The 113,912-nt window shown below is 70.9% G+C and carries 106 protein-coding genes, 1 pseudogene and 1 riboswitch (2 of these 108 running past the window's edge); of the genes and pseudogenes, 52 read left to right on the plus strand and 55 right to left on the minus strand.

Annotation, left to right across the window (positions count from 1 at the left end; all coding sequences use genetic code 11):
* A protein-coding gene (locus OG878_RS15930; protein WP_328887424.1) for a DeoR/GlpR family DNA-binding transcription regulator crosses the window boundary here: on the minus strand, positions 1–113 show its 5' portion. 850 nt of this gene lie to the left of the window's left edge; only the first 113 of its 963 coding nucleotides appear in the window; its start codon is at positions 111–113; its stop codon lies beyond the left edge, outside the window.
* Between the two features lie 177 nt (positions 114–290).
* Complete coding sequence (locus tag OG878_RS15935; RefSeq protein WP_328887425.1) at positions 291–1,730, minus strand: NAD(P)H-quinone dehydrogenase; 1,440 nt, start codon at positions 1,728–1,730, stop codon at positions 291–293.
* Between the two features lie 273 nt (positions 1,731–2,003).
* Here OG878_RS15935 and OG878_RS15940 point away from each other — a divergent pair, with 273 nt between their 5' ends.
* The 3 genes from OG878_RS15940 (at position 2,004) to OG878_RS15950 (ending at position 5,186) form a co-directional block, all read left to right on the plus strand.
* A complete protein-coding gene (locus OG878_RS15940; protein WP_030914674.1) occupies positions 2,004–2,441 on the plus strand; it encodes a gamma-glutamylcyclotransferase in 438 nt (145 codons plus the stop codon).
* 105 nt (positions 2,442–2,546) lie between these two features.
* On the plus strand, positions 2,547–3,371 hold the full coding sequence (locus OG878_RS15945) for a purine-nucleoside phosphorylase (RefSeq protein ID WP_328887426.1): 825 nt from the start codon (positions 2,547–2,549) through the stop codon (positions 3,369–3,371).
* Positions 3,372–3,542: 171 nt separating this feature from the next.
* The gene (locus tag OG878_RS15950; RefSeq protein WP_328887427.1) at positions 3,543–5,186 is read left to right on the plus strand and encodes a phospho-sugar mutase; all 1,644 of its coding nucleotides are present in this window, start codon (positions 3,543–3,545) and stop codon (positions 5,184–5,186) included.
* A gap of 279 nt (positions 5,187–5,465) precedes the next feature.
* On the opposite strand, the gene OG878_RS15955 is transcribed toward OG878_RS15950, so the two are convergent.
* Complete coding sequence (locus OG878_RS15955) at positions 5,466–6,104, minus strand: PH domain-containing protein (protein ID WP_328887428.1); 639 nt, start codon at positions 6,102–6,104, stop codon at positions 5,466–5,468.
* A 135-nt stretch (positions 6,105–6,239) separates the two neighbouring features.
* Here OG878_RS15955 and deoC point away from each other — a divergent pair, with 135 nt between their 5' ends.
* From deoC to OG878_RS15970, 3 genes are read left to right on the plus strand one after another with little or no spacing between them, the layout of a single operon-like run.
* Positions 6,240–7,232, plus strand: a complete 993-nt coding sequence (gene deoC, locus OG878_RS15960) for a deoxyribose-phosphate aldolase (protein WP_328887429.1) — start codon at positions 6,240–6,242, stop codon at positions 7,230–7,232.
* A 5-nt stretch (positions 7,233–7,237) separates the two neighbouring features.
* Positions 7,238–8,695: an aldehyde dehydrogenase family protein gene (locus tag OG878_RS15965; RefSeq protein WP_328887430.1), complete on the plus strand. Its 1,458-nt coding sequence runs from the start codon at positions 7,238–7,240 to the stop codon at positions 8,693–8,695.
* On the plus strand, positions 8,695–9,648 hold the full coding sequence (locus tag OG878_RS15970) for an aldehyde dehydrogenase family protein (RefSeq protein WP_328887431.1): 954 nt from the start codon (positions 8,695–8,697) through the stop codon (positions 9,646–9,648). The genes OG878_RS15965 and OG878_RS15970 overlap by 1 nt, the downstream gene beginning before the upstream one ends.
* A 68-nt stretch (positions 9,649–9,716) precedes the next feature.
* On the opposite strand, the gene OG878_RS15975 is transcribed toward OG878_RS15970, so the two are convergent.
* The gene (locus tag OG878_RS15975) at positions 9,717–10,097 is read right to left on the minus strand and encodes a hypothetical protein (RefSeq protein ID WP_328887432.1); all 381 of its coding nucleotides are present in this window, start codon (positions 10,095–10,097) and stop codon (positions 9,717–9,719) included.
* 63 nt (positions 10,098–10,160) lie between these two features.
* Between OG878_RS15975 and OG878_RS15980 the strand changes: the two genes are divergently transcribed.
* Both OG878_RS15980 and OG878_RS15985 read left to right on the plus strand, forming a co-directional pair.
* Positions 10,161–10,868 carry a uridine kinase family protein gene (locus OG878_RS15980; protein ID WP_328887433.1) on the plus strand — a complete coding sequence of 236 codons (708 nt, stop codon included), beginning with the start codon at positions 10,161–10,163 and terminating at the stop codon, positions 10,866–10,868.
* On the plus strand, positions 10,771–11,304 hold the full coding sequence (locus tag OG878_RS15985) for a response regulator transcription factor (RefSeq protein WP_328887434.1): 534 nt from the start codon (positions 10,771–10,773) through the stop codon (positions 11,302–11,304). The genes OG878_RS15980 and OG878_RS15985 overlap by 98 nt, the downstream gene beginning before the upstream one ends.
* Before the next feature lie 224 nt (positions 11,305–11,528).
* Here OG878_RS15985 and OG878_RS15990 read toward each other — a convergent pair whose 3' ends face one another.
* A complete protein-coding gene (locus OG878_RS15990; protein ID WP_328887435.1) occupies positions 11,529–12,341 on the minus strand; it encodes a SigE family RNA polymerase sigma factor in 813 nt (270 codons plus the stop codon).
* A 181-nt stretch (positions 12,342–12,522) separates the two neighbouring features.
* On the opposite strand from OG878_RS15990, the gene afsQ1 reads away from it, so the two are divergent.
* From afsQ1 to OG878_RS16015, 5 genes are all read left to right on the plus strand, one after another.
* Positions 12,523–13,200 (plus strand): two-component system response regulator AfsQ1, encoded by a 678-nt coding sequence (gene afsQ1, locus OG878_RS15995; RefSeq protein WP_176902165.1) that lies wholly within the window; start codon positions 12,523–12,525, stop codon positions 13,198–13,200.
* A complete protein-coding gene (locus tag OG878_RS16000; RefSeq protein WP_328887436.1) occupies positions 13,197–14,741 on the plus strand; it encodes a HAMP domain-containing sensor histidine kinase in 1,545 nt (514 codons plus the stop codon). Before afsQ1 ends, OG878_RS16000 begins: the two co-directional genes overlap by 4 nt.
* On the plus strand, positions 14,738–15,364 hold the full coding sequence (locus tag OG878_RS16005) for a hypothetical protein (RefSeq protein ID WP_328887437.1): 627 nt from the start codon (positions 14,738–14,740) through the stop codon (positions 15,362–15,364). The genes OG878_RS16000 and OG878_RS16005 overlap by 4 nt, the downstream gene beginning before the upstream one ends.
* 88 nt (positions 15,365–15,452) lie before the next feature.
* Positions 15,453–16,001: a VanZ family protein gene (locus OG878_RS16010; protein WP_328887438.1), complete on the plus strand. Its 549-nt coding sequence runs from the start codon at positions 15,453–15,455 to the stop codon at positions 15,999–16,001.
* Between the two features lie 93 nt (positions 16,002–16,094).
* A complete protein-coding gene (locus OG878_RS16015) occupies positions 16,095–16,298 on the plus strand; it encodes a PspC domain-containing protein (protein WP_328887439.1) in 204 nt (67 codons plus the stop codon).
* A gap of 73 nt (positions 16,299–16,371) precedes the next feature.
* On the opposite strand, the gene OG878_RS16020 is transcribed toward OG878_RS16015, so the two are convergent.
* Together OG878_RS16020 and OG878_RS16025 are read right to left on the minus strand one after the other, a co-directional pair.
* Positions 16,372–16,686, minus strand: a complete 315-nt coding sequence (locus tag OG878_RS16020) for a hypothetical protein (RefSeq protein ID WP_328887440.1) — start codon at positions 16,684–16,686, stop codon at positions 16,372–16,374.
* 135 nt (positions 16,687–16,821) lie between these two features.
* Positions 16,822–17,976 carry an adenosine deaminase gene (locus OG878_RS16025; protein ID WP_328887441.1) on the minus strand — a complete coding sequence of 385 codons (1,155 nt, stop codon included), beginning with the start codon at positions 17,974–17,976 and terminating at the stop codon, positions 16,822–16,824.
* Positions 17,977–18,079: 103 nt separating this feature from the next.
* Here OG878_RS16025 and OG878_RS16030 point away from each other — a divergent pair, with 103 nt between their 5' ends.
* Together OG878_RS16030 and OG878_RS16035 are read left to right on the plus strand one after the other, a co-directional pair.
* A complete protein-coding gene (locus OG878_RS16030) occupies positions 18,080–18,841 on the plus strand; it encodes an alpha/beta hydrolase (RefSeq protein WP_328887442.1) in 762 nt (253 codons plus the stop codon).
* A 427-nt stretch (positions 18,842–19,268) separates the two neighbouring features.
* On the plus strand, positions 19,269–20,795 hold the full coding sequence (locus tag OG878_RS16035; RefSeq protein ID WP_328887443.1) for an FAD-dependent oxidoreductase: 1,527 nt from the start codon (positions 19,269–19,271) through the stop codon (positions 20,793–20,795).
* A 263-nt stretch (positions 20,796–21,058) separates the two neighbouring features.
* On the opposite strand, the gene OG878_RS16040 is transcribed toward OG878_RS16035, so the two are convergent.
* On the minus strand, positions 21,059–22,012 hold the full coding sequence (locus OG878_RS16040) for a LysR family transcriptional regulator (RefSeq protein ID WP_328887444.1): 954 nt from the start codon (positions 22,010–22,012) through the stop codon (positions 21,059–21,061).
* 63 nt (positions 22,013–22,075) lie between these two features.
* On the opposite strand from OG878_RS16040, the gene OG878_RS16045 reads away from it, so the two are divergent.
* The 4 genes from OG878_RS16045 to OG878_RS16060 all read left to right on the plus strand — a co-directional run bounded on the left by OG878_RS16045 (position 22,076) and on the right by OG878_RS16060 (position 25,556).
* Positions 22,076–23,386: an MFS transporter gene (locus tag OG878_RS16045; protein WP_328887445.1), complete on the plus strand. Its 1,311-nt coding sequence runs from the start codon at positions 22,076–22,078 to the stop codon at positions 23,384–23,386.
* 118 nt (positions 23,387–23,504) lie between these two features.
* Positions 23,505–24,188, plus strand: a complete 684-nt coding sequence (locus OG878_RS16050) for a L,D-transpeptidase family protein (protein WP_328887446.1) — start codon at positions 23,505–23,507, stop codon at positions 24,186–24,188.
* A gap of 106 nt (positions 24,189–24,294) precedes the next feature.
* Positions 24,295–25,284 (plus strand): sigma-70 family RNA polymerase sigma factor, encoded by a 990-nt coding sequence (locus OG878_RS16055; RefSeq protein ID WP_443049119.1) that lies wholly within the window; start codon positions 24,295–24,297, stop codon positions 25,282–25,284.
* Positions 25,281–25,556: a hypothetical protein gene (locus OG878_RS16060; RefSeq protein ID WP_328887447.1), complete on the plus strand. Its 276-nt coding sequence runs from the start codon at positions 25,281–25,283 to the stop codon at positions 25,554–25,556. The genes OG878_RS16055 and OG878_RS16060 overlap by 4 nt, the downstream gene beginning before the upstream one ends.
* Before the next feature lie 23 nt (positions 25,557–25,579).
* On the opposite strand, the gene OG878_RS16065 is transcribed toward OG878_RS16060, so the two are convergent.
* The 13 genes and pseudogenes from OG878_RS16065 to OG878_RS16125 form a co-directional block, all read right to left on the minus strand.
* On the minus strand, positions 25,580–25,891 hold the full coding sequence (locus OG878_RS16065) for an STAS domain-containing protein (RefSeq protein WP_328887448.1): 312 nt from the start codon (positions 25,889–25,891) through the stop codon (positions 25,580–25,582).
* Between the two features lie 73 nt (positions 25,892–25,964).
* Positions 25,965–26,556, minus strand: a pseudogene (locus tag OG878_RS16070) (Uma2 family endonuclease).
* A gap of 97 nt (positions 26,557–26,653) precedes the next feature.
* On the minus strand, positions 26,654–27,931 hold the full coding sequence (locus tag OG878_RS16075) for a thymidine phosphorylase (RefSeq protein WP_328887449.1): 1,278 nt from the start codon (positions 27,929–27,931) through the stop codon (positions 26,654–26,656).
* Between the two features lie 112 nt (positions 27,932–28,043).
* Positions 28,044–28,442, minus strand: a complete 399-nt coding sequence (locus OG878_RS16080) for a cytidine deaminase (protein ID WP_277327981.1) — start codon at positions 28,440–28,442, stop codon at positions 28,044–28,046.
* Positions 28,439–29,728 carry an ABC transporter permease gene (locus tag OG878_RS16085; protein WP_328887450.1) on the minus strand — a complete coding sequence of 430 codons (1,290 nt, stop codon included), beginning with the start codon at positions 29,726–29,728 and terminating at the stop codon, positions 28,439–28,441. The genes OG878_RS16080 and OG878_RS16085 overlap by 4 nt, the downstream gene beginning before the upstream one ends.
* On the minus strand, positions 29,725–30,840 hold the full coding sequence (locus tag OG878_RS16090; RefSeq protein ID WP_328887451.1) for an ABC transporter permease: 1,116 nt from the start codon (positions 30,838–30,840) through the stop codon (positions 29,725–29,727). The genes OG878_RS16085 and OG878_RS16090 overlap by 4 nt, the downstream gene beginning before the upstream one ends.
* Positions 30,837–32,426, minus strand: coding sequence for an ABC transporter ATP-binding protein (locus OG878_RS16095; protein ID WP_328887452.1), 1,590 nt, complete (start codon positions 32,424–32,426; stop codon positions 30,837–30,839). The genes OG878_RS16090 and OG878_RS16095 overlap by 4 nt, the downstream gene beginning before the upstream one ends.
* A 254-nt stretch (positions 32,427–32,680) precedes the next feature.
* Positions 32,681–33,721: a BMP family lipoprotein gene (locus tag OG878_RS16100; protein WP_328887453.1), complete on the minus strand. Its 1,041-nt coding sequence runs from the start codon at positions 33,719–33,721 to the stop codon at positions 32,681–32,683.
* Between the two features lie 138 nt (positions 33,722–33,859).
* Positions 33,860–35,098 (minus strand): amidohydrolase, encoded by a 1,239-nt coding sequence (locus OG878_RS16105; protein ID WP_328891259.1) that lies wholly within the window; start codon positions 35,096–35,098, stop codon positions 33,860–33,862.
* 871 nt (positions 35,099–35,969) lie between these two features.
* Positions 35,970–37,025, minus strand: coding sequence for a hypothetical protein (locus OG878_RS16110; protein ID WP_328887454.1), 1,056 nt, complete (start codon positions 37,023–37,025; stop codon positions 35,970–35,972).
* A gap of 11 nt (positions 37,026–37,036) precedes the next feature.
* Positions 37,037–37,972: an N-acetylneuraminate synthase family protein gene (locus tag OG878_RS16115; RefSeq protein ID WP_328887455.1), complete on the minus strand. Its 936-nt coding sequence runs from the start codon at positions 37,970–37,972 to the stop codon at positions 37,037–37,039.
* A gap of 12 nt (positions 37,973–37,984) precedes the next feature.
* Entirely contained in the window at positions 37,985–39,271 is a 1,287-nt protein-coding gene (locus tag OG878_RS16120; protein WP_328887456.1) for an acylneuraminate cytidylyltransferase, read from the minus strand.
* 20 nt (positions 39,272–39,291) lie between these two features.
* Positions 39,292–40,650, minus strand: coding sequence for a DUF6716 putative glycosyltransferase (locus OG878_RS16125; protein WP_328887457.1), 1,359 nt, complete (start codon positions 40,648–40,650; stop codon positions 39,292–39,294).
* Positions 40,651–40,859: 209 nt separating this feature from the next.
* Between OG878_RS16125 and OG878_RS16130 the strand changes: the two genes are divergently transcribed.
* The 3 genes from OG878_RS16130 to OG878_RS16140 all read left to right on the plus strand — a co-directional run bounded on the left by OG878_RS16130 (position 40,860) and on the right by OG878_RS16140 (position 44,454).
* Positions 40,860–41,837, plus strand: a complete 978-nt coding sequence (locus OG878_RS16130) for a glycosyltransferase family 2 protein (protein WP_328887458.1) — start codon at positions 40,860–40,862, stop codon at positions 41,835–41,837.
* Entirely contained in the window at positions 41,837–43,219 is a 1,383-nt protein-coding gene (locus tag OG878_RS16135; RefSeq protein WP_328887459.1) for a polysialyltransferase family glycosyltransferase, read from the plus strand. The genes OG878_RS16130 and OG878_RS16135 overlap by 1 nt, the downstream gene beginning before the upstream one ends.
* 287 nt (positions 43,220–43,506) lie before the next feature.
* Complete coding sequence (locus OG878_RS16140) at positions 43,507–44,454, plus strand: class I SAM-dependent methyltransferase (protein ID WP_328887460.1); 948 nt, start codon at positions 43,507–43,509, stop codon at positions 44,452–44,454.
* An 81-nt stretch (positions 44,455–44,535) separates the two neighbouring features.
* Here the strand turns inward: OG878_RS16140 and OG878_RS16145 are convergent, their stop codons facing one another.
* Positions 44,536–45,180 (minus strand): TetR/AcrR family transcriptional regulator C-terminal domain-containing protein, encoded by a 645-nt coding sequence (locus OG878_RS16145; protein ID WP_328887461.1) that lies wholly within the window; start codon positions 45,178–45,180, stop codon positions 44,536–44,538.
* 38 nt (positions 45,181–45,218) lie between these two features.
* On the opposite strand from OG878_RS16145, the gene OG878_RS16150 reads away from it, so the two are divergent.
* Positions 45,219–46,646 carry an FAD-dependent monooxygenase gene (locus OG878_RS16150; RefSeq protein ID WP_328887462.1) on the plus strand — a complete coding sequence of 476 codons (1,428 nt, stop codon included), beginning with the start codon at positions 45,219–45,221 and terminating at the stop codon, positions 46,644–46,646.
* On the opposite strand, the gene leuE is transcribed toward OG878_RS16150, so the two are convergent.
* The 3 genes from leuE to OG878_RS16165 form a co-directional block, all read right to left on the minus strand.
* Complete coding sequence (leuE, locus tag OG878_RS16155; RefSeq protein ID WP_328887463.1) at positions 46,633–47,292, minus strand: leucine efflux protein LeuE; 660 nt, start codon at positions 47,290–47,292, stop codon at positions 46,633–46,635. The two genes, OG878_RS16150 and leuE, sit on opposite strands and share 14 nt — an antisense overlap.
* Before the next feature lie 70 nt (positions 47,293–47,362).
* Complete coding sequence (locus OG878_RS42275) at positions 47,363–47,542, minus strand: hypothetical protein (RefSeq protein WP_443049120.1); 180 nt, start codon at positions 47,540–47,542, stop codon at positions 47,363–47,365.
* Positions 47,543–47,571: 29 nt separating this feature from the next.
* Positions 47,572–49,152 (minus strand): acyl-CoA mutase large subunit family protein, encoded by a 1,581-nt coding sequence (locus OG878_RS16165; protein WP_328887464.1) that lies wholly within the window; start codon positions 49,150–49,152, stop codon positions 47,572–47,574.
* A gap of 220 nt (positions 49,153–49,372) precedes the next feature.
* On the opposite strand from OG878_RS16165, the gene OG878_RS16170 reads away from it, so the two are divergent.
* Positions 49,373–50,284, plus strand: coding sequence for a L,D-transpeptidase family protein (locus tag OG878_RS16170; protein ID WP_328887465.1), 912 nt, complete (start codon positions 49,373–49,375; stop codon positions 50,282–50,284).
* A 198-nt stretch (positions 50,285–50,482) separates the two neighbouring features.
* Here OG878_RS16170 and OG878_RS16175 read toward each other — a convergent pair whose 3' ends face one another.
* The 5 genes from OG878_RS16175 to OG878_RS16195 form a co-directional block, all read right to left on the minus strand.
* Positions 50,483–51,709 (minus strand): hypothetical protein, encoded by a 1,227-nt coding sequence (locus OG878_RS16175; RefSeq protein WP_328887466.1) that lies wholly within the window; start codon positions 51,707–51,709, stop codon positions 50,483–50,485.
* Positions 51,709–52,452 (minus strand): RNA polymerase sigma factor, encoded by a 744-nt coding sequence (locus OG878_RS16180; protein ID WP_328891260.1) that lies wholly within the window; start codon positions 52,450–52,452, stop codon positions 51,709–51,711. Before OG878_RS16180 ends, OG878_RS16175 begins: the two co-directional genes overlap by 1 nt.
* 332 nt (positions 52,453–52,784) lie before the next feature.
* On the minus strand, positions 52,785–53,363 hold the full coding sequence (locus OG878_RS16185) for a hypothetical protein (protein ID WP_328887467.1): 579 nt from the start codon (positions 53,361–53,363) through the stop codon (positions 52,785–52,787).
* A 132-nt stretch (positions 53,364–53,495) separates the two neighbouring features.
* Positions 53,496–54,164: a DUF4328 domain-containing protein gene (locus OG878_RS16190; RefSeq protein WP_328887468.1), complete on the minus strand. Its 669-nt coding sequence runs from the start codon at positions 54,162–54,164 to the stop codon at positions 53,496–53,498.
* A gap of 170 nt (positions 54,165–54,334) precedes the next feature.
* The gene (locus OG878_RS16195; RefSeq protein ID WP_328887469.1) at positions 54,335–55,939 is read right to left on the minus strand and encodes a beta-N-acetylhexosaminidase; all 1,605 of its coding nucleotides are present in this window, start codon (positions 55,937–55,939) and stop codon (positions 54,335–54,337) included.
* Between the two features lie 339 nt (positions 55,940–56,278).
* Here OG878_RS16195 and OG878_RS16200 point away from each other — a divergent pair, with 339 nt between their 5' ends.
* The 6 genes from OG878_RS16200 (at position 56,279) to OG878_RS16225 (ending at position 61,269) form a co-directional block, all read left to right on the plus strand.
* Entirely contained in the window at positions 56,279–56,791 is a 513-nt protein-coding gene (locus OG878_RS16200) for a 2-oxo-4-hydroxy-4-carboxy-5-ureidoimidazoline decarboxylase (RefSeq protein WP_328887470.1), read from the plus strand.
* A 274-nt stretch (positions 56,792–57,065) separates the two neighbouring features.
* The gene (sdhC, locus tag OG878_RS16205; protein WP_072486591.1) at positions 57,066–57,446 is read left to right on the plus strand and encodes a succinate dehydrogenase, cytochrome b556 subunit; all 381 of its coding nucleotides are present in this window, start codon (positions 57,066–57,068) and stop codon (positions 57,444–57,446) included.
* Between the two features lie 5 nt (positions 57,447–57,451).
* On the plus strand, positions 57,452–57,928 hold the full coding sequence (locus tag OG878_RS16210; protein ID WP_328887471.1) for a succinate dehydrogenase hydrophobic membrane anchor subunit: 477 nt from the start codon (positions 57,452–57,454) through the stop codon (positions 57,926–57,928).
* 29 nt (positions 57,929–57,957) lie between these two features.
* Entirely contained in the window at positions 57,958–59,712 is a 1,755-nt protein-coding gene (gene sdhA / locus OG878_RS16215) for a succinate dehydrogenase flavoprotein subunit (protein ID WP_328887472.1), read from the plus strand.
* Positions 59,712–60,470: a succinate dehydrogenase iron-sulfur subunit gene (locus OG878_RS16220; RefSeq protein ID WP_328887473.1), complete on the plus strand. Its 759-nt coding sequence runs from the start codon at positions 59,712–59,714 to the stop codon at positions 60,468–60,470. The genes sdhA and OG878_RS16220 overlap by 1 nt, the downstream gene beginning before the upstream one ends.
* A gap of 181 nt (positions 60,471–60,651) precedes the next feature.
* Positions 60,652–61,269, plus strand: a complete 618-nt coding sequence (locus tag OG878_RS16225; protein WP_328887474.1) for a hypothetical protein — start codon at positions 60,652–60,654, stop codon at positions 61,267–61,269.
* A 151-nt stretch (positions 61,270–61,420) separates the two neighbouring features.
* Here OG878_RS16225 and OG878_RS16230 read toward each other — a convergent pair whose 3' ends face one another.
* Positions 61,421–61,930 carry a MarR family winged helix-turn-helix transcriptional regulator gene (locus tag OG878_RS16230; protein ID WP_328887475.1) on the minus strand — a complete coding sequence of 170 codons (510 nt, stop codon included), beginning with the start codon at positions 61,928–61,930 and terminating at the stop codon, positions 61,421–61,423.
* A gap of 88 nt (positions 61,931–62,018) precedes the next feature.
* On the opposite strand from OG878_RS16230, the gene OG878_RS16235 reads away from it, so the two are divergent.
* The 4 genes from OG878_RS16235 to OG878_RS16250 all read left to right on the plus strand — a co-directional run bounded on the left by OG878_RS16235 (position 62,019) and on the right by OG878_RS16250 (position 65,020).
* Positions 62,019–63,266 (plus strand): MFS transporter, encoded by a 1,248-nt coding sequence (locus OG878_RS16235; protein WP_328887476.1) that lies wholly within the window; start codon positions 62,019–62,021, stop codon positions 63,264–63,266.
* Positions 63,267–63,333: 67 nt separating this feature from the next.
* Entirely contained in the window at positions 63,334–63,768 is a 435-nt protein-coding gene (locus OG878_RS16240) for a hypothetical protein (RefSeq protein WP_328887477.1), read from the plus strand.
* Positions 63,765–64,217 (plus strand): thiol-disulfide oxidoreductase DCC family protein, encoded by a 453-nt coding sequence (locus OG878_RS16245; RefSeq protein ID WP_328887478.1) that lies wholly within the window; start codon positions 63,765–63,767, stop codon positions 64,215–64,217. The genes OG878_RS16240 and OG878_RS16245 overlap by 4 nt, the downstream gene beginning before the upstream one ends.
* Before the next feature lie 23 nt (positions 64,218–64,240).
* Positions 64,241–65,020 carry a TetR/AcrR family transcriptional regulator gene (locus tag OG878_RS16250; protein ID WP_328887479.1) on the plus strand — a complete coding sequence of 260 codons (780 nt, stop codon included), beginning with the start codon at positions 64,241–64,243 and terminating at the stop codon, positions 65,018–65,020.
* A 114-nt stretch (positions 65,021–65,134) separates the two neighbouring features.
* Here the strand turns inward: OG878_RS16250 and OG878_RS16255 are convergent, their stop codons facing one another.
* The 3 genes from OG878_RS16255 to OG878_RS16265 all read right to left on the minus strand — a co-directional run bounded on the left by OG878_RS16255 (position 65,135) and on the right by OG878_RS16265 (position 68,618).
* Positions 65,135–66,688, minus strand: coding sequence for an ABC transporter substrate-binding protein (locus tag OG878_RS16255; RefSeq protein ID WP_328887480.1), 1,554 nt, complete (start codon positions 66,686–66,688; stop codon positions 65,135–65,137).
* Positions 66,689–66,958: 270 nt separating this feature from the next.
* A complete protein-coding gene (locus OG878_RS16260) occupies positions 66,959–68,275 on the minus strand; it encodes a metallophosphoesterase (protein WP_328887481.1) in 1,317 nt (438 codons plus the stop codon).
* A gap of 97 nt (positions 68,276–68,372) precedes the next feature.
* On the minus strand, positions 68,373–68,618 hold the full coding sequence (locus OG878_RS16265; RefSeq protein WP_328887482.1) for an SCO4848 family membrane protein: 246 nt from the start codon (positions 68,616–68,618) through the stop codon (positions 68,373–68,375).
* Positions 68,619–68,739: 121 nt separating this feature from the next.
* Here OG878_RS16265 and OG878_RS16270 point away from each other — a divergent pair, with 121 nt between their 5' ends.
* On the plus strand, positions 68,740–69,996 hold the full coding sequence (locus tag OG878_RS16270) for a D-alanyl-D-alanine carboxypeptidase family protein (protein ID WP_328887483.1): 1,257 nt from the start codon (positions 68,740–68,742) through the stop codon (positions 69,994–69,996).
* On the opposite strand, the gene OG878_RS16275 is transcribed toward OG878_RS16270, so the two are convergent.
* Positions 69,944–70,873, minus strand: coding sequence for a YihY/virulence factor BrkB family protein (locus OG878_RS16275; protein ID WP_328887484.1), 930 nt, complete (start codon positions 70,871–70,873; stop codon positions 69,944–69,946). The two genes, OG878_RS16270 and OG878_RS16275, sit on opposite strands and share 53 nt — an antisense overlap.
* Positions 70,874–71,049: 176 nt before the next feature.
* On the opposite strand from OG878_RS16275, the gene OG878_RS16280 reads away from it, so the two are divergent.
* A complete protein-coding gene (locus OG878_RS16280) occupies positions 71,050–72,399 on the plus strand; it encodes an FAD-binding oxidoreductase (RefSeq protein WP_328887485.1) in 1,350 nt (449 codons plus the stop codon).
* A gap of 154 nt (positions 72,400–72,553) precedes the next feature.
* On the plus strand, positions 72,554–73,309 hold the full coding sequence (locus OG878_RS16285; protein WP_328887486.1) for a decaprenylphospho-beta-D-erythro-pentofuranosid-2-ulose 2-reductase: 756 nt from the start codon (positions 72,554–72,556) through the stop codon (positions 73,307–73,309).
* A 140-nt stretch (positions 73,310–73,449) separates the two neighbouring features.
* Here the strand turns inward: OG878_RS16285 and OG878_RS16290 are convergent, their stop codons facing one another.
* Both OG878_RS16290 and trpS read right to left on the minus strand, forming a co-directional pair.
* Entirely contained in the window at positions 73,450–74,040 is a 591-nt protein-coding gene (locus tag OG878_RS16290; protein WP_328887487.1) for a 2'-5' RNA ligase family protein, read from the minus strand.
* Positions 74,041–74,152: 112 nt separating this feature from the next.
* Positions 74,153–75,166 carry a tryptophan--tRNA ligase gene (trpS, locus tag OG878_RS16295; protein WP_328887488.1) on the minus strand — a complete coding sequence of 338 codons (1,014 nt, stop codon included), beginning with the start codon at positions 75,164–75,166 and terminating at the stop codon, positions 74,153–74,155.
* Between the two features lie 232 nt (positions 75,167–75,398).
* Between trpS and OG878_RS16300 the strand changes: the two genes are divergently transcribed.
* The 4 genes from OG878_RS16300 to rocD all read left to right on the plus strand — a co-directional run bounded on the left by OG878_RS16300 (position 75,399) and on the right by rocD (position 79,136).
* Positions 75,399–75,968 carry an RNA polymerase sigma factor gene (locus OG878_RS16300; RefSeq protein ID WP_328891261.1) on the plus strand — a complete coding sequence of 190 codons (570 nt, stop codon included), beginning with the start codon at positions 75,399–75,401 and terminating at the stop codon, positions 75,966–75,968.
* Positions 75,961–76,815, plus strand: a complete 855-nt coding sequence (locus OG878_RS16305) for a hypothetical protein (RefSeq protein ID WP_328887489.1) — start codon at positions 75,961–75,963, stop codon at positions 76,813–76,815. The genes OG878_RS16300 and OG878_RS16305 overlap by 8 nt, the downstream gene beginning before the upstream one ends.
* Before the next feature lie 157 nt (positions 76,816–76,972).
* A complete protein-coding gene (locus OG878_RS16310; protein WP_328887490.1) occupies positions 76,973–77,818 on the plus strand; it encodes a hypothetical protein in 846 nt (281 codons plus the stop codon).
* A 112-nt stretch (positions 77,819–77,930) separates the two neighbouring features.
* Complete coding sequence (rocD, locus tag OG878_RS16315; protein WP_328887491.1) at positions 77,931–79,136, plus strand: ornithine--oxo-acid transaminase; 1,206 nt, start codon at positions 77,931–77,933, stop codon at positions 79,134–79,136.
* 81 nt (positions 79,137–79,217) lie between these two features.
* Here the strand turns inward: rocD and OG878_RS16320 are convergent, their stop codons facing one another.
* The 3 genes from OG878_RS16320 to pdxR all read right to left on the minus strand — a co-directional run bounded on the left by OG878_RS16320 (position 79,218) and on the right by pdxR (position 82,255).
* Positions 79,218–80,423: a glutathionylspermidine synthase family protein gene (locus OG878_RS16320; protein ID WP_328887492.1), complete on the minus strand. Its 1,206-nt coding sequence runs from the start codon at positions 80,421–80,423 to the stop codon at positions 79,218–79,220.
* 6 nt (positions 80,424–80,429) lie between these two features.
* Entirely contained in the window at positions 80,430–80,705 is a 276-nt protein-coding gene (locus OG878_RS16325; RefSeq protein WP_277327934.1) for a hypothetical protein, read from the minus strand.
* Between the two features lie 146 nt (positions 80,706–80,851).
* Positions 80,852–82,255 carry a MocR-like pyridoxine biosynthesis transcription factor PdxR gene (gene pdxR, locus OG878_RS16330; RefSeq protein ID WP_328887493.1) on the minus strand — a complete coding sequence of 468 codons (1,404 nt, stop codon included), beginning with the start codon at positions 82,253–82,255 and terminating at the stop codon, positions 80,852–80,854.
* Between the two features lie 47 nt (positions 82,256–82,302).
* Here pdxR and OG878_RS16335 point away from each other — a divergent pair, with 47 nt between their 5' ends.
* Complete coding sequence (locus OG878_RS16335) at positions 82,303–82,815, plus strand: carboxymuconolactone decarboxylase family protein (protein ID WP_328887494.1); 513 nt, start codon at positions 82,303–82,305, stop codon at positions 82,813–82,815.
* A 58-nt stretch (positions 82,816–82,873) separates the two neighbouring features.
* Complete coding sequence (locus OG878_RS42280; RefSeq protein ID WP_443049121.1) at positions 82,874–83,221, plus strand: hypothetical protein; 348 nt, start codon at positions 82,874–82,876, stop codon at positions 83,219–83,221.
* A 10-nt stretch (positions 83,222–83,231) separates the two neighbouring features.
* Here the strand turns inward: OG878_RS42280 and OG878_RS16345 are convergent, their stop codons facing one another.
* The 4 genes from OG878_RS16345 to OG878_RS16360 form a co-directional block, all read right to left on the minus strand.
* The gene (locus OG878_RS16345) at positions 83,232–84,221 is read right to left on the minus strand and encodes a malate dehydrogenase (RefSeq protein ID WP_277327930.1); all 990 of its coding nucleotides are present in this window, start codon (positions 84,219–84,221) and stop codon (positions 83,232–83,234) included.
* Positions 84,222–84,405: 184 nt separating this feature from the next.
* The gene (locus tag OG878_RS16350; RefSeq protein WP_328887495.1) at positions 84,406–85,542 is read right to left on the minus strand and encodes a helix-turn-helix domain-containing protein; all 1,137 of its coding nucleotides are present in this window, start codon (positions 85,540–85,542) and stop codon (positions 84,406–84,408) included.
* A 474-nt stretch (positions 85,543–86,016) separates the two neighbouring features.
* Entirely contained in the window at positions 86,017–86,682 is a 666-nt protein-coding gene (locus OG878_RS16355) for a DUF3017 domain-containing protein (protein WP_328887496.1), read from the minus strand.
* Between the two features lie 29 nt (positions 86,683–86,711).
* Positions 86,712–87,587, minus strand: coding sequence for a bifunctional methylenetetrahydrofolate dehydrogenase/methenyltetrahydrofolate cyclohydrolase (locus OG878_RS16360; protein ID WP_328887497.1), 876 nt, complete (start codon positions 87,585–87,587; stop codon positions 86,712–86,714).
* 237 nt (positions 87,588–87,824) lie between these two features.
* Between OG878_RS16360 and OG878_RS16365 the strand changes: the two genes are divergently transcribed.
* The gene (locus OG878_RS16365; protein WP_328887498.1) at positions 87,825–88,427 is read left to right on the plus strand and encodes a hypothetical protein; all 603 of its coding nucleotides are present in this window, start codon (positions 87,825–87,827) and stop codon (positions 88,425–88,427) included.
* 94 nt (positions 88,428–88,521) lie between these two features.
* Here OG878_RS16365 and purH read toward each other — a convergent pair whose 3' ends face one another.
* Both purH and purN read right to left on the minus strand, forming a co-directional pair.
* A complete protein-coding gene (gene purH, locus OG878_RS16370) occupies positions 88,522–90,075 on the minus strand; it encodes a bifunctional phosphoribosylaminoimidazolecarboxamide formyltransferase/IMP cyclohydrolase (RefSeq protein ID WP_328887499.1) in 1,554 nt (517 codons plus the stop codon).
* Entirely contained in the window at positions 90,062–90,727 is a 666-nt protein-coding gene (gene purN / locus OG878_RS16375; protein ID WP_328887500.1) for a phosphoribosylglycinamide formyltransferase, read from the minus strand. The genes purH and purN overlap by 14 nt, the downstream gene beginning before the upstream one ends.
* A 355-nt stretch (positions 90,728–91,082) precedes the next feature.
* Here purN and OG878_RS16380 point away from each other — a divergent pair, with 355 nt between their 5' ends.
* Complete coding sequence (locus OG878_RS16380) at positions 91,083–92,000, plus strand: hypothetical protein (RefSeq protein WP_328887501.1); 918 nt, start codon at positions 91,083–91,085, stop codon at positions 91,998–92,000.
* 11 nt (positions 92,001–92,011) lie between these two features.
* Here OG878_RS16380 and OG878_RS16385 read toward each other — a convergent pair whose 3' ends face one another.
* Positions 92,012–93,673 (minus strand): cell division protein PerM, encoded by a 1,662-nt coding sequence (locus OG878_RS16385; protein ID WP_328891262.1) that lies wholly within the window; start codon positions 93,671–93,673, stop codon positions 92,012–92,014.
* 125 nt (positions 93,674–93,798) lie between these two features.
* Here OG878_RS16385 and OG878_RS16390 point away from each other — a divergent pair, with 125 nt between their 5' ends.
* Positions 93,799–94,704 (plus strand): RNA polymerase sigma factor, encoded by a 906-nt coding sequence (locus OG878_RS16390; protein ID WP_443049122.1) that lies wholly within the window; start codon positions 93,799–93,801, stop codon positions 94,702–94,704.
* Positions 94,705–94,812: 108 nt separating this feature from the next.
* Here the strand turns inward: OG878_RS16390 and sucD are convergent, their stop codons facing one another.
* The 5 genes from sucD to OG878_RS16415 form a co-directional block, all read right to left on the minus strand.
* The gene (sucD, locus tag OG878_RS16395; protein ID WP_328887502.1) at positions 94,813–95,697 is read right to left on the minus strand and encodes a succinate--CoA ligase subunit alpha; all 885 of its coding nucleotides are present in this window, start codon (positions 95,695–95,697) and stop codon (positions 94,813–94,815) included.
* 21 nt (positions 95,698–95,718) lie between these two features.
* A complete protein-coding gene (gene sucC / locus OG878_RS16400) occupies positions 95,719–96,900 on the minus strand; it encodes an ADP-forming succinate--CoA ligase subunit beta (protein WP_030914421.1) in 1,182 nt (393 codons plus the stop codon).
* 252 nt (positions 96,901–97,152) lie between these two features.
* The gene (locus OG878_RS16405; RefSeq protein WP_328887503.1) at positions 97,153–98,379 is read right to left on the minus strand and encodes a VWA domain-containing protein; all 1,227 of its coding nucleotides are present in this window, start codon (positions 98,377–98,379) and stop codon (positions 97,153–97,155) included.
* Positions 98,376–100,748: a DUF5682 family protein gene (locus tag OG878_RS16410; RefSeq protein ID WP_328887504.1), complete on the minus strand. Its 2,373-nt coding sequence runs from the start codon at positions 100,746–100,748 to the stop codon at positions 98,376–98,378. The genes OG878_RS16405 and OG878_RS16410 overlap by 4 nt, the downstream gene beginning before the upstream one ends.
* Complete coding sequence (locus tag OG878_RS16415) at positions 100,745–101,857, minus strand: ATP-binding protein (RefSeq protein WP_328887505.1); 1,113 nt, start codon at positions 101,855–101,857, stop codon at positions 100,745–100,747. Before OG878_RS16415 ends, OG878_RS16410 begins: the two co-directional genes overlap by 4 nt.
* 118 nt (positions 101,858–101,975) lie before the next feature.
* On the opposite strand from OG878_RS16415, the gene OG878_RS16420 reads away from it, so the two are divergent.
* A complete protein-coding gene (locus OG878_RS16420) occupies positions 101,976–103,385 on the plus strand; it encodes an SWIM zinc finger family protein (protein ID WP_328887506.1) in 1,410 nt (469 codons plus the stop codon).
* Between the two features lie 17 nt (positions 103,386–103,402).
* Positions 103,403–105,019 carry a DUF5691 domain-containing protein gene (locus tag OG878_RS16425; protein ID WP_328887507.1) on the plus strand — a complete coding sequence of 539 codons (1,617 nt, stop codon included), beginning with the start codon at positions 103,403–103,405 and terminating at the stop codon, positions 105,017–105,019.
* Positions 105,020–105,295: 276 nt separating this feature from the next.
* On the opposite strand, the gene OG878_RS16430 is transcribed toward OG878_RS16425, so the two are convergent.
* Positions 105,296–105,709, minus strand: a complete 414-nt coding sequence (locus tag OG878_RS16430; RefSeq protein WP_030914396.1) for a cobalamin B12-binding domain-containing protein — start codon at positions 105,707–105,709, stop codon at positions 105,296–105,298.
* Between the two features lie 359 nt (positions 105,710–106,068).
* On the opposite strand from OG878_RS16430, the gene OG878_RS16435 reads away from it, so the two are divergent.
* Together OG878_RS16435 and OG878_RS16440 are read left to right on the plus strand one after the other, a co-directional pair.
* Positions 106,069–106,932, plus strand: coding sequence for an esterase/lipase family protein (locus tag OG878_RS16435; RefSeq protein ID WP_328891263.1), 864 nt, complete (start codon positions 106,069–106,071; stop codon positions 106,930–106,932).
* A 382-nt stretch (positions 106,933–107,314) separates the two neighbouring features.
* Positions 107,315–108,817 (plus strand): M23 family metallopeptidase, encoded by a 1,503-nt coding sequence (locus OG878_RS16440; RefSeq protein WP_328887508.1) that lies wholly within the window; start codon positions 107,315–107,317, stop codon positions 108,815–108,817.
* A 208-nt stretch (positions 108,818–109,025) separates the two neighbouring features.
* Here the strand turns inward: OG878_RS16440 and pcrA are convergent, their stop codons facing one another.
* Positions 109,026–111,464, minus strand: a complete 2,439-nt coding sequence (gene pcrA / locus OG878_RS16445; RefSeq protein WP_328887509.1) for a DNA helicase PcrA — start codon at positions 111,462–111,464, stop codon at positions 109,026–109,028.
* Positions 111,465–111,736: 272 nt separating this feature from the next.
* Positions 111,737–111,901: riboswitch (cyclic di-AMP (ydaO/yuaA leader) on the plus strand.
* Here pcrA and OG878_RS16450 point away from each other — a divergent pair.
* On the plus strand, positions 111,900–113,057 hold the full coding sequence (locus tag OG878_RS16450) for a C40 family peptidase (RefSeq protein ID WP_328887510.1): 1,158 nt from the start codon (positions 111,900–111,902) through the stop codon (positions 113,055–113,057). It overlaps the preceding riboswitch by 2 nt.
* A 92-nt stretch (positions 113,058–113,149) precedes the next feature.
* Here OG878_RS16450 and OG878_RS16455 read toward each other — a convergent pair whose 3' ends face one another.
* Positions 113,150–113,503: a hypothetical protein gene (locus OG878_RS16455; protein WP_277327913.1), complete on the minus strand. Its 354-nt coding sequence runs from the start codon at positions 113,501–113,503 to the stop codon at positions 113,150–113,152.
* Positions 113,504–113,861: 358 nt separating this feature from the next.
* Here OG878_RS16455 and OG878_RS16460 point away from each other — a divergent pair, with 358 nt between their 5' ends.
* Positions 113,862–113,912, plus strand: partial view of a C40 family peptidase gene (locus tag OG878_RS16460; RefSeq protein ID WP_328887511.1) — the 5' portion only. Its footprint extends 1,002 nt past the window's final position; 51 of the gene's 1,053 nt are visible here — the first part of the coding sequence; its start codon is at positions 113,862–113,864; its stop codon lies off the right edge, out of view.

Raw genomic sequence — 113,912 nt, forward strand, 5'->3', positions numbered from 1 at the left:
CGCCGTACGGTCACTTCGGAGGTCTGGACGACGCGGGCGAGCTCACGGAGCGATACCGCCCCGTTGGCGCGCACCATTTCGAGGATCAACTGACGACGTTCTGCAGCGAACACGAAACTGACAGTAACGTGACCACCCGGAGGTTTTCAGCAGTTTGCGCCGAATAACAGAAGTTGTACATACAAGGGGCCGCCAAGTGGTATAGGCGGCCCCGTTGTTGTTCCCTACTGACCGGCCACCGACGCTCCGCCCGCCTGAGTTGCCGGGAGTTGCCGGGGAATGCCGGGTTCCTACGCCTCGCCGGCGCGCTTCCGGGTGTGCAACTGACGTGCCACTTCTGCGATCGATCCCGACAGGCTCGGGTACACAGTGAAAGCGTTTGCGATCTGTTCCACCGTCAGATTGTTGTCGACCGCGATCGAGATCGGGTGGATCAGCTCGCTGGCCCGCGGCGCGACGACACAGCCGCCGACCACGATGCCGGTGCCGGGCCGGCACAGGATCTTGACGAAGCCGTCCCGGATGCCCTGCATCTTGGCGCGCGGGTTGCGCAGCAGCGGCAGCTTCACCACACGAGCGTCTATCACGCCGGAGTCGACGTCCGCCTGGGTGTAGCCGACGGTGGCGATCTCCGGGTCGGTGAAGACGTTCGAGGAGACCGTCTTCAGGTTCAGCGGGGCGACCGCGTCACCGAGGAAGTGGTACATCGCGATCCGGCCCTGCATCGCGGCGACCGAGGCGAGCGCGAAGATGCCGGTGACGTCACCGGCCGCGTACACGCCGGGGGCGCTGGTGCGGGAGACCTTGTCGGTCCAGATGTGGCCGGAGTCCTTGAGCCGGACCCCGGCCTCCTCCAGGCCCATGCCCGCGCTGTTCGGGATCGCGCCGACAGCCATCAGGCAGTGCGAACCGGTGATCACGCGGCCGTCGGCGAGCGTCACCTCGACCCGGTCGCCGACGCGCTTCGCCGCCTGGGCGCGCGAGCGGGCCATGACGTTCATGCCGCGGCGCCGGAAGACGTCCTCCAGCACGGCGGCCGCGTCCGGGTCCTCGCCGGGCAGCACCCGGTCGCGGGACGAGACGAGGGTGACGCGCGAGCCGAGCGCCTGGTAGGCACCGGCGAACTCGGCACCGGTGACACCGGAGCCGACCACGATGAGCTCCTCGGGGAGCTCGTCGAGGTCGTAGACCTGGGTCCAGTTGAGAATGCGCTCACCGTCCGGGAGCGCGTCCGGGATCTCCCGGGGGTGGCCGCCGGTCGCGATCAGCACGGCGTCGGCGGTGAGCGCCTCCTCCGTACCGTCGGCGGCGGTGACGACGACCTTGCGGGAGCCGTCGGCGGCCTGGAGGCCCACGAGCCTGCCCCGGCCGCGCACGACCCGTGCACCCGCACGGGTGACGGAGGCGGTGATGTCGTGGGACTGGGCGAGCGCGAGGCGCTTCACCCGTCGGTTGACCTTGCCGAGGTCGACGCCGACCACCCGCGCCGCCTGCTCGATGTGCGGCGTGTCGTCGGCGACGATGATGCCCAACTCCTCGTACGAAGAGTCGAAGGTGGTCATCACCTCTGCCGTCGCGATCAGGGTCTTCGAGGGCACGCAGTCGGTGAGCACCGACGCGCCGCCGAGGCCGTCGCAGTCGACGACGGTCACCTCCGCGCCGAGCTGGGCGCCCACCAGTGCCGCCTCGTACCCGCCGGGTCCGCCGCCGATGATCACGATCCGGGTCACGAAAAGTCCGCCTCGCGTATGTCATCCCGCGGCCGTCTGCCGCCCCGGCCGGGGGTCCGGGGGATCACCCCGGGGGAATGCAGTACGTACTCCATTGTCCCGCACGCGCCAAGATGCTTCGCCCCGGGGCCCTCCATACGTGAGACGAGCCCCCGGGCGCGCCGCGGCGAGGACGCCGGCAGGCTCCCGGCAGGCCCCCCTGCCTCGGCGTTCGGCGGGGTCTTCGTCACAGGATTCTCCGCTCCCGGGGCCACCTCCCGTACCCTCGGAACCATGTCGCTCTACGCCGCGTACGCCGGCAACCTCGACGCGCGGCTGATGACCCGCCGCGCACCGCATTCCCCGCTGCGCGGCACCGGCTGGCTCAACGGCTGGCGGCTGACCTTCGGCGGGGAGCAGATGGGCTGGGAAGGCGCGCTGGCCACCGTGGTGGAGGCGCCGCGTTCGCAGGTCTTCGTGGCTCTGTACGACCTGGCGCCGATGGACGAGGACTCCATGGACCGCTGGGAGGGTGTCGGGCTCGACATCTACCGGCGGATGCGGGTGCGTGTGCACACCCTGGACGGCGAGGAGCCGGCCTGGATGTACGTGCTGAACGCGTACGAGGGCGGGCTGCCCTCCGCCCGCTATCTGGGCGAGCTGGCGGACGCCGCCGAGTCGGCGGGCGCGCCGCACGACTATGTGATGGAGCTGCGCAAACGCCCCTGCTGAGGCGCGGGCTCCCGTCGGCCCCTGTGTGAAAGTACGAAGGGCTGTGCGGAGACTCTGCGCAGGGGCATCTACGCGCGTAGGGAATCACCGGTTACGCTCATCCGCGTGAACGCATCTGTTATTCCGGACAACATCCAGGGCGACCCGCACGCCGCCGCTGCCGACGCCGCTGCCCGCCTGCGCGAGCTGACCGGTGCCGAGACCCACGACGTCGCCCTCGTGATGGGTTCCGGGTGGGCACCTGCGGGCGACGCGCTCGGCGCGCCGGAGGCCGAATTCCCGGTCACCGAACTCCCCGGCTTCCCGCCGCCGGCCGTCCAGGGCCACGGCGGCACGATCCGCTCGTACCGGATCGGCGAGAAGCGCGCCCTGGTCTTCCTCGGCCGCACGCACTTCTACGAGGGCCGTGGCGTCGCCGCCGTCGCGCACGGCGTCCGTACCGCCGTCGCCGCCGGCTGCAAGACGGTCGTCCTGACGAACGGCTGCGGCGGTCTGCGCGAGGGCATGCGCCCCGGGCAGCCGGTCCTGATCAGCGACCACATCAACCTGACCGCGGCCTCGCCGATCGTCGGCGCCAACTTCGTCGACCTCACCGACCTGTACTCGCCGCGGCTGCGCGCGCTGTGCAAGGAGATCGACGAGACGCTCGAAGAGGGCGTGTACGTGCAGTTCCCCGGCCCGCACTACGAGACTCCGGCGGAGATCAACATGGTGCGTGTGATGGGCGGCGACCTGGTGGGCATGTCGACCGTGCTCGAAGCGATCGCCGCGCGCGAGGCGGGGGCGGAGGTGCTGGGCATTTCGCTCGTCACCAATCTGGCCGCCGGGTTGAGCGGGGAGCCGCTGAACCATGAAGAGGTACTGCAGGCAGGGCGGGACTCCGCGGCGCGGATGGGGTCGTTGCTGGCGCGGGTGCTGGACCGCATCTGATCCGGCGGGGGCGGGGCGCCTTCGGCGGCCCGTTCCGGGGCCGGGGGCCGGGGCGGAGCCGGTTTCGGGAAGGGACGGGCAGGGGAACAGGCCCCGCGCAGCGGCCCATCCCGCGCCACGTCACCCACCCCGCCCCACCACACACACCACTCACCCCGAAAGGCGGACACCGTGCAGCAGCAGGACCTCATCGCCCGGGCCAGGACCTGGCTCGCCGAGGACCCCGACCCCGAGACCCGCGACGAGCTCGCCAAGCTCATCGACACCGAGGACCTCGACGCGCTCGCCGCACGGTTCGCCGGCACGCTGCAGTTCGGCACCGCCGGACTCCGCGGCGAGCTGGGGGCCGGTCCGATGCGGATGAACCGCTCCGTCGTCATCCGTGCCGCCGCCGGGCTCGCCGCGTATCTGAAGGCGCAGGGACAGGCCGGCGGCCTGGTCGTCATCGGGTACGACGCCCGCTACAAGTCCGCCGACTTCGCCCGTGACACCGCGGCCGTGATGACGGGCGCCGGCCTGCGGGCGGCGGTCCTGCCCCGCCCGCTGCCCACCCCCGTCCTGGCGTACGCCATAAGGCACCTGGGTGCCGTCGCCGGTGTCGAGGTGACCGCCAGCCACAACCCGCCGCGCGACAACGGCTACAAGGTCTACCTCGGTGACGGCTCGCAGATCGTGCCCCCGGCCGACGGCGAGATCGCCGACGCGATCGCCGCGGTCGGCCCGCTGGCCGGCGTCGACCGGCCGGAGCGCGGCTGGGAGATCCTGGGCGACGAGGTCCTGGACGCCTATCTGGCCCGTACGGACGCGGTGCTCGCCGCCGGGTCCCCGCGTACCGCCCAGGCGGTGTACACCGCGATGCACGGCGTCGGCACGTCCGTCCTGACCGCCGCCTTCGCCCGCGCCGGCTTCCCCGCTCCGGTGCTCGTCGCCGAGCAGGCCGAGCCCGATCCGGCGTTCCCCACCGTCGCCTTCCCCAACCCGGAAGAGCCCGGCGCGATGGATCTCGCCTTCGCCACCGCCCGGCGTGCGAACCCGGACCTCGTCATCGCCAACGACCCGGACGCCGACCGCTGCGCCGTGGCCGTGCCGGACACCACGGTGGACGGCGGCTGGCGGATGCTGCGCGGCGACGAGGTCGGCGCGCTGCTCGCCGCGCATCTGGTCGCCCGCGGTGCCACCGGCGTCTTCGCCGAATCGATCGTCTCCTCGTCGCTGCTCGGCCGGATCGCCGAGAAGGCCGGCAACGGGTACGAGGAGACGCTGACCGGCTTCAAGTGGATCGCCCGCGTCGACGGCCTGCGGTACGGGTACGAGGAGGCGCTCGGCTACTGCGTCGATCCCGACGGCGTACGCGACAAGGACGGCATCACGGCCGCACTGCTCGTCGCCGAGCTGGCCTCCGTGCTCAAGGAGCAGGGGCGCACGCTCCTCGATCTCCTCGACGACATCGCGGTCGAGCACGGGCTGCACGCCACCGACCAGCTGTCGGTCCGGGTGGAGGACCTCTCGGTCATCGCGGACGCGATGCGGCGGCTGCGCGAGACCCCGCCGGCCGCCCTGGCGGGCCTCGCCGTCACCTCGGCCGAGGATCTGTCGGAGGGGACGGAGCAGCTGCCGCCCACCGACGGTCTCCGCTACCACCTGCAGGGTGCCCGGGTGATCGTCCGCCCGAGCGGCACCGAGCCGAAGCTCAAGTGCTACCTGGAGGTCGTGGTGCCGGTCGGTTCGGCGGGCGAGCTCCCCGCCGCCCGCGCGAGGGGAGCCGAGCTGCTCACCGGGATCAAGCGGGATCTGTCGGCGGCCGCCGGAATCTGAGCGGCTCCGCCCCTTCGGCCGGGTTCGGGCCCTGCATGCCGCCCGGCCCGGCCCGGCTCGCGCATGGTGCTGGTGCGGACCGCGCCGCCGAGGTCGAGGCGGCCGTCCGTACCACTGCACCACCGAGTCGATACGGGTGTCGGTCCGCCGCAGAGCCACAGCGTCGGACCACCGCACATGCCCGGCACGTGAGGGCAACGCCCGGCCGGATCAGGCAGGCCCCTGGAGGGCATGGGGATGAGGGACGAGGCGCGGCCGAAGGCCGTGCCTCCCGTTCTCCTAGCCGACCGCCAGCAGCACGACCAACGCCACCGCGCCCACGACCGCAGGCGCCATGAGCTCGTACGCCCACCGCACCTCGGCCGCCCCGGCGCCGTCGGCGCCGCCGCCCGCCGCCCGCTCGGCGAGCTCCTGCAGATCCGCCACGGCCTGATCCGTCGCCGCCATCCGCGCCTTCGTGTCCTGGACGTCCGCATGCACCGACGTCCGCCGGTACGGATCGTCCTGCGACTTGCGCGACTGCTGCCGCGCCGCCTTCTTCCGCTGCCGCAGCGACACCGGCACCGCCCACAGCTGGTACTTCTTGCCGTCCTGGGTGAACAGTTCGGTGGAGAACCTGGCCCGCACGCCCGCGACCGACGTCCACGGCATCGTGATCGTCCGGAACGGGTTGCGGATCCGGATGCGCTGCTCGTTCGCGAACACGGCCGGCCGCAGCGTGAACGCGATGATCAGCGGCACGACCGTCAGCAGCCCGGACAGCGCCAGCCACGGCACCCGTCCGTGGCCCCGGAACGCCGCGTCGATGCCCATCCAGCCGAGGAGCAGGATCAGCAGCACACCGCCCACCAGCCCGGCGAGCGACCGGAAGGCCCGGTCGGCGTACGTGGGCTCGGCGGGGGGTGTGGGGCTCGTCATGGGCCCAATTCTGCATGATGCTCAGAAGGAGTGACGGAGCGGGCGCCCGCCCGCAGGACCGGTGCCCGTACAAACCCGGAAGCCGGGCCCCCCTGTACAGGCCGCTACGCGCGTAGATATGCTCCCCTGGTGACCATGCCCACCACTGCACCCTCCACCACGGCCGAACGCGTGGGAGGTATCCCCTTCTCCGACGCGACCGCGTCCGACAGTGCGCTGCGCCGCTTCCTGCACGGGCTGCCCGGCGTCGACGCCGTCGGCCTCGAAGCGCGCGCCGCGTCCCTCGGCACCCGTTCGATCAAGACGACGGCCAAGGCGTACGCCATCGACCTCGCCATCTCGATGATCGACCTGACGACGCTGGAAGGCGCGGACACCCCGGGCAAGGTCCGGGCTCTCGCCGCCAAGGCCGTCAACCCCGACCCGACCGACCGCACGACCCCGCGCACCGCCGCGGTCTGCGTCTACCCCGACATGGCGGCGACGGCCGCCGCGGCGCTGGCCGGTTCCGGCGTGAAGGTGGCGTCCGTCGCGACGGCCTTCCCGGCCGGACGCGCCGCGCTCGACGTCAAGCTCGCGGACGTCCGCGACGCGGTGGCGGCCGGGGCCGACGAGATCGACATGGTGATCGACCGGGGTGCGTTCCTCTCCGGCCGTTACCTCAAGGTGTACGAGGAGATCCTCGCCGTGAAGGCCGAGTGCGCCCGTGCCGACGGCACCGACGCCCGCCTCAAGGTCATCTTCGAGACCGGCGAACTCTCCACGTACGACAACATCCGCCGCGCCTCCTGGCTCGGGATGCTGGCGGGCGCGGACTTCATCAAGACGTCGACCGGCAAGGTCGGGACGAACGCCACGCCCGCGAACACCCTGCTGATGCTGGAGGCGGTGCGCGACTTCCGGCAGCAGACCGGGGTGCAGATCGGCGTGAAGCCCGCCGGCGGCATCCGCACCTCGAAGGACGCGATCAAGTTCCTCGTCCTGGTCAACGAGACCGTCGGCGAGGACTGGCTGGACAACCACTGGTTCCGCTTCGGCGCCTCCAGCCTGCTCAACGACCTGCTGATGCAGCGCCAGAAGCTCAGCACCGGCCGTTACTCCGGCCCCGATTACGTGACGGTGGACTGATCCCCATGGCATCTGCATTCGAGTACGCACCCGCCCCCGAGTCACGGTCGGTCGTCGACATCGCGCCCTCGTACGGGCTGTTCATCGACGGCGAGTTCACCGACGCGGCCGACGGCAAGGTCTTCAAGACGGTCTCGCCGTCGTCCGAGGAGGTCCTCTCCGAGGTCGCGCAGGCCGGCGCCGCGGACGTCGACCGGGCCGTGCAGGCGGCCCGCAAGGCGTTCGAGAAGTGGTCGGCGCTGCCCGGCTCCGAGCGCGCCAAGTACCTCTTCCGGATCGCCCGGATCATCCAGGAGCGCAGCCGCGAGCTCGCCGTTCTCGAAACCCTCGACAACGGCAAGCCGATCAAGGAGACCCGCGACGCGGACCTCCCGCTGGTCGCGGCGCACTTCTTCTACTACGCGGGCTGGGCCGACAAGCTCGACCACGCCGGCTACGGCCCGAACCCCCGCCCGCTCGGCGTCGCGGGTCAGGTCATCCCGTGGAACTTCCCGCTGCTGATGCTGGCCTGGAAGATCGCCCCGGCGCTCGCCACCGGCAACACGGTGGTGCTCAAGCCGGCCGAGACGACCCCGCTCTCCGCCCTGTTCTTCGCGGACATCTGCCGTCAGGCGGGCCTGCCCAAGGGTGTCGTGAACATCCTCACCGGGTACGGGGACGCGGGCGCGGCCCTCGTCGAGCACCCGGGCGTCGACAAGGTCGCCTTCACCGGCTCGACCGCGGTCGGCAAGGCCATCGCCCGCCAGGTCGCGGGCACGGACAAGAAGGTCACCCTGGAGCTGGGCGGCAAGGGCGCGAACATCGTCTTCGACGACGCCCCGATCGACCAGGCCGTCGAGGGCATCGTCAACGGCATCTTCTTCAACCAGGGCCAGGTCTGCTGCGCGGGTTCGCGGCTGCTGGTCCAGGAGTCCGTCCAGGACGAACTCCTGGAGTCCCTGAAGCGCCGGCTGTCCACGCTGCGCCTCGGCGACCCGCTGGACAAGAACACGGACATCGGCGCGATCAACTCGGCGGAGCAGCTCTCCCGGATCACGGCCCTGGTCGAGACGGGCGAGGCGGAGGGCGCCGAGCGCTGGTCCGCCCCGTGCGAACTCCCGTCGGCCGGCTACTGGTTCGCCCCGACGCTGTTCTTGAACGTCACCCAGGCGCACACCGTCGCCCGTGACGAGATCTTCGGCCCGGTGCTGTCCGTCCTGTCGTTCCGCACGCCGGACGAGGCGGTCGCCAAGGCCAACAACAGCCAGTACGGCCTGTCGGCCGGCATCTGGACGGAGAAGGGCTCGCGCATCCTCGCGGTGGCGAACAAGCTCCGGGCGGGCGTCGTCTGGGCCAACACATTCAACAAATTCGACCCGACCTCGCCGTTCGGCGGCTACAAGGAGTCGGGCTTCGGCCGCGAAGGCGGCCGTCACGGCCTGGAGGCGTACCTCGCCCCGTCGAACCCGGAGGGTGAGCGCTGATGAGTGAGCGCACTGACCGACTCACTGTCTTCAAGACCTACAAGCTGTACGTCGGGGGCAAGTTCCCCCGCTCCGAGAGCGGCCGGGTGTACGAGGTGACGGACTCCAAGGGCACGTGGCTGGCGAACGCCCCGCAGTCGTCCCGCAAGGATGCGCGTGACGCGGTCGTGGCCGCCCGCAAGGCGTTCGGCGGCTGGTCGGGCGCGACGGCGTACAACCGCGGCCAGATCCTCTACCGCATCGCGGAGATGCTGGAGGGCCGCAAGGGCCAGTTCGTACGCGAAGTGGCGGACGCGGAAGGGCTGTCGAAGTCCAGGGCGGCGGCCGTCGTGGAGGCGGCGATCGACCGCTGGGTCTGGTACGCGGGCTGGACCGACAAGATCGGCCAGATCGTGGGCGGGGCGAACCCGGTCGCGGGGCCGTTCTTCAACCTGTCCACGCCCGAACCGACCGGTGTGGTCACGGTCCTCGCGCCGCAGGAGTCGTCGTTCCTGGGCCTGGTATCGGTCGTCGCCCCGGTGATTGCGACCGGCAACACGGCGGTCGTCATCGCGTCCGCCCACGCCCCGCTCCCCGCCCTGTCCCTGGGCGAGGTGCTGGCCACCTCCGACCTGCCGGGCGGTGTGGTGAACATCCTGTCCGGACGGACGGCGGAGCTCGCGGCCCCGCTCGCGGCCCACCAGGACGTCAACGGGATCGACCTCACGGGCGCCGGCGCCGAGCTGGCGAAGGAGCTGGAGATCGCGGCGGCGGACAACCTGAAGCGGGTCCGTCGCCCGTCCGTCACCCGCCACCACCCCGGGAAGGAAGGGGAGAGCACTTCTCGTCCACAGGCTGTGGACGGAGACGACTGGTCCGCCGACCCGGGCACGGACCGCCTGACGGCCTTCCTGGAGACGAAGACGGTCTGGCACCCGACAGGTGCGCTCGGCGCCTCGGGTTCCTCCTACTGACCGACACAGCTGCGGCCCGCCCCTCCGCATCACCGCGGAGGGGCGGGCCGCAGCTCCGCGCGCCGGAATCAGCCGTGCAGCAGCCCGGTCGCCCGACCCACCAGCGGCAGGTCCTGCAGAGCATCACCGCTGGTCAGCGGATCGGTGACGATGCTTGTGGAGAGCGGCTCGAAGTCGGCCACCTGCGTGCCCACCCCGTTGGCCGGCGGGTCGAGCTGCAGCTTCGTGACCGGCGAGACCGCGCTCCCGAGCGCCCCGGTGACCGCGCCGCCGACCGCCTCACTCACCGTGCCGAGGCTGCCGGTGGCGCCCGAGGGCGGCGCGATGGGCAGCGGCGCCACCTGGGCGGCCGCACCCCCCGCGCCGAACGCGGCGCCCACCGCGGTGACGGTCAGACCTGCGCGCAGCAGCACGCGGTGCCGGGACCTGGAAAGTGCATGACGTGCCATGGAGTTCCACCCGATCGAGACCGATCGAGTAATCATCCGGGTGCGTGGCGTAGTTGAGGTGTGATGCTGGATACCAACACAGGCACCGGGGGATCCCCTGCGCGGCTCAATGCCCCACACTGGTGTCCCGTGAGTTCCCAACCGATTCCGACCCGCGTCGTGCTGCTCGCGGGCCCCTCCGGCTCCGGCAAGTCGTCCCTCGCCGCCCGCACCGACCTTCCGGTGCTGCGCCTGGACGACTTCTACAAGGAGGGCGACGACCCCACGCTGCCGCTCGTCCCGGGCAGTTCGGACATCGACTGGGACTCCGCACAGTCCTGGGACGCGGATGCGGCGGTCGCCGCAATCACTGAGCTGTGCCGCACGGGGCGTACGCACGTCCCGGTGTACGACATCGCCACCAGTTCCCGTGTCGACCGCGAGGCATTCCACATCGAGCGCACTCCGCTGTTCGTGGCCGAGGGCATCTTCGCGGCGGACATAGTGGAGCGCTGCCAGGAGCTGGGTGTCCTGGCGGACGCGCTGTGCCTGCGCGGCCGCCCCTCGACGACGTTCCGCCGCAGGCTGCTGCGGGATCTGCGCGAAGGCCGGAAGTCCGTGCCGTTCCTGCTGCGACGGGGCTGGCGGCTGATGCGGGCGGAACGCCGGATAGTGGCGCGGCAGACAGCGCTCGGTGCGTATCCCTGCGGGAAGCAGGAGGCACTGGGCCGCCTGGCGGCAGCCGCAGCCGGCCGCTGCCGCCGGGCGCCGGTGGCGCGCGAGGTGGCGTAGCCGGGAGGACGCCGCGGGTTCACGCGTCCCGCAGCCTGAGGGCCAGCACGCCTCCGAGCAGCGCAGCGGCTTCCTGCTCAAGGACGTCACCGCCCAGCGGCTCTTCGACGCGGTACGCGTCATCGCGGCCGGCCAGGCCCTGCTGGCACCGACGGTCACCCGCCGTCTGATCCGCGAATTCGCCGGCCGGCACCGCAGGCCGGACCCCGCGCCCCCGGCCGCCCTCGCCGCACTCACCCCCCGGGAGACGGAGGTCCTGCGCCTGGTGGCGGAGGGCCTGTCCAATCCGGAGGTCGCGACGCGCCTGCTGATCACCGAGGAGACGGTGGAAACGCACGTCAGCCGCATCCTGGCCAAATTGGCCCTGCGCGACCGGACCCAGGCGGTGGTGACGGCCTACGAATCAGGCCTGGTGATCCCGGGCTCCCGCGACTGACCGCAGCACCTCGAGCCCGTGCCGTGCAAAGCCCTCGCGCCCGCCGGCAGGTGACAACCGGGGGCCGGAGCTGCCCCGCAAGAACGGCATCCTCGCACCCGCCGCCCACACGCACTGCGGGGCCGGACGGGACCCCCCGGCCCATCCGACCCCACTGCGCCCCCGTACCCCCGTGGACCCACCGCCTCCCCCGAAGCAGTGGCCCCCGTCCTCCCCCTGTCGCCTCAGGCCACCAGCTCGCCGAAGGACTCCTCCTCGTCACGGCCGAAGCTGAGCACTTCGTCCTCGCGCAGCCGCCGCAGCGACCGCCAGATGCTCGACTTCACCGTGCCGACACTGATGTCGAGGATCGACGCGATCTCCGGGTCCGTGCGGCCCTCGTAGTACCGAAGGACCAGCATCGTGCGCTGGAGTTCCGGCAGCCGCGCCAGCGCCTGCCAGAGCACGGCGCGCAGCTCCGTGCCGCGCATCGCGTCCGTGTCGCCCGCCGTCTCCGGCAGCTCCTCGGTCGGGTATTCGTTCAGCTTGCGCCGGCGCCACGCGCTGATGTGCAGATTGGTCATGGTGCGGCGCAGATACCCGCCGACCGCCGCCTTGTCGCTGATCCGGTCCCATGCCCGGTACGTCGAGAAGAGGGCGCTCTGCAGCAGATCCTCGGCCTCGAACCGGTCACCGGTCAGGTGGTAGGCGGTCGCGTACAGGGAGGCGCGGCGCTCCTCGACATAGGCGGTGAACGCCGCTTCGGCGTCCGAGACCTCCGTCCGGGGCTTCCGCTCTCCCGAGCCCTCCCCGTACCCGGCTCCCCCGCCGGCCCCCACGGGTGCGTCGACCACCGTCATGCAGGGATTGCGCCCTTGCTCCGCAGCCGACGGGTACGGACGCCCGGTGGCACGAACGCATCCCCGCCCTGCCCCGAACTCCCGGTTCCGCTCGAGCAGGGTGGCACCCCCTCCGGAGCCGGACTTCTCGGTGCCCCTGCCGACGTCGTGGAGACGCGTGACAACTGCGCTTGAGGTGGTGCTGTGCAGTGCGTTCATCTCGCGCCCCCCGTCGGTGAAATCCGTCCGTTCCTTGTGTCACTGAGCTTGCCCGGGCAGTTTCATGGCGCTGTCCGCCGACTGTCACAGACCTGTCACAGGCCATTTCCTCGGCGTGCCGAATGCATGAGAGCGCTTCAAGTGTCGAACTGAGGCTCCACCATGGGCCAGAATGACCCCCGTGCCTTTCCTGTTGCTGATCGAGGACGACGACGCCATCCGCACGGCCCTCGAACTCTCGCTGTCACGCCAGGGCCACCGTGTGGCCACCGCGGCGACGGGAGAGGACGGCCTGAAGCTGCTGCGCGAGCAGCGGCCGGACCTGGTCGTGCTGGATGTGATGCTGCCCGGCATCGACGGCTTCGAGGTGTGTCGGCGCATCCGGCGCACCGACCAGTTGCCGATCATTCTGCTGACCGCGCGCAGCGACGACATCGACGTCGTGGTCGGACTGGAGTCCGGCGCCGACGACTACGTGGTCAAACCCGTGCAGGGCAGGGTGCTCGACGCCCGGATCCGCGCGGTGCTGCGCCGCGGTGAGCGCGAGTCCACCGACTCGGCGACGTTCGGCAACGTGGTCATCGACCGTTCCGCGATGACGGTGACCAAGAACGGCGAGGATCTCCAGCTCACGCCGACCGAGCTGCGGCTCCTGCTGGAGCTGAGCCGCCGACCGGGACAGGCCCTGTCCCGGCAGCAGTTGCTTCGGCTGGTCTGGGAGCACGACTACCTCGGTGACTCCCGGCTCGTCGACGCGTGCGTGCAGCGGCTGCGCGCCAAGGTGGAGGACGTACCGTCCTCGCCGACCCTGATCCGTACGGTGCGGGGCGTGGGCTACCGGCTGGACTCGCCTCAGTGAGCGATGCTGCCAGGCGCGGACTGCTCACCGGTCTTCGCTGGACCAGTCTGCGGCTGCGGCTCGTCGTGGTGTTCGCGCTGGTGGCGCTGACCGCCGCGGTGTCCGCCTCGGGGATCGCGTACTGGCTCAATCGCGAGGCCGTGCTGACACGTACACAGGACGCGGCGCTCGGGGACTTCCGGCAGGAGATGCAGAACCGGGCGGCGTCGCTGCCGTTGCGCCCCACCAAGGACGATCTGCAGAACACCGCCGTGCAGATGGCGAGCAGCAGTCCCGGTTACAGCGTGCTGCTCGTCGACAAGCGCGACGGCGGCAAGCCGATCGTCGGCAACTCCAACCTGGACACGTTCACGCTCGACAACGTTCCGCTCTCACTGCAGCAGCAGGTCAACAAGCGGCAGCCGGAGGAGTCGGGCAGCACCTACCCGTACCACCTGTTCTGGCAGCGCACCTCGATCCGCGGTACGCCGTACCTGGTGGCCGGAACGAAGATCATCGGTGGTGGTCCGACCGGCTACATGCTGAAGTCGCTCGACCAGGAGCGGCAGGACCTCAACTCCCTTGCCTGGTCGCTGGGCATCGCCACCGGACTCGCCCTCGTCGGCTCCGCGCTGCTGGCGCAGGCCGCCGCGACGACGGTGCTGCGGCCGGTGCAGCGGCTCGGTGACGCGGCGCGCAAGCTCGGCGAGGGCAAGCTCGACACCCGGCTCGTGGTGTCCGGCACCGATGAACTGGCCGATCTTTCCCGTACGTTCAACAGAGCCGCGAGTTCGCTGGAGAAGAAGGTCGCGGACATGAGCGCGCGGGAGGAGTCCAGCCGCCGGTTCGTCGCCGACATGTCGCACGAACTGCGCACCCCGCTCACCGCGATCACCGCGGTCGCCGAGGTGCTGGAGGACGAGGCCGACAGCCTCGACCCGATGATCGCGCCGGCCGTGCATCTGGTGGTCAGCGAGACCCGGCGGCTGAACGACCTGGTGGAGAACCTGATGGAGGTCACCCGCTTCGACGCGGGTACGGCCCGGCTCGTCCTCGACACGGTCGACGTCGCCGACCAGGTCACCGCCTGCATCGATGCCCGCGCCTGGCTGGACGCGGTGGATCTGGACGCCGAGCGCGGCATGATGGTCCGCCTCGATCCACGCCGGCTCGATGTCATCCTGGCGAACCTGATCGGCAACGCGCTGAAGCACGGCGGTTCGCCGGTACGGGTCGCGGTACGGACCGACGGCGACGAACTCGTCATCGAGGTGCGCGACCACGGCCCCGGTATCCCGGAGGACGTCCTGCCGCACGTCTTCGACCGCTTCTACAAGGCCAGCGCCTCCCGGCCCCGTTCCGAGGGCAGCGGGCTCGGTCTGTCGATCGCCATGGAGAACGCGCACATCCACGGCGGTGACATCACGGCCTCGAACTCACCGGACGGTGACGGCGCGGTGTTCGTACTGCGTCTGCCGCGCGACGCGGAACAGCTCGCCCGCACCCGCACCGAACGGGATCACCGTGCGCAGGCCCGGGACGAGAAGGGGGACGCGACGTGAGGCGCGGCAACCGCCGTACGCACGGGGCGCGCCGCACCACCGCGACGCTGGCCGGCGCCGTCGTCTGCGCGGTGCTGGCCGCCGGGTGCGGGATCAGGACCACGTCGGTGCCGGTCGACGCCGGCCCCGCACCGTCCCGGGTGCCGTGCGCGATGTCCGCGGAGGACGTCGGCACGGAGGCGATTCGGGGCATCCCCGTGCAGATCTACCTGGTCTGCGCCTCGCAGCTGGTCACGGTGGACCGCACGGTGCAGGTCGAGGGCGTGAAGTCGAACCGGATCCGGATCGCGCAGGCGCTCCTCGACGAGCTGCAGCAGGAACCGGCCGCCGACGAGCGGCAGGCCGGCTTCTCCACCGACGTACCGGCGACCCTGCAGATCAACGGGGCTCGCGGCAGTGACCCGGCGGGCGCGCTGCGGCTCAGCGAGCAGCCCGAGGACCTGCCGTCACAGGCTCTGGCGCAGATCGTCTGCACGTTCGCGGAGAGCGAGTCGCTCACCTCGGACGGCACGGTGGTGCTGGGCGGGCCCGGGAACTATCCGCCGCGTGGCTATCTGTGCACCTCGGAGACGAAGGACCGGCCGGAGTCCGTGCCGACGCTCGGCGCGGACCAGGTGTCCTGAGGGCCGGGGCCCCGCACCGCCGGGTGGGCTTCGGACCGTCCGGGGGCAGGGCGGAACCGATCCCGCCGGTACCGGCGTCTTGGAAGGCGTGCGTCAAGGTTCGGACGGCCAAGCCGTCATCCGCTTCCGCGCGGTCGGGGTGTTCCTCCTCCTCGCGCATCTGCTGCTTGTCGGGTGGCTGACTCTGCGTCCGCTGGATGTGCCGTGGATGACGGCCGCGAATCTCCGGCCGTTTGCCGGCATAAGGGCGGACCTGGCCCTCGGCCCGGCCGAGGCGGCGCACCGGATCGGATCGGGACTGCTGCTGCTGGCGCCGCTGGGGGTGCTGCTGCCGATCGCCGGGGGACGGCTCCTGGTGTCCCCGTGGGCCTCGCTGGCCCGTACCGTCGCCGCCGGGGCGCTGATATCCCTGGCGATCGAGCTGGCGCAGACCGGCGTGCCGGGGCAGGTCGTCGACGTCGACTCGATGCTGCTGAACACCGTCGGTGTGGGGCTCGCCCATCTGCTGGTGGTGCCGATGGGCCGCAGACGGCTGCGCCGCCGTGGGCAGGAGAGGGTGGGGCGCGTTCCCCGCCCCAGGGACGAGACGCCTCAGGGGTCGACCCCGACGATTTCCAGGGTCGGTATCGCACCGTAGAGCGACGCTTTGCCCCTGTTCGCGGAGCCACCATGGATGCACGGGGAGCACGACGGAGCTGCTCTCCGGCAACGGTTCGCGAAGGAGCATCCCATGGCCGCACTTGCCCGCCCCCGTGACGGACGCATGATCGGCGGAGTGTGCGCAGCGCTGGCACGGCGCTTCGGCACGTCCGCGGGAACCATGCGCGTGATCTTCCTGGTCTCGTGCCTGCTGCCGGGCCCGCAGTTTCTGCTCTATCTGGCGCTGTGGCTGCTGCTGCCGGCCGAGAAGTCGTCGGCGACCACAGCCTGGTGAGGCGGTGACCTACGTACGCCGGTGGGGCGGGCACCCGATCCGGGCGCCCGCCCCACCGGCGTACGTACGGGGGTCAGCCGCCGAGCGGCAGACCGTTGGTCGACATGCCGCTGGTGGTCACACCACCGGCGGGCAGTCCGCCGAGCAGGCCCGTGACCGGGGCGATGGCGTCGTTGACGACCTCCGTCTGACCGCTGCCGAGGAGCTTTGCGGCCATGTCCTGGACCGGGACGGTCTGGGTGGCGGTACCCAGCGCGGAACCGACGATCGGCAGGGCGGGCGCGGCGCCGACGGGCAGCGCGGTGGCGGAGGCGGTACCCGCGGCAGCAGCGGCGAAAGCGGCACCGAGAGCGGCGACGCCGAGAGTCCTGGCAGCAGACTGCTTCATGTGAAATTCATCCTTGGGGAAGGGGACGTGAGCGGCTCTGCAAACTAGTCAGCGCACGGCCCGTCCCGCAAACATGCCGGACGCGGCAAACGGCCGGGATCTGATCGTCCCGGCCGTTTGTCGTAGAAGCGGAATTCAGCCCGCGGAAGCGGAAGAGATGCTGGTCACGGGCGTCTGCTCGAAGAGCCACTCGGACTTCAGCTCGGCATAGCCGGGCTTGATCACGTCATTGATCATCGCCAGACGTTCATCGAAAGGAATGAACGCCGATTTCATCGCATTGACTGTGAACCACTGAATGTCGTCGAGCGTGTATCCGAAAGCCTCGGTCAGGTGCTCGAATTCCTGGCTCATGCTCGTACCGCTCATCAGCCGGTTGTCCGTATTCACGGTGAGGCGGAAATGGAGCCTGCGCAGCAGCCCGATGGGGTGCTCGGCGTACGAGTCGGCGGCACCGGTCTGGAGGTTGGAGGTCGGGCACATCTCCAGCGGGATGCGCTTGTCCCGTACGTACGAGGCGAGGCGGCCGAGCTTCACCCCGCCGTCCTCGGCGACCTCGATGTCGTCGATGATGCGCACACCGTGGCCGAGCCGGTCGGCACCGCACCACTGGAGCGCCTGCCAGATCGACGGCAGCCCGAAGGCCTCGCCCGCATGGATGGTGAAGTGGTTGTTCTCGCGCTTGAGGTACTCGAAGGCGTCGAGGTGACGGGTGGGCGGGAAACCTGCTTCAGCGCCCGCGATGTCGAAGCCGACGACGCCCAGGTCCCGGTACCGGTTGGCGAGTTCGGCGATCTCCAGGGCGCGGGCGGCGTGCCGCATCGCGGTCAGGAGGGCGCCAACCCGGATCCGGTTGCCGTCCAGGCGGGCCCGGCGCTCGCCCTCGCGGAAGCCTTCGTTGACCGCCTCGACGACCTCTTCGAGGGTCAGTCCGGCCTCCAGGTGCTGCTCGGGGGCGTACCGCACCTCGGCATACACGACACCGTCCGCGGCCAGGTCCTCGGCGCACTCCGCGGCCACCCGGACCAGGGCCTCACGGGTCTGCATGACGGCGCAGGTGTGGGCGAACGTCTCCAGGTAGCGCTCCAGCGATCCGGAATCGGCCGCCTCCCGGAACCAGATGCCGAGCTTGTCCGCTTCAGTCTCGGGCAGGGCTTCATAGCCCGCGTCACGGGCCAGGTCGATGATCGTGCCGGGACGCAGACCACCGTCGAGGTGATCGTGGAGAAGCACCTTGGGGGCGCGTCGGATCTGGTCGGGGCCGGGCACATACGGGGTCGGGCTCATCATCTGGGCACTCTAACGCCTACGCGCGTAGAACATGGCCGGCCGATGCGTAACAGTGACCGCGAATACGGGTGGAGTACACCTGTCCTTCTGACACTGTTCTGTCATGGCACAGCGCGCACTCCCCCTGCCTGCTGCGAGGCTGGGACGGGCCGTGAAGACGGCCGGAGCACAACCTGCGGTCAGCGGCGTGGTCCTGCTGCTCCCGGACGGCGAGGCCGACTCGCACCGCCGCCCTTCCCCTCTGTCGTACGCGCTCCAGCTGCCGCTCGCCCGGACCCTGGCCCGCGCCGGCCAGGACGACGGGCTGGCCGCGCATGTCGTGCACTACCGCTGCCGGGGCTGGAACGCCACGGACGCGCAGCACGCGGCGGACGCCCGGTGGGCGGTGGACGAGGTCGTGCGCCGCTACGGCGACATACCCGTCTGCCTGGCCGGCCACGGCACGGGCGGCCGCGCGGCGCTGCGGGCGGGCGGCCATCCGGCGGTCAACTCGGTACTGGCGATGGCCCCCTGGCTGCCGGAGGATCCGTCGCTGGAACCGGAACCGGTGAAACACCTCCTGGGCCGACGGGTGTTGCTGGTCCACGGCACGAACGACGCACGCTCCGACCCGGAATTGTCGTTCCGGCTGGCCCAGCGTGCCAAGAAGGCCAACCGCGACACCTGCCGCTTCGAGGTCCACTCGGACGGACATGCCCTGCGCCAGCACCGCGCCGAAGTGACGGCGCTGGCCGTGGACTTCGTACGGGGGTCGCTGTTCGGGCGGACGTACGCACGCCCGGTCGCCGACGCACTGGCGGCTCCCCCGCCGCTGGGACTGCGGATGCCGCTGGCGGCGGGGTTCGGACGGTCGCTGGGGTCCTGACGGGTGATTCGCGGGTCCTCGGCGCTGAGCGCGGGTACGCTCCGGCTGCCGGTGCCCGTGTCCGCCGCGACAGGCTCGAGGCGGTGTGGCCCACGGCGCCCCGCCACCTGCCCGCACTCGGTCGCGGATGTCCTGCAGCAGCCACTCACGCGGGATGACATGGCCGAGCCCGCGCTCGCGGGCCCGCTCGTAGACGATCGCCGCGACGGCGTGGAACTGGGGGGCGCCCCGGACGACGGAGCGCAGCCCTGGCCTCGTTGAGGCACACCTCTGGGCACCGAAGGCGCGCAGCCCCGGCCGCCCGCTCGACCGCCCACCGCGACAGACAGCACAACCAAATCTCATTCGTTACCGAGTTGCCTTTTTGGCCTGGTTGCCTTTCCATGGAGGCCGAACGTGTGGAGCCAGGCGTGGACGAGGAGTACATATGACCAGCGTGCTGATCGTGGGAGCCGGACCGACCGGACTGACCCTGGCCTGCGACCTCGCCCGGCGCGGAGTCGCGGTACGGATCATCGAGAAGACCCCGGAGTTCCCTCGCAGCTCACGGGCCAAGGGGCCCAACCCGCGCAGCCTCGAGGTCCTGGAGGACCTGGGCGTCGTCGACGAGGTCATGGCCTCCGGCTCGGGTCCCCTGGTCATGCGCAAGTACCGGGGCGGGCAGCCGATCGCCGACACGCATCCGCACCAGGGCTCCGGTCCGACCCCTGACGCCCCCTATGACCAGGGGCGGCTCATCCCCCAGTGGCGGCTGGAGGAAATCCTGAGGGACCGCCTCACCGGGTACGGCGTGAGCGTCGAACTGGGCACCGAGCTGACACGGCTCACACAGGAGGACACCGGGGTCGTCGCCACGATCGCCGACGGCCGTCGCATCGAGGCGCGCTACCTGGTCGGCTGCGACGGGGGCCACAGCGCGGTCCGCAAACTGCTGGGCGTCCCCTTCGCCGGCCGGACGGCAGAGGAACAGGTGATGGTCTGCGGGGATGTCGAGCTGGACGGGCTGGACCGCGGCATCTGGCACCAATGGTTCGACGAGGACGGCGCGGTGATGCTCTGTCCGATTCCCGGCACCCGGTCGGGGTGGTGGTTCCAGGCCGGGCCCGAACGGGACGACGAGGGCCGCGTCGTCGAACCGTCGCGGGAGAGCTTCCAGCGGCTCCTCGACCGGCACGCCAGAATTCCCGGCCTCCGGCTGACCGATGCGACCCTGATGTCGACCTACCGGGTCAACGAGCGCATGGCCGACCGCTACCGGGTGGGCCGGGTCTTCCTCGCCGGAGACGCCGCGCATGTCCACTCCGTCGCCGGCGGGCTGGGCATGAACACCGGCATCCAGGACGCCTTCAACCTGGGTTGGAAGCTCGCACTGGTCGTCACCGGCCGGGCGGGGCCCGGCCTGCTCGACAGCTACGAGGAGGAGCGGCTGCCCGTGGCCGCCTGGACGCTGGACATCACGTCCGACCGCCAGCGTGCCGTCCTGGAGGCGATCAAGGAGCCGGGCGGCGGCCTGGATGTCGTGGCCACGCCGGAGACGACCACGCTGGGCCTCGGATACCGGTGGAGCTCGCTCTCCCGCGAGCGGGACGCGCGCGACGGCCGGCTGCGGGCGGGCGACCGCGCCCCGGACGCCCCCTGCCGTGACGCCGCGACCGGCGCCCCGACCCGCCTGTTCGAGGTGTTCGCCGGACCGCACTTCACGCTCCTCGGCTTCGGCCCGGGCACAGCCGCGGCCCTGCGGGAAACAGTCGAGAAGCACGGCGATGTCGTACGGGCGTATTCCGTGGACGCCGGTCCCGAGGGGCTGCTCGACGACCGGGGACACGCCCGGTCGGCCTACGGGACGACCGAGGACTCACTGGTGCTGATCCGCCCCGACGACTACGTGGGGCTGACCGCGCCGGCAGACGGCGCCCGTGCGGTTCTGGACTACCTGGACGGCCTCGGCCGCTGACGCACACGCCCCGACCGGCGCGATCCCGCCGGTCGGGGTGTCGCGCTCCGCCGTCCCCCATGTGGTCGTGCCCCACGGTGCTGCGCGTGTGCCCTGCGACGGGGTCCGATCTCGTCGATGAGTTCTGCCAGGGGGCCCGCGAGCACGGGGGGTGCAGCCGTTCGTCGGGCGGGAGTTGGCGACGGGGTTGCGCGTCCGTGGCCGCGTGGTCCCGTGCGTGCGTCACCGCATCGCTCTCGCCTTCCCCGCCACCCTCCGCGCCGTCAGTCCGGCAGCAGATGCCCCCGACGCGACAGCAGGAACTGCTTGAACGCCGCCACCGGCGGGGTGTCCGGGTGGCCGTCCAGCCAGGCCACACCGATCTCGCGGGCCGCGCGCGGGGCCGTGACCGTCAGTTCCACGACGCCCGGGCGGGCCACCGCGGGCGGCGGCAGCAGGGCCACGCCGAGGCCTGCGGCCACCAGACCGCGCAGCGTCTCGGCCTCCTCGCCCTCGAACGCGATGCGGGGAGTGAACCCCGCCTGGGCGCACAGGTCGTCGGTGATGCGCCGCAGGCCGTACCCGGGCTCCAGGGTCACGAATGCCTCGTCGGCCGCCTCCGCCAGGCGGATCCGCTTGCGGGAAGCGAGGCGGTGGTCCTCGGGGACGACCAGGCGCAGCCGCTGCTCGTGGAGGCGGCGGGCGACCAGGTCGGGGGCGTCCGGGACGGGTGAGGTGAGACAGAGGTCGAGGTCGCCGGCCCTGAGCCGTTCGATCATCGCCTCGCCGTAGTTCTGCACCAGCTGGAAGCGGACGCGGGGATGGTCGGCGCGGAAGGCCCGGATCAGCGCGGGAACGGTCTCGGAGCCCATCGTGTGCAGAAAGCCGAAGGCCACCTTGCCCGCCGTCGGGTCGGCGTCGGCCCGTACCGAGTCCGCGGCCCGCTCCACCTCGGCGAGGGCTCGCTCGGCCGAACCCAGGAAGGTGCGGCCCGCGGTGGTGAGCGAGACGGTACGGCCCTTGCGGGCGAACAGGGCGACGCCCAGGTCCTGTTCCAGCCGGACCATCGCCCGCGACAACGTGGACTGCGGGACGCCGAGCTCGTGCGCGGCACGGGTCACGTGTTCGTGGCGGGCAACCGCCTCGAAGTACGCCAGCCGCGGCGCGAGGACCGCGCGAATGTCTTCTTCGTAACTACTCGGTGACAGTCGGATCCGTGAGCTGCGTTCATGCACCATGGGATTGATTATCGCAAGTTCGTGCATTGGACGCATGAATGCCGGGCGATCTACTTTCGAGGTATGTCTCCCGCCAGTACCAAGGCGTCCACCCTCACGCTGGACGCCTCAGCACCGTCATCGCCCGTCGCCCCCGCTGCCGCCGCCGATCCGGACCGGCTCGAGCCCGGCGGCCCCGGCTATCGCCGGATGAGCTTCGCGCTCTTCGCCGCCGGCGTCGCGACGTTCGCGCTCCTCTACTCCACGCAGGCGCTGCTGCCCGCCGTCTCCGCCGGATTCGGCGCCACGGCCGGGCAGGCCAGCTGGACGGTCTCCGCGGCCACGGGTGCGCTGGCGCTGTGTGTACTGCCGATGAGTGCACTCTCCGAGCGGTTCGGTCGGCGGCAGCTGATGACCGCGTCGCTGACGGTCGCCGTACTGGTCGGACTGCTCGTACCGTTCGCCCCGTCGCTCGGGTGGCTGATCGCCCTGCGCGCCGTCCAGGGCGCGGCCCTGGCCGGGCTGCCCGCCTCCGCGATGGCGTACCTGGCCGAGGAAGTCCGGCCGAAGGCACTGGTCGCCGCGATCGGACTGTTCGTCGCGGGCAACAGCATCGGCGGCATGAGCGGCCGCATCCTCACCGGCTGGGTCTCCCAGCTGTGGGGGTGGCGGGCGGCGCTCGGCACGGTGGGACTGCTGGCCGTCGTCTGTGCGGTCGTCTTCCACTTCATGATCCCGAGGGCGCGTCACTTCACGCCCGGCACGCTGAACCCGAAGGCTCTGGCGAAGACGGTCGGCGGGCACCTGGCCGATCCGCTGCTGCGCAGGCTGTACGCGATCGGCGCCCTGTTCATGACGGTGTTCGGCGCGGTCTACACGGTGATCGGCTACCGGCTGGTGGAGGCCCCGTTCCACCTTCCGCAGGGCGTCGTCGGCTCGATCTTCCTGGTCTACCTCGTCGGTACGGTCTCGTCGGCCGCGGCCGGCAGGCTCGTCGCCCGGCTCGGCCGCCGGGGCGCGCTCTACCTGGCCGTCTCGACGACGGCCGCCGGTCTGCTGCTCTCCCTCTCCGACCAGCTGGCGGCCGTGCTGCTCGGCCTGGTCCTGATCACCGCGGGCTTCTTCGCCGGACACGCGGTCGCCTCGTCGTCCGTGAGCCGGACCGCGACCCAGGGCCGGGCGCAGGCCTCGGCGCTCTACCAGTCCGCGTACTACCTGGGCTCCAGCGCGGGCGGCACGCTCGGCGCGATCGCCTTCCACGCCGGCGGCTGGGCGGGCACGGTGTCGCTGGGTCTGTTCGCGGTCCTCGGCGTCGTCTCGATCACGCTGTGGGGGTCGCGGGCCGCCCGGGCCGAGCGGCGCCGGCTCGTACCGGTGGCGTCCGTACAGAACTGAGACATAGGGCGCACAACCATCCACTCCCCGACGCGCGTCTAGCAGGCGGAACCACCGCACAGCGCGCGAAGGGGAGTTGGCGTATATGGGAGTCGTAGGGAACATACGGGGAGTCCGGATGCGGCGCGCGGTCGCGCTGTCCGTCGCCGGACTGATGGCGGCGCCGGCGCTCGTGCTCGGATCGGGCGCCTCCGCGCAGGCCGCGTCCTGCACCACATCCACCGGGCCGTACCAGAAGCAGGTGGAGAACTACCTGCACCGGACGGTCGACGGCAGGCAGTCGGCGGCCGACTGCAAGGCGATCCAGTCGTTCCAGCGCACCTACGGGATCACCCCGGACATCGGGTACGCGGGGCCGGTCACCTGGCGGACGATGCAGACGCTGACCGCCCAGAAGGCGGCGGGCAAGAACCCCAACAAGGCCGGGAAGTGCCCCACCAACAAGGGGCGCATCGCGTGTGTGGATCTGACCCGGCAGCTCAGCTGGATCCAGGACGGCGCCAAGCTGAAGTACGGTCCGGTGCCGATCCGCAGCGGGCGGAACGGGTACGAGACGCGCACCGGGTCGAAGAAGATCTATCTGCGGCACATCAAGCACTGGTCGTCGCTGTACCACGTGTGGATGCCGTACTCCCAGTTCTTCGACGGCGGGCAGGCGTTCCACTCGGTCTCCCTGAAGATGTGGAACCCGCCGGGGTCGCACGGCTGCGTCAACATGCGCGACGCGGACGCGAAGACGTACTGGAACCTGCTGAAGAACGGCGACGACGTGTACGTGTACGGGCGCAAGCCCGGAACGTGACGGGAACACAAGCGCCTTCGGCACTTCTCGCCCCCGCTGTCAGTGGCCTGCTGTAGCTTCCGAAGTGCCGAAGCAAACGGTGACACTGCGCAACAGGGGTGGAGCGATGGGTGATCTTGCGGCCACGACGGACATCGACAGCCGTCTGGAGGGACACCGGGTCGAGCTGACCGGGTACTGCTACCGGATGCTCGGCTCGGCCTTCGAAGCGGAGGACGCCGTACAGGACACGCTGGTGCGCGCCTGGCGCAACTTCGAGAAGTTCGAGGGCCGTTCCTCGCTGCGCTCCTGGCTGTACCGCATCGCCACCAACGTCTGCCTGGACATGCTGACCGCGGGGAACAAGCGGGCCCGCCCGGTCGATCTGACGGGCCCGACGCCGCTTGCCGGGGCCGCACTCAACCCGCTGCCGGAGAACACCTGGCTGGAGCCGATGCCGGACGGGCGGATCCTGCCGTCGGTGGCCGACCCGGCGGAGGCCGCGGTGGCGCGCGAGTCGGTGCGCCTGGCGTTCGTCGCGGCGCTGCAGCACCTGCCGCCCAAGCAGCGGGCGGTGCTGATCCTGCGCGAGGTGCTGGCCTGGAGGGCGAGCGAGGTGGCCGAGCTGCTCGACACCTCGGTCGCCTCGGTCAACAGCGCCCTGCAGCGGGCCCGCGCGACACTCGCGGAGCACCAGGGGCTGACCGCCGACACCGCCGATCCGCTCGACGACGAGCAGCGCAAGCTCCTCGACCGCTATGTGGCGGCGTTCGAGGGGTACGACATGGCGGCGCTGACCGCGCTGCTCCACGAGGACGCCGTGATGACCATGCCGCCGTTCGACCTCTGGCTGCAGGGGCACGACGACATCGCCGGCTTCATGGTCTCCATCGGCGCGAGCTGCGAGGGCTCCCGCCTGGTGGCGACCGCGGCGAACGGCACCCCGGCGTTCGCCCACTACAAGCCGAATCCGGACGGTCCGGGATTCGTGCCGTGGGCGGTGCAGGTCATCGACATCTCGGACGGTGCGATCACCGGGCTGCACTGCTTCCTGGACACGCCCCGCTGGTTCCCGCTCTTCGGACTGCCGGATCGCCTGGAGGCGGATGCGGCGTGAGCGGGCGACCGCGGCTGCGGCACGCGCTGGTGGCGGGCTGGGTGGTGCTGGCGCTCGGCGGCTGGGGGGTCACGCAGTGGCTGGGTGAGCCCGTTGCCACCGAGGGCCCCGGCCCGTCCCGTCCCCCTGCCTCCGGCGTCGGGCCGGAATCCGGGCCGGAGCACGCGTCCGACGGTGCCTGCGGCTCCGAAGCGGCCACGGCAGCGGCGCCGACACCGCACGCCTCGGTTCCGGCAGCCCCGCTGCTGGTCGTCTGCGTGCGGACCGACTGACCCGGGGGACGGGACCCGGTACCTCAGCCCAGTTCCCCCAGGTTCACGACATCGGTCAGCCCCACCAGGTCCAGCAGCGCCCGCAGTTCGGGCGGCACCCTGCGCAGCCTCAGCCGTCTGCCGCCGGCCCGGCGCGCGACGAGCCCGAGCCGGGCCACTGCCTCGACCAGGGCGAGATCTGCCTGTACGACCCCGCCCACGTCACAGTCCACCCCGGCGGCCGGGTCGCGCATCGTGCCCTCGGCGTCGTACAGCAGCGCCTCGAGCTCGGCGCAGAGTCCCGGCACGGAGGCACGCGTGACACGGCCGGTGACGACCAGAACGATCGGGGTCATGGCTTCCACGTCAGAAAGACCGGCCGGGCAGCCGGAACTCATCGCTGAGCGGTGCCGCTCTTCGTGACGCTTCTCAGCCGGCGGGGAAGACCCACGTGTCGAGATCCAGTGCGAACGGCTCGGGAAGCGTCAGCTTCTCCCCGTACTCGACCGCGTCCAGGACCCGATAGGTGTCCTCGGCGGGTTCCCCGTACAGGGTGGCTGTGGGGCGGCCGGAGTGCCACGGGTCGAGAAGCAGGAACAGCTCGACACCCGCCCTCGCGTATCCGTGCGCCTTGCCGATGCGGTCGTGGTTGGCGTTGTCCCGAGAGGTGATCTCGACGACGAGCCGGGCCTCTTCCGCCGGTACACGGTTGCCCGGCCCGGTCGCCACGGCACCCGGCAGGACAACGAGATCGGCGATGTACAGCCCGGGCCGTCCCGGCACCGAGACGGCGAGGGTCTGGAAGATCTCCCAGTCCTCCGGAATCACGGAGTAGAGCCTGCGCTGCAGCAGCGCCGCAGTGAGATTGTGGTCCTTGGACGGGCGGTGGCGACACGGTGACGATCCCCTCGATGATCTCCACCTTGCAGCCCTCGGGCGCGTCCGTCTCCTCCCAGATCCGGACGAGGTCGTCCCAGCCGTGGCCGCTGCCCGGCACAGGGTCGACGGTGAGTGCGCCCATGGCGGTCTCCTCTATCGGTGCGTCACCGGGTCCAGCATGCCGAACGGGACCGGCAGCAGTCCACCGGTCCCGTTCACCCGTACGGGTAAGCCGCAGGTCAGGCGATACGTTCCCGCACCACAGGGGTGGCGGTGAACTCCGTGCCGGCCGGCGCGATGTCGAACGACCCGGGCAGGGCCTTCAGCGCGTACTCGAACTTCTCCGGGGTGTCCGTGTGCAGTGTCAGCAGCCGCTGGCCCTTGGTCACCGTGTCGCCCGGCTTGGCGTGCATTTCGATGCCCGCGCCCGCCTGCACCGGGTCCTCCTTGCGGGCCCGGCCTGCGCCGAGGCGCCAGGCGGCGACGCCGATGTCGTACGCGTCGAGACGGGTCAGTACGCCGGAGGTGTGGGCCGCCACCACATGCTGCTCGCGGGCGACCGGGAGCGTGGCGTCCGGGTCGCCGCCCTGGGCGGAGATCATCCGCCGCCAGACGTCCATCGCGGAGCCGTCCGCGAGGGCCTTCTCCGGGTCGGCGTCCTTGAGTCCGGCCGCGTCCAGCATCTCGCGGGCCAGCGCGAGGGTGAGGTCGATGACGTCCTTGGGGCCGCCGCCGGCGAGGACCTCGACCGATTCGCGGACCTCCAGGGCGTTGCCCGCGGTCAGACCGAGCGGGGTGGACATGTCGGTGAGGAGCGCGACCGTCCGTACGCCGCTGTCGGTGCCCAGCGCGACCATGGTGGAGGCCAGTTCGCGGGCGTCCTCGATGGTCTTCATGAAGGCGCCGGAGCCGACCTTCACGTCCAGGACGAGCGCGCCGGTGCCCTCGGCGATCTTCTTGGACATGATCGAGCTGGCGATCAGCGGGATGGCCTCGACGGTGCCGGTGACATCGCGGAGCGCGTACAGCTTCTTGTCGGCGGGGGCCAGACCGTCACCGGCGGCGCAGATCACGGCGCCGGTGGTCTCCAGCACGTTCAGCATCTCCGCGCCTGTGAGGTGGGCGCGCCAGCCGGGGATGGACTCCAGCTTGTCGAGGGTGCCGCCGGTGTGGCCGAGACCGCGGCCGCTGAGCTGCGGCACGGCGGCGCCGCAGGCCGCGACCAGCGGGGCGAGCGGCAGGGTGATCTTGTCGCCGACGCCGCCGGTGGAGTGCTTGTCGGTGGTGGGGCGGGACAGCGAGTCGAAGTTCATCCGCTCGCCGGAGGCGATCATGGCGGCGGTCCAGCGGGCGATCTCCGTACGGTTCATGCCGTTCAGGAGGATCGCCATGGCCAGTGCGGACATCTGCTCGTCGGCGACCTCGCCGCGGGTGTAGGCGTCGATGACCCAGTCGATCTGCTCGGGAGTCAGCTCGCCCCGGTCGCGCTTGGTGCGGATGACGGAGATGGCGTCCATGTCCTGGGAGTCCTTCCGGCCGGTACGTACGCAGGAGTCCCGAATGACTCTACGCGCATAGAGGGTGGATACGGGCGTGGCCCTCCCAACGGGCGGGAGGGCCACAGCAGTTCTACTTCAGATGATCCGGGCCGAACGCCTGCGGCAGCATCTCGTCGAGCGTACGGAGACCGTCCGGGGTCTCCAGGACGAGCTCCGGCCCGCCGAACTCGTAGAGCAGCTGCCGGCATCTGCCGCACGGGACCAGGATCTCGCCCGTCCCGTCCACGCAGGTGAAGTGGGTCAGCCGGCCGCCGCCGGTGGCGTTCAGCTGCGAGACGAGGCCGCACTCGGCACACAGGCTGAGCCCGTACGAGGCGTTCTCGACATTGCACCCGACCACCGTACGGCCGTCGTCGACGCGCGCCGCGACGCCGACCGGGTAGCCCGAGTAGGGGGCGTACGCCCGGGACATGGCGCCCCGGGCGGCGGCGCGCAGGGCGTCCCAGTCGACGTCGGCGGCCGCGGTCATTTGCCCTGGCCCTTCCGGTACCGCATGCCGTCCGCCTTCGGCATCCGCAGCCGCTGTGCGGAGAGCGAGAGGACGAGCAGCGTGACGATGTACGGAGTCGCACTCACGAACTCGGTGGGCACCGTGTCCGTGGCGAGGTACCAGACCAGAACGGCAGCGGCGATGACGGCGCTGGCCCCGCCCTGGACGAAGCTCTTGCGGTAGAGCTTCCAGGCGGCCAGCACGGCCAGCACGACGAACAGCAGGAGCAGCAGCGCGTGGACGGACTCGCCGCCGTTGCGCAGTTGCAGCGCGTCGGCGAAGCCGAACAGGCCGGCGCCCATGGCGAGCCCGCCCGGCCGCCAGTTGCCGAAGATCATCGCGGCGAGACCGATGTATCCGCGGCCGCCGGTCTGGCCCTCGTTGTAGATGTGCGAGGTGACCAGGGAGAGGAAGGCGCCGCCGAGCCCGGCCATGCCGCCGGAGACGATCACCGCCATGTACTTGTAGCGGTAGACGTTCACGCCGAGCGATTCCGCGGCGATCGGGTTCTCGCCGCAGGAACGCAGCCGCAGCCCGAACGAGGTCTTCCACAGGACGAAGAACGTCCCGACGAACAGGAGCACGGCCACGATCGTCAGCAGCGACACATTGGTGACCAGACCACCGATGATCCCGGCCAGGTCGGAGACGAAGAACCAGTGGTGCTTCTCGATCGAGTGCAGCCAGTCCGACAGGCCGGGGATCGTCACCGAGGTGATCTCGTCGGCCGGTGGCGACTGCTTGGGGCTGCCGCCCTTGGCCGCCGCCTCGCCCGTGTTGAACCAGAGCTTGGCGAAGTAGGTGGTGAACCCGACCGCCAGGATGTTGATGGCGATACCGGAGATGATGTGGTCGACGCCGAAGGTGACGGTCGCAACGGCGTGCAGCAGCCCGCCGATCATGCCGCCGATGATCCCGGCCAGCACGCCGAGCCAGGGGCTGGTCTGCCAGCCGGCCCAGGCACCGAAGAAGGTGCCGAGGATCATCATGCCTTCGAGGCCGATGTTGACCACACCGGCCCGCTCGGCCCACAGGCCGCCGAGACCGGCGAGCCCGATCGGCACGGCCATCGCGAGCGCCGCGCTGATCTGGCCGGCCGAGGTGACGTCCTCGGCGCCGGTGATGGCGCGTACCGCGGACAGCGCGAGCAGCGCGCCCGCGACGATCAGCAGGACGACGGGGAAGGACAGGCGGGTGCGGCCGCCCTTGCCACCGGAGACCCTGGGGGCCGCGGGCGGCGGGGTGGAAGTCGCCGTGGCGGTCACGCCGACACCTCCTGCTGGTCGGAGTTACGGGCGGCCTGTGCGGCGAGTTCCGCGCCGACCTTGCTCTGCTGACGCTTGAGTCCGTAGCGGCGGACGACTTCGTACGCGATGACGACGCACAGGACGATGACGCCCTGGATGACGCCGACGATCTCCTTGTCGTACCCCTCGAACTCGAGCTTTCCGGTGCCGCGCTCCAGGAAGCCCCAGAGCAGCGCGCCGAGCGCGATACCGACGGGGTGGTTGCGGCCCAGGAGCGCGATGGCGATACCGGTGAAGCCGATACCGATGGGGAAGTCGCCGCTGTACTCGTAGCTGTCGTTGAGCAGCGTCGGCATGCCGATCAGACCGGCCACCGCGCCGGAGATCAGCATCGAGGTGACGACCATCTTCTTGACGTCGACACCGCTGGCCTCGGCCGCGGAGCCGGACTGGCCGACCGTCCGCAGATCGAAGCCGAACCGGGTGCGCGAGAGCGTGAACCAGTAGGCGATGCCCGCGACGACCGCGATCACGATGAAGCCCCAGACGGGCGTCGGGGTGGTCGGGAACTCGAAGAAGTGCGAGGACTCCGGGAGCGGGGTGGTGGAGATCTTCGTGCCGGCCTCGTCGAGGTGACCGAGGCGGCCCTGCTGGAGCAGATAGCCGATGATCGCGGTCGCGATGGAGTTCAGCATGATCGTCGAGACGACCTCGCTGACGCCTCGGGTGACCTTGAGGACACCGGCGATCCCGGCCCACATCGCGCCGACGATCATCGCGGTGAGGATGATCAGCGGGATCTGGAGCGCGCCCGGCAGCGTCAGCGCGCCGCCGAGGGCGGCGGCGAAGAAGGCGGCGAGGCGGTACTGGCCGTCGACGCCGATGTTGAAGAGGTTCATCCGGAAGCCGACGGCCACCGCGAGACCCGCGAGGTAGTACGTCGTCGCCTTGTTCAGGATGTAGACCTGGCTGTCCGACTTCACCCCGTAGTCGAGCATGATGCCGAACGCGCTGAACGGTTCCTTGCCGGTGAGGACCAGCACGAGGCCGGTCACCAGGAACGCGACCACGATCGCGAGTACCGGGGCCGCGATCCCCAGGAGCAGCCGCTCCTTGTCGAACTTCTTCATCGGTCCTCTCCCCCGTCCCGGGGGTCGGTGTCGGCGGTGTCCGGACCGGACTCCGCGTCCGTGCCGGATTCGGTGTGTTCGAGGTGGCCCCGGGCCGCTCCCGTCATCGCCGAGCCGAGCTCCTCCGGAGTGATGGTCGCCGGATCGGCGTCCGCGACCAGCCGGCCGCGGTACATGACACGCAGGGTGTCGGAGAGCCCGATCAGCTCGTCCAGGTCGGCGGAGATCAGCAGCACCGCCAGACCCTCGTGGCGCGCCTCGCGGATCTGGTCCCAGATCTGCGCCTGCGCGCCGACGTCCACGCCCCGGGTGGGGTGCGCGGCGATCAGCAGCTTCGGTGAGTGGCTCATCTCGCGGCCGACGATCAGCTTCTGCTGGTTGCCGCCGGAGAGCGAGGCCGCGGTGACCTCGATGCCGGGGGTGCGGACGTCGTACTCGCGCACGATCCGCTCGGTGTCGGCACGCGCCGCCTTGATGTCGAGGAACGCGCCCTTGCTGTTGGGCTTCTCGGTGACGTGGCCGAGGATCCGGTTCTCCCAGAGCGGAGCCTCGAGCAGCAGTCCGTGCCGGTGGCGGTCCTCGGGGATGACGGCCATGCCGTCCTCACGGCGCTTGCGGGTCGGCGTACGGGAGATGTCGGCGCCGTCCAGGGTGAGCACCCCGTGGTCCGGCGAGCGCATGCCCATGATGGCGTCGACCAGCTCGGACTGCCCGTTGCCCTCGACGCCCGCGATGCCGAGGACCTCGCCCTTGTGGATGGTGAAGGTGATGCCGTCGAGCACGGCGCGCACCACCCCGTCCGGGTCGGTGGCGGTCAGCCGCAGGTCGTCGACGGTGAGCATCGGCGTGTCGGTGACGGTCGACTCGCGGGTCTCCGGCGACGGCAGCTCGCTGCCGACCATCAACTCGGCGAGCTGCTTGGTCGTCGTGTTCGCCGGGTCGGCGGTGCCCACCGTCGTACCGCGGCGGATCACCGTGATCTCGTCGGCGACGGAGAGAACCTCGCCGAGCTTGTGCGAGATGAAGATGACCGTCAGGCCCTCGGCCTTGAGCTCGCGCAGGTTGTCGAAGAGTGCGTCGACCTCCTGCGGTACGAGAACGGCGGTCGGCTCGTCGAGGATCAGGGTGCGGGCGCCGCGGTAGAGGACCTTGAGGATCTCCACACGCTGGCGGTCGGCGACCCCGAGGTCCTCGACCATGGCGTCCGGCCGGACGCCGAGGCCGTACGCGTCGGAGATCTCCTTGATCCTGGTGCGGGCCCGGTCGCCGATCCCGTACAGCTTCTCGGAGCCGAGGACGACGTTCTCGAGGACGGTGAGGTAGTCGGCGAGCATGAAGTGCTGGTGCACCATGCCGATGCCGCGGGCGATGGCGTCGCCGGGGTTGTGGAACGAGACCTGCTCGCCGTCCACCGCGATGGTGCCCTCGTCCGGCTTCTGCATGCCGTACAGGATCTTCATCAGAGTGGACTTGCCGGCACCGTTCTCGCCGACGAGAGCGTGGACGGTGCCGCGGCGCACGGTGATGTCGATGTCGTGGTTGGCCACGACCCCGGGGAATCGCTTGGTGATGCCGCGGAGCTCCACGGCATGAGGACTGCTGGACGCGTTGATGACGCACTCTCCTTGACAGGAGCGGAGGGCGGAGGCGGTGGGGAGCGAAAAAAGGTACCGCGCCCGGAGGACGCTACGCGCGTAGCGCCACCGAATCGTTGGCCACCCGGCAGCAGGTGGCGGAACGTGTGCTTACGGCTACGGAACGGGGCCCGGGCGTGTACGCGAAATCGGGGCCCGGGCGAGCAACCGAAGCAGCTCCCGCCGGGCCCCGATCAACAGAACGATCAGAGCGTGGTCTTGACCGTGATCGTGCCGTCGACGATCTTCTTCTTCGCCTCGTCGAGCTTCGCCTGGATGTCCGCGAGGTGGTCACCCGTGGTGGTCAGCGAAACGCCGCCCTTGGCGAGGGAGTAGGTCTGGACACCGGTCAGCGGCTTGCCGTCCTTGACGGACTTGACCAGGTCGTAGACACCGGCGTCGACGTTCTTGACGACCGAGGTCAGGATCGAGTCCTTGTACTTCGACAGCGCCGGGTCCAGGGCCTGGTCGGAGTCGACACCGATGGCCCAGGCGCCCTTCTGGCCCGCGACGGCCTCGATCGCACCGGCACCGGAACCACCGGCGGCGGCGAAGATGACGTCCGCACCCTTGTCGAGCATGCCCTTGGCGGCGGCCTTGCCCTTGTCGGGGCTGCCGAAGCCGGACAGGTCCGAACCGGTGGACAGGTACTGGATCTGCACCTTGGCCTTCGGGTTCGTGTCCAGGACACCCTGCTGGTAGCCGGCGGCGAACTTCTTGATCAGCGGAAGGTCCACACCGCCGATGAAGCCGACCTGGCCGTCCTTCGACTTCAGCGCGGCCGCGACACCGGCGAGGTACGAGCCCTGCTCCTCGGTGAAGACGATGGAGGCGACGTTCTTCGCGTCGGAAACGGAGTCGACGAGGCCGAAGTTGACCTTCGGGTACTTGGGGGCGATCTTGTCGACCGCGTCCTTGTACGCGAAGCCGATCGCGATGACCGGGTTGTAGCCACCCTCGGCGAGCGACTCCAGACGCTGCTCGCGGTCGGCCGGGGTCTCACCGTTCTTGGCGGTGAGCTCCTTCGTCTCGGCCTTGAACTCGGCCTTGGCCTTGTCCAGACCGCGTGCGGCGGAGTCGTTGAACGAGTTGTCACCACGGCCGCCCACGTCGAAGGCCATGCCGATCTTCATCTGGCCCTTGTCGGAGCTGGTGCTCTCGTCGGACGACTCGCCACACGCGGTGGCGGTGAGCGCGAGAGCCGCAGTGATGGCACACGCAGCGGTGATCTTGGATACCCGGCGCAAGGGAAGGCTCCTTCAAACCTGACCGAAGCGCCTCTTCCGGCGCTGGTTTCGCCGCGATCGTAACGCGCGTAGATGTCAGATAAAGCCCTGTACGGAAGCCGTTATCGGATCGTCGCGAACCGGGGGTGAGCTGTCCGGTTACGAACGGTTGCCGTCGAGCAAAGCCGCGGCGGTGAACAGCTCCACGCCAACAGTGATCGCCTCCTCGTCCGCATCGAAGTCCCCACGGTGCAGATCGAGGCGCCGGGTGTCGCCAGGAGTACGCACTCCGAGCCGTGCCATGGCCCCCGGGACATGCTCCAGATACCAGGAGAAGTCCTCGCCGCCGAGGCTCTGCTCGGTGTCCTCGATCGCATACGATCCGCGGCGCCCGGACATCGCAGCGGCCAGCAGATCCGTCACCGCCGGGTCGTTCACGACCGGCGGGACCCCGCGGACGTAGGTGATCACCGTCTTGGCCCGGTGCATTCCGGCCACCTCGTCGATCGCGGCATGGACCAGATCCGGCGCCTCCCGCCACGCCTCCAGATCCAGGCAGCGGACCGTGCCGGACAGCTCGGCGTGCTGCGGGATCACATTGCAGGCGTGCCCGGCCTGCAGCCGCCCCCACGTGACCGCGAGTCCCGAGCGGGCGTCGACCCGGCGGGCGAGCAGCGCGGGCACCTCGGTGACCACCTTCGCCGCGGCCGTGATCAGGTCGGTGGTCAGATGCGGCCGGGCGGTGTGCCCGCCGGGCCCGTCGAGGGAGACCTCCAGCCGGTCGCACGCCGAAGTGATCGCCCCGGCCCGCAGCCCGATCCTTCCCACATCGACCTTCGGGTCGCAGTGCACGCCGATGATCCGCCCGACCCCCTCCAGCACTCCCGACTCGATCGCATCGGCCGCACCGCCGGGCAACACCTCCTCGGCCGGCTGGAAGATCAGCCGCACGGGCCGCGGCAGCAGCCCCTGCCGGTCGAGCTCCGCGAGCACGAGCCCGGCTCCGAGGACGGTGGTGGTGTGGATGTCGTGCCCACAGGCGTGCGCCCGGTCGGGGACGGTGGACCGGTACGGGACCCCGTTCTTGGTGTCCGGAATGGGCAGGGCGTCGATGTCCGCGCGCAGAGCGAGCATGGGGGGTGTGCCGCTGTCCCGCGTACCCACGTCGCACATGAGCCCGGTCCCGGTGGAGAGCACCTGCGGCCGGAGCCCGGCCTTCTCCAGCCGGGCCTTGAGGGCCGCGGTGGTACGGAACTCCTGGTTGCCGAGCTCGGGGTGCATGTGCAGATCGCGCCGGAAGGCGATCAGCTCGGCCCGCAGGGGTTCGGGCAGCGTGCCGGGCAGAGGTTCGGGCAGGGTGGTGTGCACGGGCAGCTCGGCATCGGACTCGCGGGACATCAACTGGTTCACCTGGTGAAGGGTAGGCCCCTTCCCCCCTCAACTGGCCACAGATCAACAAAAGTTCAGCCGCATAGAGGAACAAAATGCGGCGTCAGGGCGTGTGGCATGAGAAGGAGGTGGGTAAACTCACCCGATTTCCTCCGATGCCTCCACTGTCCCACTGTCGGGTTCGAGTGTGCACCGGGTCCACGCTGCGTCGCCGGCGTACTCGGTTCGGCTGCGTCGTGGACAGCGGCGGTCCCTTCGGGCCGTCGGACGAGGGGGGCCTCGACGATGCTCGACACCTTGGAACAGAGTGTTCAGCCGCGCCCGGAGTGCGGGGCGGAGATCCGGGCGGACCGCAGGTTCGTGCCGTGGTGCGCCGCGTGCGACTGGAACGTGGATCCGGGAGCGCCCGAGGAGGCTGCCGGAGGCTGGAGCGGCTGCAACGCAGACTGGCCCGGCAGCACGGGGGAGAAACTGCTGGCCGAGGTGACGGCCGGCGCGGCGCTGCGGCCCCGGCGCGACGTCGCCAGTGTGCTGGCCTACGCGATCGCGCTGGCCGTCCACGGTACAACGGCCGCTCTGGTCGTCACCGGAATCCTGTTGACGTCTGACGGCCGTACTTCAGCTCTTCGCAGCCGTCGCCGCGCTCCTGTTCGGGATGCCGGCGGAGAACATCCCTTGGTGGTTCCTGGTGCCCGGCGTGGTGTCGGATCTGCTGCGACTCACGGCCGGGGCCGGCCGCTCGACCGATCCTGGCTGTTCGGCCGATGCATGAGATCTCCCGGATGCCCGACGGAGTGTGCCTCGCCGGCAGGGGCGTCGTCCCGGTCGAGGCCGCTCGGGCGGTCCGCCCGGGCGGCCTCAGCCCTTCGCGGCGGCGGGCTCAGGCCTCGGTCACCGCGGTGACCCGCCACGGGGCCAGCCGCTGTACGTCGCGGGCCGTCTCCGTGACGCCGCTCAGGAAACCCTGGGCGCGCGGTGAGGCCGTGTCCCGGAGCCATTCCGGGGCGATGTCGCAGACCGCGACCTTGACCTCCGTACCGACCAGGGCCAGCGGCAGGGTGTGGACCACCGTGGACGGGAAGCTCAGGACCGTGCGGCCGATCGGGCCGCGGCGGGCGATGAGTTCCAGGGGGAGGTCGGGGCGGACGATCTCCAGGCCGGTGGCCGCTTCCAGGGCGTGGAGTTTGTCGGCGGACTCCCGGCGGTGCGCGAAGTAGCGGGTCGCGCCGTGGGTACGGGCGAGGCCCGAGACCGCCTCCAGGTACTGCTCCTGGTCGATGACGCCCGTCTCGACCAGGGACGTGCCCACCAGGTCCGCGCCCTTGGTGAGGCGCGGCGGGCCGAAGCGGGCCCGGGTCCAGGCGAAGGTGTTGGGGGTGACCGTGATGCCGGCCGGAGCCTCGACCGGCATCGCTGTGAACACCTCGACCGTGCGGGTCCCGGACGGGGTGAAGCGGCGGCGGGCGGTGGCCGTCACCGGGGCCAGGACCAGTTCGCGCGGCCCCGAGCTGCCGCGCCGGTGCCAGCGCACCAGGCGTTCGCCGCGAGCCAGTTGGACGACGAACTCCATCGTCGCCGTGCCGTCGTCGACCACCGTGAGGCGGCGGGCGCGGACCATGGTCAGGAGCAGCTGCACATAGCGGGAGAACGGGTCGCCGATCACGATCCGGTCCGCCCGGCGCAGCAGTCCCGCCAGTGACCGCAGGGTCTTCAGGGGTGCGCCCGCTCCGCCGCGCGCCTCCTGCCAGCGGACGGTGACGCCCTCGTCGCGGGCCAGCTCCGCCATCCGGCGCAGCTGACCGCGCGACATCGGGTCGACCGGGGGGAGGACGACGACCGTCATGCCCGAGCGGACCAGGTCGTCGCCTCCCTCTGCGTAGGCCCACTCCAGGACGTTCAGGAGCTGGACCGGGCTCTCGACGAAGGCGAGGTTCACCGGTCGGCCCGTCAGACCGCGACCGGCTCGGCGGCCTGGGCCGCCTCGGTGTTCTCGGCGACGACGCCCGCGACACGGCGGAGCTTCTTCATCGGGCCGAGCTCGGACTCGTACACCTTCTTGACGCCGTCGCCCAGGGAGGCCTCGATGGTGCGGATGTCGCGGACGAGGCGGGTGAGGCCCTGCGGCTCGACGGAGGCGGCCTGGTCGGAGCCCCACATGGCGCGGTCGAGGGTGATGTGCCGCTCGACGAACACGGCGCCGAGGGCGACGGCGGCGAGGGTCGTCTGGAGGCCGGTCTCGTGGCCGCTGTAGCCGATCGGGACGTTCGGGTACTCCTGCTGGAGGGTGTTGATGACCTGCAGGTTCAGCTCCTCGGCCTTCGCCGGGTACGTCGAGGTGGCGTGGCAGAGCAGGATGTTGTCACTGCCGAGGACCTCGACCGCGTGGCGGATCTGCTTCGGGGTCGACATGCCGGTGGAGAGGATGATCGTGCGGCCGGTGGCACGCAGCGAGCGGAGCAGCTCGTCGTCCGTGAGGGAGGCGGAGGCGACCTTGTGGGCGGGGACGTCGAACTTCTCCAAGAAGGCGACGGCCTCGGTGTCCCACGGGGAGGCGAACCAGTCGATGCCGCGCTCGGCGCAGTGCTCGGAGATGGCCCGGTACTCGTCCTCGCCGAACTCGACGCGGTGGCGGTAGTCGATGTACGTCATCCGGCCCCAGGGGGTGTCGCGCTCGATGTCCCACTGGTCGCGCGGGGTGCAGATCTCCGGGGTGCGCTTCTGGAACTTGACGGCGTCGCAGCCGGCGTCGGCGGCCACGTCGATCAGCGCGAGGGCGTTGGCCAGGTCGCCGTTGTGGTTGATGCCGATCTCGCCGGTGATGTAGACGGGCTGACCGGGGCCGGCGGTGCGGGTGCCGAGGGTGCGCAGACGGGAGGTGCTCATGAGGGTGTTTCCTTACTTGGTGGTGGAGACAGGGGTGTCGGGCGTGGACTCGGGGGAGTCGGTGGGGGTGGACTTGTGGTGCGTGAGGGTGGGGCCGAGCAGCCAGGCCGCGATCTCGCGGATGGCGCCGAAGCCGCCGGGGGTGGTCGTGACGGCGCGCGCCGCGGCGCGTACCGAGTCGTGGGCGCTCGCGACGGCGACGGGCCAGCCGGCGAGCGCGAAGCAGGGCAGGTCGTTGACGTCGTTGCCGACGTAGAGCACGCGCTCGGGGGCGATGCCGTGCTCGTCGCACCACTGCTTGAGGGCGAGGTCCTTGCGGTCGATGCCGTGCAGGACCGGGATCCTGAGCTTGTTGGCGCGGGCGGCGACGACCGGGTTCTGCTCGGTGGACAGGATCAGGAGGTCGAGGCCGGACTTGCGCAGGGCCGCGATGCCGAGGCCGTCGCCGCGGTGGACCGCGACGATCTCGCGTCCGTCGGCGTCGATGAGGACCCGGTCGTCGGTCTGCGTGCCGTCGAAGTCGAGGACGACCGCATCGATGTCGTCGCGGGTCGGCAGCGCCGACGGGTCGAGCAGCGGCGCGAGGGCGCGGGCGCGGGCCAGGTCGTGCGGGTCGTCGATCTCCAGGACCCGGGCGGGGTCGGTGCGGACCAGCGCGGTGTCGCCGAAGAAGCGGTGGCGGTGGGTGCGGAAGCCGGCGACGTCCATGGCGTACGCCGCGCCCGTCTCCAGCAGGTCCTCGGGGCGGTCCTGCCGCATCTGCCGGACGCCCTTGTCGTGGTTGACGCCGTAGGCGTGTTCCTCGACCGCGCTGCCGTCGCGCCAGATGAAGCCGTGGAACGGGGCCACCGTGACGGCCGTGTCGGCACCGTCACGGGCGACCGCCGCGGCTACGCCGTCGACGTCCTCGCGGGTGAGGAACGGGCTGGTGCACTGGACGAGGAGGACCACGTCGACGGTGCGGCCGTGCATCGCCTCGTACGCGTCGAGGGCGTGCAGCACCGCGTCCTCGCTGCTCGAACTGTCACCGGCGATGGCCGCCGGACGCTGCACGCAGTGCACCCGGCCGGAGGCTCCGAGAGCGTCCCCGGCGGCCCGTGCGGCGGCCGCGACGGCCGCGTCGTCGGTGGTGACGACGACGTCCGTGACCTCACGCGATGCGAGGCAGGCGTTCACCGCGCGGGCCACCAGCGGTACGCCGCCGACCTGGGCGATGTTCTTGCCCGGGACGCCCTTGGATCCGCCGCGGGCGGGGATCACGGCGAGCACGGTCGGGGTCGGGGCCGGGGTCGGCGTCATCTCTGCTCCTGAAGTGGTGTTCACAGTTCGCCCATCCGCCGGATCACGGGGGCGACCCGCTGGACTCCCTGCCGGTACGCCCCCCGTGCCGCTTCCCGTACGGCGTCGCGGACCGCGCCGCGCACCCCGCCGGTCTCGCGCGGCGTCGCGGCGCCCGGCAGCGGACGGCCGTCGGGGGCCAGGTGGTGGCGGGCGAGGATGCCGGGGAGGTAGCCGGAGGCGGTGGCGGGTGTGTAGTACGGCGTGAGGCCGGGAAGGCGGGGTTCGGCCAGCAGCGCGTCGACGCGGGCGCGGGCGGTGTCATAGGCCGTGTCGTACGTGCCGTCCGCGGCGACGCCCTGGCCGGCCAGCCACTTCTCGTCGGGCTCCGGGTGGGAGCCGCCGTCGAGCCGGTCCCAGGAGGTGAGCAGGCCCGAGCCGATGAAGTGGTGGTTGCCGAGGGTCTCGCGGACGCCGAGGTCGGTGAGGATCGCGGTCGGGATGCGCCGGTGCAGGGATTCGAGCGCGGCGGTCGAGGAGACCGTGACCAGCAGGTCGGTGCGGTCGAGCACCTCGCCCATGTGCCCGTACACGAGGCTGAAGTTGGGCGGCAGCCCGCCGGGCAGCTTCTCCGCGAGCCGCTGGTACGGGAGTTCCTCGATGTGTGTGGTGTGCTCACCGGGCTTGGAGCGCAGCTTCAGCAGCACCTCGCGGTCGGGGTGCAGCCTGGCGTGCTCGACGAGCCTGCGCAGCAGGTACGTGCGGTCGGCGCGGGATGCCGGTACGGAGGGCTGAGCGGCGAACACGACCGTGTCGCGGCCCTCCTGCCTCCGGTGCGGTGCGCCGCCGAGGAACGGCAGGGCGGCCTCCGTGACGGCCGAGGCGTCGGCGCCCACCCCCTCGTACACCGCGCGGAAACGCTCCGCGTCGTGCCGGGAGTTTGCGAGGACGAGGTCCGCGCCGTGCCGCAGCAGCAGCCCGTCGGCGAGCTTCTCGTAGACGACGCCGACATAGCCGGTGACGACGACGGGCCTGGCGGGCAGCCGCAGGGCGGCGAGGCCGTGCAGCATCGCCTGGACGGCGCCGCCCACCAGGGCCAGGACCACGACGTCGTACCCCTCGTCCCGCACGGTGTGCAGGAACTCGACGGCGGTCACCTCGCGCACCCGGCAGGTCTCGATCCCGACGTCGCCGACCTCGGCGAGCTGGCGCGGGGTCGGGGTGGCACGGCCGCGCAGCAGCAGTCCGCTGATCTCGACCGGCCGGTCCGCTGTCCGGGACGCGTCCGGGGCTCCGGTGGTCAGGCGGCGCGCGGTGAGCGCGCCCCATTTCCACCGGGTGTCCGAGTCGGCGAGCACGGCTACCCGGAGGGCCGTCGTCTTACTGGTACGTGGGGGCACGTCCAAGAAGTTAGGAAGGCATTCCGATTCGCGGCCCAACGGGGCGGCAACAGATGGTTAACAGCCCGCCGACTGTTGGCGAATCAGCTTCACAAATACCCTGCAATCGCCGCGGAATCGGGCTGGTTCATCATTCCGACATTCGTCGTTCACCTGCCGTCCCTTCTGGGGCCAGGGCAAATCGCGGACATGCCCCTAGCGTGAGGCGGGTGGTTAAGCTCTCCGTCATCGTGCCGTTCTACAACGTGCAGACATACGCTCCCGACACCCTGAGAAGCCTGCGGGCCAACGCCCGTGAGGACTTCGAATTCATCCTCGTCGACGACTGTTCGACCGACGGGACCCCGGAGATCCTCATGCGCGCCGAGCGCGAGCTCCCCGGTGCCGTCCTGGTCAGACACGAGAAGAACGGAGGCCTGGCCACCGCACGCAACACCGGAATCGACGCGGCGAGCGGCGAGTACCTCACGTTCCTCGACGGCGACGACTGGGTGGCTCCCGGCTACTACGACCGGCTTCTCGCCGCCATCACGGATCTGGGCTGCGACTTCGTGCGCACGGACCATGTGCAGTTCACGGACCGGGTACGTACCGTCCACCGGGTCCCGCACGGTCTGCGCGGCACCGTCATGCGGCCGCGCGACGTGATTCTGCCGTCCGACAAGTCGACGTCGGTGGACTATGCGTACGCATGGGCCGGCGCCTATCACCGCAGGCTCGCGGACTCGGGACTGCTCCGCTTCCGGGACGGGCTGCGCACCGCCGAGGACCGGCCCTGGATCTGGCGCCTGCACCGCGAGGCCGATTCCTTCGCGGCGATCGGCCTGCTGGGCGTCTTCTACCGGCGTGGCGTGGCGTCCTCGCTCACCCAGATCGGCGATGTACGGCAGCTCGACTTCATCCGGGCCTTCGATCAGGTGCTCGAGGAAACGGCAAAGGACCCGGAGGCAGAGCGTCTGCTTCCGAAGGCAGTGCGCACCTATTGCGCTGTCATGGCGCATCACCTGGAATCCATCGAAAGGTTCGAACCAGCAGTGGCACGGAAATTGCGCTCCATGAGCGGGGCGGCCCTTCGGCGTATGCCCCAGGAAATTCTCGCCGATACGCTGAATTCGCTGGGCGATCAGCGTGCGGCCCAGTTGCGCCGTGTCCGGCGTCGCTCCGTGTCCCGGGAGGTCGCGGCCTGATGGTCGGCACGTACACCGCGCCGACCGGCCGGTCCACCACTCAGATCTTCTCCGCGTGCACGCAGTACGCCGCCGCCACGGTCGTCGCGGCGTTGCGCGCGGGCCGGTTCGGTCCGCGGTCCGAGCACCGGCGCATCCTTGTCGTGAGTGACACCTCGCCCTCTCCCGAGCTGGGCACACCGCTCCATCACAGGCCCGGATTCGAGGAACTCGAGTCCGAATTCGACACCGTGCACTCCTGGAACGAGTTCATCCAGCCGTTCCATCCCGCGGGTTGGTCCCCCCGGGAGCAGGACGCCTCGCTGTGGGAGCGGGCCGTCCGTGCAGCATGGGGCCTGGGGGACGAACCGGTCGAGATCGCCTGCGAGTCCATCCAGGCCAACCCGTCGCAGGCCCTCGCCCTGATCTTCGGCGAGAGCCCGGTGCACATCTACGCCGACGGTCTGATGAGCTACGGTCCGACCCGCAACAAGGTCGATCCGATGATCGGCACCCGTATCCGCAGGCTGCTCCACCTGGACCTGGTGCCGGGCCTGCGGCCGCTCCTGCTCACCGAGTTCGGCGTCGAGTCCGAGATCGTGCCGACCGATGTCTTCCTGAAGGTGCTGGACGAGCTCGCCGGATCGACGGACGCCAGCGGCCCCGCCGGCCCCGCACCGGCCCTGCTGCTCGGCCAGTACCTTTCCGCGCTCGCCATCCTCACGCCCCAGCAGGAGGAGGAACTGCACGCGCGGATGCTGCGCGGCGCCGTCGCACTCGGCCACACCCGGGTCGTCTTCAAGCCGCATCCCAGCGCGCCGGCCCACTGGACGCAGCTGCTGGAGCAGGAGGCGCAGCGGCTCGGTGCCGAACTCACCGTTCTCGACAGCCCCGTCCTGGCCGAGACGCTCTTCCAAAACATGCGGCCGGCTCTGGTCGTCGGCTGCTTCTCCACCGCGTTGTTCACCGCCGCCACGTTCTACGGCCTGCCGGTCGCCCGCGTCGGCACCGACACCCTGCTGGAGCAGCTCACCCCGTACCAGAACAGCAACCGCATCCCGCTGACCATCGTCGATGCGCTGCTGCCCGACCTGGAGGACGCGTCCGCGGTCACCGGCTGGTCGCTCCCCTCCGCAGAACAGGTCCGGGGCGAACCGACCGACCTGGTCAGCGCTGTCGGCTACGCCATGCAGCCACAGATGCAGGCGGCCCTGCGCCCCCATGCCGAGCGCTACCTCAGCCGGCACCGCGGCACCATCTGGCGCTATTTCAAACGGCGCCGGCTGACCGTACTGGGGCTGCCCGGCGCCGTTCCCGCACAACTCGCCTTCATTCCGCGCAATGCGACGGTGCGCAGGATCGCCCGTAAGGCACGCACCCTGAAGCGAGCGGCGGCGAACTGATCCACGTTCTTCCGCCCTTGAAGCGAGCGGCCCCGGTCCGGCCGGTTCCGGTGAACCCACACGTCCCGGCCGGTCCCGGAAAAGAGCGTCCCCGTGGCCGGGCCGCGGCGGCGTCCGGGGTGCCCCACGCACCCGGGAGCCGGCCGGCGCCTGCACCGCACACCCGCGCCTTCGCCGCTTCCCCCGAGACGCAGCCCTTCCCGTATCCGGGAGGACACCGAGACTTCATCTGCCCACCATCGCGACGTGGTGTGCCCCGGGCAGCGCGCAAGCGTACGTTCCCATCCATGCCCTCCCTTCTGCGAAACCGCCTGACGAAACGCGTTCTGCGCCCTGCCGCCTCCCTGGTCGACCGGCGTATCCGCCTACGCGTGGAACGCAGCGCCGAGCAGCTGCGCCGCGAGTTCGACGTGCTGCACCACGAGCTCGACGTGCTGCGCCGGGGTACCGAGGACATGCGGCGCAGCCAGTACGCGCTCGGGCTGCTGCTCGACGGCACGGGCCGGGGTGCCCACCGCATTCCGCCGGCCGGCGAGATGGACGAACTGGTTCGTCAGATAGCCGACTTGAGCGGGAGCGAGGCGCATGCCCGGCGCAGCGCCGTCGTCGCCTACCGCACGGTCGTGGCCCTGGAGGCGCTCGGGGTGGGCAGGCTGGCCGGCTCCACGTCCAATGTGTGCGGAAAGCTGGCCACCGTGCCGCTCCTCTCGCCGCCGAACGGCAGCATTCTCGAAATCGGCACCCTGTACGGGCTGTTCGCCTCCGCGTTGACGCGGATGGTGCACCGGGCGGGCATCGAGCCGGACCTGACGATCGTCGACCCGCTGGCCGGCATCCAGCTCCAGCCGGGCACCGCACAGCCCGCCGACCCGACGGGAACTCCGGTGCGCGAGGACGTGGTGCGGGCCAATCTGGCTCTCTGCGCCGGCGGTTCGGCGCGGGAGGCGCGGATCCGGCAGGGCCTCTCCTCCGACCCCGAAGTGCGGAAGGCGGTCTCCGACCGTGCGTACGGCGTGATCATCGTGGACGGCGACCACTCCCAGGAGGGGGTGGCGGCCGACCTCGACTGGGTCGAGCGGATCGTCGCCCCGGGCGGCATCGTGGTACTCGACGACTACGGTGACGCCTCCTGGCCCGGCGTCCAGGAAGCCCTGGACAAGCATCTGGCGGACGGCTCGTCCCGGCTGCGGATGCTGGGCAGGGTGTCGACGTCCGCGTATCTGCGGGCGGAGTGACCGGACGGCCCGCCCCGGGCGTTCACGAAGGGTGGGAGGAGTTCGCGCCGCCGCGGTGAACGGCCCCCTGCCGCGGGCGGCTCAGCGCACCCCGTACCGCGCCTCGATACCGGCGACGATCAGCCGCAGCCCGTCCTCGAAGCGTTCGTCGTAGTGGGCGAAGATCTCGGCACCGGCTGCGGCGGCCAGGGGGTACTCGGCCATCCGGCCGGCACGCTCGCCGATGTCGAAGCCGTCGCGCCGCTCGTCCGGCATCGGCTGGACGCCCTGCTCCTCGGTGACGAAGCCCATGGTGTACGCGTAGGCGGTGGTACCCGCCCGGACCGCCTGCCACAGCTCGAACCCGGCGTCGACCATGGTCCGCAGATGGGACTCCAGTCCGTCGGCATGGTCGGTGCCGGTGAATTTCGCACCGCCGTACACCTTCGCCCCGTCCCGGTAGCGCAGCAGCGCCGTGCGCAGCGCGCTGTGGTACGCGACCAGCTGGTCCTGCCAGCGGTCCGGGGACGGACCCGGCAGATCCTCGTCGAGCATCCGGCGGTACATCACGGTGGCCATCTCGTCGAGCAGTGCCTGCTTGTCCTTGAAGTGCCAGTAGAGCGCGGGCGCCTTGACGTCCAGCTCCTTGGCGATCGCCCGCAGGGAGAGCCCGTCGAGACCCGTCTCGTTCAGCAGCCGTAGGGCGGCGTCGGCCACCCGCGCCCGGTCGATCTTCGTCGTTCCCACCTTGACAATTTAACAGCGTTAAGCGGACACTGCGAACCATGGAACTTAACAGCGTTAAGGAAACTGAGGTCCTGATCGTCGGCGCGGGCTCCTGCGGCCTCGCACTCGCCTGCGACCTGGCCCGCCGAGGGGTGCGCGCGCTGCTGGTCGAACAGGCACCCGCGCTCTTCCCCGGCTCGCGCGGCAAGGGCATCCAGCCGCGCACCCGCGAGGTCTTCGACGATCTCGGAGTCGGCGGCGCGGTGCGCAGGCACGGCGGCCCGGCACCGGTCGGCATGGTCTGGCAGGAGGGGAGGCGCCAGGGCGAGCACGACATGTTCCGCCGCGCGGCGCCGACGGAGGCGGAGCCGTACGGGGAGCCGTGGATGCTGCCGCAGTGGCGGACCCAGGAGATCCTGCTGGCCCGGCTGCGCGAGCTGGGCGGCGACGTCGCCTTCTCGACCCCGCTGACCGGACTCGACCAGGACGCGGAAGGCGTCACGGCGCACCTGACCACCGGCCCGGTGCGCGCCTCCTACCTGGTCGCGGCGGACGGCGGCCGCAGTACGGTCCGGCGCGCGCTCGCCGTCCCGATGACCGGTGAGACCGTGGACCCGGCGCCGATGCTGGTCGCCGATGTCCGCGTCGCCGAGGACGCTCTCGACCGGCTCAACTGGCATGTCGTGATGGGCGAGGGGGGATTCCTCACCCTGTGCCCGCTGCCCGGCACGGCGGACTTCCAGCTGGTCGCGCAGTTCGAGGAGGGCGAGCCGGACACCTCCGCGGAGGGCATCCGCGCCCTGGTCGCCGCCCGTACCCATCTCGCCGCGGACGACATCACCGAGGTGCGCTGGTCCTCCGACTTCCGGCCCCGTGCCGCGCTGGCAGACCGGTTCCGCGAGGGCCGCGTCTTCCTGGCGGGCGACGCCGCGCACGTGCACTCCCCCGCGGGCGGGCAGGGGCTCAACACCAGCGTCCAGGACGCCTACAACCTCGGCTGGAAGCTCGGCCAGGTGCTGCGGCACGGCGCACCGGCCGCGCTGCTCGACAGTTACGAGGCGGAGCGCCGGCCGGTCGCCGCCGAGATGCTCGGGCTCTCCACCCGCATCCACCGGGGCGAGCAGGAGCGCGGCGCGGCCACTCAGCAGCTGGGGCTCGGCTACCGCGAGGGTCCGCTGTCGGTGGGCCGGGCCGGCGTGCTGCACTCCGGCGACCGCGCCCCGGACGGACCGGCGGCCGGGGGCCGGCGCCTCTTCGACATCTTCCGCGGCCCGCACTTCACTCTGCTGGCCGTCGGCACGGACGCCGAACTGCCGGTGTCCGACAGCGACCTCGTCCGCGTGCACCGCACGGATGCCTACGAGGCGTACGGAACGGGCGTGTTCCTGATCCGCCCCGACGGCTACATCGGCTGGGCGGGCGAGGACACCGCGGGCCTGGCCGCCTGCCTGGCGCCGCTCGGCCTCGCCACGCTCACACGCTGCTGAGCGAGAGTTTCGCCGCGAAGCCGAGGAACAGCACACCCGCCGCCGAGGTCGCACCCGCCGACAGCCGCTTGCGCCGGCGGAAGGCCGCGGACAGCCGGGTGCCGCCGAATATGAGCGTCGACAGGTAGAGGAAGCTGGCGATCTGCAGCAGCGTGCCCAACAGCAGGAAGGACAGCGCCGGATAGGCGTACCCGGGGTCGACGAACTGCACGAAGAACGAGATCAGGAACAGGATCGCCTTCGGATTGAAGAGGCTCACCACGAGCGCCCTCCGGTACGGCCGCTCCACCGTGGCCGCGGGCTCGGCGGTCTCCTCGGTCAGTTCGGCCATCTGCCGGTGGCGCTCGCGCCACAACGAGACCGCAGCCCGCAGCATGCCGATCGCGAGCCAGGTGAGGTAGCCCGCGCCCGCGTACTTGACGATCGCGAAGAGCACCGGCGTGGTCTGCAGCAGGGAGGCGGCGCCGAGCGCGGCCAGGGTCATCAGCACCGTGTCACCGGTCCACACACCGGCCGCCGCCACATACCCGGTCCGCACCCCGCGGCGGGCGGCGACAGAGAGCACGTACAGCGAATTCGGCCCCGGCAGGAGAACAATCAGCACAAGGCCGGCGAGATAGGTCGGAAGATCGATGACACCCAGCATGAAAGCGAGTGTCGCACGGGGGTACGACACTCCGCCCCGAAGGGTTCAGCCGGTGGGACGCGGCCGGGGCTCACGCCACGAGGTCGGCGTACACGATGATGTTGCCGGGCCGGTGCCCGTGCTTCAGCTCACCGCCGCAGGTGATCAGCCGCAGCTCGGGGCCGGGGGTGTCGCCGCGAGCCGTTGCGGCGAGTGCCGCGGTGGCGACGGCGGTACGGAGGGCGATGCGGCGCGAGGTGCGGTAGGACACGGACCGGGCATCATGTCCCTTCCCGCACGTCAGAACGCGTCCGCCGGCACATACGTCCCCCACACCTCCCGGAGCGCATTGCACACCTCGCCGACCGTCGCCCGCGCAGCCAGCGCGTCCTTCATCGGGTACAGGACGTTGTCCGTCCCCTCGGCCGCCTTCTTCAGCCGGCCCAGCGCCTCGTCGACCGCGCTCTGGTCGCGTTCGGCCCGCAGCTTCGCCAGCCGGGCCGCCTGCTGGGCCTCGATCGCCGGGTCGACCCGCAGCGGCTCGTACGGCTCCTCCTCGTCGAGCTGGAAGCGGTTGACGCCGACGACGACGCGCTCCCCGCTGTCCGTCTCCTGGGCGATGCGATAGGCGCTGCGCTCGATCTCGCCCTTCTGGAAGCCTCGCTCGATCGCGTTGACCGCGCCGCCCATGTCCTCGACCTTGAACATCAACTCCAGGGCCGCCGCCTCGACGTCGTCGGTCATCTTCTCGACGACGTACGAACCCGCGAACGGATCGACGGTGGCCGTGACGTCCGTCTCGTACGCCAGGACCTGCTGGGTACGCAGGGCCAGACGGGCGGACTTGTCGGTCGGCAGGGCGATGGCCTCGTCGAACGAGTTGGTGTGCAGCGACTGCGTGCCGCCCAGGACCGCGCCCAGGCCCTGCACGGCGACCCGGACCAGGTTGACCTCGGGCTGCTGGGCGGTGAGCTGGACGCCCGCGGTCTGGGTGTGGAAGCGCAGCATCAGCGACTTCGGGTCCTTCGCGCCGAACTCCTCCCTCATCACCCGGGCCCAGATCCGGCGGGCGGCACGGAACTTGGCGACCTCTTCGAGGATCGTCGTGCGGGCGACGAAGAAGAAGGAGAGGCGGGGGGCGAAGTCGTCGACGTCCATGCCGGCCGCGACGGCGGTACGGACGTACTCGATGCCGTCCGCGAGGGTGAACGCGATCTCCTGCGCGGGCGAGGCACCGGCCTCGGCCATGTGGTAGCCGGAGATCGAGATGGTGTTCCACTTCGGGATCTCGGCCCTGCAGTACTTGAAGATGTCGGCGATCAGCCGCAGCGAGGGCTTGGGCGGGAAGATGTACGTGCCACGGGCGATGTACTCCTTCAGCACGTCGTTCTGGATGGTGCCGGTCAGCCGGTCGGCCGGGACGCCCTGCTCCTCACCGACCAGCTGGTACATGAGGAGCAGCAGCGCGGCGGGTGCGTTGATCGTCATGGAGGTGGAGACCTTGTCGAGCGGGATGCCGCCGAACAGGATCCGCATGTCCTCGACCGAGTCGATCGCCACGCCGACCTTGCCGACCTCGCCGGACGCGATCGGCGCGTCGGAGTCGTGGCCCATCTGGGTGGGCAGGTCGAAGGCGACGGACAGGCCCATCGTGCCGTTGGCGATCAGCTGCTTGTAGCGGGCGTTCGACTCGGAGGCCGTACCGAACCCGGCGTACTGGCGCATCGTCCACGGCCGGCCCGTGTACATCGTCGGGTAGACACCGCGCGTGAACGGGTAGGCGCCCGGCTCCCCCAGTTTGTCCTCGGCGTTCCACCCGTGGAGTGCGTCCGGCCCGTAGACCGGCTCGATGGGCAGTCCCGACTCCGACTCGCGCGTCATCTGCTGTGCCTCCCGCTGGAGCTACTTACTGGTACCCAACGACCCTCGCGACGGACTGTAGCGGCGGGCGTGCAACCGGTGGAGAGGCACGGGCTGGGACCTTGCTCACAAGGTGCGTCCTACGGCCTTCCCCGACGCACTCACCATCATGCGCGGGCTTTCGCAACCGAGCAGAGCGGGAATTCGTCCCAAGAGACAACGAAGGAAGCAGGGGGCCGAGATGATACACAGAACCGGGCACGGTGCAGGAACGATCGGCCGGACCGCAGGACGGCCGGGCGCCGCGGCGTTGTCCGCCGTCGCCGTCCTCGCGCTGGCCGTCACCACCGCGGGCTGCAAGGCGCAGCCCGCCGACGGGTCCCCGGCGGTCTCGTCGTCACCGCCGAAGGCCTCCGCCCCGGCGACCGACGACGCCAAACCCGGAGCCACCGCCTCGCCGTCTCCGGACCCGTCCCCGTCCTCGTCGTCACCGGCCGCGAGCCCGAAGCCTGATCCGCAGGGCAAGACGCTGATGGCGACCGGCTCCCAGGGCAAGCAGGTGCGGGAGCTGCAGGCCCGGCTGCGCCAGATCGGCCACTTCAACCGCACCCCCACCGGTTACTACGGCACCGCCACCGTGGCCGCCGTGCAGTCCTTCCAGGGCAAGCGCGGACTGGACCGTACGGGCAGGACGGACACCCTCACCTGGCAGAAGCTGCTCGCCATGACACGGAAGCCGACGGCCGCCGAGCTGAACCCGCCGGCCACCCGGCCCGCCGCCCGGCTCGACAAGCGCTGCCTGACCGGCCGGGTGCTCTGCATCAGCAAGAACAGCCGGTCCCTGTCGTGGGTGATCAACGGGCAGGTCGTATCGACGATGGACGTACGGTTCGGCTCGCAGTACACGCCGACCCGGGAGGGCACCTTCTCCGTCTACTGGAAGTCGCGGCACCATGTGTCGACGATCTACCACACGGCCATGCCGTACGCGATGTTCTTCAGCGGCGGTCAGGCGGTGCACTACTCGTCGGACTTCGCGGCCCGCGGCTACAGCGGTGCCTCGCACGGCTGTGTGAACGTCCGGGACGAGGGGAAGATCGCCGCGCTCTTCGACCAGGTCCGCACCGGCGACAAGGTCGTCATCTACTGGTGAGACCGTGGGGCCGCACATCCGGATGAGGGGCGCGGGCGGGACCGGGGGAACGTGTCCCGCCCGCGCCGGGTGCGCTGAGCCGAAGGTACGGGGGGAACCCCGGCTCTGTGCGCTGCCGATGACCAGTCGGCTCACTCTGTACTGCGCCGACGGCCCGGAAAATGTCACACCCCGTGGCAGCGGACCGGCCGGCGAGGCTCAGCGGGTGACCGCAGTGGTCCCGGGGGCGGACCGGAACCCGTGGGCCGACGGCGCGTAAACGGCGGGCTTGGACCAGAGCGACGGGACCGTGGGCGAGGGCTCGTCGCCCGTGCCCCCGCCGGATCCGCCGTCCTCGCTCTGCGGCTCGTCGCCACTGCCTTGCTGCGCATCGCCGCTCGGGCCGTCCACCGTCTGCAGGACACGCCTGCAGAACCGGTCGAGGCCGCCGGCGCCCTTGGCCAGCACTTCGAGGCGGCGCCTACGGTCGGCGTCGAGGCGGCCGGCGCGGTAGTCGCGGCAGGCCCTGACGGTCCGTTTGCCCCAGATGCCGTACGTGCCGTCCTGCTCGCTGCCGGCTGTGCTGCCGGTCCCGTACGGGACACCGCGGCCTTCCCCGGCGGTGTCCCGGTCGCTGTCGGCGTCACTGCTGTTCCGGCCGTCCCGGCCGAGCCCGCCCTTGCCGCGCGCGCTGTCGGCCTTGCGGGTTCCGTCACCGGTGGCGGCGGACGGGCCGGCCGAGTCCCGGGAGGGATGCGGGACCGGGGACCCGGACGGCGCGGCGGATGTCCCGTCGGAGTCGAGCCGCTCCTCGGGGGAGGCGGGCGCCGAAACGGATGAGCCGGGCAGCGGGTTGGCGTGCCCGCCGAACGGGCCGAGGAGCATGCCCGTGCCGGCGGCGACCGCCACCCCGCCGAGCGCACAGCCCGCGAGGGAAGCCACCAGACCGAAGCGGACGGGCCTGCTCCAGCGCGGCGTACGCGTGCGGCCGCCGGAGGCCGCGGACGACGAGGCCGTGGTGGAGGGGGCGGGGCCGATGCGTATCGGTCCGAGCGCCTGCGACAACTCCGGATGCCCCGACGGCCCCGACTGCCCCTGCGGCTCCGGCAGTTGCAGGTGTTCTGCCCGATCGGACGGGCCCGGGTTTTCCCGCTGCTCGGGCCCGCTGCTCTGCGCGACGTGGCCCGTCGGACGCCCCGGTGTCGGCAGCGCGGCCCGTTCCCCTGCCCGGCCGGCGCGCGGCACTCCCCGGAAGGCGGCCAGCGCGGCGGCCTCGCCCGGCAGTTCGCCGGTGGCCGGGCGGGCGCTGCGGGCGACGGCACCCAGCGCGGCCGCGAGACGTTCGGCTTCGGTGCGTGCCTGGCCGTCGACGGGGTCGACCGGTTCGCCGCGGAGCAATCTCTCCGCCGCGTCCTCGTCAAGCCACTCGTGCTGTTCCTCGGCCATCACATGTTCCTCTGCGTCCAAGGACGCGAATGCGTCACACCGGCGGACGCCGCCAGACCGGTGCGGAAAGCGCGCTGTGCGGGTACGGCGCCGAGCTCCGCCGCCAGACCTGCCGCGCCCCCGTGCGGGTGGGTTCCGACCGGCCCGCTCTTACCGCCCTCGCTGCTGTCACCGCCCTCACCACTGCCGCCGCTGTCCGCGTGAAGCAGCTCCGCGAGCCGCTTCAGTCCACGGTGCGCGGCGGTACGAACCGCGCCCGGCCGCTTGCCGAGTGTCTGCGCCGCGCTCTTGGCGTCCAGACCGACCACCACACGCAGCACGACGGCCTCGGCCTGGTCCTGCGGCAGTTGGGCGATGAGAGACATCGTACGTCCGGTGGCCAGTGCCTCCATCGCCTCGTCTGCGGTATCGGACTCGGCCGGCTTCTCGGACAGTTCCGTCTCGTCGCCGCCGATCGCGGGACGCCTGCCGCGCATCCGCAGATGGTCCAGCGCCCGGTTGCGCGCGATGCGCGCCGCCCACCCGCGGAACCGGTCGGCGTCGCCGCTGAACCGGTCGAGGTCGCGCGCTATCTGCAGCCATGACTCGGATGCCACGTCCTCGGCGTCCGGCTCCCCCACCAGCGTCCGTATGTAGCCCAGCAGCCGCGGCTGCACAGCGCGGTACACAGTACGGAAGGCGTCTTCGTCCCCGTCCTGAGCCGCGAGCACCGCGGCGGTCAGCTCCGCGTCGTCCCCCAGCACTCCCTCAACCTGCCCTGCTGTCCTGAATCGCAGCTGGTCACCACTGCCGCGCCACCCTGCGCGACTCAGCACGCTACGTCCTTCGCGGGGGTCACGTCCATGACTTGTACAACCCGCAACCTTTCACAGACCTGGTGCGGTGTGACAGAAAACGCATGCGCGGCGCTGAGATGAGTACGGGGTCGTCCTGCGGCCCCGCGGAAGACGACCGGGGCCTCTCCTGTGGGGGGTGGCGGCCCCGGTCGTCCTCGTTTTCTCCCCCGACTCCTCACTTCCCGGGCTCCCCCGGGCGTTGCTCGCCCAGGGTTCACCGATCGCCCGGAGGGATCCGACTACGCGGGCCCGCGGCCACGCGCGCGCCGCGACGCCGCGGCGCGGAGCACCCGCTGCCCCTCGGTCGAGGCGTCCAGCACCTGGCGCAATCCGGCCCCTGCACCGGACGCCCCCGCGGTCTCCGCCAGCATGTCCAGGATCCGGATCTGACGGCGCACCTCCCCGGTCACCAGCGGCCCGGCGTCCGGCGCCTCGTCCTCGCGGCAGCGCCGCAGCAGCTCGTCCTCGGCAGCGGGCCTCGCGTCGTGCCCGAGGTGGACCCTCAGGGCCAGGAACGAGCAGGCCTCCGCCCACGCCCGCAGCCCCGGATCCGTCCGGTCCGCGGGTGCTTCGCCGAGCAGCTTCCGTATCGCGGGTACGGTCCCGTCCGCCCCGGGCGGCAGGACGTCGAGCGCCGTACGTGCCTCGGTCAGCCGGTCCGCCCACTCTTCGCTCTTCGCGCAGCCCGCCCAGAGCGGACGCAGCGGGTCCGGGTCGGCGCCCTCCGCAGGCTGGGGCAGGCATCGGTCGAGGCAGGCGGTCCCGCTCGCGACCAGCGCCCGCTCGTCCGCGGCGGCGATCAGTTCCAGCAGGCTCATCGGCAACTCCCCGTAGGCCTGTCCCCGTACGGGCTCGCACGGGGACGCGGCGCTTCCCGCGGCCGCATACCGCTATCAGCGCCGAATGGCTCAAAATCGTCACTGCGGCAGTCCGGAAAGCGCCTCACGGTGTCAGGCGAGACCGGCGGCGGCCGGTCCTGTGTGCGCCATGACGTCCTGCATCTGCGTCACCCCGCGGACCACGGAGACGACGAACCACGCGGCCACCATGTCGAAGACGCCGTAGGCGATCATGAAGACCATGGCCTCCGTGAATCCGGGCGTCCCCATGAGGTCCGAGGACGGGTCCGCCGCGGCAGCGCTCAGCACATTGCCCACCAGCCAGGACGCCCACCAGACGTTGATGGCCCACAGCCCGGGCCGGGGTGCCTCCCCGCCCGGTCCGGCCGGAGTCGACGCCCGCCAGACGTCGAGGACGATGCGCCGCGGGTACCAGAAGTTCACAGGGGGGATGAACCAGCCCCAGAAGATCCACGGACGGCTGTGGTGGTGCCCGTGCGGCCGGAAGACCTCCGCGTTCGCCCGGACCCGCCGGAGCCAGACCACGAAGGTGATCCCGGCGGGCAGAGCGGTCATCACCTGAAACCACGTCAGCGCGGAGTAGTACGTGTCGAAGTGTCCGTCGACGTCGTGCCCGGCCGCGTGGCCGGAGACACCCAGACCGTGGACGGCCAGCAGCAGAACGCCGAGGTCGGTCAAGGCGCACAGCGCGATCAGGAAGACCACGGCGTACGAGAGTCCGACCGGCGAGCGCAGCCGGTCCTGCGGCAAGGACCTCATGAGTGGTGCGGATGGTGTGGATGACATGCGGGACCCCCCGGGCTCGGCGTGTGTCCTTCTGGGCACACGGGATGCGGAGCCTAGTGCTGTGACCGGAGTCCCGCCGTCCGCCGAAGGCCGCCGCGCGGCAGGCGGGACCCCGGACGTGCCCGGCCGGGGTCCCCGCCCGCTCAGCCCGCCGTGTCGAGCTTCGTGGCCAGCGAACGGAACTGACTCCAGCTCAGCGCCGGCTTCGCCGGGTCCCACAGCTTCTGGGCCGTGGCCGTCAGCGGCATCCGGATCCCTGCCGCCACCTGGTCCTGGGTCTGGGCCTGCGGGAGGTCGCCCCAGACCGCGAACCGGCCGCCCAGGATCTGGCCCGAGTAGCGGGCCGGCACAGGTTTCGTGCCGCGCAGGACGAGCGGGGTCCACTGTTCGTAGATCCGCTGTCCCGTCGGGTACACGAAGGCGTTGGGCTGGCCGAGTACGTAATAGAGGAACTCGTCGTTGAGGTTCACCAGTCGGCGGCCCTCGCCCAGATACTCCTCCGGCGGCCGGGCGCCGTACTCCTTGCCCGTCCAGTACTCGACCTCGATGTTCTTGTCCGCCCGGACGATTCCGTCACGGAAGAAGCCGTCGTTCCACGCCTTCGGCTGCAGCCCGTGCGGGCGCACCACCGCCGCCCGGTCGTTGAGCCACCCCGTGGCGAGGTCCTTGATGCCGGCCGCCGAGCCGTACTTCAGCTGGGCGGCGCGCTGGAGCTGCGGGTACGAGGCGGCCGGGTTCTGCACCGTCAGCGCGCGGTACTCGTCGCCGCCGAGATGCCAGTACCTGCCTCCGAAGAGCTCCATGAACTCGCCGATCAGCTGGTCGACGAGTTTCGCGGCACCCGGGTTGGAGATGTCGATCGACCCGGTCGAGACCACGCCCGCCGTGTTGCGGAGCTGAAGGTCCGGGTGGGGACGCAGGACGGCGCCGAGATGGCCCGGGGAGTCGATCTCGGGGACCACATCGATGTGCAGCCGGCCCGCGAGGGCGAGGATCTGGCGGACCTCGGCCTTGGTGAGGTGTTCGGGCGACACCACCTCGGGGTGGGTGTCGGACTGGATCCGGAATGCCTGGTCGTCGGAGAAGTGCAGGCCCAGCTGGTTGAGCTTGAGGTCGGCCATCTCGCGCAGCCGGTCCTCGATCCAGCCGACGCTGTAGTACTTGCGCGCGATGTCCAGGTTGAGTCCGCGCTGAGGCCGTCCGGGGCTGTCGCGCACTTCTCCCTCGGGCATGCTGCCGTCGGCGCGCAGCGACTGTTTCAGGGTGCGTGTTCCGTAGAAGACGCCCGCCTGGTCGGGGCCGGTGATGGTGACCCGGCCGCCCTGGGTCTTCAGGGTGTACGACTCGGGGGCGCCGGAGGCGCCGAGAGCCAGCTCGACGTCGCCCGCGCGGGCGGGGACGGCGCCGCGGTAACGGATCTTCAGCTCATCGGCCAGCAGCTGCGCCTCGTCCGCGAGGCCCCCGCTGCTGCGGCCGATCACGACGGTGCTGGTCCGGCCCGGCTGCCAGCCGGGGCCCCGGGCGGGAATGTGCTCGCGCACGGCGGGGATGGTGCGTGGCGCGGAGGAGAGCGGATAGCTGCGGGTCGGCGACGGGGCGACCGACGCGGGCGAGGGGGCGCTGGCCGCGGCCGTCCTCCCCGGTCGTCCGCTGTCGGATTCTTCCGGCCAGACGACGACGGTGATCGTCACCGCGGCCGCGACGGCGAGGGCCGCACCGGCTGCGAGGGCACCGCGTGAGGGCGACATCGGTCAGAAACCTCCGATATGAGCGGGCAACAGGGCAGAAGTAGGGAGATTGCCGGGCATTCTCCTCGAAAGATCGTCCATCAGCCGTTCCGAAACCCTCCCTTCCGGGTGATGTTCGCGCCTCCGTCGGACGCTCGTTGCCCTGCGTCGATAGCGTGGGGGCACATTCGTCTCTCCCTTCACTCTGTATCTCCCTGGTCTCATCCGTCCCACCCACCCCAGGGTCACAGACGCCGCTGATGCGAGGAGCCCACGCTGTCCAGGCCCAGCGAGTCCCACGCCGGCCTCCCCGAACCGCCCAGGCGATCGCCACAGGCGCCCTCCGCCGGACGGGCCGCCGTGCCCGTGCAGAGCCGCGGTACGACCCACGTCGGTGCCCGTTCCCGTGGCCTCGACCGGTTCAACTCCCTGCCGGTCACCGCCGCCGAGGCCGCCCTGCTCGCCTGCTGCGGCAGCCTCCGCTGGGCGAAGCGACTGGCCGCCCACCGCCCGTACCCCGATCTGGACGCCCTCCTGGCCGCCGCCGACGAGGCAGGCTACGACCTGGCCCCGGCAGATCTCGCCGAGGCCCTCGCCGCCGAGCACTCCCCCGGACTGCACCACGCCGCGCCCCCGTCCGCGCATCTCGCGCTCAGTGCCGCGCATGCCGCGTACGAATGCCGCTTCGGCCATGTCTTCGTGATCTGCCTGGACGCCTTCGCGCGCTCCGAGCACCCGGACCAGGTGCTGGCCGGCATCCGGGCCAGGCTGGGCCACGAGCCGGACGAGGAGCGGGTCGTCACGGCGGACGAGATGCGCAGACTCGCCCGGGGCCGCATCATCGATCTGGTGACGGACGGCGACCGGGCGTAGGAGCTCTTCTGGGATTCCTGCGCCGGAAGCGACCGGAACGGACCGGGTCAGACCGGGTCGGACCGGGCCGGACCCACGTAAGGACGGGCCCGGAAAGCATCGTTCTAGCCCGTCCGTGCCTGTTTGATTGCCACTTTGATCACACCAGAGGCCCCGGCGCGAACGAACCGACAAACCGTCGCTACGATGGCCGGGGCCGGTGGACCGTACCCGGCCGGGTCAGACCGACAGTCAAGCCGGCCGACCCCAATCCCCGCTCCCGGAGGGTTCTTCCGTGCCGGCTGGAACGCTGTACCGCGGCCGGGAAGGCATGTGGTCCTGGGTGGCTCATCGAGTCACCGGTGTCCTCATTTTCTTCTTCCTGTTCGTACACGTCCTGGACACCGCTCTCGTCCGCGTCTCCCCCGAGGCCTACGACGACGTCGTGGCCACGTACAAGACGCCGATCGTCGCGCTCCTCGAATACGGCCTGGTGGCCGCCATTCTCTTCCACGCGCTGAACGGTCTCCGCATCGTCGCCGTGGACTTCTGGGCCAAGGGCCCGCGCTACCAGAAGCAGATGCTCTGGTCCGTCGTGGGTATCTGGGTCGTGCTGATGGTCGGGGCCCTGTACCCCGTCCTCGGCCACGCCGTACGCGAAGTCTTCGGGAGCTGAGGCCAATGTCCACCGAGTCCTCCGCCGCGATCGGCTCCGTCGAAGGCGTCAGCCTCTACGACGTCGACCACCCGGCCCCGGTCATCGAGGCCCCGCGCAAGCGGACGGGCAAGAGCCCGAAGGCCTCGCGCACCAACTTCGAGATGTACGCCTGGCTCTTCATGCGCCTGTCGGGCATCGTTCTCGTCGTCCTGGTCCTGGGCCACCTGCTGATCCAGCTCGTGCTGGACGGCGGCGTCTCCAAGATCGGCTTCGCCTTCGTGGCGGGCCGCTGGGCCTCGCCGTTCTGGCAGGTCTGGGACCTGGCGATGCTGTGGCTGGCCATGCTCCACGGCGCCAACGGCCTCCGTACGGTCATCAACGACTACGCCGAACGGGACAACACCCGCTTCTGGCTGAAGATGCTGCTGTACACCGCCACGGTGTTCACCGTCCTGCTGGGCACGCTGGTGATCTTCACCTTCGACCCGAACATCCGCTAGGCGCCGGGCCAGAGGGACCAGAGGAAATCATGCAGATCCACAAGTACGACACCGTCATCGTCGGCGCCGGCGGCGCCGGTATGCGTGCGGCCATCGAGTCGACGAAGCGCAGCCGTACCGCCGTGCTCACGAAGCTGTACCCGACCCGCTCCCACACGGGCGCCGCGCAGGGCGGCATGGCCGCCGCGCTCGCCAACGTGGAGGAGGACAACTGGGAGTGGCACACCTTCGACACGATCAAGGGCGGCGACTACCTGGTCGACCAGGACGCCGCCGAGATCCTGGCGAAGGAGGCCATCGACTCCGTTCTCGACCTGGAGAAGATGGGCCTGCCGTTCAACCGCACGCCAGAGGGCAAGATCGACCAGCGCCGTTTCGGCGGCCACAGCCGTAACCACGGCGAGGCCCCGGTCCGCCGGTCCTGCTACGCCTCGGACCGCACCGGCCACATGATCCTCCAGACGCTGTACCAGAACTGCGTCAAGGAGGGTGTGGAGTTCTTCAACGAGTTCTACGTCCTGGACCTGCTGCTGCAGGAGGTCGACGGAGTCAAGAAGTCGGCGGGCGTCGTCGCGTACGAGCTGGCGACCGGCGAGATCCACGTCTTCCAGGCGAAGTCGATCATCTTCGCCTCCGGCGGCACCGGCAAGTTCTTCAAGGTGACGTCGAACGCCCACACCCTGACCGGTGACGGCCAGGCCGCCGCGTACCGCCGCGGTCTGCCGCTGGAGGACATGGAGTTCTTCCAGTTCCACCCGACGGGCATCTGGCGCATGGGCATCCTGCTGACGGAGGGCGCCCGTGGTGAGGGCGGCATCCTCCGCAACAAGGACGGCGAGCGCTTCATGGAGAAGTACGCGCCCGTCATGAAGGACCTCGCGTCCCGTGACGTCGTGTCCCGCTCCATCTATACGGAGATCCGTGAGGGCCGCGGCTGCGGCCCCGAGGGCGACCACGTCTACCTCGACCTCACGCACCTGCCGCCGGAGCAGCTGGACGCGAAGCTCCCGGACATCACCGAGTTCGCGCGCACGTACCTCGGTATCGAGCCCTACACGGACCCGATCCCGATCCAGCCGACCGCGCACTACGCCATGGGCGGCATCCCGACCAACGTCCAGGGCGAGGTGCTGGCCGACAACACCACCGTCGTCCCGGGCCTGTACGCCGCCGGCGAGGTCGCGTGCGTCTCCGTGCACGGCGCCAACCGCCTGGGCACCAACTCGCTGCTCGACATCAATGTCTTCGGACGCCGGTCGGGCATCGCCGCCGCCGAGTACTCCGCGAAGAACGACTACGTCGCGCTTCCCGAGAACCCGGCGCAGCAGGTCATCGACCAGGTCGAGCGGCTGCGCAACTCGACGGGCACCGAGCGCGTCGCGACGCTCCGTCTGGAGCTGCAGGAGTGCATGGACGCCAATGTGATGGTGTTCCGCACCGAGCAGACCATCAAGACGGCCGTCGACAAGATCGCCGAGCTGCGCAGGCGCTACCTGAACGTGTCCATCCAGGACAAGGGCAAGCGGTTCAACACGGACCTCCTGGAGGCCATCGAGCTGGGCAACCTGCTCGACCTGGCCGAGGTCATGGCGACCTCGGCACTGGCCCGCAAGGAGTCCCGCGGCGGTCACTACCGCGAGGACTACCCGAACCGCGACGACGTCAACTTCATGCGCCACACCATGGCGTACCGCGAGGTCGCGGCCGACGGCACCGAGTCGATCCGGCTCGACTACAAGCCGGTCGTCCAGACCCGCTACCAGCCGATGGAGCGTAAGTACTGATGGCTACCCCGACTATGGACAAGGTGGAGGCGGAGTCCGCCGCCTCCCCGTACATCACGGTCACCTTCCGGATCCGCCGCTTCAACCCCGAGGTCTCCGAAGAGGCCCAGTGGCAGGACTTCCAGGTCGAGATCGACCCGAAGGAGCGTGTCCTCGACGCCCTTCACAAGATCAAGTGGGACATCGACGGCACCCTGACGTTCCGTCGCTCCTGTGCGCACGGCATCTGCGGCTCCGACGCGATGCGGATCAACGGCAAGAACAGGCTCGCCTGCAAGACGCTGATCAAGGACATCTCCCCGGAGAAGCCGATCACGGTCGAGGCCATCAAGGGCCTCACGGTCCTCAAGGACCTCGTGGTCGACATGGAGCCGTTCTTCCAGGCGTACCGCGACGTCATGCCGTTCCTCATCACCAAGGGCAACGAGCCGACGCGCGAGCGTCTGCAGTCCGCCGAGGACCGCGAGCGGTTCGACGACACCACCAAGTGCATCCTGTGCGCCGCGTGCACGTCGTCGTGCCCGGTGTTCTGGAACGACGGCCAGTACTTCGGCCCGGCGGCGATCGTCAACGCGCACCGCTTCATCTTCGACTCGCGCGACGAGGGCGGCGAGCAGCGCCTGGAGATCCTCAACGACCGTGACGGCGTGTGGCGTTGCCGCACCACCTTCAACTGCACGGACGCCTGCCCGCGTGGCATCGAGGTCACCAAGGCGATCCAGGAAGTGAAGCGCGCGCTGATCACGCGTCGCTTCTGACCCTTCCGGCAGGCCAGTTGCACAGGAGGCCCCGTTTTCCGCGGTAACACTGCGGGAAGCGGGGCCTCTTGCTGCGTTCCGCGGGCCTTGACGGTACGGTCGTGCGGAACCGGACACCGGTTCGGCGCCCCCTGGCGCAGCAAGGCGCGGGGCGCACACGTTTGATCGAGAGCGGGGAACGTTGAGCGATCCGAATCCGTACGCGGACGACTCGCAGAAGTGGGGGCCTCCCCAGCAGCCGGGCAATCCGCCCACCGTCCCGGACGCCCAGGGGTACGGCTACCCGGGCGCGGGCACGCCGGGTGCGGGCAACCCGGCCTACGGCTACCCGCAGCAACTGCCCGACGCCGCGGCCCAGCAGGGCCCCGGATACGGCTACCCGAACCAGCCGGCCGTACAGCCGACCATGCCCGGATACGGCTTCCCGCCGCAGCAGGGGCCGGGGGCCGGCGGCGGGGCGCCGATGCTGTCGTTCGGCGACATCACCGTCATGAACGACTCGATCGTGACACCGTCCGGCACGATGCCCCTCAAGGGTGCCGTCTGGACGGCCACCGACATGTCGCGCACCGAGGAGAAGATCCCGACGGTCGCGATCGTGCTCGCGATCGTCTTCGCCCTGCTCTGCCTGATCGGGCTGCTCTTCCTCCTGATGAAGGAGAAGAAGACCACCGGCTTCATCCAGGTCTCGGTCACCAGTGGCGGCCGGCACCACTCGACGATGATCCCGGCGACGGGCCCGGAGACCTTCCAGATGGTGATGGCCCAGATCAACACGGCGCGTTCGATGAGCATCTGACGCCCCGGCGCGTCACATCCCACGTCCCGCCGCACCGCATCCGACGGTCGCCCGCGGCACGCGAGCTGCGGACGGGGGCGGAGAGGGGCGGGTGCCGGGCACGGCAACGCCCTTCTCCGCACGGGCGGGTGGCGCCGCCGCCCGGTGGGGCTCAGTCCCGGCCGGTGTCGCCCTGATCCTCCGCGACGACCATGATGCGCCGCAACATGTCGTTGAGCAGGGCCCGTTCGCCCGTGTCGAGGACGCCGAGGAGCCGGTACTCCTCGTGCCCGAGGAAATCCATCGCGCCGAGCCAGGTCGAGCGGCCCGCTTCGGTGAGTTCCACGTTGACCCGCCGCCGGTCCGTGGTGGACGGCATGCGACGGACGAAGCCCCGCCGTTCGAGCGCGTCCAGCCGGCCGGTGACGGAGGCGGGGGCGAGGTCGAGATCGGCGGCGAGTTCGGAGGGGGCCGCCCTGCCGCCGCGTCCGGCGAGCTTGTGGAGCGTGTCGAACTCCTGGCGGTCCAGGTCGAAGTCGACCAGGGACTGTTCGCGCACCCGCCGCAGATGGACGGAGAGCTTCGTCATGCGGGTCACCGCGCCCTCGACATCGGGATCGAGGCCGGGAAGCACGGGCTTCCACCGCTCCACATGTCCGTCGGTCCAGTCGCGTCGCTCCATGAGGAAAGGGTACGCCCGGAGCTCCAACATGTTTCGATGTCAGATATTTCGTTGACGAATAGTTCGGTATCGAAATAGATTCCGGCGCATGCCGCATCCCTTGCGCACGCGCGCCTTCCGCCTGCTCTTCGTCGGACGCACCCTCTCCCTCCTCGGCGACGCCGCCATTCCCACCGCACTCTCGATCGCCGTCTACCTGGCCACCGGTTCGACCGCCGCCCTCGCCCTGGTCCTGGCCTGCGCGATGGTGCCCAAACTGGTCCTGCTGCCGCTCGGCGGCGTCGTCGGTGACCGCTTCAACGCCCGTAAGGTCGCGCTCACCACCGATCTCGTACGGTGCGCCACCCAGCTCTTCGTCGGCGCGCAACTGCTCGGCGGGTCCACGCAGTTGTGGCAGATCGCGGTCGCCGAGGCGATCGGCGGCGCGGCGAGCGCGTTCGCCATGCCGACCGTGTCGCCACTGATCACCGGAACCGTGGAGGCCCCCGGACTGCTGCGCGCCAACTCCCTGATGGCGGTGGTGAGCAGCGCGACCCGGGTGGCCGGACCCGCACTCGGGGGAACCCTGATCCTCACCGCGGGGCCGGGCTGGGCCTTCGTGCTGGACGGCGCGAGCTTCGCGGTGAGCGCCGCACTGCTGTCCGCCATCAAGGTCAGGCACGTGCCGATCCCGCGCCGATCGGTGCTCAGCGACCTCAAAGAGGGCTGGAGCGAGGTCCGCAGCCGCGACTGGTACTGGACGAGCCTGATCGCCCACGCCGCCTGGAACGGCGCGGCAGCCGTGCTGATGACCCTGGGGCCGGCCCTCGCCGTGCGGGAGATGGGCGGCAAGGGCGTCTGGATCGCCCTGCTCCAGACCGGTGCGATCGGCCTGCTGCTCGGCTCGCTGCTGGCCGGCCGCGCCCGTCCGCGCCGACCCGTCCTGGTCGCCAACCTGGGGCTCGCCACCTACGCACTTCCGCTCGGCCTTCTCGCGGCGGGCGCGCCCGCCCCGCTGACCATCGCCGCGTACGGCGTCGCACAGGCGGGCCTCGGCTTCCTCGGCCCGGTCTGGGACACCTCGGTCCAGGCCGCGGTGCCCGCGCATGCACTGGCCCGGGTGACGTCGTACGACTGGCTGCTCTCGCTGGCCGCGATGCCCCTCGGCTACGCCCTGGCCCCGCTCGCCGCCTCGGCCTGGGGAGCCGAACTCCCGCTCGCCGTCGCCGCGGTGGCGGTGGGCACGGCCTGTCTGGCGACGGCCACGGTGCCGGGCGTACGGCACTTCACAGCACCGACGACGCCGGCCGCGAAGTCCGGGGCCACGGAGAACGACCACCCGGGAGTACCCGCTTGAACATGTTCAACTACAGGTCTACAGTTCATGACAACAGCTTTTGAACGCGTTCAAGGGAGGGTGGGGCATGGACCTCACTGTTGTCGCGTACGTCATCTACCTGCTGATCAGCGTGGCGCTCACCATCTGGGTCGCCCGCACGCTGAGCCGTAACGGAAGGGTCTTCCTCGCCGACGTCCTGCACGGAAACGAAAAGCTCGCCGACGCCGTCAACCACCTGCTGGTCGTCGGCTTCTACCTGGTCAACCTGGGCTTCGTCACCCTCTACCTGAAGAACTCCGACGCGGTCGCCGACGCCCGCGAGCTCTTCGAGGCGCTCTCGGTGAAGGTCGGCGTCGTCCTGCTCGTCCTCGGAGTGATGCACCTCGGCAACGTCTACGTGCTCAACAAGATCCGTCGCCGCGGTCTGATGGAGCGTGAGCAGACCCCGCCCGTACCGCCGCAGGGCTGGACCGGTCCCACCGGCCAGGGCCCGTGGGCCGCACCCGCCACCGGCCGGTGACCGGTCAGGTCACGGCCCCGTTCGACGGGCGTCGGACGCCCGTCGAACGGCTCACCGTGCTCTACGACGCGCAGTGCTCGCTCTGCGTCCATGTGCGGCACTGGCTGATGAAACAGCGTCAGCTCGTCCCGCTCGACCTCGTCCCGGCGGCCTCCGCGGAGGCGCGGCGCCGCTTCCCCGGGCTCGACCACGCCGGGACGCTCTCCGAGATCACCGTGATCGGCGACCGGGGGCAGATCTACCGCGGGACCTCCGCCTGGATCGTCTGCCTCTGGGCGCTGGCAGGACACCGGCCCAAGGCCCACTGGCTGGCCACCCCGGCCGGCCGCCCGTTCGCCCGGGCGTCGGTGCTCGCCGCCGCCAAGTACCGGTCGGCGACGGCCGCGCCCTGCGGACCGGAGGACGGGGCCTGCCGGATCCCGGCTCCGGGCCCGGACATCGGAGGCTAGTCAGGGCGGATACCCTCGGGGGCGTGGTGAAGGAAGCGAAGGACGTGAAGGAAGTCAAGGCTCCCAAGAGCGAGCAGACCCGCACACTCATTCTCGAAACCGCGCTCCGGCTCTTCGAGGAACGCGGTTACGACAAGACGACGATGCGAGCCATCGCGCAGGAGGCCGGGGTTTCCGTCGGAAACGCCTACTACTACTTCGCCGGCAAGGAACATCTCGTCCAGGGCTTCTACGACCGGCTCGCCGCCGAGCACGAAGCGGCGGTCCGGTCGGTCCTGGCGGGCGACAAGGACCTGGCCGTGCGCATGCGCGGGGTACTGCTCAGCTGGCTCGACGTGGCCGAGCCGTACCACCGCTTCGCCGCCCAGTTCTTCAAGAACGCCGCCGACCCGGAAAGCCCCCTCTCCCCGTTCTCGCAGGACTCGGTCGCTGCCCGGGAGGCGGCGATCTCCATTCACGAACGCTGCCTGACGGGTTCCAGCACCAAGGTCGACCCCGACCTGGCGGAGGAACTGCCTCAGCTGATGTGGCTGATACAGATGGGTCTGGTGCTGTTCTGGGTGTACGACCGGACGGAAGGTGCCGAACGCAGCCGCCGGCTCGTCGAACGCACCGCCCCGATCGGCGCGCGCGCGATCGCACTGTCCCGGTTCCGGGTTCTTCGCCCGCTGGTCCGTCAGGTCTACGACGTACTGACGGAGTTTCTCCCCGGGACGGCCGGGCAGCCGGCCGAAGACGGGGCGGCCGAAGAGCGGCCTGCCGCGAAGAAGCGCACCCCCGGGAAGCGTGCCGCGAAGCAGTGAACGGACCGGGGCCGGCCGGAGACCTCGCACCTCGTGCGACAGTCCCCGACCGGCCCCGGTCCTGGTCCTTCGGTGCTCGGCCCCGGCTCGTACCGGATCCGGCAACGAGAGGCCCTAGATCCAGCTGAGCTCCCACAGCCGCCAGATGCCCGTGCCGTCCGACAGGTACTGCGAGCCGGAGACATCCGTCGTGCTGACGACGTAGTCCTTCTTCTGCCACAGCGGTACGAGCGGCACGTCCTCGCCGACCAGCGCCTGGAGGTCCTTGAAGTCCCCCGCGGTGCGGCTGCGGTCGCTGTACTGCAGCGTGGCGGAGATCAGCTGGTCCATCTTCTTGCTGGTGTAGCCGTTGTGAAGGCTGGTGTCGCGACCGACGAGCGGCTGGCTGAAGGTGTCGGGGTCCGGGTAGTCAGGCAGCCATCCCACGGTGTACGCGTCGTACTTGCCGGCCGCGTACCCCTTCTGGAACTCCTGCCACTCCACGGCCTTGACCGAGACCTTGAACAGCCCGCCCGCCTCCAGCTGGCGGCGCAGCTCGGCGGTCTCCTTCGTGTACGCGTCGTCGGCGCGGTAGGCGAAGTTGATGTGCAGCGGGGTCTGCACCCCGGCCTCCTGCATCAGCTTCTTGGCGCGCGCCTGGTCGGGCGTCGGGTAGTCGTCGAAGAACGGCGTGCTGTGCCCGATGTATCCCTGCGGGATGAGCGAGTACAGCGGCTCGACGGTGCCCTTGTAGACGTCGGTGACCAGCGGTCCGCGGTCGATGATCGACGCGATGGCCTGCCGCACCTTCTTGTTGGCGAGCGGCGAACCGTCGCGCACGTTGAAGACCAGGTTGCGGATCTCGGCGCTGTCCGCCTCGGTGACGTGCATGTCCGGGTCGCCGGGGTTCAGTTCGGCGAGCGTGGCGGGCGGCAGCTGCCGGTGCGTCACTTGGACCTGCCCGGAGCTCCAGGCCGCCAGAAGGTCGTCCGACTGCTTGTAGTAGCGGATGGTGACCGGGACGCCGGTCTTCTTCACCGCGCCCTTGTACCGCGTGTTCGGGACGAGTTCGGCCTTGATGCCGGGCTCGTACGACTTCAGGACGTACGGCCCCGAGCCGTCGACCGTGTTGCCGGTACGGAGCTTGTCCGCCGGGTACTGGTCGCGGTCGACGATCGAACCGGCTCCGGTGGCGAGCTTCTGCGGGAAGGTCGCGTCACGCGAGGAGAGGTTGAAGGTGATCGTGCGGCCCTTGGACACCACGTTCTTCAGGCTGGGGAACAGCACCGAGGGGCCGACGTCCGTCTTGATCCTGATCATGCGCTCGATGGAGTACTCGACATCGGCGGCGGTGATCTTCCGGCCGTTGGAGAAGGTCAGGTCGTCGCGCAGTTTGCACTGGTACGTCTGAAGCTTCTGACCGATGAACCCGCAGCTCTCGGCGGCGTCCGGCTCGGGGACGATCGCCCCGGACTTGAACGTCATCAAGGACTGGTACACGTTGCTGTACATCGCCCAGGAACCGGCGTCGTACGCGCCGGCCGGGTCGAGTGAGGTCACCTCGTCCGTCGTGCCGACCATGATCGGATCATTCTTCACCTCGTCCGAGGGAAGCAACTGCCAGGCGACGACGCCTGCGATGACCAAAACCGCGAAGATCGCGAGAATCCGTAGCCGGATCGACCGCATTGCCGTGCTCTCCCTTACCAGCCCCACCTGGGCAGATGTGCTCAGAAACGCACATCACTCCATGCTCCGGCTCACCCAATCACACGATTTTCACATCTGGAAGAGCAAATCCCTGCCCTTTGACCTTTCGTTTGACAGTTGAAACCTCGGATGCGCCGAACGGCCGAAAACTGTGGAGAAGCCATGTGGTTGCCCGGGTGTGCGGCCGCACGGTCGCATGGTCGTGCCGCCGGGGGCCGTACGGCTCCGTTCGTGACGATCCGGCAGTCGTCACGCCTGCCGCGAGGCGAGCTGCACGACGGTGATGTCGGAGGGGGCGCCGACCCGTACGGGCGGACCCCAGGCACCCGCGCCGCGCGAGACGTACAGCTGGGTGTCGCCGTAGCGTTCGAGCCCCGCGACCGTGGGGTTGGCCAGTTCGGCGATGTAGTTGCCCGGCCAGAGCTGACCGCCGTGGGTGTGACCGGAGAGCTGCAGGTCCACGCCGTGCGCGACCGCGTCGTCGATGACGACGGGCTGGTGGGCGAGGAGGACGGAGGCACGGGTCCGGTCGCGGTCGCCGAGGGCGCGGTCGAAATCGGGGCCCTGCCCCTCGCTCTCCCCGGCGATGTCGTTGACCCCGGCCAGATCGAAGCCGTCGATCTCGACCCGGGCGTTCTCCAGCGGGTGCAGCCCCAATTCCCTTACGTGGGAGACCCATTGGGCCGCACCGGAGAAGTATTCGTGGTTGCCGGTGACGAAGAACGCGCCGTGACGGGAGGTCAGCCGGGCCAGCGGTTCGGCGGCCGGGCCGAGGTCGTGGACGGATCCGTCGACGAGATCGCCGACCACGGCGATCAGATCGGGCTGGGTCCGGTTGATCGTGTCGACGATCCGCTGGGTGTGGGCGCGGCCCAGGATCGGGCCGAGATGGATGTCGCTCACGACGGCGATCCGGAAGCCGTGGGCGGAACGTGGCAGTTTGGCGAGCGGTACGGTCACCCGCTTGACGCGCGGGCCGCGCAGCACGCCGTAGGTGCCGTAGCCGACGGTGCCGAACCCTGCGACGGCCGCCGCACCACCGACGGCACGCGCCACGAAGAGGCGGCGGGAGGGGCCGACGGCCGGAGAGGAGGCGGGAGCGTCGGCGACCAGCGTGACGGGGGTTCCGCTCGCGGGTGCGTCGGCCGGAGCCGGGCCGGTTTCGGCGGAACGGATCCCGGCGGCCGTTGCGCTGCCCGCGGCGGACGTCCCGTCGTCCGCTGCAGCCGCTGCGCCGCCGGCCGCCCGTCGCGCCGGCACCCGTCGCAGGATGGGCCGTACCGCCTCGCCCACCAGCAGAGCCAGCGTCAGATACAGCAGCGCCGCCAGCCACAGGAAGCCCGGCCAGGCCAGCGTCCGCTGCAGCCAGAACGGGGCACCCGCGCGCCCGGAGACCAGGGCGCCGACGCTCAGCAGGGGCAGCAGCCAGGCCGCCACGGTGCCCGCCTTGCGCAGTGCGCTGCCCGGCGCGGTCGTGTCGCCGACCAAGCGGCGCCACACATAGCGGTGCACACCGGCCAGCAGCGCGAGGACCGCAACCGCCACCAGAACGAAGACGACTGCCACGTGCGCTCCCCCTCCGGCCTCTCATGTATGCGTTTCGTGCGCCTGCGCTTCATGGGCGTGCACTTCGTACGCCTATGTCCGGTCGGCGCGTGACCGGTTATGCACGTGCGTGGCGCAGTGCCCTGAGACCGCGGAACCCGATCACACCGACCGCCGTCCCCAGAAGAAAGGACGTGATGGCGAGCAGCAGATGTACCCAGAAGTAAGCAGTCGGGTCACCCGCGTCGTCGAAGGCAAGTCCACTGCCGTCTTTCCATAGATTCTTGGCGAAAGTGACCCAAATGCACCAGCTCCACACCCCGAAGGCGAGCAGGAACCAGGAGACGGGGCGGCTGAGCTTCATGGATCCAGTATCGCCACCGGAGTCGGGCCGGTCCGCTCGGGGTGGGCTGTCCCGGCAGTCCGCATGGCGGGTCCGGCGGTCCGCATCCCCCTCCACATCATCTGCCTGTACGTTTCCGACCGTGCCTGCTCTGAAAAAGATCGCGCTGACGGTCACCTCTGCCGCCCTGTTGTCCACTTTTGTCGTAGTCCCTGCGTCTGCGGTCGACCAGGACACGTCCGACAACCCCAAGCCGACGGCCCCGATGTCGAAGGTGGGCGGCGAGCGGCTCGCCCGCATCGGCACCCAGGTGGAACTGGGGCCCGGCGCTCCGGTGCTGCCCAAGGACCTCGCCGGCCGGTCCTGGATCGTCGCGGACGCGGAGAGCGGCGAGGTGCTCGCTTCGCACAACCCGCACTGGCGGCTGCCCCCGGCGTCGACGCTGAAGATGCTGTTCGCGGACACGATCATGGAATCGCCCGAGCTGCAGCCGAAGACCATGACGCACAAGGTCTCGAACGAGGATCTCGCCGGCATCGGCGAGGGCAGCAGTCTGGTCGGCGTCAAGGAGCACCAGACGTACACGGTCCACGACCTGTGGCTGGGCGTCTTCCTGCGCTCCGGCAACGACGCGGTGCATGTGCTGTCCTCGATGTACGGCGGCGTACCCAAGACCGTCGCCGCCATGCAGGAGCACGCGGAGGAGCTGCAGGCCCTCGACACGCAGGTCGTGTCGCCCGACGGTTACGACGCTCCCGAGCAGGTCTCCAGCGCGTACGACCTCACGCTGTTCGCCCGCAGCGGGCTGCAGAAGGCGGACTTCCGCGAGTACTGCTCGACGGCCGCGGCCGACTTCCCCGGAGAGGAGAAGGAGGGCAAGAAGCGCGAGAGCTTCCAGATCCAGAACACCAACCGTCTGCTCACCGGTGACGCCGGCGTCGTGCCGTACAAGGGCATCGCGGGCGTCAAGAACGGCTATACCACGCACGCGGGCAACACCTTCACGGGCGTCGCCGAGCGCAACGGCAAGGTGCTGCTCGTCACCGTCATGAACCCGTCGTCCGACGAGGCCCACGCCGTCTACAAGGAGGCCGCGAGTCTGCTCGACTGGGGCTTCGACGCGGCCGGCAAGGTGACCCCGGTCGGCGAGCTGGTCCCCCCGAAATCGGCGGAGACCGGCGTGGGGAAGGGTTCGGAATCGGCCGGCGGGACGACCGCGGCCGACGACGGCAAGAAGGGGCCGGCCGCCACCCACGCCTCGGCGGCCGGCGGCTCCAGCGGGATCGGTGTCGCACTGGGGATCACCGGCGGCGTCCTGGCCCTGCTGGCCGCCGGTGTGTTCCTGGTCAACCGGCGCTGGCCGCTGCCGGACCTGGTGCGCCGCCTTCCTCGCCGCTGACCTCGGCGGCGCCCTGCTTGGACTCCTTCCTGCTCGGCGTCGCCGTCCAGGCGGCACAGAACAGCAGCAGTTTCGCGGTGAAGTTGATCCACAGCAGCAGGGCGATCGGCACGCCGAAGGCGCCGTACATGCTCTTCGACGCGACGCCCTTCATATAGCTGCCGAGCAGCAGCTTGAGGAGTTCGAAGCCGACTGCACCGATCACCGCGGCCGTCACCAGCCGGCGGCGCGGGGGCTTGACGCCGGGCAGCAGCGTCAGCAGGTAGAGCAGCAGCAGGAAGTCGGCCAGAGCCGCCACCACCAGGGCTGCGGTCTGCAGCAGCACCCCGCCGGCCCCGTGGTCGGAAAGGCCCACCAGGCGGGCGGTCCAGCCGACCGCGGTGGAGCCGGCCGTGGAGGCGGCGAGGGTGACCAGCGCCGCGCCACCGAGGCCGAGCAGCAGTCCGGCGTCCTTGAGTTTGCGGAGGACCGGATTGCCCTCGTCCACGTCGTCCCTCTCCCAGACCGCGCGCAGACAGTCCCGCATCGCGCCGATCCAGCCGACACCGGTGAACAGCAGCACCACACCGGCGATCAGCCCGACCGTACCCGCGTGGGCCACCAGATTGTCGATGCCGAGCTGGTCGGAGATCCCCGGCACCTGCTCGGCGACCTTTTTCTCGATCTTGTCCAGCTGCTCGGTGGTGAGCGTCGCGGCGCCGATCGCCGCACCGACCGCGATCAGCGGGAAGAGCGCGAGGAAGCTGATGAAGGTGATCGCGGCGGCGAGCCTGGTCCAGTGGACCCGGTCGAGCCGTTCGTACGAGCGCCAGGCGTGCGTCGTCATGAGCCAGGAGACCAGAGGTCCGATGAGGGGGAGATTCTTCAGCCAGTCCATGACGTACGCGTACCCTCCGGGGCGCGAGAAACCGATATGCGGGTCCCCACCGAACTCTTCTGGTCAAGCAAGGAAGTTCCGTGCCATAAACCGCTGACACTCTTTCAATCACCCATTTCGGTGAGTGTTGTAACAAATCCCTCAAAGGGGTTTTCTCGGGCGATACGGTCACCACCATGTCTGTCGACACCGTGTCCCTGGCCGGCTGGGGCCGTACCGCCCCGACGACCGCCCTGCGGTTCCGCCCTCGCACCTACGAGGAGGCGGCGGCCGCGGTACGTGGCTGCGGGCCCCGTGGTTCCATCGCGCGGGGGCTCGGCCGGGCCCACGGCGACGCGGCGCAGAACGCGGGCGGTTCCGTCCTCGACATGACCGCACTGAACCGGATCCGTACCGTCGACGCCGCCTCCGGACTGGTGGTGTGCGACGCGGGTGTGAGCCTGCACCGGCTGATGGAATTGCTGCTGCCGCTCGGCTGGTTCGTGCCGGTGACCCCCGCGACCCGTTACGTCACCGTGGGCGGCGCGATCGGCGCCGACATCCACGGCGCGAATCAGCATGTCTCCGGCTCCTTCTCCCGGCATGTACGGCACATGGAGCTGCTGACCGCGGATGGCACGGTCCACACGGTCCGGCCCGGCACCGCGCTGTTCGACGCGACCACGGGAGGCATGGGGCTGACCGGGGTGATCCTCTCGGCCACGCTCCAGTTCCACCCCGTCCAGACGTCACTGATGTGGGTCGACACCGAACGGACCGCCGATCTGGACGACTTGATGGCCCGGCTCACCGCCTCCGACCATCGCTACCGCTACTCGGCCGCCTGGATCGACCTGCTCGCCCGCGGCCGGGCGACGGGGCGCTCCGTACTCACGCGGGGGGAGCACGCGCCCCTGCACGTGCTACCGGCGCGCGCCCGGCGCACACCGCTCACGTTCCGCCCGGGCCGACTGCCCGCGGCTCCGCCGTTCGTACCGGACGGCCTGCTCGGCCGCACCTCCGTCGCCCTGTTCAACGAGTTCTGGTACCGCAGAGCCCCCAGGTTCCGCACCGGCGAACTCCAGAGGCTGTCCACGTTCTTCCACCCGCTGGACGGCGTACCGCACTGGAACCGGTGCTACGGCCGCGGCGGCTTCCTGCAGTACCGGTTCGTGGTCGGGCACGGACAGGAGCAGGCGATCCACCGGATCGTCCGGCGGATCGCGCAGCGGCGATGCCCGTCGTTCCTCGCCGTGCTCAAGCGGTTCGGGGACGGTGATCCCGGCTGGCTGTCCTTCCCGATGCCGGGCTGGGAACTCGCCCTCGATCTGCCGGCCTCGCTGCCGGGCCTGGCCCGCTTCCTCGACGGACTGGACGACGAAGTAGCAGCGGCGGGCGGGCGCGTCTGCCTGGCGGAGGACTCCCGGCTGCGCCCCGAGACGCTGGCCGCGATGTACCCGCGGCTGCCCGCGTTCCGGGCGCTGCGCACCAAACTGGATCCGGACGGAGCGTTCCGTTCGGATCTGTCGCGGCGGCTCGCACTCTGATCCCGGCCCCGTGCCCCCTGTCCCCCTCCCCCGGCTGATCCCCTGTCACGCCGCCCAGTCCTGCCTCGGGCCGGTCTCCTGCCTCAGCCCGTGACCCGTCTCCTGTCCCAGCCCCTGCCCCTCACTGTCCGCCGCCCCCGCTAGGAGTGTTTTCGTGAAGGACGCCTTCGGTGCCCCGCAGTCCCTGCTCGTTCTCGGCGGCACGTCGCAGATCGGGCTGGCCACCGCACGCCGCCTGATCGCCGGCCGCACCCGCACGGTCTGGCTGGCCGGCCGCCCCTCGCCGGAGCGGGAGGCGGCCGCGGCGGAACTGCGCGAACTGGGCGCGTACGTCCGAACAGTCGACTTCGACGCCCTCGACTCCGAGTCGCACGAGACGGCCCTCGGCAAGATCTTCACCGAGGGCGACATCGACATGGTGCTGCTCGCGTTCGGCATCCTCGGGGACCAGGCGCGCGACGAGGAGGAGCCGCTCTCCGCGGTTCGGGTCGCCCAGACCAACTACACGGGGGCGGTCTCCGCCGGTCTGGTGTGCGCCGGCGCACTCCAGGCGCAGGGACATGGATCGCTGGTGGTGCTGTCCTCCGTGGCGGGCGAGCGCGCCCGCCGCGCGGACTTCATCTACGGGTCGAGCAAGGCGGGCCTCGACGCGTTCGCCCAGGGGCTCGGGGACGCGCTGCACGGGACCGGGGTGCATGTGATGGTCGTGCGCCCCGGCTTCGTGCGGTCGAAGGCCATGGCGACGACGGCCGGGGCACCGCTCGCGACGACTCCTGAGGCGGTCGCGGACGCGATCGTGACGGGGCTGCGGCGGCGCTCGGAGACAGTGTGGGTGCCGGGGGCACTGCGGGTGGTCATGTCGGCGCTGCGGCATGTGCCGCGGCCGCTCTTCCGGCGGCTTGCGGTCTGAGCGGCCCGGTCACGGCCCACTCGTCACCGCCGAGCGGCCGCGTCGCGCTCACGGGCCCGAGGGGCTCTGTCACGGGGCCCCCTCCGATCGGTTCCGCTGCGGCACACGGCCCGGCAGACCCGCTACGGTGCCCGACGGCCTCAGGGGTGCAGGGACGGCTCGTCCACGGAGCTGCCGCCCTGCGCGGGCACGGCCGGCGTGCCGTCCCCGGCCCCGAACGCAAACTCGTTGATCTTGCGCCAGACCGCGTCCGCACCCTGCTCGTACAGCGCGAAGGAAGCGCACGTCCAGGACGCCTCGTAGTCGGAGAGCTCCTGGTACGCCCGGTCCATCGCCTCCTCGGCGATGTCGTGCGCCACGGTCACATGCGGGTGGTAGGGGAACTGCAGCTCGCGCACCAGCGGGCCGGACGCGTCCCGCACCCGCTTCTGCAGCCAGGCGCAGGCCGCCGCGCCCTCGACGACCTGGACGTAGACGACCGGCGACAGGGGCCGGAAGGTCCCCGTGCCGGACAGCCTCATCGGAAAGGGCCGGCCGCCCGTCGCGATCCCGGCGAGATGCCGTTCGACCGCGGGCAGGTCGGCCGCCTCGGCCTCGGTCGGCGGGAGAAGGGTGACGTGAGTGGGAATGCCGTATGCGGCAGGGTCCCCGAAGCTCGCGCGCCGCTCCTGGAGCAGGCTGCCGTAGGGCTCCGGGACCGCGATCGAAACGCCGAGCGTTACGGTCCCCACGTCGTTCTCCTCAATCTTCGAAGGTCGGTGGACGGCTTCACGCCGTCACCGGGATCTGTTTCCCGTCGCCAGTGTGACGCCTGCGGCCGCCATCCCGCCAGGGTCCTTGGACTCAGTGCTTCGCAGGCAGAAAGCCCATCCGGTCGTAGGTCAGCGCGAGGGTCTCGGCGGCCACCGCCCGGGCCTTCTCCGCCCCCTTGGCCAGGATCGAGTCCAGCGTCTCCGGGTCGTCGAGATATTCCTGGGTGCGGGTCCGGAACGGTGTGACGAACTCGACCATGACCCCTGCGAGGTCGGTCTTCAACGCACCGTAGCCCTTGCCCTCGTACTTCTGCTCCAGATCCGCGATACGGGTTCCGGTGAGGGTCGAGTAGACGGTCAGGAGGTTGCTGATGCCCGGCTTGTTCTCGGCGTCGTACCGGATGACCGTGTCCGTGTCGGTGACCGCGCTCTTGACCTTCTTGGCCGTGGTCTTCGGCTCGTCGAGGAGGTTGATCAGCCCCTTCGGGTTGGCCGTCGACTTGCTCATCTTCGACGACGGGTCCTGAAGGTCGAAGATCTTCGCCGTCTCCTTGAGGATGTACGGGTCCGGGATGGTGAAGGTCTCGCCGAACCGGCCGTTGAAACGCGTGGCGAGGTCGCGGGTCAGCTCGATGTGCTGGCGCTGGTCCTCGCCGACCGGGACCTGGTTGGCCTGGTACAGCAGGATGTCCGCGACCTGGAGGACCGGGTAGGTGAAGAGGCCGACGGTGGCCCGGTCGGCGCCCTGCTTCGCGGACTTGTCCTTGAACTGCGTCATCCGGGACGCCTCGCCGAAGCCGGTGAGGCAGTTCATCACCCAGCCGAGCTGGGCGTGCTCGGGGACGTGGCTCTGGACGAACAGCGTGCAGCGCTCCGGGTCGAGTCCGGCGGCGAGCAGCTGTGCGGCAGCGAGACGGGTGTTCGCACGCAGCTCGGCGGGGTCCTGCGGGACGGTGATCGCATGCAGGTCCACGACCATGTAAAAGGCGTCGTGGGACTCCTGCAGCGCCACCCACTGGCGGACCGCACCGAGGTAGTTGCCGAGGTGGAACGAGCCTGCGGTGGGCTGGATTCCGGAGAGCACGCGGGGGCGTTCAGAGGCCATGAAACTCATTGTCTCAGGTACGGAACCGATCTCCGGCAGCCGGTGTATGAAAGGTGTGAGGACGCAGGAGGGGGCCCTGCACGGGGGCCGGGAGGGGGGCCGCGCCGTCGACGACGAGGGTGCGGACCGCGCTCTCGGGCGTGCCGAGGGGCAGGTCGAGGGACGGACCGGGCAGCAGGCCGGGACTCGGGCCGAGGCGGCGGCGAGAGCGCCGGCCGAGGACGAGGCGGCGGTGATCGCACGTGTGCGCGCCGGGGAGGCGGAGGCATACGCGCAGCTGGTGCGCGCCCACACGGGCGTCGCCCTGCGGGCCGCGGTCGCTTTCGGTGCGGGGGCCGACGCGGAGGATGTGGTGCAGTCCGCGTTCTTCAAGGCGTATCAGTCGCTGGGCCGTTTCCGGGAGGGGGCGGCGTTCCGGCCATGGCTGCTGCGGATCGTGGTGAATGAGACGAGGAACACAGTCCGGTCGGCGGGCCGGGCGCGGGCGGTGGCCGGGCGCGAGGCGCTGTTCCAGGGTGCCGATCCGGCGATACCCGAGTCGGCGGATCCGGCGGTGGCGGCGCTCACAAGCGAGCGGCGGACGCTGCTGACGGCCGCGCTCGACGAGCTGAGCGAGGAGCACCGTCGGGTCGTCACGTACCGCTACCTGCTGGAGATGGACGAGGCGGAGACGGCACAGGCGCTGGGCTGGCCGCGGGGGACGGTGAAGTCCCGGCTGAACCGCGCACTGAGGAAGCTGGAGAAGAAGCTCGGGACGACCGCGGACGGGAGAGGGGCGGAAGGGGGTGAGGGGCATGAGTGACGTGGACCGGGGGCGTGGCGATGACCGGGCGCGCCTGCGGGCGGAGTTGCTGGCGCTGGGGCGCGGGATGGATGTGCCGGAGCGGGAACGGCGGAGCGACGGACCGACGATGGCCGAGCGGGTGCTGGCGCAGATCGTCGCGGAGGCGGTCCCGGTGCCGGTGCCCGTGCCTCCGGGGCGGCTGGAGCGGGCCGGCGCGTGGGTGCGGAGGCGGGTCCGCCTGCTGGTCGCGGCCCTCTCGGGGGTCCTGGTCGTGCTGGTCCTGACGCCACCGGTGCGGGCGACGGTCGCGGACTGGTTCGACTTCGGCGGCGTCGAGGTGCGGTACGACCCGTCCGCGCCGGCCCCCGAGCGGCCAGGTGCGCCGGTGCCGGGCTGCGGCACCCCTGTGACGCTGTCGGAGGCGGCGCGGCGGTCGGGTTTCCGGCCGGTCGTGCCGACGGCGCTCGGCGCACCGGAGGCCGTGGCCGTGACAGGGCTGCCGGAGGGCCGGTCGATGGTCACCCTGTGCTGGCGGGAGGACGGAAGGACGGTACGGGTCGACGAGTTCCTGTCGGCCCTGGATCCGTACTTCACCAAGCAGGTGCGGGAGCAGCCGGAGTGGCTGGGGATCGACGACGGCCACGGCGGCCGGGTGGACGGGCTGTGGTTCGCCCGGCCGCATGTGCTGCGCTTCGGCATGGTCGACGGGGACGGCATCCGGTGGACGCGGTCCCAACGGACGGCTGGGCCCACGCTGTTGTGGGTGCAGGACGATCGGCTGACACTGCGGCTGGAGGGCGTGGATGCGCGGGAGCGGGCCCGCGCGGTCGCCCGGTCCGCGCTCGGACGGGCCGGCGATCGATAGGCCCGGGATCGGTGGGTCCGGGATCGGTGGTCCGGGATCGGTGGGTCCGGGATCGGTGGGCGCCGGAGCGGAACCAGCGGGGCCCGAGCGGTGTATCAGAGGTGACGCGGTACGGACGGGCCGTACCGCACAGTGCGACAGGGCAAAAGGGGACGTCATGCGAAAGCCGGGGAGCCTGTTCATGCGAGGGCCGCGGGTGCGTTCCGATCAACGGCGCAAGGGCCGGTCCGGGCGGTGGCCGGGGGCACGGTTCCTGCGGCGGTCGGCCGTGCTGGCCGTGGTGTGGGGGCTGGGTCTCTGCCTCGCGCCGAGTGCGGTGGCCGGCGGATCGACGACCGTCCTCGTCTCTTCGCCCGAGAGCGGGGAGGTGACCGCACTCTCCGTCTCGGATCCGAGGTATGCCGAGCTGGAGGCCTTGCTGGGCCCGGCCGGAAAGGGCGCCAAGCAGCGGCCGCAGAGCGTGGACGCGGCGATGGGGACCCGGCAGATCAATGTGACCTGGATGGTCCTGGACATGGAGCCGATGCGGACCGACCGCGTCTTCCCGGGCGATGATCCGGACACCGTATGGATACACACGGCCTCCGAAGTCCCCTATACCTACCGTGGGTACTGGCACCGCGCGCAGAATCCGGCGAGGCTGGTCAAACTGTTCACGGAGCTCGGGCTGATGGGGAAGAGAAGCTACGAGCACGCGTACGCGAGCGTGTTCCCGCAGGCCTGGGGGAACACAAAGGTGTCCGCCCCGACGGACCCGTTGGCCGGCCTCGCATCGGAACCGGAGACTTCCTCGTCCGCTCCCCCGTCGGCTTCCGCGGACACCGCCAGGGCCGCCGGCTCCGCCGGCCGCTTCGACGGTGTGTGGTGGGCCGTGCCCGGGGTGGTGGCGGGGGCGGCGCTCGCTCTGGCCCTGCGGCCCCTGGTGGCCCGCCGGGGTGGCGGTGGCGGTGGCGGCTGGGGCGGCCGCGAGACCGGCCCACGTCAGCAGCTCCTGGACCTCTGACTGCGCAAACTCACGGGCGCGCCGTGAATTGAAGGTTTCCTCCCCGGAGATCCGACCGACGATACAAAGTGGGCACCACCCCAGCCCACGCCGCACGACGAACGGAGATCCCGTGTCGACCAGGGAAACTGCCATCGCCTCCGCCGAGGCGCACAGCGCACACAACTACCATCCGCTTCCGGTCGTCGTCGCCTCGGCGGAAGGCGCCTGGATGACCGACATCGAGGGCCGGCGCTACCTCGACATGCTCGCCGGCTACTCGGCGCTCAACTTCGGCCACGGCAACCGGCGACTGATCGACGCGGCCAAGGCTCAGCTGGACCGGGTGACGCTGACCTCGCGCGCCTTCCACCACGACCGGTTCGCGGACTTCTGTACGCAGCTCGCCGAGTTGTGCGGCATGGAGATGGTGCTGCCCATGAACACCGGGGCGGAGGCCGTGGAAACCGCGGTGAAGACCGCCCGCAAGTGGGGCTACCGGGTCAAGGGCGTCCCGGACGGCATGGCAAAGATCATTGTTGCGTCGAACAACTTCCACGGACGGACGACGACCGTCATCAGCTTCTCCACGGACCAGGAGGCACGGGCGGACTTCGGCCCGTACACCCCGGGGTTCGAGATCGTGCCGTACGGGGACCTGACCGCGATGCGTGCGGCCATGACGGAGAACACCGTGGCGGTGCTGCTGGAGCCGATCCAGGGCGAGGCCGGGGTGCTGGTGCCGCCGCCCGGCTATCTCCCCCAGGTGCGTGAGATGACCCGCGAGCGGAATGTGCTGTTCATCGCGGACGAGATCCAGTCGGGGCTGGGCCGGACGGGCAGGACGTTCGCCTGCGAGCACGAGGGCGTCGTACCGGACATGTATGTGCTCGGCAAGGCGCTGGGCGGCGGTGTGGTGCCGGTGTCGGCCGTCGTCTCGTCGGCCGCCGTGCTCGGGGTCTACCGGCCCGGTGAGCACGGCTCGACATTCGGCGGCAACCCGCTCGCCTGCGCGGTCGCGCTGGAGGTCATCGCGATGCTCCGCACCGGCGAATACCAGCAGCGGGCGAAGGAGTTGGGCGACCACCTCCACCAGGAGCTGGGGCTGCTGGTGGGCGGCGGCGCGGTGGACGCGGTGCGGGGCCGCGGGCTGTGGGCGGGCATCGACATCGCTCCGAGCCACGGCACGGGCCGGGAGATCTCCGAGAAGCTGATGGACCGCCGGGTACTGGTCAAGGACACCCACGGCTCCACGATCCGGATCGCCCCGCCCCTGGTGATCAGCAAGGAGGATCTGGACTGGGGCCTCGAACAGCTCCGCGAAGTACTGCGTGGGTGACGGAGCCGGGCCGGGACGGGCTGCGGGGCCCCGCAGCCGCTCCCCGGCCCCACCGGTCCGGGAGGGCTCAGGGACAGCCCGCTAAAGGATGACGTGGGGCAGGAAGCGTGCGTACTCGTCCGTGACGAGCCCCGCCGATTCCCGGATGCCGAGCCCTGCCGCCTCGTCCTCGACGACCCATGCGCCGAGCACCACACGGTTGCCGTCGAAATCCGGCAGCGGGGCCAGTTCCTGGTAGCAGCACGGTTCGTCGCGCAGCACCGCGGGGCTGCCCGGCTCATGGATCGTGACACCGGCGCCCTCACGGCCGAGCAGTGGCTTGGCGACATAGCCGGCGCACGGTCCGCTGCCCCCGTCCCCGTCCCCGGCCAGTTCGCGGGGGCCGTCGAGATAGGAGGGCAGCAGATTCGGGTGCCCCGGATAGAGCTCCCAGAGGATGGCCAGCAGCGCCTTGTTGGAGAGGAGCATCTTCCAGGCGGGCTCGATCCAGCAGGTGGTGCCCGTACCGCCGCCGTTGTCGAGGGTGTCCAGGACATGGGGGCCGAAGCGGTCGGTCGCCAGCCACTCCCAGGGGTAGAGCTTGAAGCAGCTGCGGATGAAGCGGAGCCGGGCGTCGACGAACCGTCCGGCCAGGCGGTCCCAGCCGATCTGCTCGATGGAGAGCGCCTCCGTATCGATCCCGGCCTGCTCGGCGGTCTCGCGCAGATACGCGACCGTCATCAGGTCCTCGCCGAGTTCGTCCCCCTCGGAGTGGGCGAAGTGCAGCGGTCCCGGTGGCAGCAGTGCGGCCTGCCGCTTCCATGCGGCGACGAGGCGTTCATGAAGGGAGTTCCACTGGTCGGCGTCCGGGAAGCGGTCCTCCATCCAGAACCACTGGGCGCTGGCGGCCTCCACGAGTGAGGTGGGGGTGTCGGCGTTGTACTCCAGCATCTTCGCCGGACCGCTTCCGTCGTAGCGCAGGTCGAACCGGCCGTACAGGGACGGCAGTTCGGCGCGGCGGTGCCAGGACTCGGAGATCAGGGCGACCAGTCGCCGGTCGGTGATGCCGAGGTCGGCGAAGCGGTCCTGCTCGACGATGTGCGCGGCGGCGGCCAGGCACATCGCGTGCAGTTCCTCGACGACGTCCTCCAGCGCCTCGACCTCGGGCAGCGAGAAGACGTAGTAGGCGCTCTCGTCCCAGTAGGGGCGCAGCGAGCCGTCCGGGTAGCGGGTCAGCGGATAGACGATCCCCTGCTCCTCGACGATCTCCTGCCAGCCGGGGCGCGGTTCGGTGGTGCGACGTTCCATGACCGGTCAGCCGCCGGCCGTACCGGAGCAGCCGAAGCCGCCGCGGTCGACGGCGGACTTGTCGAAGCTGCCGCCCTGGACCTTGCTGCCCTTGGAGCTGCCGCCGTAGTAGTAGTCGCCCTTGCCGCTGCTGCTCTTGCACTCGTAGCTCGGCAGCTTGGAGTGCGTGACCGGGTCCACGCACCGCTTGTCCGGTTCCGAGCCACAGGAAGTGATCGTCGCCGCGAGAACTCCCATGGAGCCGAGCACCACCGTGCTCGACCTCACCCTGCGCTTGGCCATGTTTCTTCTCCCCCGTCGTCCGGTTCGCGTCATAAAGCCGATCGTCAGATTAGAGGGCGGCTCGGAGCGGTGTGCACCGGGTGGCGTGCAGAGCGTCCGCGCAGATCCCCGTGCGCTCTTCGGACGATCTGCACCGGTGCCGGTCCTTACGGAAGTACGCGGCAGAGCGCTTCCAGGGCGCCGGTCCACGCGCTGTCCGTCGGGGTGCCGTAGCCGATGACCAGGGCGTCGCCGCCCGGCTCGGCGTCCGCGTGCCGGAAGCGGGACAGGCCCTCCAGGGCCAGCCCCTGCCAGGCGGCGGCCTGGATCACCGATCGTTCGGTGCCTTCGGGGAGTTCGAGTACGGCGTGCAGTCCGGCGGCGATCCCGCTGACGTGCAGGGCGGGGGCCCGTTCCGCGAGCGCCGCGACCAGCTGGTCACGGCGGCGCCGGTAGCGCAGCCGCATCGAGCGCACATGGCGGTCGTAAGCACCGGACTCGATGAACTCCGCGAGCGTCAGCTGGTCCAGTGCGCCCGATGCCCAGTCGACCTCCCCCTTGGCCTCGGCCACCTCGCCCACCAGCCCGTGCGGCAGCACCATCCAGGCCAGCCGCAGCCCCGGTGCCAGGGACTTGCTGGACGTCCCCATGTACACGACCCGCTCCGGGTCGAGGCCCTGCAGGGCGCCGACCGGCTGCCGGTCGTAACGGAACTCCCCGTCGTAGTCGTCCTCCAGGATCAGCCCGCCCGCACCGCGCGCCCAGTCGACCGCCGCGGCCCGCCGGTCCGGATGGAGCGGCACCCCCGTCGGGAACTGGTGCGCGGGCGTCAGCAGCACCGCACCCACCCCGCGCATCCCCGCCAGCTCCCCGGTCCGGGATCCGAGCCGGTCGAGCGGCAGACAGGGGGTGCGCAGTCCGGCCTCCCCGAGCAGGTTCCCGTGCACGTCCAGTCCGTACGACTCGACGGCCACCTCCCGCACCCGCCGCTGCCGCAGCACCTTCCCCATCAGCATCAGACCGTGGACGAATCCGGAGCAGATCACGATCGTCTCCGGGTCCGCATGGACACCGCGCGCCCGGGCCAGATAGCCGGCCAGCACGGTGCGCAGCTCGATGCGCCCGCGCGGATCGCCGTATCCGAAGGCATCGTTGGGTGCGGCGGTCAGGGCGCGCCGGGACGCCTTGAGCCAGTCGGCGCGCGGAAACGTCGAGAGGTCGGGCGAACCGGCCCTCAGGTTGTAGGCGGGCCCGCGCCGCACCGGCCCGGACCGCGGCGCCGTCGTGGCCGACCGGCGTGGCTCGGCGCGCTGCGCGACCCTGGTGCCGGAACCCTGCCGGGCGGTGAGCCACCCCTCGGCGACCAGTTCGGCGTAGGCGTCGGCCACGGTGTTCCGGGCGATCCCCAAATCGGCGGCGAGCGTACGGGACGACGGAAGCCGGGTCCCCGGCGTCAGCCGCCCGCTCCGTACGGCCTCTCGCAGCGCGTCCATCAGCCCGGCCCGCAGCCCCGCCGCACCGGCCGGGTCGATATGCAGGTCGGCCCCGAAAGTGGACCAGGGATCTGTCATGGAAATGGACCATACCCGTGTGCCATCGGCCCCGTAGCGTCGTAGGCATGACGACGAACGAACACAGCCACCCGGCCTCCGACCGCGCCCCCGAACGCAGCCCGCGCCTGCACTGGGCCCAGCTCGCCCCCGATGTCTACAAGGCCATGGTCCGGCTGGACGCGGCGGCCCGTAAGGGCCTCGATCCGCTCCTCCTCGAGCTGGTGAAGATCCGCACCTCGCAGCTGAACCACTGCGCGTTCTGCCTCGACATGCACAGCAAGGACGCACTCGCGGCGGGCGAGTCCGTCGAGCGGATCATCCAGCTCAGTGCGTGGGAGGAGTCACAGCACTTCTACACGGAGAAGGAGATCGCGGCGATCGAGCTGACGGAGGCCGTGACGGTCCTGACTGACGGTTTCGTGCCGGACGAGGTGTACGAGAAGGCCGCAAAGCACTTCGAGGAGGCCGAGCTGGCCCAGCTGATCGCCGCCATCACGGTGATCAACGCCTGGAACCGGTTCGGTGTGACCACCCGTATGGCCCCCGGTCACTACACCCCCGGCGGCATCAAGCACTGATCGGACCGAGCGGCACAGCGCTGCCGTCCTTCGCCCCGCTCCCCCGACGAATCCCGCGATGACCGTGTCCGCCTTCCGCGACCTGGACCACGGCCGCATGCCCGGCGACCCTCCGGACCTCCCCGGCCGGTGGGCCGCGGCAAGCGCCCGGGTCTTCGCCGACACGGGTCTCCCGGCGCCCGCCGCCCCGCTCGGGTACGAGGACGAGGCGACACCGGCAACCGCACGCACCCCGCGCGGCCTCGGCGAACCGGGGCCGCCGGGATCACGTTCGGCCCCGGTCTGCAGCGCCAGGCCATGGCAGCCGTACGGGAGATCGCCGACCGGCTGTACGCGGGGCAGCCGGCACCGCGTACGCCACCGCCCCCGGCAGCAGACGCTGGCGGGGGCGGTGGTGTACGCGTGAGGCGTACGGATCAGATCAGGCCGAGCTCGCGCACCGCGTCGCGCTCCTCGGCGAGCTCCTGCACCGACGCGTCGATGCGCGCACGGGAGAACTCGTTGATGTCCAGGCCCTGGACGATCTCGTACTTGCCGTCCTTCGTGGTGACCGGGAAGGACGAGATGAGGCCCTCGGGCACGCCGTAGGAGCCGTCCGACGGAATACCCATCGAGGTCCAGTCGCCCTCGGCGGTGCCGTTCACCCAGGTGTACACGTGGTCGATGGCGGCGTTGGCGGCCGAGGCCGCCGAGGACGCGCCACGGGCCTCGATGATCGCGGCGCCGCGCTTGGCGACGGTCGGGATGAAGGTGTCGGCCAGCCACGCCTCGTCGTTGACGAGCTCGGCGGCGTTCTTGCCCGCGATCTCCGCGTGGAAGATGTCCGGGTACTGGGTCGCCGAGTGGTTGCCCCAGATCGTCAGCTTCTTGATGTCGGAGACGGCGGCACCGGTCTTGGCGGCCAGCTGCGAGATCGCGCGGTTGTGGTCCAGGCGGGTCATCGCGGTGAAGCGCTCGGCCGGTACGTCCGGGGCGGCGGCCTGCGCGATGAGGGCGTTGGTGTTGGCCGGGTTGCCGACGACGAGGACCTTGATGTCGTCCGCGGCGTTGTCGTTGATGGCCTTGCCCTGCGGCTTGAAGATGCCGCCGTTGGCGGAGAGCAGGTCGCCGCGCTCCATGCCCTTCGTGCGGGGGCGGGCACCGACGAGCAGGGCGACGTTCGCACCGGCGAAGCCGACGTTGGCGTCGTCCGTGATCTCGATGTTGCGCAGCAGCGGGAAGGCGCAGTCGTCGAGCTCCATCGCGGTGCCCTCGGCGGCCTTCAGACCCTGCGGGATCTCCAGGAGACGCAGGTTGACCGGCACGTCCGGGCCGAGCAGGTGGCCGGAGGCGATGCGGAAGAGCAGCGCGTAGCCGATCTGGCCGGCTGCGCCGGTCACGGTGACATTCACGGGAGTGCGGGTCATGGCGATCTCCGTTAGACAGCTGGCGGTGGGGGTCCCTGCCCCTGGTGCTGGACATCCCTGAATCTTGATGTGAAGAGATATCCAGCGTCAGGCTATCCGACCCGGAACCTCCCGGCCGCCCGCCCCCCTGTGGCACCGCACACAACCGGTCACGCAGCGCTCACCACGACCCGCGCTCCCTCGTTCATTCGGCCGAAGCGGTGGTGCATCCCTTCGTGCCGGCGGCGAGCACGGCGCAGGCCCTGGCGTCCGCGGCCTTCTTCACGGCGACCATGGGGGTGTACGCGTCCGTGTCCGCGTCCGGCTCCACCGTGCCGTCCTTCCCCGCGACGCCACCTGCGGATATCCGCACCGTGTCGCCCCGCGTGGCGTTGGTGATACGGCCCCATGCCGCGCCGCACGTCTCGCTGTAGCGCACCTCGACAAGGCTTCCGCCGACCGTGACGCCGGCGACCGTTCGGGCGAACCGGCCACCGCAACCCATCTTCTCCGGGTCCCGTCCCGTGCAGTCGGCATCGCTGCACTTGACGCCGTCCGGCAGTCCGGGCGCGCCGGTCGTCGGTGACGCGGAGGGGGACGAGATGGCGCTGGACTTCTTGTCGTCGCCGTCGCCGCCCAGGCCGGTGAGGAGTACCGCGGCGGCCGTCACCAGCAGGGCGCCCACCACGCCGGCGAGGATCACGGTCCGCCTGCGGCGGTCGGCCGGCTTCCGCTGCCCGTCGCCGAGTTGCGCCTGCGGTCGCTGCACGCCGGCATCGGGTCCGTATCCGCCTGCGTACCCGTGCGCACGCCCGTCCGCACCGCCGGCCGCGTCTGCCGCACCAGGGCGTACCTGCGGCTGCCGCGGCACGCGCGGCACGTTCCCCCGCTGAGTCGGTACGGACGGTGCGCGGCCCCCGCCGACCGCACCCCCGTCCGGGCCCGTGTCCGTCACCGTGGCGGCGGGCGGGCGGCTTCCGCCACTGTCCGCCGGGGCCGGTCCGAACTCGCCGAGCGCCGCCCGCGCCTGGGCTATCCGGATGCCCTCCATCGTCATGTCGTGACGCATCTCGGCACGGCTCCAGGACCGCTCCGCCAGCTCCCACATGGTGGTCAGATGCACCTGGTCGGTGCCCGTGGCCTCGGCGAGTGCGACGATCGCCCCTCTCGGCGCGAGCAGCCGCCCGTTCAGATAGCGCTCCCACGACGTCCTGCTGTAGCCCGTGCGGTCGGCCACCGCGGCGACGCCCAGCCCGCTGCGGTCGATGAGTCTGCGCAGCTGACCGGCAAACTCCCTGACCTGCGGGTCGAGTTCATCCGGTAGCGCCTTCCAACGAGGCATCACTTCCCCCTCAGTCCCCCGAGCGTGCCTGTTGCGCCCCGCCCTGTCGTTCCCCCTGTGCCGATACGGCGGTCCACCGTTTCGGACTACCCAGGACGATGCGCGAAGGAAGACGTTCAGTTCCCGGGATGAGAGCGCACGGGGGCATTCACGAATGCGGCGCGCCCCGTCGCACGCCCCCCCGCCCGGCATGTGCCGTGGCGTTCCGTCACCGTTGCGCGGCGATCACACCGTGGCGGAATGGTCACCTCCGTGCCACAGGCCACCGGGGTGCCTTGAACCGTCGCCCCCCCGTCGACGAGGCTGGATCCTGTCGGGGCAAGGCGGCCCAACTCGCCACATTCCGGGGCCTCTTCGCTCCCGTGGGCCCCGACCGCAGGTGTCCGTCCCTTCTCGGGGGAGGGGACGGACACCGCCCGTGATGCATCCCGGCGCGCCCGGCATGCGCTCGGCGCACCCGGAGCCGTACGGATGTCAGCGGATCGTGAAGCGGACCGCGTGCTCCAGGAACGGGACGTCCAGCCACGGCTTGGGCTGCGCCACGAGCGCGAGCAGCACGATCAGAACGCCCAGCAGCCCGTACGTCACCAGGTCGGTGAACCGGGACCGGACCGCCAGCATGCCCACCGACGCCACCGCGCAGCGCAGCACGGCGCCACCGATGAGGGCCACACCGATCAGTATCGTGCCGATCCTGAAGGCCTCGGCGAAGGGGTTGACCGCCACGATCAGCAGGCCGATCCCGGCCGTGCAGAGCACGGCCAGCAGCGGCCACTGACGGGCCGGGGCGGGCGCGTCCCCGGACGCCGCCCTGCCTCCGCCCTCGGGCCGCGCGGTGTCCCGGGTGAACGAGGGGAACCGCCGCGACGAGCGGGGGGTGGCCTGCGGACCGCCGCCAGGGGCGGGGTCACCGTCGTCCGGGCCGCGGGCCGTGATCCCGGCGTCCGGGGCCTCGGCGTCCGCGCGTTCCGCGTCCGGGCCCTCGGCGGCGTGGCCCTCCACCGCTGCGGCAACGCCCTCATCCGGCACACCCTGCGCACGCGCACCCCTGCCCGCGCCGCGTGCGCCCGCACCCGGCGGCACCGGAAGCGTCCGGTCCGCCGCGGCGGCCGGGTCTGCCGGACTCGTACCAGCACCCATGGGGTTCCCTTCGGATCGGGTCGGTCGGCTCAGTCGGCGACGGAAGCCGCGGCAGCCGCGTCCCGCTCGGCCGCCTCGACCACGTTGACGAGCAGCTGCGCACGGGTCATCGGGCCGACACCGCCCGGGTTCGGGGAGATCCATGCGGCGACCTCGGCCACACCGGGGTGCACATCGCCGACGATCTTGCCGTCCTCGTCCCGGCTGACACCGACGTCGAGCACGGCCGCGCCCGGCTTCACGTCCTCGGGCCTGATGATGTGCGGCGAGCCCGCCGCGGCGACGATGATGTCGGCCTGCTTGAGCTGGGCGGACAGGTCACGCGTGCCGGTGTGGCACTGGGTGACGGTGGCGTTCTCGGACTTGCGGGTCAGCAGCAGCGGGATCGAGCGGCCGATTGTGACACCGCGGCCGACGACCACGACATGCGCGCCGTTGATCTCGACGTCGTGGTGGCGGAGCAGCTGGACGACGCCCTGCGGGGTGCACGGCAGCGGGCCCGTCTCGTTGAGGACGAGCCGGCCGAGGTTCATCGGGTGCAGACCGTCGGCGTCCTTGGCCGGGTCCATCAGTTCCAGGACACGGTTGGTGTCGATGCCCTTGGGGAGGGGCAGCTGCACGATGTAGCCCGTGCATTCGGGGTTGTCGTTGAGCTCCCGTACGACGTCCTCGATCTCCTCCTGGGTGGCGGTGTCGGGGAGTTCGCGCTGGATGGAGCCGATGCCGACCTGCGCGCAGTCACGGTGCTTTCCGTTCACGTACCACCGGCTGCCCGGGTCGTCCCCGACGAGCAGGGTGCCGAGACCAGGGGTGATGCCCCGGGCCTTGAGGGCCGCCACGCGGACGGTGAGATCGGACTTGATCGCGGCTGCGGTGGCCTTGCCATCGAGAATCTGGGCAGTCATAGTGCCCATCCTCGCGGATGACCCCGCCCGCATACCAATTCTGGGTGTCCACGATGGCCATCAGGTTGCGCTTGCACAACACATACGGCAATCGGCTGGACAAAAACCCGATGTCAAGACGACGATGAGCCGCGCAGTATCGCGGGCAGTGCCGGGGGGACAGGCCGTTCTGATTGCGCATTTCTCCTCCGCTCGGACCGCATCGTCCCCGCACTTTGACGACGGAGGAATTTCGCCATGAGCTTCGGCGACCCCAACAACCCCTATGGCCAGCAGCAGGGCGGGCAGCCGGGCGGGCAGCCGGGCTACGGCTACCCGCAGCAGGCCCCGCAGGGCGTGCCGCAGCAGGGCTACGGCTACCCGCAGGCCCCGCCCGTCCAGCAGTTCGGTCCCGGCTTCGGCGGGCCGCTGGAGATGCCGGGCGGCGTGAAGGCGGCCCGCATCATGCTCTACGTGATCGCCGGTTTCCAGCTGATCGGTGCGATTCTCTTCGTGCTCTCCGCCGTGGCCGTGAACGCCGCCAAGAACGACGCGACGCTCAAGGACGACGTGCAGTTCCAGCAGCTCGCGGACTACTCGGGCGGCGCTCTGTGGGGCCTGTCGGTTCTCGTCCTGCTGTGGGGCGTCCTGGCCGTGTTCCTCGCCGCGAAGTTCGGCAAGGGTGGCAACGGCATCCGTGTCACCGCGATCGTGTTCGGCTCGATCACCGCGCTGCTCGGCATCTACCCGTTCATCGTGGTCGGTCTCGTCCACACGGTGCTCTCGATCCTGATCATCGTCTTCGTCGCGAGGGCCGACGGCAGCGCCTGGTTCAACCGCCAGCAGCAGCCGCAGTACTGATCCGCTCAGGACGGGCCGGCAACGGCCGGCCTCTCGAACAGCGCAGAGGGCGCCCCCGGAGACCAGCTCCGGGGGCGCCCTCTTTGCATGCCGCTCAGTGGAAGAAGTGCCGCGTACCCGTGAAGTACATCGTCACGCCCGCCTGCTTCGCGGCCTCGACGACCAGCTCGTCACGGACCGAACCGCCGGGCTGGGCCACGGCCTTGATGCCGGCCGCGGTGAGGATCTCCAGGCCGTCGGGGAACGGGAAGAACGCGTCCGAGGCGGCGTATGCACCGCGTGCGCGCTCCTCGCCCGCCCGCTCGACGGCGAGCTTCGCGGAGTCGACGCGGTTGACCTGGCCCATGCCGACGCCGACCGAGGCGCCGCCCTTGGCGAGCAGGATCGCGTTGGACTTGACCGCGCGGCAGGCCTTCCAGGCGAAGGCGAGCTCGGCGAGCTCGTCCTCGGAGAGTGCCTCACCGGTGGCGAGGGTCCAGTTGGCCGGGTCGTCGCCGTCGGCCTGGAGCCGGTCGGTGACCTGGAGCAGCGCGCCGCCGTCGATCGGCTTGACCTCGACCGTGGAGGTCGGGGCGTCGGGGCAGCGCAGCACGCGGATGTTCTTCTTGCGGGCCAGGATCTCGACCGCACCGTCCTCGTACGCCGGGGCGACGATGACCTCGGTGAAGATCTCCGCGACCTGCTCGGCCATGGCGACCGTCACCGGACGGTTGACGGCGATGACCCCGCCGAACGCCGACAGCGGGTCGCAGGCGTGGGCGTTGCGGTGCGCCTCGGCTACGTCGTCGGCGATCGCGATGCCGCACGGGTTGGCGTGCTTGATGATCGCGACGCACGGCTCGGCGTGGTCGTACGCGGCACGGCGCGCGGCGTCCGTGTCCGTGTAGTTGTTGTACGACATCTCCTTGCCGTGCAGCTGCTCCGCCTCGGCCAGACCACCGGAGCCGGAGGTGTACAGCGCGGCGGGCTGGTGCGGGTTCTCGCCGTACCGCAGGACGTTGCTCCGCTCGTACGTCGCACCGAAGAAGTCGGGGAAGCCCGAGTCGTCGGCGGCGGCGTAGTCGTCCGCGAACCAGGAGGCGACGGCCACGTCGTACGCGGCGGTGTGCTGGAACGCCTCGGCGGCGAGCCGCTTGCGGGCGGTCAGGTCGAAGCCGCCGGCCTTCACCGCGGCGAGGACGTCGGCGTACCGCCCGGGGCTGGTGACGACGGCCACGGACGGGTGGTTCTTGGCCGCGGCGCGGACCATCGACGGGCCGCCGATGTCGATCTGCTCCACGCACTCGTCGTCGGAGGCACCCGAGGCGACGGTCTCCTTGAACGGGTACAGGTTGACGACCACGAGGTCGAAGGGCTCGACGCCCAGCTCGGCGAGCTGCTCACGGTGGGCGTCCAGGCGCAGGTCGGCGAGGATGCCGGCGTGGACGCGGGGGTGCAGCGTCTTCACGCGGCCGTCGAGGCACTCGGGGAAGCCGGTGAGCTCCTCGACCTTGGTGACCGGCACACCGGCAGCGGCGATCTTCCCTGCGGTCGAGCCGGTCGAGACGAGTTCGACACCCGCCTCGTGCAGACCGCGGGCGAGGTCTTCGAGCCCCGTCTTGTCGTAGACACTGACCAGGGCGCGGCGGATGGGCTTATTCACCGACATGACCGAGATGAACCTTTCGTCCCTCAATGCGATAGCCGTTACGGGCGAGCCGCCCCACGACCTCGACGAGCAGCTTGCGCTCGACTTCCTTGATGCGTTCATGGAGAGCGGCTTCGCCCTCCGGCGTGTCCTCTTCGGTCACCTCGACCACGCCCTGCGCGATGATCGGACCGGTGTCGACGCCGTCGTCGACGAAGTGGACGGTGCACCCGGTGACCTTCGCGCCGTAGGCGAGGGCGTCACGCACCCCGTGGGCACCGGGAAAGCTGGGGAGCAGGGCGGGGTGGGTGTTGACGAACCGGCCGCCGAACTCGGCGAGGAACCGCTTGCCCACGATCTTCATGAAGCCCGCGGACACCACGAGGTCCGGGCGGTGCGCGGCGGTGGCGGCGGCGAGGGCCGCGTCCCACTCCTCGCGGCTGGCGTAGTCCTTGACCTTGCAGACGAAGGTCGGCAGTCCGGCACGCTCCGCCCGCTCCAGACCGACGATGTCGTCGCGGTCGGCGCCGACCGCGACGACCTGGGCGCCGAAGCCCGCGGGGTCGTCGCCGATCGCGTCCAGCAGGGCTTGGAGGTTCGTACCGGAACCGGAGACCAGCACGACCAGACGGGCCGGAGCGGCGGCGGAGGGCGGGGACGGCGGGGAGGCCACGGCTGGGCCCTTTCTCACGAGGTGAAGCCGAACGACGCTGTCGGTAGATCGCTCTTTGTGTGGTCGTACGAAAGAATCGCGCCCCTCGATACGGGGAACCCTACGAAGGGGCCGACCGTCAGCAACGATACCGGCACATCGGCCGACCCCCACGAGATGGGGGTGAGGGTCCGGTTCCACGGACAGATCCAAGGAAGACGACCGCAAGATCGAAGAGGTGAGCGGGCCGAGCGGAGGAGATCGGCCTCCTGCGCCGCACTCCCAGCTTTCGGCGCCTCCTGGCCGGGAGGTAGCGTCTGGGACAGCGAACCGTCCGTCAGGGCGGAAATGACGAGACGGGGAAGACGTTCACCACATGCCGGACCGACGCCGCCACACCGCCCTCCGCCATCCGCTGCCTGAGCGCGCCTCATTGCTGCTGAGGGAACGCCGGTCGCCGACAGGCTCCTCCTCCTCGAATCCTTCGGGTTCCTCCGGCCAGGACGACAACCCGTTCGCCGCACCGCCGGAGCACCGCCCGGACCAGCCGTGGCGCCCGCGCCACCCGTCCGGCGGCAGCGGGAACGGCAACGGGAACGACGGCTCGGACGGAAACGGTGACGGGTCTCCCGAGGGCGGACCCTCCGACGACCGGCCCGTCTGGGGCAGCCAGTGGAGCAGCCACCAGCCGGGCCGCCAGAGCGGCGGCTTCGGCGGCCGGCCGGGCGGCCAGGGCGGTCCGAACGGCCCCGGGGGCCAGGGCGGCCCCGAGGGCAACCCCGGCGGGCTGCGCTGGGACCCGACCGACCCCGCCCAGCGCCGCGCTCGCTACGCGCTGCTCTCCGGCATGTGGGCCTTCTTCTTCGCGATCTTCGACTTTCCGGAGATCGCCCTGCTGCTCGGCGCACTCGCCGTGTACTGGTCGATCAGCTCGCTGCGCGCCAAGCCGAGGAGCGCGACCGCGACGGACGGCAGCGCCGGGGCCGCCGCCTCCCCTTCCGCTTCCGCCGCCGGCCCCGCTTCCGGTTCCGCACCGGCCGGGGTCCCGGCTCCCGGAGCCCGGCCCGCCGCCCCGTACACACAGGGCCCGGGCAGGCCGCAGACGACGGCCGCGGTCAGCGGCCTCGTCACGGCGCTGCTCGCGCTCTCGATCGTCGCCATGACGTTCACCGTGCAACTGGTCTACCGCGACTACTACACCTGCGTGAACGACGCCCTCACCAAGTCCGGACAGCTGGCCTGCAACGACCTGCTGCCGAAGCCGCTGGAGCCGTTCTTCGGCGTCAGGAACTAGCACGCCCCGCTTCACGACGTCGGACCGGCCTCCGGAGGCCGGTCCGACGTCGTTTCGGGGGCCTTGAGGAGCGGTTCCCAGACGGAGTCCCCGGCCGCTCGCGCGTGCCACGGATCGGTCGGCAGGAAGTCGTACGGCTCACGGCCCGCATCCTTCTCGTGCCGGGGCGCCCGGCCGGGCACGGGCCCTGCGGGCGGCAGAGAGGGCAGGGAGGCCGGTACGGCCGCGGATCCGGTTCCGGTCCCGGATCCTCTTCCGGTTCCGGTGGTGGGGCCGGGCTCCGCTCCTGCGGGCTCGTCGTCGCGCCGACGCCTGCGCCACCACCGCCGGCCACGCGTCGGCTGCTCCGGAACCTCCGCGTCCGCCTGGGCGGGGATCGCCGCCCAGGCGGCTGCAACCCCCTCGGCGCTGCCGCGCTCCCGCAGCCGCCACCCCCTCAGCAGCAGCGCCCCGGGCACCCCGAGCAGCGCGGTCCACGCCGTCGCCGCCGCCCCCGTGAGCCACCACACCGGCCCGAACTCCGCCAGCGCCCCGGTCCCCAGCGGACCACCCGCCGCCGCGGTCAGCACCGCCGTACCGACGCCGCATCCCACCGCCGCCAGGGCAGCCGTCAGCGCGGTCCCGCGCCGGCTCCACGTCCCCTCGTCCAATACGTCACAGGCGGGCACGGCCCACCGTGCGGTGAACCAGGCGATCGCCACCCCGGCCGCGACCGGCACCGCCGCAGCCGCCCAGTTCGGGACCGTCCCGGGGCCGTGCGCCGGCACCGCGGCCAGCAGAGGGAAGTCCGGCACCGCCGGGCGCCCGGTGAGGGCGAGCGGGGTGGCCGTGGACGCCGTACCGAGCGCGAAGCCCGGCCCGAGCCCGTACGCCGCACCCCACATCGCCGCGTTCGGCACGAGGACCAGCGCGAGCAGCAGCACGGCGCACCGGCCCGCCCAGTCGCCGGAAAGCCCCAGGAACGACTCCTGAACGCGCTCGGCATGCCACACCAGCGCCGTAGCGACCAGCAGCGCACCACCGCCCAGCAACACGGCAGTCCCGGCCGCAGCCGACCGGAGCACCGCCTCCGCCCGCTCCGCGAACCGCGGCCGTGCCGGCGACTCGCGCAGCCGCTTCGGAGCCCAGGAAGGCGGCCCGACCGGGCAGCCGGCCCCCGTCCACACCCCGGCCGCCACCGCCCCCGCCACCACCGGAACCAGCGGGAACAGGAGCGAGAACGGCCGCGCGGCCATCGGGCCGCCCTTCGCGTAGAGCGCGACAACCGCCGCGACCAGCAGATATCCGCCCGTCACCAGGCAGAAGGCACTGCCTGCGGAGGGCGCGGCGCGCCCCTCGTCGGGCTCCATCACATCGTGGGCCGCCCGGTACACCAGCCACGCCAGCACCGCGGTGAGGAGAAGGGGAATGATCCCGACAGGAGCGGGGGCGCCGCTCAGGGTGTCGGTTCTGACGAGATCGGCACCGTGGGAGAGCAGCCAGATCCCGGCCGCGGCGTTGAAGGCGCCGCCAGGGCCGCTGTCGGGGGCCGGGGAGCTGATCCACACCGCCATGACGAGCACGGAGAGCGAGGCGAGCCCGAGCCCCGCGGCAAGCGCGCCCCGCAGAAAGGCGGAGACCAGCACGGCGGACCGGCCCTGTTCCGTCGACAACGACGGGGTGCGTTCGGTCATTTGGGTCACACGGCAATGCTCCCAACGACACGCACTTATTCCGTGTAACGGGCGAATAGCCGCTGTGTCGCCCAATATACGTTTATGCACTTTTCGGCCCAGCGCAGCTCCGCCGGGGGGCCTGCATGACGCAGAGAGACACCGATGCGGACACCACCACTCCGCTGCCCTCCGTCCCCTCCGAATCCCCCGTCCCCCCGCTCCCCGGCCCCACGCCCGCCGAAGCGTTCGACGCGCTCTATGCGCGCTCCGCCACTGCCCTCTTCCGGCAGACGTATCTGCTGACCGGCCGCCGGCACCTCTCCAAGGAGGCCGTCGAGCGGGCCTTCGAGCAGGCCTGGCAGCGCTGGCCCGAGGTCGCAGTGGACCGGGACCCGGTCGGCTGGGTGCGGGCCGTCGCGTACGAGTACGCGATGTCGCCCTGGCACCGGCTGCGCCGCAGCCACCGCCGGCCCGACCCGCAGCCGTCCGACGCCCCCGGCTCGCGCGCCCTGCTCGACGCGCTGCTCGACCTGCCACCGGCGTACCGGCGCACCCTGGTGCTGTACGACGGTGTCGGCCTGGACCTGCCGGAGACCGCGGCGGAGACGGAGGCCAGCACCCCGGCGACGGCAGGCAGGCTGATGACCGCTCGGGCCGCGATCGCCGAGCGGGTGCCCGAACTGGCGATCCCCGAATCGCCCGACGAACAGTCCGCACTGCTGCACGAGCAGCTGGGCACGCTGGCGCTCGCCCAGCCCGTGGCCGCGATGATCACCCCCCGCGCGATCCGGACCGTGAGCGAGAACAAGGCGGGGCACTGGACACGAGCGGCGATCGCGCTCACGGCCCTGCTCATCGGCCTCACGGTGATCACCACGGTGACCGCTCCGGAGCACTACGAGACACCTCCGGCACCCGCCGAGCGGGTCGGGGGTGTGCCGCCCCGCGGCGGCCCGCAGAAGCTGACGCCGAAGGAGCGCAAGGTGGAGAGGAAGCTCCGGGACGAGCTCATCCGCGGCCCCGCGCGGCTCGTCCCGCAAGTACGGTGACCGGCCCGGTACGGAAACGGCGCGGGCCCGCACCCCATTCTCCCGGGGTGCGGGCCCGCGCCGTCTGTCGCGGTGACGCGATACAGCGGTTCAGCCGCGAAACAGCTGTCAGGCGCCGAGGATCTCGCGCGCCAGCTTGGCGGTCTCGGTCGGCGTCTTGCCGACCTTGACGCCGGCGGCCTCGAGGGCCTCCTTCTTCGCCTGGGCGGTGCCGGAGGAGCCGGAGACGATGGCGCCCGCGTGGCCCATGGTCTTGCCCTCGGGGGCGGTGAAGCCCGCGACGTAACCGACGACCGGCTTGGTGACGTTCTTCGCGATGAAGTCCGCCGCACGCTCCTCGGCGTCGCCGCCGATCTCGCCGATCATGACGATCAGGTCGGTGTCGGGGTCGGCCTCGAACGCCTCGAGGGCGTCGATGTGCGTGGTACCGATGACCGGGTCGCCACCGATGCCGACGGCGGACGAGAAGCCGATGTCACGGAGCTCGTACATCATCTGGTAGGTCAGCGTGCCGGACTTCGACACGAGACCGATGCGGCCGGGCTTGGTGATGTCGCCCGGGATGATGCCGGCGTTGGACTGACCGGGGGTGATCAGGCCGGGGCAGTTCGGGCCGATGATCCGGGTCTTGTTGCCCTTCGAGCCGGCGTACGCCCAGAAGGCGGCCGAGTCGTGGACGGCGATGCCCTCGGTGATCACGACGGCGAGGGGGATCTCGGCGTCGATCGCCTCGACGACGGCGGCCTTGGCGAAGGCCGGCGGCACGAAGAGGACGGACACGTTCGCGCCGGTCTTCTCCATCGCCTCGGCGACGGAGCCGAAGACCGGTACCTCGGTGCCGTCGAAGTCGACGGACGTGCCGGCCTTGCGCGGGTTCACGCCGCCGACGATGTTGGTGCCGTCGGCGAGCATGAGCTTGGTGTGCTTCATGCCGGTGGCACCGGTCATCCCCTGGACGATGACCTTGCTGTCCTTGGTGAGGAAGATTGCCATGGTGTTGGAGTCCCTCGTCCCTTACTTCGCAGCCGCGGCGAGCTCGGCGGCCTTGTCGGCCGCGCCGTCCATGGTGTCCACGCGCTGCACGAGCGGGTGGTTGGCGTCGGAAAGGATCTTGCGACCCAGCTCCGCGTTGTTGCCGTCGAGGCGCACGACCAGCGGCTTGGTGACCTCTTCGCCCTTCGACTTCAGGAGCGCCAGCGCCTGGACGATGCCGTTGGCGACCTCGTCACACGCGGTGATGCCACCGAAGACGTTGACGAAGACGGACTTGACGTCCGGGTCGCCGAGGATGATCTCGAGGCCGTTCGCCATGACCTCGGCGGAGGCACCGCCACCGATGTCGAGGAAGTTGGCGGGCTTCACGTTGCCGTGGTTCTCACCGGCGTACGCGACGACGTCCAGGGTCGACATGACCAGACCGGCACCGTTACCGATGATGCCGACCTCGCCGTCGAGCTTGACGTAGTTGAGGTTCTTGGCCTTGGCGGCAGCCTCGAGCGGGTTGGCCGCAGCCTTGTCCTCGAGGGCCTCGTGGCCGGGCTGACGGAAGTCGGCGTTCTCGTCGAGAGACACCTTGCCGTCCAGCGCCAGGATGTCGCCGGAGGCGACCTTGGCGAGCGGGTTGACCTCGACGAGGAGCGCGTCCTCGGCGACGAAGGTGTCCCACAGCGTCACCATGACCTCGGCGACCTTCTCGGCCACCTCGGCCGGGAACTTCGCCTGGGCGACGATCTCGCGGGCCTTCTCGATCGTGACTCCGGCGTTGGAGTCGACCGGGACCTTCGCGAGGGCCTCGGGGGTCTTCTCCGCGACCTCCTCGATGTCCATGCCGCCCTGCACCGAGGCCATGGCCAGGAAGGTGCGGTTGGTGCGGTCGAGGAGGTACGAGACGTAGTACTCCTCAAGAATCTCCGGCGCGGTCTCGGCAATCATCACCTTGTGGACCGTGTGGCCCTTGATGTCCATGCCGAGGATGTCGGTCGCACGGGCGACCGCCTCGTCGGGGGTGGCGGCCAGCTTGACGCCGCCGGCCTTGCCGCGGCCGCCGACCTTCACCTGCGCCTTGACGACGGACTTGCCGCCCAGCCGCTCGGTCGCCTCGCGGGCTGCCTCAGGCGTGTCAATGACTTCACCGGCCAGCACCGGTACACCGTGCTTGGCGAAGAGGTCCCTCGCCTGGTACTCGAACAGGTCCACGCGCGTCCGTCCCTTTTCAGTGGTCTCGCGGTTCGTTTTCAGCGTGGGCGTGCCGCGAGGGGCAACGTGACTGCTCGGTCACAAGGAAGGCGCACACGGTCACCGGGTACGCGGCATGTCCATCTCGCAGGTTATCCCCGAGCTCCGCAGGACCATAAATCGCAGCTCACACCTGGGCGGTGATTACGGTCACAGACCGTGCTCCCGGGCGCGTCGCGGCGCTGCGCCGCCCCTGTGCGCGGGCCGCGCCCCTCACCGAAGAGCCTCCTTGTCCGGTACCGGCAGAGGCCGCTTCTCGAACGCCGCCGCCATCACCTCCGGGAAGAGGTCCGGGGTGCACGCGAACGCCGGTGCGCCCAGTGCGCCGAGCGCCGCCGCGTGATCACGGTCATAGGCGGGCGCGCCCTCGTCGGACAGGGCGAGCAGCGTCACGAACTGCACCCCGGAGGCCTTCATCGCGGCGACCCGCTTCAGCATCTCGTTGCGGATGCCGCCCTCGTACAGGTCGCTGATGAGGACGACCACGGTTTCGGCCGGGCGGGTGATCCTGGACTGGCAGTACGCAAGTGCCCGATTGATGTCGGTGCCCCCGCCGAGCCGAGTGCCGAAGAGCACGTCGACGGGGTCGTCGAGCTGGTCCGTGAGGTCGACGACGGCCGTGTCGAAGACGACGAGTCTGGTCCGCAGGGTCCGCATGGAGGCGAGGACCGCGCCGAAGACGGACGCGTAGACGACGGAGGCGGCCATCGATCCCGACTGATCGATGCAGAGGATGACGTCCTTCTTCACCGCCTGCGCGGCCCGCCCGTAGCCGATGAGCCGTTCGGGGACGACCGTGCCGGCTCCGTCCCCGCCCGGCAGCGGCAGGTAGTTCTTGAGGTTGGCCCGGATGGTGCGGTCCCAGTCGATGTCACGGTGGCGAGGCCTGTTGACCTTCGCCGAGCGGTCGAGCGCACCGGTCAGCGTGGTCCTCGTGCGGGTGGCGAGCCGTTTCTCCAGGTCGTCGACGACCTTGCGCACGACGGCTCGTGCCGTCTCCTTCGTCGTCTCGGGCATGGCCTTGTTGAGCGAGAGCAGCGTTCCGACGAGATGGACGTCCGCCTCGACGGCCTCCAGCATCTCCGGCTCCAGCAGCAGCGCGGAGAGACCGAGCCGGTCGATCGCGTCACGCTGCATGACCTGGACGACGGAGCTGGGGAAGTACGTACGGATGTCGCCGAGCCAGCGGGCGACGGACGGGGCGGAGCCGCCGAGTCCGGCCGAGCGGTCGCTCCCGCCCCGGCCGCCGGACCTGCCCCCGCCGCCGTACAGCGCGTTCAGCGCGCCGTCCATCGCGGCGTCCCGGCCGGCGAGGGTGCACCCGGTGCTCTCGGCGCTGTCCCCGCCCAGCACGAGGCGCCAGCGCCGCAGCCGCTCGTCGTCCGCCGCGCCGCAGCCGGCCGCGGCTCCCGCCGTGTCCGTGTGCGTGGCCGTCGTCATCCTGTTGCCCCCAGCTCTTCCATGGCGTGGCCGGCTGTGTCCGCGCCCTCGGTCTCCAGCCCCAGCAGCAGCCGCAGCACCGGCGCCACCGCGTCCGCCCGTTCGTTATCGAGGCCGGGGCCGAAGCCGGGGGCAGCCGTTCCCCCGGCTGTTCCGGCCGGGCCCCCTGCACCCGGGCCGCGGCGTACGAGCTCGCCCAGCGTGCGCCGTACGCCCGGTTCGTAGGACGAGAAGGTGCGGCGCAACAGCGGCAACACGTCGGTGAACGTGTCGGCGGGGACGCCGGCCAGCCAGGCGTCGACCAGGCCGAGCAGCCGCTCGTCGTGGACGAGGAGCATGCCGCCCCCGCCGACGAACCCCTCGATCCACGCCGCCGCGTCGGCGGGGGGTGTGCCGGGTGACAGAGCGAGGCCCATCAGCCGCGCCGCGTCGTCCTCCTCGATCCGCCCCTCGTCGAGCAGCAGTCGGGCCGCCCTGCCCCGGATGACACCCGCGACGGTGTCCCGGGCGGCCAGTTTGTGCAGCACGGCCGTCCAGCGTTCACGGATCCCGTCCGCCGGTACGGTGCCGGTGAGCAGCCCGATCGCTGCGTGGACCCCGTCCACCCGGCGGCGCAGTCCGTCGGCGCCGCCGGCATCGAGCCCGGTGCACGCGGGTGGCAGTCCGACGCAGATCCGCTCGGCGAGCCCGGCCGCGACCTCACCCAGCGCCGCGGTGTCCGTCGACCTCACGTCCCCGTACCTCAGGGTGCGGGCCAGGGCGGGCAGTGCATCGGCGAGGTGGCCGACGTCGGCGTCCAGCGCGGCCCGGTCGGCGAGGACCCGCATCACCACGGGCAGTGCGTCGGGCAGTCCGGCGAGGAGGCAGCGCTCGGCGAGCGAGGTGACCTCGGCGAGCGCTGTCGCCGATACGGCCTCCGCTTCGGCCTTGGCGGTCGCCGCGGTGAGGACCGTGGTGCCCCAGACCCCGGCCTCCGCGACCTGCACGTGCTGCTCGGGCTCCCAGCGCAGCCGCCAGCTCTCCCGGAATGTGCCGGTGCTCCCCCGGCCGGCGGCCGGTTCGCCCCAGCCGACGGCGAGGAGCCGGAGCCGGTGCAGCAGGCTGCTGCGGGCCGCGTCGGTGTCCTTGCGGAGGTCGAGCTCCAGCTCGCGCTCCAGCGCTTCCGGCTTGAGCCGCAGCGTGCGCTGGAGCCGGGTGAGATCGCGCTGCAGCGGCACGGCGGGGGCGCTGTCCGGCACCTCTCCGAGCGTCTCGCCGACGACGAGCCGGTCCCGTACGAGCGCGAGCGGCACATCGGAGCCCTCGCACATGACGGCCCGGATCGCGTCGGTCGTCTCGCTCAGCCCTGCGAGCGGGCGTCCGCGCAGGGCGGCGAGGGTCCCCGCGAGCCGGACGGCCTCGATGACATGGGCGGACGACACGAACCTGTCCTCGTCGCGCAGCAGTCCGGCGACCTTGGTCATCCACCGCTCGAGCGGACGGTCGGGGGCGGCGAAGAGATGCCCGTACCAGCCGGGCGAGTCGATCCCCGCCCCGTAACCGCTGTGCCGGGCGAGCCGCCGATGCGTCCAGGGCACCCAGGTCATCTCGGTCTTGACCTTGGGCATTCCCTTGAGGAGGGCCCTGTCGGCGGTGACGGTCGTCCTCGCTCCGAGCGCGGGCACATGCCAGGCCCCGCAGACGACGGCGATGTCGTCCCCGAACTCCTTGCGGGCGGCGCGCAGCTGGATGCGCATGTAGGCCTCACGGACGGTGTCGTGGGGGTGCCCGCCGTCCCCGTACACCTCGCGCAGGGCTGTCATCGCCTCGCCGAGCGCGGCGAACGGGGCGCGGGGGTCGGCGAGCTGCCCGTCCGGTGCGCGGTGCTCGACGACGTCCTCCCACCAGCGCTCGGGGTCGTCGTACCCGGCGGCCTCGGCGAGGACCGCGATCGGGTCGACCGCGAACGCGGCCACCGGAGCGGACGCGTCGTCGCCCGCCTGTCCCCGGCCCCGGTCGCCGGGGTCCGCATCCGCGGGCGGGGAGTCCGTCATGGCCAGGGAGTGGGCCGCGGGCAGGTCGATGAAGCGGACCGGCACGTCATGGCGCAGGGCCCAGCGGATCGCGACCCATTCCGGCGAGAAGACGGCGAACGGCCAGAACGCCGCCCGGCCCGGGTCGTCCACCGCGTGGGCGAGCAGCGCGACCGGTGGCCGCATCTGCTCGTCGGCGGCGAGCGGCAGCAGTGCGTCCCCCTCGGAAGGGCCCTCGATGAGAACGGCCCGCGGGTACGCGGCGTCCAGCGCGGCGCGGACCGCGCGGGCGGATCCGGGGCCGTGGTGCCGGACGCCGAGGAGCAGCGGCCCGGTGGCGGGCGGGGCGCCGCTCATGCCGAGACCTCGCGGCAGGCGCGGTAGAAGTCCTTCCAGCCGTCCCGCTCACGGACCACGGTCTCCAGATACTCCTGCCAGATCACGCGGTCGGCCGCCGGATCACGGACGACCGCACCGAGGATGCCGGCCGCGACATCGCCGGGGCGCAGCACCCCGTCGCCGAAGTGGGCGGCGAGCGCAAGGCCGTTGGTGACGACGGAGATGGCCTCGGCCGTCGACAGCGTGCCCGACGGGGACTTGAGCTTGGTGCGGCCGTCGGTCGTGACGCCGTCGCGCAGTTCACGGAAGACCGTGACCACCCGGCGGATCTCGGTCATGCCGTCGGGAGCGGACGGAAGGTCGAGCGAACGCCCGATCTGGTCCACACGCCGGGACACGATGTCGACCTCAGCGTCCGGCGTGGCGGGCAGCGGCAGCACGACCGTGTTGAACCGGCGGCGCAGGGCGCTGGACAGATCGTTGACCCCGCGGTCGCGGTCATTGGCCGTCGCGATGACGTTGAAGCCACGAACGGCCTGGACCTCCTGGCCCAGCTCGGGGAGAGGAAGCGTCTTCTCCGACAGGATCGTGATGAGCGAGTCCTGCACATCGGCGGGAATACGGGTGAGTTCCTCGATCCGCGCGGTCATGCCCCGGGACATCGCGCGCATCAGCGGACTGGGCACCAGCGCGTCACGGCTGGGTCCCTGCGCCAGCAACTGCGCGTAGTTCCACCCGTAGCGCACGGCTTCCTCGGGTGTGCCCGCCGTGCCCTGGACGAGCAGCGTCGAGTCGCCGCTGACGGCGGCCGCGAGATGCTCGGAGACCCAGGTCTTGGCGGTGCCGGGGACGCCGAGGAGCAGCAGGGCGCGGTCGGTGGCGAGCGTCGTCACGGCGACCTCGACGAGACGGCGCGGGCCCACGTACTTCGGTGTGATCACCGCTCCGTCCGGAAGCACGCCGCCGAGCAGATAGGTGGCCACGGCCCACGGCGACAGTTTCCAACGCTCGGGCCGCGGACGGTCGTCGGCGGCCGCGAGTGCCTTCAGCTCGTCGGCGAAGGCGTCCTCCGCATGCGGGCGCAGAACCTCTGCGCCGACGTCGGCGGTGGTTTCGGACACGGTCATGGATCCCCCTCCAGATCAGTCGACCTGATGTGGTTCCCACCGTGCACCACGCCACTGACAATCGACCGTCTCCGCAGGTCGGGGCCGATTGTCAGTGCCGCGTCCTACCGTCGTCCGCATGCTGCTATCTCACGGGGGAGAACCCTTGCGCACCGCTGCTCCGGCGGCGCGCTGGACGGTGGAGCAGGTCCTGGCCCTGGCTCCTGACGCATCGTCACGCAAGGCGGGCGGCAGGCTCGGTTCGGCCGGGCCGTGGTCCGGCGCGGGCTGTGACGGACCGGGCGCGGTATGGGGGTTGTGCAAGGGAAGCGGAAGCACGCCGTATCGGACGGTGGTCGACACGACGGGCCCCGCGTACAAGTGCAGTTGCCCCAGTCGGAAGTTCCCGTGCAAGCACGCGCTTGGCCTGCTGCTGCTCTGGGCGTCGGACGAGGCGGCGCTCGGGCCGGCGGAGGTGCCCGACTGGGCCGGGGAGTGGCTCGACGGCCGCCGCAGACGGGCGGCGCAGAAGACGGTGGCGGAAGGCGGCGGCTCGAGTGCGGGCGATTCGGGTGCCGGCCCGGCCGCCCCGGAGGCCGCCCGGCGGCGCGCCGAGCGCCGGGCCGAGCGGATCACCGGCGGCGCGCAGGAGCTCGAGCAGCGTCTGACGGATCTGCTGCGCGGCGGTCTGGCGTCGGCCGATCAGTCGGGGTACGGGCTGTGGGAGGAGACGGCGGCCCGCATGGTCGACGCCCAGGCGCCGGGGCTGGCGGGCCGGGTCCGGGAGTTGGGGGCGATCCCGGCGTCGGGCCCCGGCTGGCCGGGGCGGCTGCTGGAGGAGTGCGCGCTGCTGCATCTGCTGGACACCGCGTGGCTGCGCATCGACCGGCTGCCGGCCCCGCTGGCGGCGACGGTCCGTACACGGGTGGGGCTGACGGCCCCTGCCGACGGCCCCACGGTCCGCGACCACTGGCTGGTCCTCGCCCAGTACGACACCGCGGACGGCAAGCTCGTCACACGCCGGATCTGGCTGTACGGAAGGGACTCGGGCCGGACGGCACTGCTGCTGTCCTTCGGGGCGGCCGGGCGCTCGCCCGGTCAGGCTCTGCCGGTGGGCGTCACGATCGACGCCGAGCTCACGCCGTACCGGGGGGCCGGGCAGCTCCGGGCGGAGCTGGGCGGGCAGTTCGGCGCGCCGTCACCGGCCGGCACTCCCCCGCCGGGCTCCACGGCAACGGCCGCGGTCGCCGCGTACGGACACGCCCTGCGGGACGATCCATGGCTGGAGTCCTGGCCGGTCACCCTGCGTGCGGTGATACCGGTGCCTTCGGGCGACGGCTGGCAACTGGCGGACGCGTCGGACAGAACGGCCCTGCCCGTCGCTCCGGCCGCGCTGTCCCGGCCGGGGCTCTGGAAGCTCGTGGCGCTCTCCGGCGGCGCGCCGGTCACGGTCTTCGGCGAGTGCGGCCACCGCGGCTTCGACCCTCTCGCGGCCTGGGCGCCCGACAGTTCCGACGGCGGCGCGGCCGAGACCGTGCCACTCATCTGACCCCTGGAGGAGGACCGATGTTCCGCACACCTACGACGGCCGGTGCCACCGCACCCTGGGAAGAGCTCGTCACATCGGCACTGCTCGGCACCGATCGGCGGCCGTCAGGGACGGGGCCCGGGACGGGGCCGGTCGCGCTGCTGGACGTGGCGGCACTGCACACGGTGCGGCGCAGAGCCGGGCTGCTGCCCGCGGCCGCGGCCGCCCGGCCCGGGACAGCGTCGGCCGACCCCCGGCCTCCGTTGCCGCCCGCTGCACGGCACAGGCTCGCCCAGCTGCTCGCCGACCGGTCGGCGCCCACCGGCGCGGGTGGCCGGCGCGGGGCGGCGCCCGATCTCACGGAGCTGATCCCGCAGTGGCTGGCCACCGCCAATCTGCGCGGTTACCGGGCACCGGCCGCACTGCTGCCGGGGCTGCTGGACGCGGCCCGGGCACGTACCGACCTGCGGCCGCAGGCCCTGGCGTTCGCCGGGCCGCGCGGACTGTGGCTGGCCGGGCTGAACCCCGAGTGGAAGTTCGCCCTGCGCGGCTCGTCCGGCGGCTCGCCACTGCCCGAGGTGACCGCCCCCGAGGCGGTGCGCCGGCTGTGGGAGGAAGGCCTGTTCGCCGAGCGCGTCGCCCTGCTCGGGGCCGTACGGGCGCATGATCCGGCCGACGCGCTCGCGCTGCTGACCAGTACGTGGTCCACGGAGCGTGCCGAGGACCGGCTGATGTTCCTGGACTCGTTGCGCGCCGGACTGTCCGCCGCGGACGAGCCCTTCCTGGAGCAGGCCCTCACCGACCGCAGCCGCAATGTGCGCGCGACGGCCGCCGAGTTGCTGTCCGCGCTGCCGGAGTCGGCGCTGGCCGGCCGGATGGCGGCCCGCGCGTCGTCATGCGTGGGCCCTGACCTGACGGCCGGCGCCGACTCCGTCGCCGTGGAGGCGCCGCACGAATGCGATGCCGCGATGCAGCGCGACGGGGTGGTGGCGGTGCCACCGTCCGGCCGGGGCGAACGGTCTTGGTGGCTCGGCCAGTTGGTCGAGGCGGCCCCACTGTTCACCTGGCCGGGACGGTTCGGCGGACGCACGCCGCAGGAGATCGTCGCTCTGCCCGTCGCCGACGGATGGGCCGAGGAACTGCACGCGGCCTGGTGCCGGGCAGCGGTACGGCAGCGCGACCGGGAATGGGCGCGCGCGCTGCTGGGCGCCCCCTCGCTCCCCCCGTCGAACAGCCCTGGTACGGCGTCGCTCGCCGAGCGGTCGAAGCTCCTCGCCACGCTGCCCGGGGCGGAACGGGCCGCGTGGGTGGCCGGCTTCATCGCCGCGCACGGCCTGTCGGAGGCGTTCCAGCTCTTGGGCGTCTGCCCGGTCCCCTGGGCGGAGCCGCTCGGCAGATCGGTTGTCGACGCGCTCGACATCGCCCGCGACGCGGGCAGTTACCCGTGGAGTTTCAGCGGCGTCATGGGACTGGCCGAGCGCTGCCTGAACCCGGCGGAGGCGAACCGCCTGGAGGTCCTGACGACCACCCCGGACGAGCCGGAAGGGGCGTCACCGGGAGCGGCCGGCTACTGGTCGGAGGCGTTCCGCCGCCTGGTCTCCACGCTGCGGCTGCGCGCGACGATGGACGCGGAGCTGCTGCCGGAGGCGGGCTGACAGGGCGACGGCGCGTGTCCTCGGTCCCCGGACGGGTTCGGTCGCCCACCGGTCCGGAGACCGAGGACACCGGCTGTCGAGGACGCGGGCGACCGGGAACACCGGCCGCGGAGAACGCAGGCGTCCGGGGAGACCGGCAGCGGACAACGCAGACGGCCGGCGACACGGACGTCGTCACCCCTGCATGGCGCGGCACGGCGCGCGCAGGGGGACGTCCGCCCGCCGGCGTCGGTTCCGCCGGGATCGGGCTCCCGCTCGATCAGGCGTCCCCCGGAATCAGGCTTCCGCGGGCTGGCGGACGTTCGCGTTGACCCAGTCGACGATCGATGCCGTCGTCGCACCCGGGGTGAAGATCGCTGCGACGCCCTGCTCCTTCAGCGGTGCGATGTCCGCCTCCGGGATGATGCCGCCGCCGAACACCTTGATGTCCTCCGCGTCGCGCTCCTTGAGCAGCTCGATCACCTTGGCGAAGAGCGTGTTGTGGGCGCCGGAGAGGATCGAGAGGCCGATCGCGTCGGCGTCCTCCTGGATCGCGGTGTCCACGATCTGCTCGGGCGTCTGGTGGAGCCCGGTGTAGATGACCTCCATACCGGCGTCGCGCAGCGCCCTCGCGATCACCTTGGCGCCGCGGTCATGGCCGTCGAGGCCCGGCTTGGCCACCACCACACGGATCGGACCGGTCACACCCATCACTGCCTCCACATGCGTCTCCCGTGCCTGAAGGGCCGGGGATGTGAACGAACGTTATCGACAGCATCCCGCAACGCGCCGTTTCGCGGTGGACCGGGAGGGGGAAATCACACCTGGGACATGTTCGCCAGGCGCCCTGCCGTATCGCGGGACACCACCCGCCACGCGGGACGGACGCCAGGGGAGCCGCTACGAGGTGGCTGTACCACCGTGCCGCCAGCCGCACGGGACGGCGGTACAGCTCGTCGGCCCAGGGCCCGACCAGCCCGAACCCGCACCTCTGTCACGGCGCCCCTGAGGGCATACGGGGACCGGAGCCGCCTCCTCGTGCGCCAAGCAGGAGGTCGGCCATGAAGGTCATGAAGGTCCTGCCTTTCCTTACACCGCTGCTGCTGCGGCCATGCCTGCGCCGCACCTGGCTTTCATCGGCACTGCTCAGAGCCACCGCGCTGGAGCTGATCGTCCTCGCCGGGCATGTGCTCCTCTACCCCGCAGGCATCACCAGCGAGCGACGGGACCCCTCGCACCCGTCCGAACCGTCCCCCGAACCCGCCGGCACGCCGGTCCTCCCCGTCGAGACCCCCGACCGGCCGCCGGTCGTGCTGCTCCACGGCTTCATCGACAACCGCTCCGTGTTCGTCCTGCTCCGCCGCTCCCTCGCCCGGCACGGCTGGCAGCATCTGGAGTCCCTCAACTACTCGCCGCTGACGTGCGACATCCGTACGGCCGCCGAGCTGCTCGGCCGCCACATCGAGGAGATCTGCGCCCGGACCGGACACCATGAGGTCGATATCGTCGGGCACAGCCTCGGCGGCCTGATCGCCCGTTACTACGTGCAGCGACTCGGCGGTGACCGGCGGGTCCGCACCCTGGTCACCCTCGGCACCCCGCACGGCGGCACGGCCGTCGCCCCGATGGCCAGCGCGCATCCGATCGTGCGCCAGATGCGCAGCGGCTCGGCCCCGATCGAGGAGCTGCGCCGGCCCGCACCCGGCTGCCGGACCCGGTTCGTGAGCTTCTGGAGCGAGCTGGACCAGGTGATCATCCCTGCCGAGGCGGCCTGCATCGACCATCCGGACCTCGATGCGCAGAACGTACGCGTCAGCGGGATCGGCCACCTTGCGCTGCCGGTCCACCCGGCGGTCGCCGCCGGGATCCGTGAGGCGCTCGAGTCCCCGGGAGCAGCCTCCGGAGTCGCTTCCGGTACCGCCTCGGTGGCCTGAGCGGGGCCCGCCCCTCACCCGAGCGGGGCCCGCCCCTCACCTGAGCGGGGCCCGGCCGCTCACCTGGGAGGCATCCGCCCCCGGTGACCCGGAAGTACCGGAACCCTCACACACAAGGTCGCCACGCCGCGATGAGGCGCGTCCGTCACCGCCCGCCCCGCCCGAGCGGGCCCGTAAATAGAACGCGCTTCGAACATAGAGCCAAGGCTGTGTGCACAGTCCGCCGAAAGGCGGCCGATTGCCCGTTTCCTGAACGGCCGGAGCCTGACGAAGATTGTCGCCGTCGCATACCGGCGGGTACAGTCGCGGCCACTGCTTTCCCCTGGGACCCCCACCGGGCGCCCGGGCCCCAGGTCCTGCTGCCGAGGCGAGAGAGAAGTTGGTGAACGACCAGCACCCCTACGCCGGGTATGTCGGTTACGACAGCCACTCCACGGGCAGCTTCGACAACGACCCGCTCTTCGGCTCCCTCCCGGGCAGTTACGACGGCACGTACGACACCGCCGGCTACCACAGCGGCTACGACGCCGGACAGACCGGATACAACGGCCCGTACGACTCCACCCAGTGGGACGCGGGCGTGCAGCAGACCGCCGCGTACGACGCGTATGCCGCGTACGGGACCCAGCAGCCGCAGTACGACACCACAGCGACCTGGATGCCGGATGCCGCGGGCATCCCCGCGCAGGCCGGAGCCCCGGACGCGTCGGGCCAGTGGGACATGGGCAACTGGCAGCAGAACGGCCAGTGGGCGACGACCGCGACGGCCGCCTACGACACCGGGGCGTACGACGCCACGGCCTGGAACACCGGCGCCACGCCCGACCACGAACAGCAAACTGCGCAAACCATGCACGGCATGCAGGAATCGTACGTACCCGAACAGACCACCCATGAGGTGTACGAGGCGCACGAGCCGTACGAGTCGTATGGGGACCAGGGTTCCTACGATCCGTACGAGCCGTACCGCACCGCCGAGTTCAGCGTCACCGACACCGGTCTCGACACCGCTGACAGGGACGCCGACACCGGCGGGGACACCGACAGCGACGACGACGCCCCGGACATGCACCAGGCGGCCGACCGCACCGCCGCCGACATCCCGCGCCCTGCAACCCGCCCCAGCACCCTTGGCGGCAGCCGCAGTCGGCGGCGCACCCCCGCGAAGCGTTCCGCGCTCCTCACCGTCGCCGTCCCCTCCGCCTGCGTGATGAGCGTGGCCGGTATCGCCGCCGCCTCCGTCAGTGGGCTCGGCAGCGGGAAGGACAAGGCGGACGACACACTGTCGATGGCGGCCGCCGACCCCGGCACCGTCAAGCCGGTCGCCGCCAACAACAAGCTGGACACCCAGCTCGCCAACCTCAGCGCCGACGCGGAGAACTTCGCCGACCGCGCCAGCCGCACCCAGGAGCGCATCGACCTGAAGGAGCGGCAGGCGGCCGAGAAGAAGAAGCGCGAGGAAGAGGCCGCGCGCAAGGAGGCGCTGCGCCCCAAGTTCGTCCTGCCGATCACGCAGCACGGCCTCAGCGCCTACTTCGGCCAGGCGGGCGTCAACTGGATGTCCGTGCACACGGGCATCGACTTCCCCGTCTCGTACGGCACCCCGGTGATGGCCGCGACGGACGGCACGATCCGCACCCAGTGGAACAACGCCTACGGGAACATGGCCATCGTCACCATGGCCGACGGCACCGAGACCTGGTACTGCCACCTCAGCAGCACCAAGATCCGCTCGGGCCCGGTCAAGGCCGGCGACGTCATCGCGTACTCCGGCAACTCCGGCAACTCCACCGGCCCGCACATGCACTTCGAGGTGCGGCCCGGCGGCGGGGCGGCCATAGACCCGCTGCCCTGGCTCCGCAGTCACGGCCTCGACCCGACCTGAGCGACCTGGAGCGGCGCAAGCGGCGGCGACGCCGCATCTCCTGCCGCCGGGGCGGCTTCCGCCCTAGGGGCCTCTCGTTTGGATCATGCTGGGCTCGCGGGGGCCGGCATGCACATCTGCCGCGTTGTCGTCAGTCACCGACGCTCCGCCTTGCAGCTGCACGCACCAGCCCCCGCTCCCTGATCCAGCCTGATCCAAACAAAAGACCCTAGAGCTTCTCCACCGGCGCGTACCGCAGCAGCAGCTTCTTCGGCCGCTCGTCCCCGAAGTCGACCGTCGCCTTCGCCTGGTCGCCGACCCCCTCGACCGCCGTCACCGTGCCCAGCCCGAACTGGTCGTGCGTGACCCGGTCCCCGACCGCCAGCGTGATCGTCGGCTTGTCCGAGGTGCGCCGGGTCGCGAAGCCCGAGGGGCCCGAGCGCGAGCGCGACGAGGACAGCGACGACGTGATCCCCGAGGTCGGTCCGGCCGGGGCCGCCATCGGTCCGGTCCGCTTCCACTGCAGATGCCGGTCCGGGATCTCCTCGAGGAACCGCGACGGCGGGTTGTACGAGGGCTGCCCCCACGCACTGCGCATCGCCGCCCGGGTCAGGTACAGGCGCTCACGGGCCCGGGTGATTCCGACGTACGCGAGACGCCGCTCCTCCTCCAGCTCCTTGACCTGCCCGAGCGCCCGCATGTGCGGGAAGACGCCGTCCTCCATGCCGGTCAGGAACACCACCGGGAATTCGAGGCCCTTCGCGGTGTGCAGTGTCATCAGCGTGATGACGCCGGAGCCGTCCGTGTCCTCGTCGGGGATCTGGTCGGAGTCGGCGACGAGTGCGACCTTCTCCAGGAATTCGGCCAGCGTGCCCGCGCCCTCCTCCTCGCCCCGCTCCTGCTCGAATTCGAGGGCGACGGCGGCGAGTTCCTGAAGGTTCTCGATGCGGGTCTCGTCCTGCGGGTCGGTGGATGCCTGGAGCTCCGCGAGATAGCCGGTCCGCTCCAGGACGGCCTCCAGCACCACTGCGGGGCCCGCGCCGGACTCCACGATCGTGCGGAGTTCCTCCATCAGCGTGTTGAACCGCTTGACGGCGTTCGCCGACCGGGCCGCCATACCGTACGCCTCGTCGACGCGGCGCAGCGCCTGCGGGAACGTGATCTTCTCGCGCAGCGACAGTGCGTCGATCATCGCCTCGGCGCGGTCGCCGATGCCGCGCTTCGGCACGTTCAGAATGCGGCGCAGCGGGACGGTGTCCTCGGGGTTGGCGAGGACTCGGAGGTAGGCCAGGACGTCCCGGACCTCCTTGCGCTCGTAGAAGCGCACGCCGCCGACGACCTTGTAGGGCAGGCCGACGCGGATGAAGATCTCCTCGAAGACGCGGGACTGCGCGTTCGTCCGGTAGAAGATGGCGACGTCTCCGGCCTTGGCGTCGCCCGCGTCGGTCAGCCGGTCGATCTCGTCGGCGACGAACTGCGCCTCGTCGTGCTCGGTGTCGGCGACGTAGCCGGTGATCCTGGCGCCCTCGCCCGCATTCGTCCAGAGGTTCTTGGGACGGCGGCTCTCGTTGCGTTCGATGACCGCGTTGGCCGCGGAGAGGATCGTCTGCGTGGAGCGGTAGTTCTGCTCCAGCAGGATCGTCGTCGCGTTCGGGTAGTCCTCCTCGAACTGGAGGATGTTGCGGATGGTCGCGCCGCGGAAGGCGTAGATCGACTGGTCCGCGTCACCCACGACACACAGCTCGGCCGGGGCGTCGGCCGGTCCGGCCGGGCCCACCAGTTCGCGTACGAGCGTGTACTGCGCGTGGTTGGTGTCCTGGTACTCGTCGACGAGGACGTGCCGGAAGCGGCGGCGGTAGTGCTCGGCGACATCGGGGAACGCCTGGAGCAGGTGGACCGTCGTCATGATGATGTCGTCGAAGTCCAGTGCGTTGGCCTCGCGCAGCCGGGACTGGTACATCGCGTAGGCCTGGGCGAGCGTCTTCTCGAAGCCGTCCGCGGCCTGACCGGCGAAGGTCTCCTCGTCGATCAGCTCGTTCTTCAGGTTCGAGACCTTCGCCGTGAACGCCTTCGGCGGGAAGCGCTTCGGGTCGAGGTCCAGATCGCGGCAGACCAGGGCCATCAGCCGCTTGGAGTCGGCGGCGTCGTAGATCGAGAAGGACGAGGTGAAGCCGAGCTTCTTCGACTCGCGGCGCAGGATCCGTACGCACGCGCTGTGGAACGTCATGACCCACATCGCGTTCGCCCGCGGTCCGACGAGCTGCTCGACGCGCTCCTTCATCTCGCCCGCGGCCTTGTTGGTGAAGGTGATCGCCAGGATCTGGCCGGGGTGCACCCCGCGCTCGGCCAGCAGATGGGCGATGCGGTGGGTGAGCACCCGGGTCTTGCCGGAGCCGGCTCCGGCGACGATGAGCAGCGGTGACCCCGCATGCACGACGGCGGCGCGCTGCTCGGTGTTCAGCCCGTCGAGAAGGGCGGCAGCGTCGATGACGGGGCGGTGGGCGCCGTCCCGGTAGTACGCGTCCCGGGGTGGCGGGGGCGCGTCGAATACGCCCGCGAAGAGGTCCTCCGGCACCGCTTCGGGTGCGGAGTCCTCGGGGGGCGGCGGGGGCTCTTCCTCCGAGTGCTGGAGGCCGGCCAGGAAGCTGTCGTCAAAGAGGCTGCTCATCGCTTGACGAGTCTAGGCCGCCGCACCGACACCGTGCGGGCCGCATGGTGAAGCACGGTGCGTACACGGGCGGACGTGCGAGCACGTACGGAGATCGTCCGGCCACGTCCCGTAAGGGAAGGACGGGCTGCCGGGCCCGTACCGCCGCCCCGTCGCCAAGGTCACGAAAATGTATCGGGCATATCGAACATCAACCTTCACAGCAGCACCATGGGTTGGCTAGCGTGCTCCGACGGGCGGCCCGTCCTCCCTTGAGGCGATCCACGCCGAAACGGGCACCCGCGCCGAATCCGGGCTGCCTTCACGGGAGTTCGGAACCGGGGACCCATACGCACAACCGGGGTGAATCGGTCCATGTCCCCACTCGGACCGTAGGGCAGCCTTCCGTTCCGCCCGAACCCGACAGCTAACCCGGTAGGCGGTCCACGGAAGGAGATGCCTGCCTTGGCGTCGCACCGCAAACCGCGCACCCGGGTGCGCAGCACCACCCCCGCTGTCGGACTCACGACGGCCGCTCTGGCAGGTGTGACCCTGCTGTCCACACAGAGCGCCACGGCCGCCCCGGCCTCGCCGAAGCCCAGCATCGAGGATGTGCAGAAGAAGGTCGACGACCTCTACCGGCAGGCGGGCACCGCGACCCAGAAGTACAACCAGGCGAAGGAGGCCTCCACCGCACAGCGGGGCAAGGTCGACGCCCTGCTGGACGATGTGGCCAGGCGTGCCGACAAGCTGAACGAAGCCCGCAGGGAACTCGGCAACTACGCGGCTGCGCAGTACCGCACCGGCTCCATCGCGCCGACCGCCACCTTCTTCCTGGCCGACGACCCGCAGTCGTACTTCGACCAGAACCAGCTGATGGACCGGATGGCGGGCCGGCAGCAGAAGGCCGTCACGGACTTCCGTACGCAGCAGGCCGCGGCGTCGAAGAAGCGGGCGGAGGCGGTGACGAGCCTGGAGGCGCTCACCGAGTCGCAGGACACCTTGCGGACCAGCAAGGAGAACGTCCAGAAGAAGCTGGGCGAGGCGCGCGCGATGCTGTCGAAGCTGACGGCCGAGGAGAAGGCGCGGCTCGCGGCGCTGGAGCGCAAGAAGGAGGCGGAGGCCAAGCGCAAGGCGGAGGAACTCGCCCGTCAGCAGGCCGAGGCGAAGCGCAAGGCGGACGAGGCGGCGCAGCAGGCCGCATCCGGCAGCGGCACGGGGACGAGCACCGGGACCGGTTCGGGCAGCAGCACCACCACGACGACGACGAAGGGGGAGAAGGCCCTCGCCTTCGCCCGCTCCCAGATGGGCAAGCCGTACGTCTGGGGTGCCACCGGCCCCTCCTCGTACGACTGCTCGGGACTGACCCAGGCCGCCTGGAAGGCCGCGGGCGTCGACATACCGCGCACCACCTGGGACCAGGTCGAGATCGGCACCCGGATCGCGACGGCGGATCTGCAGCCGGGCGACCTCGTCTTCTTCTACGACGACATCAGCCACGTCGGCATCTACGAGGGGGACGGCATGATGGTCCACGCCCCGAAGCCGGGGGCGAACGTCCGCGAGGAGTCGATCTACTACATGCCGATCTACGGCAGCGTGCGGCCCGCCTAGCACGCTCCCCGCAGCGCGGATCCATGCGCTTCATGCGACGAGCCCCTTCGGAAGGATCCGCAGGGGCTCGTCCGTCGGCCGGGAGGACCGGCTCAGGTCCAGAGCGTCGCAATGAAGATGTTGGCGACCGTCAGCCCGCCGACCGCCGCGAAGACGCCCTTCTCGACCTTCTCCTCGTCCCGCTTGACGTAGACCAGCGCGAGGATCACGACCAGGACCGCGAGCTTCACGCCGATCTTGATGTTGTTGACCGGGTGGTCGTCCGCCTGGTTGAGCCCGACCAGCACGACACCGGTGACCAGCATGGTCAGCGCACCGTGCAGCATCGCCGGGACGAAGCGCGCCGTGCCGGCACCCATCGCCTTCATCTGGGTCAGGAAGCCGCCCAGCAGGGAGGCGATACCGATGATGTGCAGCGCGACGAAGACATTGATGAGTACGTCCATGGGGCCGCAGCCTAGCCGGGGCCATATCACCACTCTTCGGCGAGGTGGGGTCTCCTCGGCATTTCAGTCGGGCCTGCACCGGCTGTCTGAACCCGGTGCGGTTTTCCCGGTCACTCGAGGACATCGCCTCGCCAAATTCAGGCAATAGCAGTCATTACGTCTCTCCTCCCTGTCCCGGGTTTAGCGTCCCTATCCAGGTGACCGGCTCACCGCCGCTCCGCACCCGGACGGCAGGCCGGTCACCCCGCCGAAGAGTCCGGTGGCGGGCCGCTCCCCCTGTTGGCACCCCGCCGCCGGACCTCCGCGGGCCCGCCGGTAGGCCCCGACGGGCAGTCGAGAGCAAGGAACCCCGCCCCCCGTGGCCGCTCATCGAAAACCCAAGCAGCTCCCGCGCACCGGCTCCGCTGCC

Source organism: Streptomyces sp. NBC_00316 (assembly GCF_036158715.1).
In the GTDB taxonomy this organism is placed as follows: Bacteria; Actinomycetota; Actinomycetes; order Streptomycetales; family Streptomycetaceae; genus Streptomyces.

Coding starts and splice junctions, on each gene's coding strand:
- OG878_RS16355 (WP_328887496.1), bottom strand. CDS start 86,682: ATGGGTGCTGGTACGAGTCCGGCAGACCCGGCCGCCGCGGCGGACCGG.
- OG878_RS16435 (WP_328891263.1), top strand. CDS start 106,069: ATGAAGGTCCTGCCTTTCCTTACACCGCTGCTGCTGCGGCCATGCCTG.
- OG878_RS16405 (WP_328887503.1), bottom strand. CDS start 98,379: ATGACGACGGCCACGCACACGGACACGGCGGGAGCCGCGGCCGGCTGC.
- leuE (WP_328887463.1), bottom strand. CDS start 47,292: ATGCTGGGTGTCATCGATCTTCCGACCTATCTCGCCGGCCTTGTGCTG.
- OG878_RS16430 (WP_030914396.1), bottom strand. CDS start 105,709: ATGGGTGTGACCGGTCCGATCCGTGTGGTGGTGGCCAAGCCGGGCCTC.
- OG878_RS42280 (WP_443049121.1), top strand. CDS start 82,874: ATGACCGTGTCCGCCTTCCGCGACCTGGACCACGGCCGCATGCCCGGC.
- OG878_RS16390 (WP_443049122.1), top strand. CDS start 93,799: ATGACGCAGAGAGACACCGATGCGGACACCACCACTCCGCTGCCCTCC.
- OG878_RS16415 (WP_328887505.1), bottom strand. CDS start 101,857: ATGACCGTGTCCGAAACCACCGCCGACGTCGGCGCAGAGGTTCTGCGC.
- OG878_RS16305 (WP_328887489.1), top strand. CDS start 75,961: ATGAGTGACGTGGACCGGGGGCGTGGCGATGACCGGGCGCGCCTGCGG.
- OG878_RS16055 (WP_443049119.1), top strand. CDS start 24,295: ATGGGTGATCTTGCGGCCACGACGGACATCGACAGCCGTCTGGAGGGA.
- OG878_RS16235 (WP_328887476.1), top strand. CDS start 62,019: ATGCCGCATCCCTTGCGCACGCGCGCCTTCCGCCTGCTCTTCGTCGGA.
- OG878_RS15980 (WP_328887433.1), top strand. CDS start 10,161: ATGCTGGATACCAACACAGGCACCGGGGGATCCCCTGCGCGGCTCAAT.
- OG878_RS16220 (WP_328887473.1), top strand. CDS start 59,712: ATGGCTACCCCGACTATGGACAAGGTGGAGGCGGAGTCCGCCGCCTCC.
- sdhA (WP_328887472.1), top strand. CDS start 57,958: ATGCAGATCCACAAGTACGACACCGTCATCGTCGGCGCCGGCGGCGCC.
- OG878_RS16385 (WP_328891262.1), bottom strand. CDS start 93,673: ATGACCGAACGCACCCCGTCGTTGTCGACGGAACAGGGCCGGTCCGCC.
- OG878_RS16080 (WP_277327981.1), bottom strand. CDS start 28,442: ATGACCGCGGCCGCCGACGTCGACTGGGACGCCCTGCGCGCCGCCGCC.
- OG878_RS16335 (WP_328887494.1), top strand. CDS start 82,303: ATGACGACGAACGAACACAGCCACCCGGCCTCCGACCGCGCCCCCGAA.
- deoC (WP_328887429.1), top strand. CDS start 6,240: ATGCCCACCACTGCACCCTCCACCACGGCCGAACGCGTGGGAGGTATC.
- OG878_RS16165 (WP_328887464.1), bottom strand. CDS start 49,152: ATGACGCGCGAGTCGGAGTCGGGACTGCCCATCGAGCCGGTCTACGGG.
- sucD (WP_328887502.1), bottom strand. CDS start 95,697: ATGGCAATCTTCCTCACCAAGGACAGCAAGGTCATCGTCCAGGGGATG.
- trpS (WP_328887488.1), bottom strand. CDS start 75,166: ATGGCCTCTGAACGCCCCCGCGTGCTCTCCGGAATCCAGCCCACCGCA.
- OG878_RS16140 (WP_328887460.1), top strand. CDS start 43,507: ATGCCCTCCCTTCTGCGAAACCGCCTGACGAAACGCGTTCTGCGCCCT.
- OG878_RS16310 (WP_328887490.1), top strand. CDS start 76,973: ATGCGAAAGCCGGGGAGCCTGTTCATGCGAGGGCCGCGGGTGCGTTCC.
- OG878_RS16120 (WP_328887456.1), bottom strand. CDS start 39,271: ATGACGCCGACCCCGGCCCCGACCCCGACCGTGCTCGCCGTGATCCCC.
- OG878_RS16020 (WP_328887440.1), bottom strand. CDS start 16,686: ATGAAGCAGTCTGCTGCCAGGACTCTCGGCGTCGCCGCTCTCGGTGCC.
- OG878_RS15965 (WP_328887430.1), top strand. CDS start 7,238: ATGGCATCTGCATTCGAGTACGCACCCGCCCCCGAGTCACGGTCGGTC.
- OG878_RS16075 (WP_328887449.1), bottom strand. CDS start 27,931: ATGGACGCCATCTCCGTCATCCGCACCAAGCGCGACCGGGGCGAGCTG.
- OG878_RS16275 (WP_328887484.1), bottom strand. CDS start 70,873: ATGGACTGGCTGAAGAATCTCCCCCTCATCGGACCTCTGGTCTCCTGG.
- OG878_RS16025 (WP_328887441.1), bottom strand. CDS start 17,976: ATGATGAGCCCGACCCCGTATGTGCCCGGCCCCGACCAGATCCGACGC.
- OG878_RS16115 (WP_328887455.1), bottom strand. CDS start 37,972: ATGAGCACCTCCCGTCTGCGCACCCTCGGCACCCGCACCGCCGGCCCC.
- pdxR (WP_328887493.1), bottom strand. CDS start 82,255: ATGACAGATCCCTGGTCCACTTTCGGGGCCGACCTGCATATCGACCCG.
- OG878_RS16410 (WP_328887504.1), bottom strand. CDS start 100,748: ATGAGCGGCGCCCCGCCCGCCACCGGGCCGCTGCTCCTCGGCGTCCGG.
- OG878_RS16345 (WP_277327930.1), bottom strand. CDS start 84,221: ATGACCCGCACTCCCGTGAATGTCACCGTGACCGGCGCAGCCGGCCAG.
- OG878_RS16015 (WP_328887439.1), top strand. CDS start 16,095: ATGGCCGCACTTGCCCGCCCCCGTGACGGACGCATGATCGGCGGAGTG.
- OG878_RS16450 (WP_328887510.1), top strand. CDS start 111,900: ATGCCTGCCTTGGCGTCGCACCGCAAACCGCGCACCCGGGTGCGCAGC.
- OG878_RS16420 (WP_328887506.1), top strand. CDS start 101,976: ATGCTGCTATCTCACGGGGGAGAACCCTTGCGCACCGCTGCTCCGGCG.
- pcrA (WP_328887509.1), bottom strand. CDS start 111,464: ATGAGCAGCCTCTTTGACGACAGCTTCCTGGCCGGCCTCCAGCACTCG.
- OG878_RS16425 (WP_328887507.1), top strand. CDS start 103,403: ATGTTCCGCACACCTACGACGGCCGGTGCCACCGCACCCTGGGAAGAG.
- OG878_RS16190 (WP_328887468.1), bottom strand. CDS start 54,164: ATGAGGTCCTTGCCGCAGGACCGGCTGCGCTCGCCGGTCGGACTCTCG.
- OG878_RS15990 (WP_328887435.1), bottom strand. CDS start 12,341: ATGAACGCACTGCACAGCACCACCTCAAGCGCAGTTGTCACGCGTCTC.
- OG878_RS15975 (WP_328887432.1), bottom strand. CDS start 10,097: ATGGCACGTCATGCACTTTCCAGGTCCCGGCACCGCGTGCTGCTGCGC.
- OG878_RS16240 (WP_328887477.1), top strand. CDS start 63,334: ATGGACCTCACTGTTGTCGCGTACGTCATCTACCTGCTGATCAGCGTG.
- OG878_RS16265 (WP_328887482.1), bottom strand. CDS start 68,618: ATGAAGCTCAGCCGCCCCGTCTCCTGGTTCCTGCTCGCCTTCGGGGTG.
- OG878_RS16195 (WP_328887469.1), bottom strand. CDS start 55,939: ATGTCGCCCTCACGCGGTGCCCTCGCAGCCGGTGCGGCCCTCGCCGTC.
- OG878_RS16350 (WP_328887495.1), bottom strand. CDS start 85,542: ATGCCTCGTTGGAAGGCGCTACCGGATGAACTCGACCCGCAGGTCAGG.
- OG878_RS16170 (WP_328887465.1), top strand. CDS start 49,373: ATGATACACAGAACCGGGCACGGTGCAGGAACGATCGGCCGGACCGCA.
- OG878_RS16360 (WP_328887497.1), bottom strand. CDS start 87,587: ATGACTGCCCAGATTCTCGATGGCAAGGCCACCGCAGCCGCGATCAAG.
- OG878_RS16210 (WP_328887471.1), top strand. CDS start 57,452: ATGTCCACCGAGTCCTCCGCCGCGATCGGCTCCGTCGAAGGCGTCAGC.
- OG878_RS16255 (WP_328887480.1), bottom strand. CDS start 66,688: ATGCGGTCGATCCGGCTACGGATTCTCGCGATCTTCGCGGTTTTGGTC.
- OG878_RS16320 (WP_328887492.1), bottom strand. CDS start 80,423: ATGGAACGTCGCACCACCGAACCGCGCCCCGGCTGGCAGGAGATCGTC.
- OG878_RS16230 (WP_328887475.1), bottom strand. CDS start 61,930: ATGGAGCGACGCGACTGGACCGACGGACATGTGGAGCGGTGGAAGCCC.
- OG878_RS16365 (WP_328887498.1), top strand. CDS start 87,825: ATGAGCTTCGGCGACCCCAACAACCCCTATGGCCAGCAGCAGGGCGGG.
- OG878_RS16325 (WP_277327934.1), bottom strand. CDS start 80,705: ATGGCCAAGCGCAGGGTGAGGTCGAGCACGGTGGTGCTCGGCTCCATG.
- OG878_RS16185 (WP_328887467.1), bottom strand. CDS start 53,363: ATGAGCCTGCTGGAACTGATCGCCGCCGCGGACGAGCGGGCGCTGGTC.
- OG878_RS16065 (WP_328887448.1), bottom strand. CDS start 25,891: ATGACCCCGATCGTTCTGGTCGTCACCGGCCGTGTCACGCGTGCCTCC.
- OG878_RS16035 (WP_328887443.1), top strand. CDS start 19,269: ATGACCAGCGTGCTGATCGTGGGAGCCGGACCGACCGGACTGACCCTG.
- OG878_RS16050 (WP_328887446.1), top strand. CDS start 23,505: ATGCGGCGCGCGGTCGCGCTGTCCGTCGCCGGACTGATGGCGGCGCCG.
- OG878_RS16040 (WP_328887444.1), bottom strand. CDS start 22,012: ATGGTGCATGAACGCAGCTCACGGATCCGACTGTCACCGAGTAGTTAC.
- OG878_RS16380 (WP_328887501.1), top strand. CDS start 91,083: ATGCCGGACCGACGCCGCCACACCGCCCTCCGCCATCCGCTGCCTGAG.
- OG878_RS16175 (WP_328887466.1), bottom strand. CDS start 51,709: ATGGCCGAGGAACAGCACGAGTGGCTTGACGAGGACGCGGCGGAGAGA.
- OG878_RS16280 (WP_328887485.1), top strand. CDS start 71,050: ATGTCTGTCGACACCGTGTCCCTGGCCGGCTGGGGCCGTACCGCCCCG.
- OG878_RS15955 (WP_328887428.1), bottom strand. CDS start 6,104: ATGACGAGCCCCACACCCCCCGCCGAGCCCACGTACGCCGACCGGGCC.
- OG878_RS16135 (WP_328887459.1), top strand. CDS start 41,837: ATGGTCGGCACGTACACCGCGCCGACCGGCCGGTCCACCACTCAGATC.
- OG878_RS16150 (WP_328887462.1), top strand. CDS start 45,219: ATGGAACTTAACAGCGTTAAGGAAACTGAGGTCCTGATCGTCGGCGCG.
- OG878_RS16045 (WP_328887445.1), top strand. CDS start 22,076: ATGTCTCCCGCCAGTACCAAGGCGTCCACCCTCACGCTGGACGCCTCA.
- purH (WP_328887499.1), bottom strand. CDS start 90,075: ATGTCGGTGAATAAGCCCATCCGCCGCGCCCTGGTCAGTGTCTACGAC.
- OG878_RS16030 (WP_328887442.1), top strand. CDS start 18,080: ATGGCACAGCGCGCACTCCCCCTGCCTGCTGCGAGGCTGGGACGGGCC.
- OG878_RS16090 (WP_328887451.1), bottom strand. CDS start 30,840: ATGAAGAAGTTCGACAAGGAGCGGCTGCTCCTGGGGATCGCGGCCCCG.
- OG878_RS16105 (WP_328891259.1), bottom strand. CDS start 35,098: ATGTCCCGCGAGTCCGATGCCGAGCTGCCCGTGCACACCACCCTGCCC.
- OG878_RS16455 (WP_277327913.1), bottom strand. CDS start 113,503: ATGGACGTACTCATCAATGTCTTCGTCGCGCTGCACATCATCGGTATC.
- OG878_RS15970 (WP_328887431.1), top strand. CDS start 8,695: ATGAGTGAGCGCACTGACCGACTCACTGTCTTCAAGACCTACAAGCTG.
- OG878_RS15940 (WP_030914674.1), top strand. CDS start 2,004: ATGTCGCTCTACGCCGCGTACGCCGGCAACCTCGACGCGCGGCTGATG.